This window comes from Afipia felis ATCC 53690, assembly GCF_000314735.2.
GTDB classification, from domain to species: Bacteria; Pseudomonadota; Alphaproteobacteria; order Rhizobiales; family Xanthobacteraceae; genus Afipia; species Afipia felis.
In genome coordinates, this window is sequence record NZ_KB375270.1 from 2542427 (window position 1) to 2655264 (window position 112838).

The following is a 112838-nucleotide window of genomic DNA, read 5'->3' on the forward strand; positions in this document are numbered from 1 at the left end:
CAGGAAAAGCGGCGTCGACAGGAAGGTGAAGACAGCCGGCCAGACATGGTCGCTGACGGTCCAATAGACATAGAGCGGATAAAACGGCTGATTGGATGCGACCACCAGCGCGATCAGGTTGCAGGCGGCGACCATGGGATCGTCATGGGCGGCGTAAGCCGCGATTCGATCCCACATGTGTCGAAGACGATTCATGGATGGACTGGGCGTCAGGCTGGACGCAGGAGATAATGGCTTACGCCCCATTCCTCGCCGCCGGCATGTCCGAACAGCCCGGCGGTCGCCAGATAAAAGAGACGCCAGCGCTGGTGCCAGAGCGCGGCGTCGGCACCGTAAACCTCGCCGAGGATCCGATCTATCTCCCGGCGATTTTCATCGAAGCGCGCGAGCCAGTCCACCGCTGTCTTCTGATAGTGGATCCCGCTCCAGCGCCAGTCCTGTTCAACCACAAAGCAGTCCGGGAAATGCCCGATCAGGCCGTGGCTCGGCATAATTCCTCCCGTGAAGAAGTGCTGGGCGATCCAGTCCGCTGCGTTTCTGTGATCGAACCGATAGGGACTGTTCTTGTGACTGAAAACGTGAATGAACAGCCTTCCCGTCTCGGGAGCGAGCCACATCCTGATACGTTCGAGCAGCCCCTTCCAGTTGGACATATGCTCGAACATCTCAACCGAGACGATCCTGTCGTACTGACTGCCAGCCGTGAATTCATTCATATCCGCCGTTACGATACGCACATTGGCGAGGCCGCGTTCGGCCGCTTGAGCCTCGATATGAACTCGCTGTGGCCTTGAGTTTGAGACAGCGGTGATGATTGAACGAGGGAAACGCTCGGCCATGAAAAGCGTCAGCGATCCCCAGCCGCAACCGAGTTCCAAGATCGTTTGCCCGTCGGCAAGGTCGGCGTGTCTGACCGTCTCTTCAAGCGACATCCGCTCGGCGTCAGCCAGTGTTTCCTCACCCGTCCGATAAAAGCAGCACGAATATTTGCGACGCGGACCAAGCGTGAGGGCGAAGAACTCGGGCGGCAGTTCATAATGCTGCTTGTTGGCGGCGTCGGCATATTCGGCTATCGGATACTCGCCCATGGCGCGCACGAAATCGCTCTCTGCCACGTGCCCCTCGGTGGCAAGCTTTCGTCGCGTGCGTCCGACTAGGAGTTCGATGCCCATCTGCGCCAGGGAGTCGGGAAGCGGGACGCGTTCCGCGGCGCGGATAACTGAGGCAATCAAGCTCATCGAATGTCTCCATTGTCACTCGCATAGGCAGCGTGTTGCGGGCCTGGCCAGAATGCGTTGACGCGATGTTGATAGTCTCGAAATGCCTTGCCGCGCGAGCGCAGCATGTGCGCTTCCAAGGGCGGAATACCGGAGGCGTGAACGAGGAGCCAATACATTAGAAATGGCCCGGCGAGAGACAACCACCCCCAAGGGTAGGCACCTGAAAGATCGATTGCGATGATGGCGTAGGCGAACCAGCCTATCCATTCGAAAAAATAATTTGGATGACGCGACACCCCCCAAAGCCCGACGTCGCAAACCTTCCCTTTGTTTACCGGATCGGCACGAAATGCGGAAAGCTGACAGTCGGCTATCGTCTCGCCGAGAACTGCCATGATCAAGAAGGCGAAACCGAGCCAATCAGAGAATCTGAGCCCGGGTGCGGGGTTGTGAGCTGCAAGCGCGATCGACAGCGCCAGCGCCAGCCCCACCAGTGCCTGGATTTGCAGAAACCAGAGCAGGCGAACCTTGAATGCGTCTCCCCATTCCTCGCGCAACTGCCGGTAGCGCGGGTCGTCGTCGCCGCCGCGGGCGGTGCGAACAGCGATGTGGATGCCAAGCCGCAGTGACCAGACCAGTGCGAGAGCCGCCACGAGCACTTGACGGACCGAGATTTGGTTATCGGCAAGAGGAACAAGAGCCGCTGCCGCGGCGAAACAGCCGGTTGCAAAGGACCAGGTCGCGTCGATCCAGCCCGACTGACTAGTCCGCAGCGCCACAAGCCATGCTCCGGTCATCGTTGCCGGGAGGCAAGCCGCGAGCGCTACAAAGATGATTGTCGCCGTCATGCGGTACTCCCCTGAACCGCCGTCGAATCGGGGAGCGATTGAGGATCGATGTTTTTCAGAGCAAAGCCTACGACGTCGTCGAGAACAGGCGCAAAGAACCGCAACGGTCGCGCCAAGGCGCCGATCAGCATGCGGTGATCGATATAATCGTACAGCTTGATCTCGGCTTCGCCTCCGACACGTCTTATGCTTTCGGCCATCCGAACCGTATTGCCAGGATCGACGTGTCTATCCCGCCGCCCCGTTGCCAGAAACGTCGGTGGCGCATCTCTTCCAACGTAGTTTATTGGCTGCGTAGCGGCCAAGCCTTGCTGCGGTCCAAAAATTTCTTTCAGCGTAGTGCTATTCAACGGAAGAAAGTCGTAGGGACCGGCAAGGCCGATCATCGCGCTGAGATCGCGGCTTGCAACAAGTCCCACTTTGGCAAGCCTTTTACGGTCAAATGCTAGCATCGCCGCGATGTGGGCACCGGCGGAATGACCCATGACGATAAGCCGACGCGGATCGCCACCGAATTCCATTATATGATCCACGGTCCAGCTCATCGCCTCAGCCGCGTCATCAATAAAGTCAGGGAACCGGACCTCCGGAAAGACGCGATAATCGGGAATAACGACTGTGAAGCCGCGCGTCGCCAACGCCGACCCGACAAAAAAATAGTCGCCGCGCTCGCCTTCCTCCCAGCCTCCACCATAGAAGAAGACGATAACAGGGGAAGGTCCATGTATAGTGGGCTGATAGACATCGAGAAGGTGACGCGGACGCTGGCCATAGCGGATGCCCTTACGCGGTCGCGTTGCTCCGATCGCGGCGATCGCATTAAGAAAATCGAGCGGCGACGTAAACGCTTTCATCTGCTAGCAGCCATCCATCGGTCAGGATCAGAAACCCACAAACGGGCGCAAAAGACGACCCAGGAATCCATGAAGCCGTGTGTCGCCTTCAAGAGCTGCAAGACAGACGCAATCCGATTCATGCCCCACGACCGGGCGATGATCGACATCGTCGCCCGCCTCGTCGAGATCCCCCGGGAAATACCGACCTCGCTCATCCAAAAGTGATCCGGACAGGATTTGCATGAATTCGAGGCCAGTATGTCCATGAGCCGGCAAATGAAGCCCCGCTCTCCCTTTGAGCAGCATGACCTTAGCGTCCGGACTGCCGGCGATCTTGACCTTGCTCCACTGGAAGCCAGGTCCAAGCCATTTCCACGGGCCGACCTCGCAGTCCTGCATCGCTCGCGGAAGTTCCAATCCCAATTCCGGATGCTTGATCGTAGGCCGGTCTCTCGCCTGTAACGGTTGAGCAACTTCAAGCCGCTCCATGGTGCGCCCGAAGAGATCCGCTGCAAGCGGAGCGGGTGGCATCTCGTCCAGGATCGCTCCGCCAATGGCCTCGAAATTCGCCATACGGTTGCGGCAGACGGTGCATCCTTCAAGGTGTACGGATACGACAAGCGCGGGGCCGGCACTCAACGTTCCGCTCGCCCTACGCATCAGCGTTTCGTCGCTGGGATGATGATTGATGGTCATATATTGTTGTCCAACAGGGTCCGAAGGCGATTGAGTGCCAGCCGGACACGGGATTTTACGGTGCCGAGCGGGATGCCCAACTCTCGAGCGATCTCCGCATGGGGCTTCTCAGCAAAGAAAGAGAGCCGCACGATCGTTGCCTGATCGCTCGGTAGGGATGCCAATGCCTTTCGCACCCCTTCTTCCCGTTCTGCCGTGATTGTGATGTCTTCACCCGATGGTGGCATGTCGGGTTCATCACTCGGATCCAAAAGATGATCGGCTGTCCGAGACTGCATGCGGCGCAGCCGGTCAATCCTTTGATTGCGAGCAATCGTAAACACCCATGTCGAGGCACCCGCTTTACCTGGATCGAAATAAGACGCCTTTCGCCATACCGCGATCATGACCTCCTGGGTCACTTCCTCGGCGACGGAATCCGCAAGACCTGACCGCAGAAGGAAGCTTTTGATGCGAGGCGCGAAATAGGCGAATAGCTGTGCGAAGGCATTTCGATCCTGCTGCCGCGCAACAGCACATATGAGGCTGATCAGTTCCTCAGGAGAAGGTAGCACCTCTTTTTGCCTGGCCTCGTTCAAAACAATAAGCCTCGCTGCGGGACGGACCTGCCGCGTGCGCCTTTTGTCGAGATGTAAACTTGCTGCATCCATTTGTCCTTCATACGCCCGCGCCCTGCAATTGGATCACGGGTTAGGTGATCTACTGCGCGCCAAGTTCCGTAAATATTGGCAGTTTGACGCGCGGAGGGAAATCCTTTGACCGGAAAGATTACAGCCACCGACTGGCATAACGGACCAGAACACGGGCCGGCCCCCGGTCAAAGCCTTGATATCGCTGTTGTGGGCAGCGGCATTTCCGGCCTGTCCGCCGCGTGGTTGCTTTCCAAGAGGCACCGGGTTGTTCTTTACGAAGCCGATAACCGGCTGGGCGGACACAGCCACACCGTCGATGCTGGGGGCCTGGCAGTCGATACTGGATTCATCGTGTTCAACGAGAACACCTATCCAAACCTGACGGCTCTGTTCGATCACATCGGCGTTGCCACAAAGTGCTCCGATATGTCGTTTGCTGTTTCCCTCGACGACGGCCGTCTCGAATATTCCGGCACTGGACTACTAGGTCTATTCGCGCAGCGCCGGAACGCCATCAGCCCAAGATTCTGGATGATGCTACGCGATCTCGTCCGCTTCTATCGCGAGGCACCGCGGAACGTTGCGGCACTGGGCATGATAACTCTTGACGAATATCTCGATGCGGCTGGCTACGGGGATGGATTCCGCAACGACCATCTCTATCCTATGGCGGCAGCCATCTGGTCGACTCCGGCGGCGAAAATCGGTACCTATCCCGCGGCTTCGTTCATCCGATTTTGCGAGAGCCACGGGCTGCTTAAGCTCACTGGCCGCCCCGTCTGGCGAACCGTCGCTGGCGGCAGCCGATGCTATGTTAGACGGCTCTCCGAGACCATACCGGAAGTCGTGTCAAACTATCCCATCAAAGCGATCGTTCGTACCGGAAATGGCGCCGAGGTCATCGGGCTCGAAGGCAACCGCCGCCATTTCGATCATGTTGTCATCGCCGCCCACGCGGACGAGGCGCTGAAACTGCTGGCCGATCCGAGCAGCGAAGAACGGCGTCTTCTCGGAGCATTCGAATATATTTTCAACGATGCGGTCCTCCATTCCGATACGCGTCTGATGCCGCAGCGGCGTCGGGTCTGGTCGAGCTGGAATTACATGACCAGAGATGACCTTGACGGCCGCCGGCTTGCGGTCACCTACTGGATGAACCGCCTTCAGGAAATCGAGAGCGATCGGCCGTTGTTCGTGACGCTTAATCCTCACAAGGAAATTGAAGCCGATACAATCTTGAAACAGATGCGTTACAGCCATCCCCGTTTCGATGCCGCGGCAATGGAGGCGCAGAAGCAGCTTTGGTCGCTGCAAGGTAGCCGCAACACCTGGTTCTGCGGAGCCTATTTCGGCGCAGGGTTTCATGAGGATGGGCTGCAAGCCGGTCTCGCGGTCGCCGAAGCGATCGGCGGCGTGCGGCGGCCATGGACGGTTCGGCACGAATCCGGGCGAATTCATATTTATGAAAGCGAGCTCGATCTGCCTGAGACGGAGGCAGCCTGATGCCAAAGGTCCGATCAGCTCTTTTCGCTGGTTCTGTGATGCACCACAGGCTCCGGCCAACACAGCACCGCTTGCGCTACAGAATCTTCTATCTCCTGCTCGATCTCGAAGAAATCGATGCTCTGGCAAGCAGGCTTCGCTTGTTCTCGCATAACCGCTTCAACCTCTTTAGCTTCCACGATCGCGATCATGGCGAGGCTGCAACCATGCCGCTTCGCGACAGGATCGAGCGGCACCTGGAAGAAGCGGGCATCGAATCGGGCGGACCGATCCAACTGCTCGCCATGCCCCGCATCCTAGGATACGCCTTCAATCCGCTAAGCATCTATTTCTGTCACAGACGAGACCAATCACTTTCCGCGATCTTCTACGAGGTCAACAACACCTTCGGGCAGCGCCACAATTATCTCATTCCCGTGCCCTCCGGCATCGAGGGGCCTATCCGGCAAGAAAGCCGAAAGTCTTTTTATGTGTCGCCATTCATGACCACCGACATGGTCTATTCGTTTTCTGTCGTGCCTCCGGGAACGGATTTAGCGGTTTCAGTTGTCGGCCGCGACGAGAGCGGGCCGCTTATTATTGCCAGGCTGGCTGCCGCCCGACAGGAGTTGACGGACGCTTCACTTGCGCGCGCCTTTTGCGTTTATCCACTGCTGACATTCAAAGTCATCGCGGGAATCTACTGGGAAGCGTTGCTGATCTGGCTGAAGGGTATTCGCCTGCATCGTCGACCCTTGCCACCCGATCAGCCGGTCACCGTTGGGCGTAGCGCTAGTCCTGAGATCAATCATCCAGAAAAGAAAACAGCGAATGGCCTTTGACGGCAAAACGAGAACACTCGACGGGATTGGGGACCGCAAGGAAAGCTTGGTCGCCCGCGTCTTGCGCCGAATGATGGCCCAGATCGAGTTCGGCCATATCATGGTTGTGCTGCCCTCCGGTGATCGTATCGAGCATTCTGGTGCGCAGGCGGGACCTTCTGCAACGCTTGTTCTCCGTCGCTGGCGTGCGATCCGGCGCCTCCTCAGCCAGGGAGATCTGGGCTTTGCAGAAGCCTATATCGAGGGCGACTGGTCGAGTCCCGATCTTGCCGCATTCCTGGAATTGGCGGCGCGAAACATCGCCGTGCTCGATCGCAAGATGTCTGGTTTCTGGCCTGTCCGCATGTTTAATCGCGCGCGGCATTTGCGGCACGCGAACAGTAAAGCGGGTAGCCGCAGGAATATCTCGTTTCACTACGATCTCGGCAATGATTTTTACCAGTGCTGGCTCGATCGGAGCATGACGTACTCCTCTGCGCTCTATGCGCATCCAAACCAGACGCTTGAAGACGCTCAGGAAGCCAAGCTGTCACAAATCGAAAAACTCCTGGACCTCCGCGGTGGCGAGGAGATCCTGGAAATTGGCTGCGGCTGGGGCGCGTTGGCCGTGAGATTGGCCCGCGCAGGGGCTCGCGTTACCGGTATCACCCTGTCGTCGGAGCAACTGGCACTCTCTCGACAGCGCGTGGAACAGGAAGCGTTGGTCGGCAGAGTTGCTTTGGAATTGACCGACTATCGCGACATCGAAGGCTCTTATGACAGGATCGTATCGATCGAGATGCTGGAGGCAGTCGGCGAGGCGTACTGGCCGATTTATTTCAAAACCCTGCATGATCGCCTGAACGTCGGCGGCATAGCGGTCCTGCAAGTGATCACGATCGACGAGACTCGTTTCGAGGCCTACCGTGGGTCCGCCGATTTTATTCAGCGTCATATCTTCCCAGGCGGGATGCTTCCAACGAAAGCGATCATTATCGAACAAGGTGGGCAGGCCGGGCTCAAGCTCGTTTCGACACAAAGTTTCGGCCAGAGCTATGCCGCGACACTAGCCGAGTGGCGCAAACGTTTCTTGGCGTCATGGCCCAGCATCACCGAAATGGGGTTTCCGGAGCGCTTTCGCCGGCTCTGGGACTATTACCTATGTTATTGCGAGGCAGGCTTCAGGGCCGCAACTATCGATGTGGACTTCTATGTTCTCGCAAAAAGATGACGGCCTAGATGGAAGAAGCAAAAATTTTTAAGGGGCGCTTGTCTTCTCCCACGCAGATGCAAATCGGCTCCATCGGTTACTTGAGGTAGGTCCGCATCTAAATTGGTTTGTCGCTTAGATGACCTCTCGCAGCTTTCAGTCGTGAATATCAGCGCGAATATAACTCAATCCGCCGATAGCAAAATCGCACCGAAAGGCTCGGCCTATGGCTACCAGCCCGATACGCAGCAACCGACGTTTATCGAGTGGAATATCGGTGCGATAAGGAGCAAAGGCGCTGAACCGCAAAACGACGGTCCGCCAATCTGCATATGCCGTGAAATTTTGACGGTACGACTGCCACGGCTTTGCCAAATAGTCCGTCCTCAAGTGAACGCCGTAGAGCTCGCCATTGCCTAACACGTCGATCGCGATCCCGTCCCAGCCATTTGCATCCACAACATCGGCTGTCGGCGAGAGATCGAGCGCGGCTTGAACAAATCCTCCATTATTTTCCAAGCTGACGTCTCCGCGCACACGGATGGCGGCCCGACCGGCGACCATCTCGCGACCTATCACTCCCTTGGAATCTCCACCCATGACCTGGTCTGTAACAAGTTGCCAGACGCTGCCAATCGTAGCCACAAGAGGCTCCCCCCTGAGGTCATCTATTATAGTGGGCGCAGGCAACATCTTTTCATCCCTCATACTTGTGAACGCACGTTAGCGACATGCCGAAGAATGACAGCACCAGCAGAGGCGCAACTCAGCCACGCCATCGCATGGGGTAGCCCTTTTCGCCGATGGCGACTTGATGGCATCAAAATCTTACGCTGCGTCCGGAGCTTATATCAGCCGAATGTCCGGTTGTTGCCGCACCTGCACCTGCGACACTAAAATCACGACCAGTCAAGGTGCGTACCCGTCCAATTTTCTCTGCTGGAATTCTTGATCGAGAACCGTTCATGTCTTGAGCAAAGCCCTCAGATCGTCATGCTTTATTGGAAACTCGACCGAATGCCAAAAGATCGCGAGAAGACCATCACGCAAGCGGCCCGCGCATTCATGGAACGCTTATAGCAAAAAGGGTCGGCCTTATCGGGCGCTGGCCCGGGAAGCTGTTCGTCGTAGCTAGCCGCGCCTTACATCCAACCTGCCAATTCCTTTCTGACAACGTGTTCTATGACTTTCATTCCGCCCGTCCCGTCGTTGAGGCACGGCACATGGGTGAATCGTTCGCCGCCACCCTGAAGAAAAGCTGCCTTCGCCTCCACTGCAATCTCTTCGAGAGTTTCGAGACAGTCGGAAACGAAGCCTGGATTGATCACCGCAATTTTCTTTGTTCCGTTTTTTGCAAGCTCTTCGATGGTTTTGTCTGTGTATGGCTGCAGCCATTCTTCCGGACCAAATCTCGATTGAAACGTCACCATTATCCGGTCTTTGTCCCATCCAAGACGCTCCCCAAGCAGCCTCGTCGTTTTGTGGCATTGGCAGTGATAGGGATCGCCCTTCTTAAAATACGACATCGGGATGCCGTGGTAGGACGTGAGCAGTATCTCCGGCTTCCAATCGAGCGTTGCAAGATGGCTTTCGATAGAATTGGCGAGAGCGTCGATATAGATTGGATCGTCGTGATATCTTGGCACCGTGCGGATTGCTGGCTGGCATCTAAGATCGATCAGCGCCCTGAAACTTTCGTCGTTCACCGTCGCAGTCGTCGCGGCCGCATATTGAGGATAGAGCGGATAAAGAAGAATCCTTTCGCATCCAGATTTCTGAAGATCCTGGATCTTGCTGCGTATTGATGGCTCCCCATAACGCATCGCCCAGTCGATCTGAATCGACGAAAATTCCGACAATCTGTTTGCGAGTTGCGAAGCCTGGCTACGTGTGTAAGTCCGCAGGTAGCTTTCGTCCTTTTCCTTGTTCCAAATCCTCTCATAGGCTTTTCCGATTTTTCTCGGCCTCGTATTCAGCACGATGCCGTAGAGTATCGGATACCAGAGCCAACGAGACCACTCGATGACGCGGCGATCTGTCAGGAATTCTGTGAGATATCGTCGCAGTGAAGCGGGATCGGTTGCATCGGGCGTGCCGAGATTAATCAGCAGCACACCGATTTTGCCAAATTCCACCTTCGGATGCTTAGAGGGTGCGTTCTCAATCAAAATTCGACCATCCATTGCGGAAGCGCGTTGTTAGCAAAAAAGAGTGCGTAAGATCGAAAGCATCGTGTCCAACTTAAAGAGCAGCTCACGCTTAGGGCGTCTCAGAACCGACTTGCGTTTTTGCCTTTTTCCTATGAATGTCACCCAATCTAGCCTCCAGCATGTTCAAGTACGTTTACGAGCGGGAAAGCCCGGCGGATCACTGTCGCAAGGGAAAAGCCTGACCGGGCTCTACCCCCGCTGCGACCTATGGCAGGAAGGAGAGAGGGCGAGACCTAGCAGGAAGCAGGGACGCGCAAGTTGAATGCGAAGAGACAAAAAAGCTTTAGCAGTATCTTTCAAACGAAATAGGACTTGCCTTTCGTGAGCTCATAGCCCCGAGCGCGATTTTCCTTATCAACTTCACGGCCAGTGACTTCATCAACTAGCTTTTGACGAAGGCGATGGCCGCTATTCTTATTGATCTGATGGAAGTGTGTTTTCTCGGCTGAGGTGGACGCCGGATACAAAGCAATGGGACAGGTCACCAACGATAGGCGCAAGCAGCCTTTTCAGTACGCGCGTGGTGCCATTTGCTGTCCTCCAAAGCGATATCAATGAAGGTTTGCGGGTTTGGTTCCAACCCTATCAGGGTCCACCGCACCCCTAGGGGAGCAGTGTCAGCGTGAACTACTCTGAAGCGCACAGCAGGAAACGGTGGCTCAAGCCGGCTCGCGATCTAATTTAGCACTCCAGGGAGCACGACGACCGATGCGACGTCTGCGCCTAGAATCTCGGCCGCAATGATCGCGATGTGAAGTGAGAAGCGATCCTCGATTTCAGCAGCGCAGTCTTCATCGAGAGCGTCCACGAATAGGATATCGCCTTCAAGCTCAGTGCACTGAAAGCCGAGGAACAGACGATTATACTGTTCGGCGCCCACGATGAGCGCCATTCTCGCCTCGATTGCCTGCTGCTGGACTACTGAAAGCTTCATTGTGACCACCCTGCACCAGGCACATGGGTATGATCACAAAGTCGAGCAACACTGCTGCCTCATAAAATTAGACATCGAGCTGACACGCGAACGAAGCTGAAGCGCTGACTTCATGATAAGCAAAAGCAGGTCGCTTAAAGTCCCGGCAAAAGCCTGTCGGTGTTTTTTATCTCAACCACGAAATCATCCTTGGTTGGCTGAACGGTGAAGATAGCCGTCTTGGTCTCCGGAGACCGGGACTTGCCGACGATGTTCTGCTGTTGAATCGCAGCGCTGACCAACCCACCGATGTAGTCCATACCGGGATTCTTCTTGTCCATCTCCTCGGCGACGGTGGACGTCAGTTGATCGCTGCCGAGCTGAATCGCCAGCAGCACCGTCCAAAGGGGCACGTAGACCTTCGGGTCGTAGGTATAGGTCATGTGACAACGATATCGGGAGATCGTATCCTTATAATCGTCGGTCAGAACCGTGACGTTCTGAAAGAGAGTCGGATAGGTCAGAAAGACGTCACGTTCGTTATCCAGAATTCGCCTGATACCCTTTCGGAGTACCGGGAGATTGACTCCTGTCGTCACCCGCTGGGCTGCAGCCGCGACCTCTGGCTCGACCAAAGCTTCAAATTTTGCAGTGACCTGTTCTTTAGTCATCGTGGTGAGTTGGGTGTAACTCAGGCCCAATGGGGCACATTGCAAGACGATCTTACACGCAATCATTTCCTGCACTTTGGTGATGACGGCCTTGTTTTCGCAGTCGTACTTATCGCTGGAGAACCATCCGGCTTGAGAGCTACTGACGGATAGACTGAAGATGGATGCCAAAGCTGCAAACGATAGAAGGCGGGATTTGCGTACAGTCGGTTGATTGAAGGCCATGTTCAGTTTCCTCCTGCGTCATGGCAGAAGGCGTACATCCACTTCTTCTCACCAGTCTTCAAATTCTCGATTTTTTCCGAGTAATTCCAGTGACCATCATCGAAAAAGATAAAGCCAACCATGCCGACGTCTTCGGACTTCTTATACATCCCAGCCCATTTTAAAAATTTCACGTTCTTGTCGGTGTCGGTTACGAAACGAATACCGTCATACTGCTGAGTACGAGTATAGGCGCGACCAAACGCTGTATAGTACTCGACTATCATTCCTTTGACGTTCATTTTCGAATCGACATCAACGCTAATGAGAATTTTGTAGACGGGATCTTTGTCCAAGACCTGAGGTTCGGGCTTGAATGAAGTCGGTGAACATTCAAGCATCGTTGCGCCACGCCAGACGGCGGGTTCATCAGCGCGCGCGAATGATGCAAGACCAATAAGGGCGACAGTAGACAAGAGAATTTTCTTCATTCTCCGTCCTCCTCATGACACCCCGCGAGCATCGTCGCTCGGCCCTTCTCAGACCCATTCTCGATCTTCGCCAAGACCTCGTTATAAAACCAGTGGCCCTCGGCGAACCTGAACGTCCCGCCCATGACGAGGCTCTTGTCGTTCCTATCTGCGCCAGCCCACGTGATGACTTTCTTTTTCCAAGAGATGGCATTCGAGACCACGTCATAGGCGTATGCGCGAGACGTGATCTTGCCCGACAAGGTGGTCGCCTGGATGGTATAGTTTTTCTCTTCAGGACGGATCCTGATCCTGAACTTGTAAACGGGATCATCCGTCTTCACGTCCGGGTTTCTTGTAAGAACACCACATTCAAAGTTGCGAGGGCCGTTATTCGTTTTGCCGAGTCGCAATCCCCACCTTGGCCACTATACGATCGTGGGCGATCTCACGAACATTCTGTTCTGGACGCGATCAAGGTGATGGAGCCGCTTACCGACGATGAACTCGCGGGCACAGTTTTCAGGAATCGTCAACGAACATCCACCAAGAGTGGAATCCTGAAAGCAAGTGCGTGTCGGCAGTTTGCAAAAGCCCTATACAATTCCGGTATCAACAAATTTGCGGATATCACAGATGAACGTATAGCGAATGCCGAGATCGCAGTACGGATGATCAAGGGTCAAAATATCTCGTTCGACTATTTCAAATTGCTTGCTGGCGCACAGATGGTGAAACCTGATCGGATGATCATCCGGTTTGCCGAGGAGGCATCTGGCATTCCCTCCATAACCCCCACTGTCGCGAAACAAGCAACAATCGCGGCGGCAGCCATACTAAATAAAGAATTCCCACATATTGATGTCAGATTATTGGACTCGGAATTGTGGTCTTTCGAGTCCCTGAAATCGGCTGCGACGACACGCAAACGTACATAAGCCTCAGGTCGCAGCGTCAAGGCCCATGGTAAGAACGCATTGAGCGTGCGGCCCATTCTAACCATATCGAGGGCTCAATTAGATCAAGCTGCTATAAAACTGAATACCGCTGTCTGATGATACTTGGTCCATTCTATCATCAGTCCACGCAAGCCATTGGTATGTCCTTGAATTTTCTTCGCTCGTTCAACGATCGTTTTCGACTGGTGATTAAGCAGCATTCAAGGGCCGTTCTGTAATCAGTTAAGGCCAGCATTTAGTCGGCGACCGCCAACCACTACTTCTGTTTAATAACCTCTTTCGAAACAGGGGGGGCTACGGGTGGTGAACTTTGACTCGCGCTGGTGGACGTGACTGGAGCTTGCAACGGTTGGATGCTCTGGCCGTCAACGCTTCGGCTCTTTTTTGTGGCAATCGGCGCTCCCTTTTTACCGAGTGTTACTCCCCCAAGGCACGCAAGCAACACAGAGGTAGCGAGCAATACCACCATCATCGACTTGTAGAAAATTTCAAGCTTGCCGTCGGAATGGAGCTGCCCCTTCTTGCGGAAATTGTCATGTCGAACGAGACACTTTGCGACAACCCACAAAAACCCTGTAGGAACAAAAAACTTTCCTTCCCTATTTCATCGCTTAGCGACAATTCGGGAATGGCATCGCGGTATTTTTTCTCAATCTGAATGGCGTGGTTGACCGACCCCTTCAACAGTCGATGAAACCAATACCTATCGATCAGATAGAATAACATTGTGCCGAAAATCCCAAAAATCGGCACCAATACGGCGAACTGAATGTTGATACGCCAAATCTGGAGAAAGAGTTCTTTGTCTAATAGAAAGCCGATCGATGCGAATAGCGCTAGAAGAATGGTGACAAATAAACCTCGTATTCGCATCCCAATTTCATTGAAGTGCATTTGCACTCCAACGACCGTTTTCCAAACGTCAATTACTTGCTTTCCGCGCTCGTCACGCAGTTTTCGTTCGCTCAGCATGGAAATCACCAAAATCAAAGAGATTAAGAATTTCTGCGAAGTCCTGCTCTAGAGTGTAGTTTGGTTGAACGTGTTCGCGCTCTTTAATCTTCTGTTCGCGCTCGACCTCTTCACGAGTCCAATGGGTGACGTCCTGTAACAGTTTGTACTCCGGGCGCTTGTGCGCCTGTCCGTACTTCGCCCAAACCGAGCAAACTTCACAGTCAACAGCCATCGCGACATCCTTCATAAGGTTGTCGCCAACGTAAACGCAACTGGTCTTTGACAACCCTAGATCGTTAATAATGGCATTTAGAACTGCCGCGTCAGGCTTCTTCGATCCTCTAGGCGTGAATTCTTGACGCGTATATCTCAACGCGTAGTGCGAAGCGGGGTACCTACGCAGATCCTCCGTAGATAAGCCTATCGGAAGTTCGTGATCCTCCGGACAAAATACGAAATCGAGCACGCCATCTAATCCCAGACGACGAACTCTGTAGTTCGAATAGAACGCCATCGACTCAGTGTACCCGACGATGCGGGTACCCCGACCTTTGATAATCAGAAGCGCCTCCGCAACCGTCGCGTAAAGCTGCAGATATTCTCGACGCTTTAAGCGGTAGATTTTTATAGATTCCGCGAATACTTCGGTTGCAGGCCGTCCTTTGAGCATCGCCTGCAGCGAGGGAAGCTCGTCAATCAAGAACGAATATTCGGAGGTGCCGTGTTTCTGGTGGACGGCTGCGATCTCGGGAAGCAGGGTTGCTTTCTCGATGCCGCTGATTTCAACGATACTGTCAAGCATCGACGAAAAGCAGTTTAGCCACAGCTCGACCCAATCGAACAAAGTGTTGTCCAAATCGGTTATTAACGCCGTCTTTTTCATTGTGGGATCTCTGATTCCGCCGGAATGCATCGAGAGAGAGAGAGAGAGAGATTTTGACGCTTTTGATTGTAACTGAATTCCTTGGGCGCAACCATGTGAAACGACATGGCATGTCACTTACCCCATGGAATAGCTTCACCCTGTACGATGCCCTGCGAATGATTATGGTTCTGCATCCTGATAAATGGATCAGGAGCAATACATGTCACTCGAGAAACAGGCCAAACATCTTTCAAAGGCTCAGATTGAAGCGGTTATCGGCTATCTGGCTAAGACCCGACATTCCGTCAGAAATCAGTTGATCTTTCTTCTCTCAGCAAAGGCAGGCCTCCGCTCTTGCGAGATCGCGCTGCTGACATGGAGCATGGTCATCGATGCTCAGGGCGAGATTGGTCAAGCCATTATTCTGCCGAACGAAGCCAGCAAAGGCAGCTCTGGCAGGATCATCCCCATCAACAAAGATCTTCGTCGTTCACTCATCGAATGGCGACGGAGTGACTGGGCTGCTCCTAGCGCTCGTGTGATCAGCACTGAGAGGTCAAAACAGACCTCGTCTCAAGCCATCGTGAATATGTTCGCGCGATGGTATGAGCGGCTCGGCTTCATCGGCTGTTCAAGCCACTCTGGTCGAAGAACTTTCATCACAAACGCAGCTCGGAAGATATCACTCGTGGGCGGGTCGCTTCGCGATGTTCAGATGCTTGCCGGTCACAGTAGCCTCCGCATTACGCAGAGATACATCGATGGCGAACAGGAAGCTCAGCGAAAGATCGTGGACCTGATTTAGGTGGTTTTCGCTTTCGCGCGCTCGATGCGTGAATGTGTGCAGGTGATCGCAGCGTCGACCAAAAAAAACTCGCGAGCTCCATAGAACTCGCGAGCCCAATGAAACATTCAGACTAAATGGAATATGAGTTGCCCATTGCGTTTGCCGCAACCGCTGCCCACCGCGCTTCCGCTTTATCCAACTCGTCGACGGTAAATATGTGGATCACGGTCGGCGTGTCGTCCTTGATCGTCAAAACGAATGTTGGTTCGCCCCACGATTCGCGAACGTGGCAAGCGAACGTGGCGTTGATCCCTTTTTTCTTGATTGCGGTGTAAGTATCGATTTGAAGCTTTTCGGGATGACCGACCGGCTTGAACTTCCCGCCGCCGGCTTCAGTTTTTGTCGTGCGGCTGCTCTCCAAGACCAGTTCAGAGATGGTTGAAAACGGCTCCATCACTTCCAGGACCTTCGCGCGGTGCCAAGTAACGTATTTCTTGTAATCCACTCTGATCCCGCGCCGCTCGCACTCCTCCAAGACAACTGGCATTAAATCCAAGCGATTGTGCTTCTTGTAGTTCTCGAGAAGGTTCTTCAGTTCACCGTTGGATTTTGAAAAAAGGTTGATGGGCTTTGGCTTCGCAAATTTCATGCGTCTCTCCCGATGTTAAACTGACATCGGTTTACCTGCGCGAAAATATCGCTGCTAGAGCACTGAAAATCGGCTTGGACGTGGCTGGACGAACTTGGACGATCGCGAAACAATTTGTGATGTCTGGAGCGACATATTCGCTTCAGCTGTCTTTTCAATGCCTAGGCTCGATTGTTCAACTGCTCAAGCGGCAACAGAAACGTCCGTCGTCCAGCACGGGAGCTTGCATCTGCCATTCCCGCTCGGCGATAGACGCTCGTCATAAATCGGGCCATCGAAGTGATTGTCATGTGACCTCCGCGGCGCGACGGAAAGAGTGGAGCGTCGCCGGACAACGCGGCCAATCGATTCTTTTCGCGATACTCAATCAGAAGCGCCCTGAGCTTTGGCGAGGCGAGCGGAATCCGACACGTGCGACCGTTACCGTAGGCGGCCCTGATCATGAGATCGGAGCGAAGCCTTTCGTATTCATCGAACACGTCAAGCCAGCACAGCGCTGCCAATTCGCTAGCGCGTACGCCAAGTTCGATGGAGAGAGTCAAAACGATCACGGCACGGTCTGCGTGATTTTTTAGTGAGCGAGCAACTCGGAAAGCCGATTTGATCTCCTCAGGAGTCAGCGCCGCAGATCTTCCACTCCTAATAATTGATCGACCTCGAACCATGAGGCCCACCCTAAATCCGAACGCGAAACTTTACAGGGCCGCCCGGGGCTTGACGCTTCTTTGGCTCATTTCCTGGAAAACGGACGGAGTGAGGGGCCGAAAAATTTTGTGGGATAGATTGTGGGTATGATATTGAATATAAAGGAATAAAATACTGTTTTTATTTGTGTTTTCTTGTTATTCTGGCGGAGAGAGCGGGATTCGAACCCGCGATACGGTTTCCCGTATACACACTTTCCAGGCGTGCGCCTTCAACCACTCGGCCACCTCTCCGTGGCGCCTGTCATGACGGCGTCAGCCCGATTTTGCAAGCAGGCTGATCCCTTCTCGCTCACATTTTTGAGGAATAGCGAGATTTTTCAGGGCGATGGGCCGAAAACAGCCCAGGCGGCCAGCTTCAATGCAGGGCGGTGCTGGCCTGCCACTGCAACAATGCGCTGCCGCGCCTCAACGTCTCCCGCTCGGCCTGTGGCTCGTCCGCCGCGGAGGGGCCACTGTCACGGGTGCTTTCCAGCGTAGCGATGAAGGATTCGAACCAGTGCTGGATGTTACCGGCCCGCAGCTTCGTCATCATCGCTTCCCAGCGCAGCCGCCGCTCCGGCGCGGGCATCGCCAGCGCCATGCCGATCGTGCGGGCCATGCCGTCGATGTCATGAGGGTTGACGATCAGCGCGGTCGAAAGCTCGTTCGCGGCACCGGCGAATTTCGACAGAACCAGCACGCCGGGATCCGCCGGATTCTGCGCGGCAATATATTCCTTGGCGACGAGATTCATGCCGTCATACAACGGCGTCACCACGCCAACATGCGCGGAGCGATAGAAGCCCGCGAGCGTGGTCTGGCTGAAACCCTTGTTGAGATAGCGGATCGGCGTCCAGTCTACCTCGCCATGACGACCGTTGACGTCGCTCACAAGCTGCGCGAGCTCTGATTGAAGATTGCCATACGCCTCGATCGAGCAGCGCGAGGGATTGGCGATCTGCAGAAGCGAAACGGCGCGCTTCAGGGACGGCTGCATCTCGAACAGACGGTCGAAGGCACGCACCCGGTTGAGAAGACCTTTGGAGTAATCCAGCCGGTCGACACCGATGGCGAGACGTTCGCCATGCAGGCTTTTGCGCAAGCGAGACACGTCAGGATGAGACACCGCGCGCATCGCCTGCGCGGTGAAGCCTTCGACATCGATTCCGATCGGGAATGCGGCAAGCCTCGTCAACCCGAAGCGAGAGTTGACCACCCCGTTCTTGACGTTGAGGCCGAGTTCCAGCGTGAGATAGCCTGCAAAATTCTCGCAATCTTCCTCGGTCTGAAAACCGATCAGATCGTAGGCGAGCATCGCCTCGATCAGTTCACGATGATGCGGCACGCCGGACATCACGCTGTGCGGAGCCCAGGGCGTGTGCAGAAAGAAGCCGACTGGATTTTTCACGTCGAGTTCACGCAACTCGGCACCCAGCGCAAGAAAGTGATAGTCCTGCACCCAGAACGTCGTGTCGGATTTGAGAAAACGCATCAGGGCGCGGGCCATGAACGCGTTGACCTCGCGGTAGGACTCATAATCGTCCTGCGATACACGGATTAAATCCGAGCGCGAATGCAACGCCGGCCACAGCGCCGAGTTGGCGAAGCCTTCGTAATAGCCACCGTAATGCGCCGCCGGCAGATCGAGCAGCGCGAGCGCGCCGCGACCAAGCGATTCGATTTGCGCAAACGGCTCTCGTTGCAGGCCGTCACGCACACGACCACTGGAACCGACCCAGATGGCGCCAGTCTTTTCCACCACCGGCAAAAGTGCTGCTGCAAGTCCTCCCGTCATCGGCTCATTGGGCTTTGCCCGAGCCACGCGGTTGGAAACGACGACCAATGTCACAGGAAGCACTCCGTTTGACGCACAGATAAACGTCTGTTCATCAATATGGTTCCTAAGTGCTGCTTTGTGGATTTAGCGGCGAGACTGCGGCGCACGCCGATGGAACTCTTAGAGCACGTTGAGAGTGCGAAGATTTTGCGATCGTTTCAACCTTGACTTGCGGAAAAAATTCCGACCCGAAATCGTCTCGAGTGATTTTAATTCGTCATCGAATCGTCAAGCAGGCTCGCGAGCCAATGCCTTACATCCGCAGGCATCGCGAAAAATCCATCAACACCATGTGCGTGGCGGCTGACTGAAAACGAAATGCCCTTCCAGTCCGGCATGATGGCGAAAACACTTTCATCCGTGATGTCGTCGCCGACAAAAATCGGACGCCGGCCTGCGAACGGCTCGTGCTTGAGCAGTTCCTGCACCCCGGTCGCTTTGCTGATGCCGGAATTCTTGATCTCGCACACCGACTTGCCCGGCAGCACATCGATCGGCGCTTCCGGCAGATCCGCACGGATGGCGGACACTGCGTCATAGATCACCCGTTCGAAATTAGGCGCCTGACGATAGTGCAGCGCGATTGAATAGCCCTTGTCCTCGACGATGATTCTCGGATCAAGGCCACCAATGGCGGCAAAGCGCTTCTTCAGATCCTTGTCCATCGGTGGCGCGTGCACAGCATCGGCCTCGCTGTCGATCGACAGGCGCATTTCTGCGCCGTGACCTCCTACCGCAGGCAACAGCATCGGGCTGAAAATGCGGTCGATATCGGCGAGCGAGCGGCCGCTCACCAGCGCCAGCGCACCGTCGGTGCGCATATGCAGGCCGCTCAATGCGTCGGCGAGGCCCGGCGGAACCACGACTTCGCTCGGCGTCGGCGCGAGGTCGAGCAGCGTACCGTCGATATCGAGTAGAAAGGCACAATCTTCGAGCAGCGGCGAGAACACCGGATGGTCCGTATCCGGATAGGACGGCAGCAAAACGCGGTCTTCAATCTTCGTCATCATTCACTCCGCGACGGCCAAAGGCCGCGCAATTGTCTCGAGCGATTTACGCTCGGCATCGATTCCGAACCGCCAGGCGACAGCCGCGGCAACGATCATCAATAATGAGCCGAAAAGATAGCCTCCAAATACGCTGACACGCGAGCCCGTATCGACCAGCGCGCCAAGCAAGGACGGGCCTGCAACGCCGCCGATCGCGGTGCCGATCGCATAGAACAGCGCGATCGCGAGCGCGCGCACCTCCAGCGGAAAGGTTTCGCTCACCGTCAGGTACGCAGCGCTCGCCGCCGGGGACGCGAAGAAGAACACCACCATCCAGCACAACGTCTGCTGAGCGGCCGTCAGCGCGCCGATGGAAAACAGATAACCGGAGACGATCAAGAGAATGCCCGAGATCGAATAGGTGAAAGCGATCATCTTGCGGCGACCGAGCGTGTCGAACAGCCGCCCCAGCAGAAGAGGCCCGAGAAAATTTCCGGCGGCGAACGGCAGAATGTACCAGCCGACATGGTCCGGCGAGATGTGGAAGAAATCTGTCAGCACCAGTGCGAAGGTGAAGAAAATCGCATTGTAGAAAAAAGCCTGTGCGGCCATCAGCACCAAGCCCACGAGCGCGCGCGGGCGATGCGTGACGAACAACGTGTGTGCGACTTCGCGTAGCGGCGTGTGATCGCGCATCCGCAATTTGATCGCCGGCAGATCGTCGGCGCGCTCGGGTCCAACCCGCGCATGCTTCTCGATATCCTGCATGATCCGCTCTGCCTCGTGCGGGCGGCCATGCACCATCAACCAGCGCGGGCTTTCCGGAATCCACAGCCGCATCACAAACACCACGAGGCCCAATATCGCACCGATCAGAAACGCAAACCGCCAGCCGATATCCGGGTCGATCACCGCAGGATCGAGCAGCACGATGGCCGCCACCGCGCCTAGCGCCGCGCCGATCCAGAAACTGCCGTTGACGACGAGATCGGTCCAGCCGCGATAGCGGGCGGGCACCAGTTCCTGAATCGTCGAGTTGATCGCGGTGTATTCGCCACCAATTCCCGCGCCGGTGAGAAAGCGAAACGCCGCATAGCTCGCGATATTCCATGACAATGCGGTTGCCGCCGTGGCGCACAGATAAACCGCGAGCGTAATGAAGAATAGCTTACGTCGCCCGATGCGGTCGGTTAGCCAGCCGAAGCCCAGCGCGCCGAGCACCGCGCCCGCGAGATAGGCGCTGGAGGCGAAACCGATATCGAGATTGCTGAAATGCAGCGTCTCCGGCTGCTTCAGCGCACCGGCAAGCGAACCAGCGAGCGTGACCTCAAGACCATCTAGAATCCAGGTAATGCCGAGGGCAGCGATAACACGGGTATGAAAAGGGCTCCACAACAGCCCATCGAGCCGCGCAGGAATGTCCGTCACCACGACCGACCCGCTGGGAATTATCCGCGCGGAAGAAGGACTGTCAGAACGCTGCACCGCTCACCCTGCTTCGATCCTCGCAATCGGCCGCCCGGGGAAAAGAGTAACGGCCCAAGCAAAAACAATCGGAAGGACGATGTCCCTCCGATTGCATTGCCTTCAAGCCAATAACGAAATCAACCGACGAAAAGTTCCCGTACGATCACGACGGAATGGTCTGTGCGAAGATCGGCGGATGCTTCTTGTGGAAGTCCGTCGCCTGCTCGTAGGCATAGGCCATCCGCAGAAGCGCCGCCTCGCTGAAATGATCGCCGACGATCTGCAGTCCGATCGGCAGGCCTTGCGGATCGAATCCGCACGGCACAACCGCCGACGGCAGCGCCGTATAGCTGAATGGAATCGTGAACTGCCGTCCGCGCCCATAATCCTGCGCCGAAGCCTTCAGCAGCGGCGCCGTGGTCGGCAATGCGGGCGTGAGGAGCGCATCGACCTTGTCGAACACCTTCTTCACCTCCGCGATGATTGCGGGGCGTTCGTTCATGGTCTTCTCGTAGTCCTCCTTCGACACCTTCGAGCCTGCCGCGATGTTGTTCGTTACGATCGGGCCATAGAGGTCCGCCGCGTTCGGCGTGTTGCGGTATTTGTCGCCAAGAATCTGGTTGAACTCGTAGAGCAGGATGTTGGTGAACAGCTTGTTGTAGTCGAGCTGACCTTCCAGCGGCTTGATTTCAACCTCGACGATTTTGGCGCCAAGACTCTTGAGCTTCTCCGCCGCCTTCGCCACCGCGTCGGCCACCGGCTTGTCGACATCCTTGTAGGTATAATTCTTTACGGTCGCGAAGGTCATGCCCTTCACGCCGTCCTTGATGCCCTTGGTGTAAGACGAGGTGCGTTGCGCCAGTGCCGAATGCTTGTCCTTTGGATCATACCCGGCCATTGCGTCGAGCAGCAGGCCGAGATCGAACACGTTGCGCGCGAGCGGGCCCGCGCAATCGAGACTATAGGCTCGCGGGAAAAGACCGTGCAGACTCACGAGACCATAGGTCGGACGAATACCCGCGATGCCGCACCAGCTTGCCGGAACGCGGATCGACCCTCCGGTGTCACTTGACGTACCGCCAAACCCGATGCCTGCCGCCAGCGCCGCACCGTTGCCGCTCGAGGAGCCGCCCGGAGAACGATCGAGCGCCCAGGGATTATGGCAATCGCCAAAATAAGCGTTGGTGCCGGACACGCCGGCCGCGAACTCGTTCATGTTGGTCTTGCCGAGCACCACGACGCCGGCTTCAAGCAGATGATGGACCGAGGTAGCGTCTTCAGTGGACTGGCGGTCGACGAAGGCTTTCGAGCCCACCGTCGTCTTGGTGCCCGCCATGTCGTAGAGATCCTTCACCAGGATCGGGATGCCGTGCAGCGGCCCGCGATCCTTGCCCTGCTTGAGTTCGGCATCGCGCTCCGCCGCCGTCTTCAGCGCCATCTCTTTCAGTTGCGAGATGAACATATTCAGCTTCGGCTGGTACAGTTCGATGTAGTGAAAATAGGCTTTCGTCAGATCGACACAGGACAGCGAGCCGTCGCGCATCCGCTTGCCTGCTTCGCTGATCGACATCGGCATCGCGCCGCCGGCCTTGGCCGCGAACGCGTAACCCGGCATTGCCGCCGCCGCGAGTGCGGATGCGCTCGCAAGCGTGAAGTCGCGCCGCGTCAATCCCGGCTTTTCATTCTCGTCTTCATTCTTGCCGCAGGATTCAACATCAACCCTAGTCATGGACGATTTCCTCTCGACGACCTTGTTTGTTCATGGCGCGTCGGTCGAAATCACGCCATTGCGAAGAAGCGTTGTTCTAACCAGTGCAAGTACGCGGCAACGATCGATGCGATAGTCCGGAATCAAAAGCGTCGCGCGACGACACGCTAGATTGGCGCGGCTCCGAGTCAATCAGCGCGCGCGCAAACGCCGCGGTTTCTTGATGAATTCGCCGGTATGCGTGAGAGGAATTTTCAAAATTCGAAACGAGTTCGAAAAATTCTCATAAAGCGGAATGGTGAACGGCGGATGTCCGGAGAGAGGACGCGCTGCACCATTTATATCAGGACTTCTTTTTGTCTTTCTCTTTCTCTTTGTCTTTGTCCTTCTCCCCTTTCTTGTCGCCGTTCTTTTTCTCTCCGTTCTTTTTCTCGGCACCCTTCTTCTCATTGCGCATGGTGAAGCGCGCATTGCCGAGCCCGGTGCCGATGGTGAGGATACCCCAGCGCTTGTGGTCCTGCATGAACGGGATTTCGCTCAAGCCCTGCGCGACGCCGTCATTGTGCATCAGCACCACGGTGTCGTGATCGCCGATGGTCGGAATCTCCTCTGCGAGGATCGCAGGCAAATTGAAGCGGCTGCTTTCCCAATTGCCGGGGAGGTTCTGCGCGCCCTTCTCGATCGCACCATCAGCATCGATCGCGCCGGGGCACGAGACGCCGATGAACGGCGCGAGCTTCAATCCTTCCGCCTCGGCCTTCGCAATCAGACCCTTCAGCATCTTCACGAGTTTCTTGATCGCGCTTTCACGCGTCGGCTCGTCGTCGGCATGCCGCCACAGTTCGAACGCCCACACCCGCGCCTTGGAAAGGTCGGGTGCCTTCTTCTGCATCGTCTCGACCACGCCGCAGCGGATGTTGCTGCCGCCGATATCGACAGCAAGCAGGCTGTCGTAGCCCTCGAATATCCACGACGGCGCGAGATGCGCGCAGCCGATCAGCCCTGCCTCATCGGGATCGAACCGGATCGGCACCATCTGCACCTTAACCCCCTCGGCCCTGAGGATGATGTCGGTACGCGCGATGGCAAGTTCGCCGACCCGACTTTGCCGGAAGCCGCCACCGACCACGATGGCTTCGGTCTTCTCCCAGGCCTTGCTCTTGAGGAAACGCCGGGTAACGAAGGCCAGCTCCTGCGCGAACTCCTCGATCGCGCTGTGAACCAGGGCTGCAGCTTCGACGTCATCGCCGATCAGAATTTCGTCGAGCTTCTTCTTGCTCAGTTCGGATGAGGCCTTGCCGCCGAACGGATCGTCGCCGCTCTTCTTGAGTGGCTTGCGCCAGGTCTCGAGGATGTCCTGGAAAGCGCCCTTGCTGGCGCGGTCGCCCAGAAAGCCGTCCTCGTCCTTCAGTTCGATGTTATAGCTGTCGACCTCGACCGACGGCAGCCGTGAGGCTCCGTGGTTTCCGATGCCGACCGCACGGGTCTCTTCCGCCATATTGATTTCCGCCCCTCGGCCTTGCGATGGGAGGACAACGGCGCGGGAACCCAATGGTTGCATCGCCGGACGCCGTCAAAATGCCCGGAATCGGCTGATTTTCCTTCCATTTTGGCCGATTTGACAGCCTCCTTGCCTTGACTCATCGGCTTGCGCCGCTATAAGTCACCCACCCGGCGCGGAGGATTTCGCGCCGTTTGTTTTTGCGTGAGCGCGGCCTCGACGCCTCGCCCGCATCGACAAATGAACCCGTAACGACTGAACAAGAAGCCGGCCCGGACCTGTCCGAGCGCCGGGATCGAACACGAAGGAATAAAACGATGTTCGCAGTCATCAAAACGGGCGGCCGGCAGTTCCGCGTCGTCCCGAATGATGTGCTTGAGATTGGCAAGATCGCCGGCGATGTCGGCTCGATCGTGCAGCTTGGTGAAGTTCTGGTGGTCGGCGGCGACACGCCGGTGCTCGGCAGCCCGCTGGTGGCGGGTGCGTCGGTCGCGGCAGAAGTGCTCGATCACAAGCGCGGCCCGAAGGTCATCGCCTTCAAGAAGCGCCGCCGCAAGAATTCGAAGCGCAAGCGCGGCTACCGTGACGAGATCACCGTGATCCGCGTCACCGAGATCCTGACCGACGGCAAGGCGCCTTCGATCGGACCGCGCCCGAAGAAGGAAAAGAAGGTCGAGGCAGCGCCTGCTGAAGGCGACGCTCCGGCCAAGGCCGCAAAGAAGGCTCCGGCGAAGGCTGCAGCCAAGCCGGCGGCGAAAAAGGCGGCTCCGAAGGCCGGCGCCAAGAAGGCCCCCGCCAAAAAGGCGGCCCCGAAGGCGAAAAGCGACGAAAAGTGAGATGATTCCGTTACGGAATCGGGTTAGACACTGAGACGAATTCTGGAGACGAGCCATGGCTCACAAAAAGGCAGGCGGTTCATCCCGCAACGGACGTGACTCGGCTGGCAAGCGTCTTGGCATCAAGGCGTTCGGCGGCGAGATCGTGATTCCGGGCAACATTATTGCGCGCCAGCGCGGCACCACCTGGCATCCGGGTGCGAACGTCGGCATGGGCACCGACCACACCCTCTTCGCCAAGGCTGAAGGCCGCGTGGAATTCCGCGCCAAAGCCAACGGCCGTACCTTCGTCTCCGTAGTCCCGGTGGCGGAAGCGGCTGAATAGACGGCAGAAAATTCTGTTCTGCCGGTCCTCGTTGATCCGGCAGAGCACGTAAAGGCTCTCAAGGGGAGACGGGAAACCGGCCTCCCCTTTCACTTTTCCGGCCGCTGGGGAACGGCCTGCAAAAGGAGCGAGCCATGCTACAGGAACATCCCACACTGCCTTTGCGGGAGCTGAGAACCGTCGTCCTCGAGACGGCACGACTGGTTCTGCGCCAGCCGACCCTCGCGGACGTAAAAGCCATCGCGCGCATCGTCGCCGACAAGCGCGTGGCCATGAACCTGCGTCGCGTGCCGCATCCCTATACGCTGGATGATGCCGCGCAGTTCGTTTCGTCCGTCGTTGCAGCCGATGGCATGACATTTCTGATCGAGCACAAGGGCGCAGCCATCGGGCTTGCAAGCCTGACATGGGAGCGGCAGGACGCCCCGGAGCTCGGCTATTGTTTCGCCGTGGAGCATTGGGGCAAGGGTTTCGGCACCGAGGCCGCCCGCGCGCTGATCGATTTCGCGTTCGAGGAGTTCGCCATCGACGAGGTCCGCTCCGGGGCCCGCGTGGTGAATCCGGCCTCGCGCCACGTGCTGGAGAAGTGCGGCTTCCAGTGGACGGGCGTCGAACTGCATCGCTTCCTGGCGCTCGGCTCGTCCACCCCGGTGGACCGTTTCCGGCTGGAGCGGGCGGTGTGGTCGTCGCTCCGGAGTTGGGGTACGTCCCGGCGATATTAACGAGACCATACGACGGGCATGTCCGGCGGTTGTCGGACGTGCCCGTTCGCGTTACGGGTAAGCTATGAAATTCCTCGACGAGGCCAAGGTCTACATCCGCTCCGGCGACGGAGGGAACGGCTGCGTCGCGTTCCGCCGCGAGAAGTTTATCGAATATGGCGGGCCGAACGGCGGCAATGGCGGCCGCGGCGGCGACGTGATCATCGAGGCGGTCGACGGCCTTAACACCCTGATCGACTACCGCTACCAGCAGCACTTCAAGGCCCAGAAGGGCGGCCATGGCATGGGCTCGGACCGCCATGGCGCGGGCGGCAAGGACATCGTGCTGAAGGTGCCGGTCGGCACGCAGGTGTTCGACGAGGATCGCGAAACGCTCTTGTATGATTTCACCAAGCTCGGCGAGAAATTCGTAATCGCCGAGGGGGGCAATGGCGGCTTCGGCAACGCGCACTTCAAGAGCTCCACCAATCGCGCGCCGCGCCACGCCAATCCCGGACAGCCCGGCGAGGAACGCTGGATCTGGCTGCGCATGAAGCTGATCGCCGACGCCGGTCTCGTCGGACTGCCGAACGCCGGCAAGTCGACCTTCCTTTCCGTCGTTAGCGCCGCGAAGCCCAAGATCGCCGACTATCCGTTCACCACGCTGCATCCGCAGCTCGGCGTCGTGCATATCGACGGTCGCGAATTCGTGCTCGCCGACATTCCAGGCCTGATCGAGGGCGCGCATGAAGGCACCGGCCTCGGCGACCGCTTTCTCGGCCATGTCGAGCGTTGCCGCGTGCTACTCCATCTCGTCGATGCCACCTGCGAGCATGCAGGCAAGGCGTACAAGATCGTGCGCAATGAACTCGCCGCCTACGAACATGACCTCACCGACAAGGTCGAGATCGTCGCGCTAAACAAGATCGATGCGGTGACGCCCGAACAGCTTAAAGAACAGAAGGCGCGGCTGAAGCGTGCCGCGAAGCAGACGCCGATGCTTGTCTCCGGCGTCTCCCGCCAAGGCGTGCCGGAAATCCTGCGCGCGCTCGCTGACGTCATCAGCGAAGCGCCTGTTTCGTCCAAGGCGAAGGGCGTGCCGCCAAGCGAGGGCGAAGCCGAGCCACCAGCGACCGGCTGGTCGCCGCTCTCGAATTGAATCTGATTTTGCTACGTCGAAAAAAGTTTTTTCATGTCGCGCTCAAAGATGCACCCCCGGCTGAATGATTTTCGCCGCATCGTCATCAAGGTCGGCTCCTCGCTCCTGATCGACGCTGCACGCGGCGAAGTAAAAAGCACGTGGCTTGCCGCGCTCGCCGCCGACATCGCCAAGCTGCATCATGCGGGCAAGGACGTGCTTGTCGTCTCGTCCGGTTCGATCGCGCTCGGCCGCTCGCGGCTGAAGCTGCCGTCGGGTACGCTGAAGCTCGAGGAAAGTCAGGCCGCCGCGGCCGTCGGTCAGATCGCACTCGCACGTATCTGGTCCGAGGTGCTCGACCATCACGGCATCGGCGCGGGACAGATCCTCGTCACGCTGCAGGACACGGAAGAGCGCCGCCGCTATCTCAACGCGCGTTCCACCATCTCGAAACTTTTGGAATGGCGCGCGGTGCCGGTCATCAACGAGAACGACACGGTCGCCACCAGCGAAATCCGCTACGGCGACAACGACCGTCTTGCCGCCCGCGTCGCCACCATGACGAGCTCAGATCTTCTGATCCTGCTGTCCGACATCGACGGACTTTACACCGCGCCGCCCGGCGCCAATCCGAACGCGAAACTCATTCCAGTCGTCGAATCCGTCACCGCCGACATCGAGGCAATGGCCGGCGCGGCCGAGTCTGAGCTGTCGCGTGGCGGCATGCGCACCAAGATCGAGGCCGCGAAAATCGCGACGTCCGCAGGCACCCACATGCTGATCGCCTCCGGCAAGATCGAGCACCCGCTGCAGGCGATCATCGACGGCGGCAAGTGCACGTGGTTTCTCACGCCCGCCAATCCCGTCACGGCGCGCAAGCGCTGGATCGCGGGATCGCTGGAGCCGAAGGGCGTGCTCGTGATCGACGCCGGTGCGGTGAAGGCGCTCTACGCCGGACGCAGCCTTCTGGCCGCAGGCGTCACGCGCATCGAGGGCACATTCGCCCGCGGCGATGCCGTGCTGGTACGCGGCCCCGACGGCCACGAGATCGGCCGCGGGCTTGTCGCCTACGGCGCCGACAATGCCGAACGCATCAAGGGAAAATCCTCGGCGGAGGCGTCCAGGATTCTAGGCCTCGCAGGCCGCCCCGAAATGATCCACCGCGACGATCTCGTCGTCTCTCACCGGCATGATGTCGAAACGATCGAATCCGGACCGGAGGGCCCGTGAAGCGGCCTCACTCAGCCATTGGCCGAGTGGCGGCAACCTCCCCGCACTCCTATTTCTATGCTAGTGCATGGACCTGACGATCCGGATCAAGACAATGAATGCTCCGCTGAAAGCCGTTGACGACACAACCGACCTGCCCGCGCTGATGTCCGCTCTTGCGGAACAGGCACGCGCGGCAGCAAAGGTCCTGGCGCTCGCGCCCGCGGAACAGAAGAACGCGGCGCTCGCCGCGATGGCCGACGCTCTGCGCGCCTCCGCGCCTTCCCTGCTGGCCGCCAATGCGGAAGACGTGAAGGAAGCTCGCGCATCGGGCGCGACGGAGTCCTTTGTCGATCGCCTCGCGCTAACCGACGCTCGCATCGAGGCAATGGCGGCGGGACTCGATATCGTGCGTAACCTCGACGATCCGGTCGGCAAGGTCACCGAGAAATGGACCCGCCCCAATGGCATGACCATCGAACGCGTGCGCGTCCCGCTCGGTGTCGTCGCCGTGATCTTTGAGAGCCGCCCGAACGTGCTGGCGGATGCTGGCGCGCTGTGCCTGAAGTCCGGCAACGCCGTGATCCTGCGCGGCGGCTCCGATAGTTTCCGCTCCTGTCAGGCGATCCATGCCTGCCTCGTCGACGGATTGCGCAAGGCCGGACTGCCGGAAGGCGCGATCACGCTGGTACCGACGCGCGACCGCGCCGCTGTCGGTCTGCTGCTTTCCGGTCTCGACGGCCGCATCGACGTGATCGTGCCGCGCGGCGGCAAGAGCCTCGTCGCGCGTGTCGAGGCCGAGGCGCGCGTGCCGGTGTTCGCGCACCTCGACGGCAACAACCACGTCTTCATCGACAAGGCGGCCTCACTCGACATGGCCAAGACCATCGTGCTCAACGCCAAGATGCGCCGCCCCGGCGTGTGCGGCGCGGCCGAAACACTGCTCATCGACAAGGCCGCAGCGCCTGCGCAACTCAAGCCGCTGGTCGGGATGCTGATCGACGCCGGCTGCGAGGTTCGCGGTGACGCCGAAGTGCAGCACGCCGATCCGCGCGCGAAGCCCGTGGCGGAGGAAGACTGGGCGACCGAATACGAGGCCCCCATCATCGCAGCCAAGGTGGTCAACGGATTGAGCGAGGCGATCGCCCACATCGAGAAATACTCCTCGCACCATACCGACGCGATCGTCACCGACGATGCGCAGGCGGCGGCGCGTTTCCTCAACGAGGTCGATTCGGCCATCGTGCTGCATAACGCCTCGACGCAGTTCGCCGACGGCGGCGAGTTCGGCTTCGGCGCCGAGATCGGGATCGCCACCGGCAAGTTTCATGCGCGCGGGCCGGTCGGCGTCGAGCAACTCACCTCATTCAAATATCGTGTCCACGGCACGGGGCAGACGCGCCCGTGAACCACACACAGGCGCTGCGCGAAGCGATCCCGCCCTACACCGACGGCATGCGCATCGGCCTGCTCGGCGGCTCGTTCAATCCGCCGCATCAGGCGCACCGCGACATTACGCTGTTCGCGATGAAACGGCTCGGCCTCGACCGGGTGTGGTGGCTGGTGACGCCCGGCAATCCGCTGAAGGATCGCGCGCCGCACGGGCTCGCGCAGCGCATGGAGGCGGCGCGCCACCTCGCGCATCATCCGCGCATCGACGTAAGCTGTCTCGAATCCGTCATCGGCACCCGATACACTCTCGACACCATTGAGTTCCTGCGCAGGCGTTGTGCGGCCGTGCGCTTCGTCTGGATCATGGGAGCGGACAATCTGGCGCAATTCCACCGCTGGAAAGGCTGGCGCACCATCGCCGATCTGGTTCCGATGGCCGTGATCGACCGGCCACCCGACAGCTTCGGCGCGTTATCCTCGCCTGCAGCACAAGCCCTGATGCAGCATCGCATTCCCGAACGCGACGCCGGGCAACTCGCCGCCATGGAGCCGCCAGCCTGGATGTTCCTGACCGGCATGAAATCGCCGCTGTCCTCGACCACACTGCGGAACCCGGACGGGAGCTGGAAGACGTGACGCAAACAACACAGTGTAACGGTTGCGCGAAGCTGGACGATTGAAAGCTTTAACCCCACATGAGTAGAGTAGGCCTGCGGACATCGGAAGATTCGATGCCCGCGATACAGTGAAAGGAGTGGTCCCTGACCGCATCTGCATTGTCCCGGACGGAAGCAAAGTCTCCGTCCATTGCTGTCCTGAAGGCGCGTCCTGACGCCGACGAGACACTTCACCTGATCCTCTCCCGTCTTGATGACATGAAGGCGGAAGAAACGGTCACCATCGACCTGCGCGGCAAGTCCTCCATCACCGACTACATGGTCGTCACCACCGGACGGGTGAACCGTCACGTCGGTGCGATCGCGGAGAATGTCGCCAAAGGATTGAAGGAGAGCGGGATCGAAGCGCCGCACATCGAGGGGCTCGCCAATTGCGATTGGGTGCTGATCGATTCCGGCGACGTAATCGTTCACGTTTTCCGGCCGGAGGTTCGCGAGTTCTACAATCTCGAAAAGATGTGGACCTCGGAGAAACCGGCGAAGAAGGCACGCTGAAACCGGCGAGACTTCGCTGGCGCGTATGGAGCGATGTTGCCCGTCATGCGCGGGGATACCTTCTTCGCGCTCTTGAGAACGGGCGGTTCACGGCACATCCGATATAGTTTCAATAAAGAGACGGCCTGTCCGGCCGCCTCTTTATTAGCTTTGAAGCCTGTCAGCGGCCAAAGTGATAATTGACGCCGAGCCGAACAAGGTCGCCGGTGTTCTTGATGCTGAAAGCCGACGAGGTATTCGCCAGTATGACCGTTTTGCTGCCCATGTCGTAATGCAGGTATTCGGCCTTCACCGACCACTGGTTTGCAAACGCGTATTCCCAACCACCGCCGAGCGTCCATCCAGCCTGCGTCCCGGTCGGCGGGCTGATGAAATTGCTGAAGCTTACAACCTGGCTGTTGAAGTCACCCCACGCGGCGCCGCCTGTCACGTAGAACAGATTGACGCCCGATGCGAAGCCGAACCTGCCGCGAAGCGTCGCAATGTAACTGCTGTTAGTGGTGATGAAGGTATCGAGGTCTCCCGCATTGTAGAGGCCTGTACCTTTCAATCTCAATGAACCGATGTCGCCTTCGACACCAGCCATCCAGCTGCCGAACTGATAGGTCTATCCGGCCTGACCGCCGCCATTGAAGGATGATGGGCTGGTCGAGAATTGCCCTCCGATTTGGTACCACGGCACACCGCTGTAATCCGGCAGGTCGGTCGCCTGGGTTTTAGCCCAACCGTAGCCTACGTAACCGCCAGCATAAAACCCGCTCCAGTCGTAAACCGAGGGGGCGAGGGCCTTATAGGAAGGCCCCCGGGCGGGCAAATCCGCCGCATGCGCGGCCCCACAGGTGAATGCAATCGCAAGTCCGGCAAGAATTCTTTTCGACACGACCTATTCTCTCCGATTCCAAATCGGAGAAGATGGTAGCGGCCGGCGAAGCAGCGCTCTTGGACTGGGCGCGACCGGACCTGGACTGGACGCGCATCTTCCCTCTTTTTGAACCGGCTGTTACATCAAAGCGACATATATCGTAGCGGGATTTTTTTGAGATCTTTTAAGAACACAGCCTGTCAGGTCGGCAATGCAACATATCGTTTTCAACTCGACGGAATTGCCCGGCGACGAAAGCTTGCGCAAAAATCAATGGATCGAACAGCTCTCCTCGGGCTATGTGCGTTTGAATGCAGATCCGGTGAAGGATACTCCGTTCTGCGGTGAACTGCGGATAGCCGCGTTGAAACAGGTGGCTGTCGGAACGATTGAGGGGACCGTCGAGGCCGTCCGGAGAACGGCGCGGGAAATTGCACTGGAGGATACCGACAACCTTGTCCTTTTGTGCAATGCCGGCGAGACGCCGATGCGTATCACGCAAAACGGCGCGGCGGTTGATCTGTCCAAAGGCGGGTCGGTTCTGATCGAGCAATCACGACCGTCAGCGATCATCACCCCGCACGGGAAATGCCGTCTGCTTGCACTTCAGGCTCCCCGCTCATGGTTACGCGCGCGTCTGCCGGCCATCGAGACCCAAGTCATGACGCCAATCATCCGTTATTCAGCGGCACTCGGTCTCGCGCAAGCTTACGCGAATGCATTGCTGCAGAGTAGCAGCGCCTCTCCAGGCCTCATCGCAACTTATGCGCCGGACCACATTGCCGACCTGATGGCGGCAGCCATCGCGCAGGATCATCCTGAAACGGGCAAGGCAGGCGTGCGCGCCGCACGGCTTCGTGCTCTCAAGGACGATATCGCCATCTATCTGGGATCGCGGTCCCTGTCCGCCTCTGACCTTGCGTCACGGCACGGCATCTCTGTGGCTTACGTGCGCAAGCTGTTTTCCACGAGCGGGACGAGCTTCAGCGACTTCGTGCTCGCCGAGCGGCTCGGTCGCACCTACCGCATGCTGCGCGATCCCCGCTTCGCTTCGCGTCCGATCAGCGCCATCGCCTATGAGGTCGGCTTCAGCGATCTTTCTTATTTCAACCGTACGTTTCGCAGGCGCTACAACGCGACACCTTCCGACGTCCGGGCGGGTGCGCGCTGATTCCAGAATGCGCGGGGCCATGATAAGACCACGCCATGCGTCTTCTTGTCATTGCCATTGGCCGCCTCAAGCAGGGTCCAGAACGCGAGCTTGCCGAGCGTTACCGCGAGCGCTTCGAGGGCCTCGGGCGCAAGCTCGGCTTCCGCGGCCTCGACATCCATGAAATCCCCGAAAGCCGCCACGCCGACGCCACAGGACGCATCGCCGAGGAAGCTCAGGCCATCGCCGCCCATATCCCCGACGGCGCGATGGTGATGGCGCTCGACGAGCGCGGCGACAATCTCGACAGCGCCACCATCGCCCGCCATCTTGAGCGCTGGCGCGACGATTCGGTGCCGTGTGCGGTGTTCCTGATCGGCGGCGCGGACGGGCTGTCCGCGGATTTGAGCCGCCGCGCCAAGGTCCGTCTCGCCTTCGGCAAGTCGACATGGCCGCATCAGATCGTGCGTATCCTGCTCCTGGAGCAGATCTACCGGGCCGGGACGATCCTGTCCGGTCACCCGTATCACCGGGCCTGACGGAGACCAGTTTGATTTTCGGCGCGCGCATATCGTCCAGTCACTCGCGGCTTTGCTGCTGCCTTGCGCTGGCCGCGTGCCTCGGAGCGACAAGCGCACTTGCCCAGACACAAGCGCCTCCCTCGCCGCCTGATCAGGCGACACTCGATCAACGCAATCAGGAACTGGAAGCGCTGCGCGCCAAGCAGAAGGAGGCGGCCGAGGCGCAGCAGCGTCTGAAGGACGAGATCGCCGCGATCGGACAGGATCGCACCAAGCTCAATCAACAACTGATCGACACCGCCGCGCGCATCCGTACCATCGAGACCAACATCAGCGACACCGAAGGCCGTATCCGCCCGCTCGACGCACGCGAGGCGGAGATCAGGCTGTCGCTCGAGACGCGGCGAGACCGAATCGGCGAAGTGCTCGCAGCGCTGCAGCGCGCCGGACGGCGTGCGCCGCCAGCCCTTCTGGTGACGCCGGAGGATTCGCTGCAATCGCTGCATGCCGCGATGCTGCTCGGCGCGACCGTGCCGGAAATGCGCGCCCGCGCACTCAAACTCGCGAGCGATCTCGGCGAACTCATCCAGGTCCGCAAAAACATTGCGGAAGAACGCGACCGTCTTTCAGACGAACGCGACAAGCTGAAAACCGACAACACCCGTTTGGCTGCGCTCGTCGACGAGCGGCAGAAGAAGCAGTCGGATGTCGAGCGCGACATGGAGGCGGAAAAGAGCCGCGCGGCAACGCTCGCCAAGGAGGCCGGCAGTCTTCAGGACCTGATTGCCAAAATGGAACAGGACATCAAGAGCGCCGCCAAGGCGGCCGCTGCCGCAGAATTGAAAGGAACTCCGCCTTCCGTCAACGGAAAGCCTAATTTGCGCGGCATGCAGGACCCAGCGCGCCTCAGTCCGGCGATCGCCTTTGCTGCGGCAAAGGGATTGTTGCCTCTTCCGGTCAATGGCACGAAGATTCGCGGTTACGGCGGGCCAGACGGCAATGGCGGGCAGGAAAAGGGCATTTCAATCGCAACGCGCCCCGGCGCCCAGGTCACAACCCCGTGTGATGGGTGGGTGGTTTATGCCGGGCCGTTCCGGAGCTATGGACAACTCTTGATCCTCAATGCGGGCGGCGGGTATCATATCCTGATCGCCGGAATGGACCGTATTTCGGTCAATATTGGCCAGTTTGTACTCACGGGGGAGCCGGTGGCGACGATGGGATCACAGTCTCAGGTCGCCTCTATTCTGGCAGCGCCATCGAGCCAGCCCGTACTCTATATCGAGTTCCGTAAGGACGGGACCCCGATCGATCCAGGCCCATGGTGGGCCGCAAAGGAAGGCGAAAAGGTTCGCGGATGATGCGCAAGACTTCTCTGATTCTTCTCAGCGCCGCAGCCGGCGCTGCCGCGACTCTTCTGGTAACCCAGCCCCGCGCTTCGCTGATGGGCACATCGGCCCGCGCAGCAGCAGCCGATACCTACCGCCAGCTCAATTTGTTCGGCGACGTATTCGACCGCGTTCGCAGCGACTATGTGGAAAAGCCGGACGACAAGAAGCTGATCGAGAGCGCCATCAGCGGCATGCTGACCGGCCTCGACCCACATTCCAGCTACATGGATGCGAAGAGCTTCAAGGACATGCAGGTGCAGACCCGCGGTGAATTCGGCGGGCTCGGCATCGAAGTCACGATGGAAGACGGCCTCATCAAGGTGGTGTCGCCGATCGACGATACCCCGGCCTCGAAGGCAGGCATCCTCGCCAACGACATCATCACCAATCTCGACGATGAAGCCGTGCAGGGCCTCACCCTCAATCAGGCCGTCGACAAGATGCGTGGTCCGGTCAATACCAAGATCAAGCTGAAGATCGTCCGCAAGGGCGTGGACAAGCCGATCGAAGTGACGCTGACGCGTGACAACATCCGCGTTCGCGCGGTACGCGCGAAGGTGGAGGACGGCGATATCGCCTACATCCGCATCACCTCCTTCAATGAGCAGACCACCGAAGGTCTCAAGAAGGAGATGGCCAATCTTCAGCAGCAGATCGGCACCGACAAGTTGAAGGGCTACATCCTCGACCTGCGCAACAACCCCGGTGGCTTGCTCGAGGAAGCCGTTTCGGTCTCCAATGCGTTCCTCAATCGCGGCGAGATCGTCTCGACGCGCGGCCGCAACGCCGAGGAAACCCAGCGCCGCGTCGCCAAGCCGGGCGGTGATCTCGCCAAGGGCAAGCCGGTTGTCGTGCTGATCAACGGCGGCTCCGCCTCCGCGTCCGAAATCGTCGCTGGAGCGTTGCAGGATCAGAAGCGCTCGACCACGATCGGCACGCGTTCGTTCGGCAAGGGCTCGGTCCAAACCATCATCCCGCTCGGCTCGGGCAACGGCGCGCTGCGCCTCACCACCGCGCGCTACTTCACGCCCTCGGGTAAATCGATCCAGGCCAAGGGCATCATCCCCGACATCGAAGTGATGCAGGACGTGCCGGACGAGCTGAAGTCCAAGACCGACACCAAGGGCGAGGCCTCGCTGCGGGGCCACCTCAAGGCCGACGGTCAGGAAGAGACCGGTTCGCAATCCTACGTGCCGCCGGACGAGAAGAACGACAAGGCGCTGCACACCGCCATCGACCTGCTCCACGGCATCAAGCACAACGCCGCCAACACGACGCCTCCGGCGACATCCGGAGACAAGGACAAGGCGGCGAACTGAAGCTTTCGCCTCGCGATTTGAAAAAGGCGGCCCCTGCGGCCGCCTTTTTTATTGTCCCGTTTCTATCCTCATGCCCACCCCCGGAGACACCATGACAAGCGAAAAGCAGAAGATGATCGCCGGCGAATTGTATCTGCCGAACGATCCCGAGATTCAGGCCGACATCGCAGCGAACCAGATCTGGCTCGCGCGTTACAACGCGATGCTCGGCAAATCCTCTGCCGAGCGGCTTCCTGTACTGCGCGAACAGATCACGGCAGGTGATTTTTGCGACCTGCGGCCGCCGTTTCATTGCGACTACGGCTTCAACATTCGCCTGGGGACCGGCGTGTTCATGAACTTCAACTGCGTCATCCTCGATGTCACCCACGTCACCATCGGCAACCGCACCCAGATCGGACCGGCAGTCCAGATTTATGCCGCCGACCATCCACGCGATCCGGTCCAGCGCCGCGAGGGCTTCGAGTTCGCCCGGCCGGTCACCATCGGTTCCGATGTCTGGATCGGTGGGGGCGCCATCATCCTGCCCGGCATCACCATCGGCGATAACGCCATCATCGGTGCTGGCAGCGTGGTGACCCGCGACGTTGCCTCCGGCGCCACAGTCGTCGGCAATCCGGCGCGAACGGCGGCCCGGCCGGCCTAAAGGCCGCTGCCGGGCAAGGTTATCCCATTCTCTCATGGTAGGATTCGGCGGATGATTCGCGGGATCCCCTGTCGTGACCGATGACCTGAGTGCGCCGTTGGGGCAGAACGCGCCGCGCAAGCGCCGCTTTCGCCTGCCCTTTACCGCGCCGCAGGCGATCGCCACAGTTTGCGGCCTGTTTCTGCTAACATTCCTGGGCTTTGCGCTCTTCGGGCGGGACCCGATGGGCGGTGAGCCGGTCGTCGTCGCGAAATATGACCCGGCCAAGCTGCCGGGGGCCGTCCAGTCCACGATTCCTCCCGCCGCTCCGGCTGCGCCCGCAGCACCCAGCGGCCAGAGGACCGTCACCATCATCTACGGCTCGAGCGGCGAGCGGCGCGAAATGAAGGTCGGTGACGACGGCGCGCCCACGAACACCGATGCTGATGCGCCTGTGATGATGAGCGGCATCAACCAGCGCCTTCTGGAAAATTCACGCTACGGCATGGTGCCGGTCGCGGCGGATGGGCTGAAACCGTGGCGGGTCTATGCCTCGGGGACCGATCTGCAGCGCGCCCGCTCCGCTGCCATGCCGACGATCTCCATCGTGATTGGCGGGCTCGGTGTCGGCGCGGCCAAGACCAACGATGCCATCGTGAAGCTGCCACCCGCAGTGACGCTCGCCTTCACACCCTACGGCTCCGATCCCGGCAAGCTCGTCGAGCGCGCCCGCGCCCGCAAGCACGAAGTGCTGCTGCAGCTTCCGATGGAGCCTTACGACTATCCGGACAACGATCCCGGCCCGCAGACGCTGCTCGCGACCGCGGGGCCCGAGCAAAACGTCGACCGGCTGATGTGGCTGATGAGCCGCTTCCAGGGGTATGTCGGGTTCGCGAACTTCATGGGCTCGCGCTTCCTCGTCACCGACCCCGCACTACAGCCGATCATGCAGCAGGCGGCAAGGCGCGGTCTCGCCTGGCTCGACGATGGCAGCGTGCCGCGGAGCCTCGCCGGACAGCTCGCCACCGCGCAGGGCGTGCCCGCCGCGACGGCGGATGTGGTGGTCGATCAGGTTCCGACCAGCGCCGAGATCGACAAGAGCCTCATGAAGCTCGAGACGCTGGCACGCGAGCGCGGCAGCGCTGTCGGCATGGCATCCGCATTGCCGATTTCGATCGAGCGGATCGGCACATGGTCGCAGCGGCTGGAGAGCCGGGGCATCCTGCTGGTGCCGTTGACAACCACCCTGATGAAATCAAAATCAAGCTAACCCCCGGATTTCGCGCGCCGTTGCGCGGCGATCCGGTCACGGAACCAACTGAGGTCTGCACGATGTCGCGTTACGATGATCTGCCCTACCGGAGTTGCGTCGGCATGATGCTGCTCAACCCGAAGGGGCTGGTCTTTATCGGCCGGCGGGCCGGCGGACCTGAGCATGTCGATCAGTCTCACGTCTGGCAGATGCCGCAAGGCGGCATCGATCCCGGCGAAGATCACTGGGAAGCCGCGCGCCGCGAACTTTTCGAGGAGACCAATGCGCGCTCGGTGGAAAAGCTCGCCGAGGCACCGGACTGGCTGACCTACGACATTCCACGCACCATCGCAGGGCGCGCGTGGAAAGGCCGCTTCCGCGGACAGCGGCAGAAGTGGTTCGCGATCCGCTTCACCGGCCAGGACAGCGAGATCAACGTCGTTTCACCCGCCGGGCACAAACCGGAGTTCATCGATTGGCGCTGGGAGCCGATGGAGAATCTTCCCGACCTCGTCGTGCCATTCAAACGCCCGGTCTATGAGCGGGTTGTGCAGGAATTCTCGCGCTTCGCCGGGAAGTGAGCGCCTGAGCAAGTATCGCTCTACGCGCGGCATGGCCAGAACACCAAATGAAAAAAGCCCCGCAAAAGCGGGGCTTCTTAATTTTCAAAACAGGAAGTCTCAGTGCATCCCGGTCGAGGTGATGCGCTGCTGGATGATCTTGAAGTGGTCGAGCCGCGAGATCGCGCGATCGAGCGCGTTGCCCGGCTCTGTATCCTTCAGGTTTTCTTCCATCTCCTCGATCTGCTTGGCGAATGCCGCACGGTCGAGTTCGGCAAGCGAGGTCGCGGTGTCGGCCAGCACAGTGAGTCCCTTGTCAGAGACTTCAGCGAGGCCGCCGAGCACGATGATCTTTTCCTGCTTGCCACCGACGGTCACCACGAGGATGCCAGGACGGACACTTGCGACCAGCGGCGAATGACCCGCCAGCACGCCGAAGTCACCCTCGACGCCCGGAACGTCGACCTGCTCAACTTCACCGGAGAAAGCGATCTTCTCCGGCGAAACGAGGTCGAAGTGGAAGTTGTTGGCCATCGCGATTACGCCGCTTCCGCTGCGAGCTTCTTGCCCTTCTCGACGGCTTCTTCAATGGTGCCGACCATGTAGAAGGCCGCTTCCGGCAGGTGATCGTACTTGCCTTCGCAAAGGCCCTTGAAGCCCTTGATGGTGTCGGCGAGCTCGACGAACTTGCCCGGCGAGCCGGTGAAGATTTCAGCGACGTGGAACGGCTGCGACAGGAAGCGCTCGATCTTGCGGGCGCGGGCGACCGCGATCTTGTCGTCTTCCGACAACTCGTCCATGCCGAGAATGGCGATGATGTCCTGCAGCGCCTTGTAGCGCTGAAGGATCTGCTGCACCTGACGGGCCACCGCGTAATGCTCGTCACCGACAACCAGCGGCGACAGCATGCGCGAGGTCGAGTCGAGCGGGTCCACCGCCGGGTAGATGCCCTTTTCGGCGATCGAACGGTTGAGCGTCGTCGTCGCGTCCAAGTGGGCGAACGACGTCGCAGGCGCCGGGTCGGTCAAGTCGTCGGCCGGAACGTAAATCGCCTGGATCGAGGTGATCGAGCCCTTGGTCGTGGTGGTGATGCGCTCCTGCAGCGCGCCCATGTCGGTCGCGAGCGTCGGCTGATAACCCACCGCCGAAGGAATACGGCCGAGCAGCGCCGACACTTCCGAACCCGCCTGCGTGAAGCGGAAGATGTTGTCGACGAAGAACAGCACGTCCTGGCCCTTGTCGCGGAAGTCTTCCGCGATGGTGAGGCCGGAGAGAGCGACACGCGCGCGGGCGCCCGGCGGCTCATTCATCTGGCCGTACACGAGAGCGCACTTCGAGCCTTCGCCGCCACCCTTCTTGTTCACGCCAGATTCGATGAACTCGTGATAGAGGTCGTTACCTTCGCGGGTACGCTCGCCAACGCCGGCGAACACGGAGTAACCACCGTGGGCCTTCGCGACGTTGTTGATCAGTTCCTGAATGAGCACGGTCTTGCCAACGCCCGCGCCGCCGAACAGGCCGATCTTGCCGCCCTTCGCATACGGAGCCAGCAGGTCGACGACCTTGATGCCGGTGACGAGAATTTCAGCCTCAGTCGACTGGTCGGTGTAGCTCGGCGCTTCCTGATGGATCGCACGGGTACCGTCCGCCTTGACCGGACCACCTTCGTCGACCGGCTCACCGATGACGTTGATGATGCGACCGAGCGTGCCCTCACCGACCGGCACCTTGATCGGCGAGCCGGTGTCGGTGACTTCCTGACCGCGCACCAGACCCTCGGTGGTGTCCATCGCGATCGCGCGCACGGTGGATTCACCGAGATGCTGCGCGACTTCGAGAACGAGGCGGTTGCCCTGGTTCTTGGTTTCGATCGCATTGAGGATCGCCGGCAGATAGCCGTCGAACTGCACGTCGACGACGGCGCCGATGACCTGCGTGATGCGTCCGACCTGGTTGGCGGGTTGGGCCATGGAAACTCTCTCCTTGATAACTTAGACGGCGGTCAGCTTGACGGGCACGTTGCCCTTGGTCGCCTTCGAATACGGACAAATCGTGTGAGCATCTTCGATCAGGGCCTGAAGCTTGGCCTTGTCGGCGCCCGGCAGGGCGACTTTCAGTTCAGCGGCGAGCGAGAACGCGCCGTCGTTGACGTTGAGGGTGACATCGCAGGTCACCTTGGCAGCCTGGCCATCAAGACCGTGCTTCTTGGCGAGCACGAGAATGGCCTGACCGAAACAGGCCGACCAGCCGAGCGCGAACAGCTGCTCCGGGTTATGACCGTCGCCGTTGCCGCCGAGTTCCTTGGGGAGCGCCATCGCCAGAGCGAGGCCGCCATTGTCGAGAACGGCGCGGCCGTTGCGTCCACCCGAAGTCGTTGCCTTGGTCGAATAAGACATTTCGCTTCTCCTCAGACTGCTTCAGCACCGGAGATGATTTCGATCAGTTCCTTCGTAATCATCGCCTGGCGGGTGCGGTTGTAGATCAGGGTCTGCTTGCGGATCATCTCACCCGCGTTGCGGGTCGCGTTGTCCATCGCGCTCATCTGCGCGCCATAGAACGACGCGTTGTTTTCGAGGAGCGCGCGGAAAATCTGGATCGCGAGGTTGCGCGGCAGAAGGTCGGCGAGAATCTCGTTCTCCTCCGGCTCGTAGTCGTAAACGGCGGAAGCCGACGTGGTCGCGTCTTCCTTGGCTTCGACCACCAGCGGAATGACCTGCTGCGCGGTCGGCACCTGCGCGATCACCGACTTGAACTGCGCATAGAACAGCGTGCAGACATCGAATTCGCCGGCGTCGAACATCGTGACGACCTTCTTGGCGATCTCCTCGGCGTTCTTGTAGCCGAGCACCTTCACGGAGCGCAGCTCCATGTGGCCGACGATGTTCTTTTCGAACTGGCGGCGGAGCTGCTCGTAGCCCTTGCGGCCAACGCAGAAAATCTTGACCTCTTTGCCCTGGTTCATCAGCGCCAGCGCACGTTCGCGCGCCAGGCGCACGATCGAGGAGTTGAACGCGCCCGACAGGCCGCGCTCGCCGGTGCAGACCAGCAGAAGCTGAACCTGATCGCGGCCGGTGCCGGTCAGCAGCAGCGGCGCGCTGTCGGAACCCGCCGCAGCGCCGGCGATGTTGGAGATCACCGCATCCATGCGCTCGGCATAGGGCCGCGCGGCTTCGGCCGCGGTCTGCGCACGGCGCAGCTTCGAGGCCGCGACCATCTGCATGGCCTTGGTGATCTTCTGCGTCGCCTTGGTCGAGGCGATGCGGACACGCATGTCCTTGAGCGAAGCCATTCTCTCTATTTCACTCCGACAATCAGATCATCGATCCGATCGTTAAGACGTCCTGCCACTTCAAAGAATGGCCGGGACGAGCCCGGCCATGATGGTATTTACGCGAACGACTTGGCGAAGCCGTCCACCACGCTCTTGAGCTTGGCGGCGGAGTCGTCGGACAGATCCTTCGAGTCGCGGATCGCGTTGAGAAGATCGACGTGCTTGCCACGCAGCAGCGACAACAGGCCGTCCTCGAACGCGCGCACCTTGTTGAGCGGCAGCGCATCGAGATAGCCGTTGGTGCCGGCCCAGATCACGGCGACCTGCTCTTCCATCTTCAGCGGCGAGAACTGCGGCTGCTTCAGGAGTTCGGTCAAGCGCGAACCGCGGTTGAGCAGGCGCTGGGTCGAGGCGTCGAGGTCGGAGCCGAACTGCGCGAACGCCGCCATTTCGCGGTACTGCGCGAGCTCGCCCTTGATCTTGCCAGCGACCTTCTTCATCGCCTTGGTCTGCGCGGCGGAGCCGACGCGCGACACCGACAGGCCGACGTTCACCGCCGGGCGGATGCCCTGGAAGAACAGGTCGGTTTCCAGGAAGATCTGGCCGTCGGTGATCGAGATCACGTTGGTCGGAATGTAGGCCGACACGTCGTTCGCCTGCGTCTCAATAACCGGCAGCGCGGTCAGCGAGCCATTGCCGTGATCGTCGTTCAGCTTCGCCGAACGCTCGAGCAGGCGGGAGTGCAGGTAGAACACGTCGCCTGGATAGGCTTCGCGGCCCGGCGGGCGGCGCAGCAGCAGCGACATCTGACGGTAGGCGACGGCCTGCTTGGAGAGGTCGTCATAGATGATGACGGCGTGCATGCCGTTGTCGCGGAAGTACTCGCCCATGGTGCAGCCGGTGAACGGCGCGAGGTACTGCATCGGTGCCGGGTCCGAAGCGGTCGCGGCGACGACGATGGAATATTCCAGCGCGCCCTGCTCCTCGAGCACCTTCACGAACTGCGCAACGGTGGAGCGCTTCTGGCCGACCGCGACGTAGACGCAGTAGAGCTTCTGGCTCTCCGGAGCACCCGCAGCGTTGAGCGGCTTCTGGTTGAGGATGGTGTCGAGCGCGATCGCGGTCTTGCCGGTCTGACGGTCACCGATGATCAGCTCGCGCTGGCCGCGGCCGACGGGGATCAGAGCGTCAACCGCCTTGAGGCCGGTCGCCATCGGCTCGTTGACCGACTTGCGCGGAATAATGCCGGGCGCCTTGACGTCGACGCGCTTGCGCTCAGACGCCTGGATCGGGCCCTTGCCGTCGATCGGGTTGCCGAGCGCGTCGACGACGCGGCCAAGCAGACCCTTGCCGACCGGGGTGTCCACGATGGCGCGGGTGCGCTTGACGGTCTGGCCTTCCTTGATCTCGCGGTCGGCGCCGAAAATAACGATACCGACGTTGTCGCTTTCAAGGTTCAGCGCCATGCCGCGCGTGCCGTTCTCGAACTCGACCATTTCGCCCGCCTGGACGTTGTCGAGACCGTAGACGCGGGCAATGCCGTCGCCAACGGAGAGAACCTGACCCACCTCGGAAACTTCAGCGTCCTGGCCGAAATTCTTGATCTGGTCCTTGAGGATTGCGGAAATTTCCGCGGCGCGGATGTCCATCAGCCTGCCTCTTTCATCGCGTGCTTGATCGAATTGAGTTTGGTGCGAAGCGAACTATCGACCATGCGGCTGCCGAGCTTGACGATAAGCCCGCCGATGATCGAGGGATCGACATTCACGTTGAGATCGACGTCCTTGCCTGTCACTGACTTCAGCGAAGCCTTCAGCGCGTCGAGATTCTTGTCGTTGAGCGGTTCGGCGACGGTGACGTCGGCCGTGGCTTCACCACGGAATTTCGCCACCAGCACGCGGAATGCGCGGATCACGTCATTCACCGCGAACAGGCGGCGATTGGCGGTCAAAACCTTCAGGAAGTTGGCGGCGATGCCGGTGATACCCGCCTTGGCGAGCACCGCGTCGAGCGCCTTGCCCTGCTCTTGCGCCGTGAAAACCGGGCTGCGGACAAGCCGCACCAGATCTTCATTTTCGGCGAGCAGGCCGGCGAATTTGTCGACATCGGCCCGCACCGAATCGATGGATTTCTGGTCCCGGGCCAGTTCGAACAGGGCGGTCGCGTACCGTCCGGCCACGCCTGAAACTGAGGTATCGTCAGTAGCCACGAAATGCTCTCTGCTGTTGAAGACCCAAGAAAAATCCATCGCGATTTGAACAGGCGCCATGAATTCGCGCCGAGCGATGTAAGTCCTTGAGATTCAAGCTGGACTTCGATTTCCGGCCGAACCGATATGTTCAGCATCGTGAAAACGCGGGCTTGCTAACATAGGGCGCTGGCAGGCGCAATATGACCATAACTACCAGTCGAAAATCGAAGGTCGCAGATGCCTGCCGTTCCGGAAACTGATCCGCCCGACTGTCGCAGATCGTGAGACCTTCGAAGCGGTCGCCATGCGCAGCGTCCCGCCTGCCTCATGACGATATGCAAAATGACAGGAACTGAGACGTCCGCGCCCATTCGCCGTTTACTGTGCGGGGCCCAACCCTAACCTTCGTTATTAAGTATAGATGAGTATATTATTATCTGAACTTTATATAACTTCAGTATTCAACAGCTCATCGCAGGTTCCGCCACGTTCTCTCCCAATATGCGAAGGGGTACGGAACTTGATAAACGCCCTGTTTATGCCTCATTGATCGAAGAACCAGCCCCGAACCGAGCAACGGCAATCTTTCTATAGCCTGCTCGTCGGATGGATAGACAGGCATAAGGACGATTGAATGTTGAAGACTTCAGGGAAGGCGCAGCGCGCAGCCTCTACAATTCGGAATACCTCGCTGGCCGCTTTCTCGGTGATTTGTGTTCTCGGCCTCAGCACCCAGGCGAGCGAAGCTCGCAGCCACAAGAAGTCCTGGCGCGAAGCCAATGCTTCTCTTGATGTTCCTGTTTCCAGCGGCCATAGCCACGGCCGCAGTTTTTCGGGGATAGCTTCCTACTACGGCAACGAATCCGGCAGCCGCACCGCTTCCGGCCAGCGTTTCAACCAGAACGCCATGACCGCCGCCCACCGCACCCTGCCCTTCGGCACGCGCCTCAAGGTCACCCATGGCGGCCGCAGCGTCGTCGTCACCGTCAACGATCGCGGCCCGTTCATCCGCGGCCGCGTGCTCGATCTCTCCAAGGGTGCCGCGCATGCCATCGGCCTGACCGGCCGCGGCGTCGGCCGAGTGGTCGCAGAAGTTCAGTAAGCGTTGCGTCTGCGTAAAGTAAGTTGAGTATGAGTGATGAGAGCCGGCGCAAATGCCGGCTCTTTCATTTTGAGCTTACAAAAAGCTCTGCGGATCGACATCGACTTCCAGGGTGAGACTGCCCTTGGTCTTCGGCGCTTCCGCAAGCCACGCGCGCAGATATCCCGACAGATCGAAGCCGCGCGACGATTTGACCAGAAGACGAAAGCGGTAGCGCCCCTTGATGACGGCAAGCGGCGCCTCCGCAGGTCCCAGCACCACGACATGCTCGTCGCGCGGCGCGAGGCCCGCGAGTTTGCGCGCAAAGCCTTCCGCATCCGGCCGGTTCGCCGCCGAGACGATCAGCGCCGCGAGCCGTCCGAACGGCGGATAAGCGGCGCGTTCGCGCGCTTCAATCTCGCTGTCGTAGAACGCCTCGCGATTCGAGGCGATCAGCGCCTTCATCACCGGATGTTCGGGCTGGTGCGTCTGCAGATAGCCGACACCGCGCCCCTGCTCGCGCCCGGCGCGCCCGATCACCTGATTGAGCAACTGGAACGTCCGTTCGGCGGCGCGCGGATCGCCGTTGCCGAGACCGAGATCGGCATCGATCACGCCGACGAGATTCAGACGCGGGAAATTATGTCCCTTCGCCACGAGCTGCGTGCCGATGATGATGTCGACGCGGCCTTCCGCAATCTCGTTGAGTTCCGCGCGCATCGTCTCGATCGAGGTGATGAGATCGCTCGACAGGATCATGGTGCGCGCATCGGGAAAGAGATTCGCAGCCTCTTCCTGCAACCGCTCCACGCCGGGGCCAATCGCGGCGAGCGATTCCTCGGCACCGCATTGCGGGCACAGATGCGGACGCGGCATCGAGAAGCCGCAGTGATGGCAGACGAGACGCTGGCGGAAGCGATGATCGACCAGCCACGCGTCGCAGATGTTGCATGAGAAGCGGTGGCCGCAGGCGCGGCACAGCGTCAGCGGCGCATAGCCGCGGCGGTTGAGAAACAGCAACGCCTGTTCCTTGCGTTCCACCGCGAATTTCACCGCTTCCGCGAGTGGCGGCGAGATGAAGCGCCCGCGCGAAGGCCCTTCGCGCTTGAGATCGATGGCCTCGATATGCGGCATGTGCTGACCGCCGAAACGCGACGGCAGTGCGATGCGCCGATAGCGCCCGGTGCGCGCGTTTACCTCTGTCTCGACCGACGGCGTCGCTGACGCCAGCACCACCGGGATCTTCGCGATGTGTCCGCGCACCACCGCCATATCGCGGGCGTGATAATGCGCACCGTCGCTTTGCTTGTAAGCTTGGTCGTGTTCCTCATCGACCACGATCAGCCCGAGATCGGCATAAGGCAGGAACAGCGCCGACCGTGCGCCGACCACGATCTGCGCTTCGCCGTTCGCGACCGCGAGCCAGTTGCGCGCGCGGGTACGCGGCGTCAGTTCGGAATGCCATTCGACCGGCCGCACGCCAAAGCGCAGTGCGAAGCGTTCGAGGAACTGCCCCGTCAGTGCGATTTCCGGCATCAGGATCAGCGCCTGCCGTCCCTTGCGGATGATCTCGGCGACCGCCTCGAAATACACTTCGGTCTTGCCGGATCCGGTGACACCGTCGATCAGCGCGACCGCAAATCCATCATGCGCGGCGAGTTCGCGCATCTGCTCCGCCGCGACCTTTTGTTCCGGCGAAAAATCAGGCTCGGCGAATGACGGGTCCGGCGGCTGCATCGGCTTTTCGCGCGGCATCGGCTCGATCGCGAGTGTGCCTTCATCGACAAGCCCGTCGATGACCGAAGCGCTGACGCCCGCCTCCTGCGCGGCTTCGGATTTTGCGCGCAGCAATCCATCCGAGAGCAAATCGAGCGCGCGGGCCCGCGCCGCCGTCATCCGCGCAGGCGGCGCGCCCACAAGCCGCACGCCGAGGCGCACGCGCTCGGGACCGAGATGCTCGCCCATGCGCAGCGTCATCCGCGCCACCATGCCGCGAGATGCCAGCGTGTAATTCGAGACCCAATCGACGAAGCGACGCAGCTCCTCGCGCAACGGCGGCACGTCGAGCTTGCCGCTCACGTCCTTCAGCCGGTTGTGCAGGCGGGGATCCAGGCTGGGATTGTCCGCCCAGACGACGGCTGTGACCTCGCGTGCAGCGAGAGGAACCGTCACGACATCGCCGACCGAAAGGTTGAGATCGTCCGGCACGGCGTAGGAATAGGTCTGGTTCAACGCCACTGGGACGAGGACGTCGACAACTCGTCTGGGCATGAGAGCATCCGGCGTGGCGATTTAAGAAAGGATAAACGGCCCGGTGTGAGTATCGCAACCGCGCGGCGGCCGCCAATCCTTCGGGATCGAGGCATTGCCGTGATCCCGGCGAGCGATTCTCGCCTCTATTTATACGTCAGGCGGCATGCCCAAACCAAAACGCGCGACCGAGACGATCCTGCCCGCCGGTGCCGACATTCAAGCCGAGGCGGCGCGCTGGCTCGCGCATCTCAAGATCGAACGGCGGCTGTCGCCGAAGACGCTGGAAGCCTATGAGCGCGATTTGCGTCAGTGCCTGACCTTCCTCGCGGAGCATTGGGGCAAACCTGTTTCGCTCAAGGCCTTCGCCGCCATTGAGGCGACCGATATCCGTGCCTTCATGGCCTCGCGCCGCTCCGACGATATCGGCGGCCGCTCGCTCATGCGCGCGCTCGCGGGCCTGCGCTCGTTCGGGCGGTTTCTCGAACGCGAAGGCAAGGGCAAGGTCGGCGCGCTGTCGGCGATCCGCGCGCCGAAGATTTCCAAGAGCCTGCCGAAACCGCTCGCCGTCTCCGCCGCGCGCAATCTGACGGAGACCGACATCCGCGCGGGTGAAGACCGCCCGCCGTGGATCTGGGCGCGTGACGCCGCCGTGATGGCACTGCTGTACGGCTCCGGCCTGCGCATTTCCGAGGCGCTCGGGCTAAATCGGCGCGACATTCCCGAACCGGGGCGCGGCGATGTCATTACAGTGACGGGTAAAGGCAACAAGACGCGGATGGTGCCGGTGCTGCAGAGCGTGCTGGAAGCCGTGCAGGATTATATCGCCCAGTGCCCCTATCCGCTCGCGCCCGAAAAGCCCGTCTTTGTCGGTGCTCGCGGCGGGCCACTGTCACCCCGCATTATTCAATTGACGATGGCGCGGCTGCGCGGCGCGCTCGGCCTGCCCGACAGCGCCACCCCACACGCGTTGCGCCATTCCTTCGCAACCCATCTTTTATCGCGTGGCGGCGACCTGCGCGCTATTCAGGAATTGCTCGGCCACGCTTCACTGTCGACCACCCAGATTTATACCGGGATCGACGCCGAACGGCTGATGGATGTCTATCAAAGCGCCCACCCCCGCGCGTAGGCGGCCCCTCGTCATCGGACGATGATAAAAATGATCCCGATCGCAACCATGCCAAATGAAACAGCCGCCAGCGGCAGCAGCATATCGACCATGGCTTCCGATGTTCTGATATGACTGCCCCAGACAGGAAATTCGCCGGACATCCACTCGCGGAACGTCACAATTCTCCGATCCGCCGCCGATAAGTCCGCCTTTCGCCGCCATACACGCGCTATGATCGCAGGTATCCCAATCGCGATCACAAAGAACATCGTGATCATCGAAAGCGGCAGCTCCGTATCCGCCTTGCGGTCAAATACAAGCCACGCCGAAACCGTGAACAAGATGATCAATCCGATGGCGATATCGTAGACCACCGGATGAAGTCGGCGTCGCAGCGGCCGGTCACGTGGGATGATGTCGTTGGCCATCGCACCGTCCTTTCCCTTGTATTTTCCGCCCTCCTTCAATGATTTAAGCGTCAGAACGCACGTCAGGTTTCATGGAATCGGACACACGCGCATTATCTTTTGTTCAGAAAGCCGGTCGGACGCCGCAGCGTGAAGGCCCAAAATCGGCTGATCCGATACAATCAAAAATTTGCCGTGACGGCTCTGCGCGGCCCTTGCGCGGCGACAGGCGTTCAGCCAATCGTGGCGCATCGATAGCGGGAGAATCACCGATGAGCGCCCACGAGAGCATGGAACACGCCGAGCATGCCGAACATGCATCCGGCTCCAACAAGAAGATCGCCCTCCTGATCGCCATCATCGCCTTGTGCCTCGCGTTGTCGGAGACGCTCGGCAAAAGCGCGCAGACCGAGGCGATCAGCAAGAACGTCGAGGCTGCCAACCTGTGGGCCTTCTTCCAGGCCAAGAGCATTCGCCGCACCCAGGTGCAGACCGCGATCGAGCAGATGAAGGTTGCGAGCGATACATCCTCGGATGAAGCGCTCAGGACCGCCGCCGCCAAGCAGATCGAAATCTGGCAGAAGACGGCGGCACGCTACCGCTCCGAACCCGAGACCGGCGAAGGCTCGGAACAGCTCGCCGCCCGCGCCAAGCATGCCGAGCATGACCGAGATCTCGCGTCGGCCCGCTACCATCATTTCGAACTGGCTTCAGCCGCATTCCAGATCGGCATCGTACTGGCCTCGGCCACCATCATCACCGGCATGATGGCGCTGGCCTGGGGATCGGGCCTGCTCGCGGTGATCGGCATCGTCTTCACCGCGATCGGCGTATTCGCGCCGCACGCCGTGCATCTGATGTAGCGCGAAAGAAAAGCCCCGCCCTTCGCGTGAAGGACGGGGCAAAGCATCACGATTGATACTGCCTGACGGCAGCGTTCCTCACATATGAATGGCGCGCTTGGCGACCGCCATCGCCGCTTCCTTCACCGCCTCCGAGCGGGTCGGGTGCGCGTGGCAAGTGCGCGCGAGGTCTTCCGCCGCGCCGCCAAACTCCATCAGCACCGCGCATTCATGGATCATCTCGCCCGCTTCCGCGCCGATGATGTGCGCGCCAAGCACGCGGTCCGTTTTCGCGTCGGCGATAATCTTCACAAAGCCGTCGGTGGTCTGGTTGACCTTGGTGCGACCGTTCGCGGTGAAGGGAAACTTGCCGACGTTATAGGCAACGCCAGCCTGCTTGACCTCCTCCTCGGTCTTACCGACCGACGCGACCTCCGGGAAGGTGTAGATCACGCTCGGGATTACGTCGTAATTGGTGTGGCCGGCCTGGCCCGCGAGCGTCTCTGCCACCGCGACGCCTTCATCTTCCGCCTTGTGCGCGAGCATCGGCCCGGCGATCACGTCGCCGATCGCGTAGATGCCCTTCACATTGGTCGCAAGGTGCGCGTCGGTCTTGATGCGGCCGCGCTGATCCAGCTCGACGCCTGCTTCCTTCAGGCCGAGACCATCCGTGTACGGCACGCGGCCGATCGCGACCAGCACCACGTCGGCTTCCAGCGTCTCGCTCTTGCCGCCTGCCGCCGGCTCGATATTCACCTTCAGCGTCTTGCCGGAGGAATCAACACCGGTGACCTTGGAGCCGAGCTTGAACTCGAAGCCCTGCTTCTCGAGGATACGCTGGAAGGATTTGGCGATCTCGCCATCCATGCCCGGAATGATGCGGTCGAGGAATTCGACCACGGTCACCTTGGCGCCGAGACGCCGCCATACCGAGCCGAGTTCGAGTCCGATCACGCCGGCACCGATCACCAGCATCTTTTCCGGCACTGTCTCGAGCTTCAGCGCGCCGGTGGACGACACGATGCGCTTCTCGTCGATCTCGACGCCCTTCAGCTTCGCGACATCCGAACCCGTAGCGATGACGATGTTCTTCGTCTCCAGCGTCTGGGTCTTGCCGTCCGTACCCTTGACCTCGACCTTGCCCGGCGCTGCGATCCGGCCAGTGCCGACAAAGGTCTCGATCTTGTTCTTCTTGAACAGAAAGCCGACGCCCTTGACGTTGCCGTCGACGCCATCGTCCTTGAACTTCATCAGCGCGGGAAGATCGAGCTTCGGCGCGCCGACATTCACACCCATCTTCGGCAGCATGTGCGCCGCTTCCTCGAACCGCTCGGAGGCGTGCAGCAAGGCCTTGGACGGAATGCAGCCGATGTTGAGGCAGGTGCCGCCGAAGGTCGGATTCTTCTCAACCACCGCGACCTTCATGCCGAGTTGTGCCGCGCGGATCGCGCAGACATAACCGCCGGGGCCGGTACCGATGACAACCAAATCGAAAGACATAAGAGACAACTCCGAACGAACTTTTCATCGTCGGGGCCGGTTCGCCCCAACCATCCGCATCGAGACGTGAACGCCCGGCGCGAGGCCGGACGTGATGGAAAAACGTAATTACAGATCGAGCACGAGCCGCGCCGGATCCTCGAGGTTTTCCTTAACCCGCACGAGGAAGGTCACCGCTTCCTTGCCGTCGATGACGCGGTGATCGTAGGACAACGCCAGATACATCATCGGACGTATCTCGATCTTGCCGCCGACCACGACGGGCCGCTCCTGAATCTTGTGCATACCGAGAATACCGGCCTGCGGCGCGTTGAGGATCGGCGTCGACATCAGCGAGCCGTAGATGCCGCCATTGGTGATGGTGAAGGTGCCACCCTGCATCTCGTCGATCTTGAGTTGACCGTCGCGCGCACGCTTGCCGAAATCGGCGATGTTCTTCTCGATCTCGGCGATCGACTTGTGATCGCACTCGCGCACCACCGGCACCACGAGGCCCTTGTCGGTGCCGACCGCGACGCCGACGTGATAATAGTTCTTGTAAACGAGGTCGGTGCCGTCGATCTCAGCGTTGACGGCGGGGACTTCCTTCAGTGCCTGCACGCAGGCCTTCACGAAGAAGCCCATGAAGCCGAGCTTGGAATGATGCTTCTTCTCGAACAGATCCTTGTACTGCGCGCGCAGTGCCATGACGTTGGTCATGTCGACCTCGTTGAAGGTCGTCAGCATCGCAGCGGTGTTCTGCACGTCCTTGAGGCGGCGCGCGATGGTCTGGCGCAACCGGGTCATCTTCACCCGCTCCTCGCGTGCGGCGTCGTCGGCCGGCGACGGCGCGCGAACCTGCAGTGACGCCGCAGGCTGATTGATCGGGGTCGGCGTTGAGGCCGCCTTCTCGATCGCGGCCATCATATCGCCCTTGGTGACGCGGCCATCCTTGCCGGAACCCGGAACGGTGCCCGCATCGATGCCGCTCTCGGCTGAGAGCTTGCGCACCGACGGCGCCTGCGGCGCATCGGCGGGTGGGGACTTCTGCACTGGGGCAGATGCGGCAGCCGGAGCAGCGGCTTTCGCCGGCGCGGCTTCGGCGGGTTTCGCAGCAGCGGGCTTGCCCGCGCCTTCGGTGATCTGGCCGAGCAACGCGCCGACCGCAACCGTCTCGCCATCCTTGGCAACGATCTCGCCGAGCGTGCCGGCGGACGGCGCAGGCACCTCGATGGTCACCTTGTCCGTTTCCAGTTCAACGAGCGGTTCGTCGACGCTGACGGCATCGCCGGTCTTCTTGAACCAGCGGCCAATGGTGGCCTCGGTGACGGATTCGCCGAGTGTCGGAACGCGGATTTCAGCCATGTCTTGCCCTTTTTGCGTTTTCGGCGGCGGGGGCCGCCAACGCGATCAAAAAAATCCAGGAGGCGGCGCATTGCGCGCCGCCTGCAAATTGTCTCAGCCGAGCGCCTCGTCGAGCAGCGCCTTCAACTGGGCCAGATGCTTCGACATCAGGCCCGTCGCGGTTGCGGCGGCAGGCGCGCGGCCCGCATAGCGCGGACGCTTGTGGGTGGCACCGATCTGGTTCAACACCCACTCGAGATACGGCTCGATGAAGTGCCATGCGCCCATGTTGCGCGGCTCTTCCTGACACCAGACGAACTCGGCGCCCTTGAAGCGTTCGAGCACCTGCACCAGCGTCTTCAGCGGCACCGGATAGAGCTGCTCGATGCGCAGCAGGTAGATGTCATCGATACCGCGCTTCTCGCGCTCCTCGAGCAGGTCGTAATAGACCTTGCCCGAGCACATGATGACGCGGCGGATCTTGGCATCCTCGACCAGCTTGATCTCGCCACCCGTCTCCGCGTCGTCGCGCAGGATGCGATGGAACGAGGTATCCGGCCCGAATTCAGCCAGACTGGAGACGGCGCGCTTGTGCCGCAGCAGCGACTTCGGCGTCATCAGGATCAGCGGCTTGCGGAATTCGCGCTTGAGCTGACGCCGCAGCACGTGGAAGTAGTTCGCAGGCGTCGTGAGGTTGGCGACCTGGATGTTGTCTTCCGCACACATCTGCAGGAAGCGCTCCAGACGCGCCGACGAATGCTCCGGTCCCTGACCTTCATAGCCGTGCGGAAGCAGGCAGACGAGGCCCGACATGCGCAGCCACTTGCGCTCGGACGAGGAGATGAACTGGTCGAACACCACCTGCGCGCCGTTGGCGAAATCGCCGAACTGCGCTTCCCACGCCGTCAGCGTGTTCGGCTCGGCCAGCGAGTAGCCGTATTCGAACGCGAGCACCGCCTCCTCGGACAGCGCCGAGTTGATGACCTCGTACTGACCGACCTTGCCGCCGAGATGGTTGAGCGGCGTGTAGCGGCTCTCATCTTCCTGATCGAACAACACCGAGTGACGCTGCGAGAAGGTGCCGCGCTCCGAATCCTGTCCCGATAGGCGGACATTGTGTCCTTCACGCATGAGGGAGGAGAACGCCAGCGCCTCGCCGGTCGCCCAGTCGATGCCTTCGCCGTTATCGATCGCCTTGGCGCGGTTTTCGAGGAAACGCTGCACCGTACGATGCAGGTGGAAGCCCTCGGGCGCCACGGTGATCTTCCGGCCGATGTCCTTGAGCTCTTCGATCGGCACGCCGGTGATCACGCGGCCAGCTTCGACGCCGGTTTCCGATGACTTGAAACCGGTCCACTTGCCGTCGAGCCAGTCGGCCTTGTTCGGCTTGTAGCCTCCGCCCGCCTCGAGCTCGGCGTCGAGCCGCGCGCGCCAGTCGGCCTTCGCCTTGTCGACTTCGCCTTCGGTCATCACGCCATCGGCGATCAGCCGCCTGGAATAGATATCCAGCGTCGAAGGATGCGTCGCGATCTTCTTGTACATCACCGGCTGGGTGAACGCGGGCTCGTCGCCCTCGTTGTGGCCGTGCCGGCGGTAGCAGAACATGTCGATGACGACCGGCTTATGGAATTTCTGCCGGAATTCGACCGCGACCTTGGCGGCGAACACCACCGCTTCCGGATCATCGCCGTTCACATGGAAAATCGGCGCGTCGATCATCTTCGCCACGTCCGACGGATACGGCGAGGAGCGCGAGTAACGCGGATAGGTCGTGAAGCCGATCTGGTTGTTGACGATGAAGTGCAGCGAGCCGCCGGTGCGGTAGCCCTTCAGGTCCGACAGCGCGAAACATTCCGCCACCACACCCTGGCCCGCGAACGCCGCGTCGCCATGCATCAGCAGCGGCAACACCGAGAGGCGCTCCGGATCGTCGTTCTGGTCCTGCTTGGCGCGGGTCTTGCCGAGCACCACCGGGTCGACGATTTCGAGATGCGAGGGGTTCGCCGTCAGCGACAGGTGAACCTTGTTATTGTCGAACTCGCGGTCGCTGGATGCGCCGAGGTGATACTTGACGTCGCCCGAACCCTCGACCTCGTCGGGGTTGGCGGAGCCGCCCTTGAATTCATGGAACAGCGCGCGGTGCGGCTTGCCCATCACCTGCGTGAGGATGTTGAGACGTCCGCGATGCGGCATGCCGAGCACGATGTCGCGCACGCCGAGATTGCCGCCGCGCTTGATGATCTGTTCGAGCGCGGGGATCAGCGCCTCGCCACCATCGAGGCCGAAACGCTTGGTGCCGGTGAATTTGAGATCGCAGAATTTCTCGAAGCCCTCGGCCTCGACAAGCTTCATCAGGATGGCGCGGCGGCCTTCGCGGGTGAAGCTGATTTCCTTATCCGGGCCCTCGATGCGTTCCTGAATCCATGCCTTCTGCTCCGGATTGGAGATGTGCATGAATTCGACGCCGAGCGTCTGGCAATAGGTGCGTTCGCAGATCGTCACGATCTCGCGCAGCGTGCCGTATTCGAGACCGAGCACGTGGTCGAGGAAGATCTTGCGGTCGTAATCGGCGTCGGTGAAGCCGTAGGAGCGCGGATCAAGCTCCTCGTGGCCGATCTGCTCCTGGATGCCGAGCGGATCGAGATTGGCGTGGAAGTGACCGCGCATGCGGTAGGCGCGGATCAGCATCAGGGCGCGGACCGAATCGCGGGTCGCCTGCAGGACGTCCTGGTTGCTGGCGGCCGGCGCGCTGGCGGCGCGCTTGGCGATCTTGTCGCCCATCACCTTTTCGACCTGCGCCCAGTTGCCGTCGAGCGCGGAGGTCAGATCGTCGCTGGGGGTCAGCGGCCAGTTAGGCTTTTCCCAGGACGGACCGCGCGCGTTCTTTTCGACATCAGCGGGAGCGTCATTGAGGCTTTTGAAGAACGACTGCCATTCGGGATCGACCGAGGAGGGGTCCGCATCGTAGCGGGAGTACATCTCGTCGATATAGGTGGCGTTGGCGCCGTCGAGAAAGGAAGTAAGGGCGAAGTTGGCGTTCGCGTCCTGGCGGGACATATCGCGTCCTGATGGGCTGGGATGCGTCAGGAAAACTGAACCTTGCGTTCAATTCTGCTGCATCGATGTGATGTGGCACTCTCTACCCTATTTGGGGCGAAAGTTCGCGGAGAAAAGACACAAGATATGAATTTGAAATTCGCACTATCGTCGCATGCGTTCTGGTGTTTGAAATACCAGAAGTGAATTTTCATAAGAAAACGGCCGGGGGATGCCCGGCCGTTCGACATTCTGAAAATACGAAGAAAATGCGCGGCAGGACGCCGCACATCTCAAACTGCGACTTATTTTCCGAGCAGATCAGGTGCGATCTTTTTGCAGGCGTCGGTGAGGGTCTGCACCGCCTCGACCGACTTGTCGAAGGCCTCGCGGTCCTTGCCCGACAGTTCGATCTCGACGACGCGCTCGACACCCTTGGAGCCGATTACCACCGGCACGCCGACGTAAGTGTCCTTCACACCGTATTCGCCGTTGAGATAGGCGGCACAGGGCAACACACGCTTCTTGTCGCGCAGATAGCTCTCCGCCATCGCGATCGCCGATGCCGCCGGCGCATAGAAGGCCGAGCCGGTCTTGAGAAGGTTGACGATCTCGGCGCCGCCATTACGGGTGCGGGTCACGATCTCGTCAATGCGAGCCTGCGAGGTCCAGCCCATCTTCACGAGGTCTGGCAGCGGGATACCTGCAACGGTGGAATACTTCGTCAGCGGGACCATGGAATCGCCGTGTCCGCCGAGCACGAACGCGGTGACATCCTCAACCGAAACGTTGAACTCATCGGCGAGGAAATAACGGAAGCGCGCCGAGTCCAGCACGCCGGCCATGCCGACCACCTTCTTCGCCGGCAGCTTGGAGGCCTTCTGCAGCGCCCAGACCATCGCGTCGAGCGGGTTGGTGATGCAGATCACGAAAGCTTCGGGTGCGTATTTCGCAATGCCCGAGCCGACCTGTTCCATCACCTTGAGGTTGATGCCGAGCAGATCGTCGCGGCTCATGCCCGGCTTGCGCGGCACGCCGGCGGTGACGATGCAGACATCCGCACCGGCCAGCGCCTCATACGAATTGGTGCCCTTCATTTCGGCATCGAACCCGCTGATCGGCGAGGACTGCGCGATGTCGAGCGATTTGCCCTGCGGAATGCCCTCGGCGATGTCGAACATCACAACGTCGCCGAGCTCTTTCAGACCGACGAGGTGGGCAAGGGTGCCGCCGATCTGGCCAGAACCGATCAACGCAATCTTGTTACGTGCCATGAGAATGTCCTTGTGAAGTAAGGTGACGGGAAAGTCGCAAACCCGTTAAACCTTTCGGCAGGGCCGTTCAAGTCAACCTTGGGGCCAAACGATGCCTCGGTTTTCCGGCTTTTGAGACAGGTCAGGTTTCGACCAGACCGGTAGATGCCCCGCTGGCGGCGGAATCGCTGCGACCGTGCGGCAGCGCGAGGTACGAATCCGATCCCATCTCGATGATGCGCGACACCGTGCGGGCGAATTCGCGCGCCTCGACGCCTTCTTCGGAACGGTAGATCGAGGACGGCTCGGCCGCCGCCGACGCCATCAGCTTCACCTTGTTGTCGTAGAGCGCATCGATCAGCGAAATGAAGCGCTTGGCCGGATTGCGCTCCTCGAATTCCATCACCGGAATGTGGTCGATCAGCACGGTGTGATAGTCGCGTGCGATGCGCAGATAATCCGGCGGACCAAGCGGACGCTCGCACAGACCCTCGAAGGTAAAGCGCGCGACGCCGCGGGCGGAATGATCGATGTGCAGCACGCGGCCTTTCAGTGCGATGTCGCGCGACGGCGCATCCACGCTGCCGGTGAGCTTGAGCCAGGCCGCATCGAGCTTCGCGCCAGCCTCTGCATCGTCAGGCACCAGCCACATCTTGATGCCGGAGAGTTTTTCCATCCGGTAGTCGGTGCGCGCATCGAGCCGCAGCACCTCCATCCGCTCTTCGATATCCGCGATGAACGGCAGGAACAGCGCACGGTTGAGACCGCCTTTGTAAAGGTCTTCCGGCGCCACGTTCGATGTCGCGACGATCACGGTGCCGAGTTCGAACAGCCGCGCGAACAGCCGCCCCAGGATCATCGCATCGGCGATATCAGTGACGTGGAATTCGTCGAAGCACAGCAGCCACGCTTCCTCGAAGATCGAGTTCGCGGTGAGGTGGATCGGATCGGCGTCGGCGATCTCGCGCCTGGCGATCTTCTGGCGGAAATTGAAAATGCGCTCGTGGACATCGGCCATGAATTCATGGAAATGCGAGCGGCGCTTGAACGCGACGGTACTGTTCTGAAAGAACAGGTCCATCAGCATCGTCTTGCCGCGACCGACCTCGCCATACACGTAGAGGCCACGCGGCGGCGGCGTGCCCTCGGCGAACAGCCGGCCGAACAAACCCTGTTTGCGCGGCTTGTAGCGATCGAGATGCGTCTCGAGCGTTTCAAGTTTTGAAACGGCTTCCGCCTGCGCGGCATCGGGCTCGATGGCGCGTGAGGCGAGGAGCTGCTCGTAGCGAGCTCGCAGTGGCGAAGACGTGGACACATCCATGCCCGCAACCGGCCCCACCACAGCGAAAAATGCAACCGCTACGGAGGTCGAACCCCCCGTTATGAAATGAAATATCGCCCCTGCGCGGCACGATCCCTTTCACGAGACGAAAACGCGTAGGAATCCTCGATCACATACGGGCCGCCACCAACCGAGGCGCGCGAGGAAAACAGCACGAAGCGGGAGGCGATGAATTTCTTCGCCGGGAAATAGCCACGGACCGAGAGGTAATCGGCGACGTCGCGGCTCGAGGCATCGCGCAGACGCGCCAGCGTGACATGCGGAATGAATTTCCGTCCTTCGGGATCAAGCCCGAAGCGACGCATCAGCCGTTCGAGTTCCGCCTGCAGTTCCATCAGAGGGCGGCTTGGCTCAACGCAGGCGACCACCGCGCGCGGTTTCTTGCCGCCGAAACTCGACAGGCCCTGCACCGTCACCTCGAACGGCTTGCGGTCGACGCGCTCCAGCGTGTTCGCGATCTCGCGCGCGACGTAATCGTCGATGTCACCGATGAAGCGCAGCGTGACGTGATAATTTTCGGGATCGATCCAGCGGCCGCCGGGCAATCCGCCACGCAGCATCGACAATGATTGGGAAATGTCAGGCGGGATCTCAAGTCCAGTGAATAAGCGGGGCATCGCACTCCCTCGACGCTGTGCCCCGTGCCGGTCTTCCGTCGTCGCTGACGAAAGCCGCCGGGCGCGAATCACTCACCCGAATCAATTGCCGCATTTGTAACGCAGCTACATGACGATGCGAAGCGAGCCGGTGGACAGTTTCTACGCAACCACCTCACAACGCCGCCCGTACAGGCGGCAATGTCTTCACGAATGCCTCAACCGCAGGCAGAATTCGCTGCACGATGACGTCGACGCCAGCTGCCGTAGGGTGCAGGCCGTCGGCCTGCTTCAGCGCGCTGTCGTTCACGACGCCATCGAGAAAGAATGGATAGAGCGCGACGCCATATTTTTTCGCGAGATCGGGATAGATGCTGTTGAACGCCTGCCCGTAAGGCTCACCGAGATTGGGCGCGGCATACATGCCGCACAAGAGCACGGCGATGCCCCGCGCTTTCAGCCGCTGGATAATCTCGCTCAGCGCGGCGCGCGTGACCCTGGGCTCGATGCCGCGCAGCATGTCGTTGGCGCCGAGTTCGACGATCACGGCCTGCGTGCCTTCGGGGATCGACCAGTCGAGCCGGTCGCGGCCACCCGATGCGGTATCGCCCGACACGCCCGCGTTGATGATGTTAGCGGCGATGCCCTTCTCCTTCAGCGCCTGTTGCAGGCGCACCGGAAATGCGGCCGACGCCGGCAAGCCGTAACCCGCGGTGAGGGAATCGCCGAGCACGGCGAGCTTCAAAGGCGCGCCGTTCGGGGTTTCCGCCATTGCGGCATTGCTCAGGTTCACGAGCACAAGCGCAATCGTGAACAAAAACATCCGCGCGAGCCTCTCGACCCGGCCGATGGAACCCCCATATGGCAATCGCATGGATACTCGCACCGCACCCTCACACACAGTCCTCACGGACCAACCCGTCATTTCGCTCTCCGGCATCGACCTCTCTCTCGGGCGAGGCGCGGCGAAAGTCCACATCCTCAAGGGAATCGACCTGAGCGTCGGCTCTGGCGAGACCGTCGGGCTGATCGGCCCTTCCGGCTCGGGCAAATCAACGCTGCTCATGGTCATGGCCGGACTGGAGCGGCCCGATGCAGGAGAAGTGGTGGTTCAGGGCACCTCTTTCAACGGCCTCAATGAAGACGGTCTCGCCCGGTTTCGTGGCCACGAAATCGGCATCGTGTTTCAATCGTTTCACCTGATTCCGACAATGACCGCGCTGGAGAACGTCGCGGTGCCGCTCGAACTCGCAGGCAAGCCTGACGCGACCGAGCGCGCCACTCGCGAACTGCAGGCGGTCGGGCTCGGCGCACGGCTGCATCATTATCCCGCGCAACTCTCCGGCGGCGAGCAACAGCGCGTCGCGCTGGCCCGTGCGCTCGCGCCCGATCCCGCAATCCTGCTCGCGGACGAGCCGACCGGCAATCTCGACGAAACAACCGGCAAGCAGATCGTGGACCTTCTGTTTGCGATGCACGAGGAACGCGACACCACGCTGGTGCTGGTGACGCATGATGCTTCGCTCGCGCAACGCTGCGATCGCACCGTCAAGCTGCGCTCGGGCCGTATCGATGCGTAACGATTACTCCCTCGCGCTGCGCTTTGCGTTGCGCGAATGGCGCGGCGGCTTGCGCGGCTTCTATGTGTTCATCGCCTGCATCGCGCTCGGCGTATTCGCGATCGCGGGCGTCGGTGCGATCTCCGCGAGTCTCAGCGATGGCCTGAGCCGGCAAGCGCGCGTGCTGCTCGGCGGCGACGTGACCTTCGCTTTGTTCCAGCGCGAGGCGAATGCGCGGGAATTGTCGTTCCTGCACGGCGCAGGCGAACTCTCGCGCGTCGCGACGTTGCGCGGCATGGCGCGCGCGGCCAATGACGATTTCACGCTGATCGACATCAAGGCGGTGGACGACCGCCACCCGATGCTCGGCGAGCTGACGCTCGATCCGCCGATGTTGCCTGCGGATATTTTCGCGCAACGCGACGGCGTGTATGGCGCGGCCGTCGATCCGGTGCTGCTGGCACGATTGAACCTCAAGGTTGGCGACACCGTCAGCGTCGGCCAGACCCATTTCCAGATCCGCAGCAGCCTCACCGCCGAACCCGACAAGCTGCTCGGCGGCATCAGCATCGGCCCTCGTTTCCTCATCAGCCTCGACGCACTCGATGCCACCGGACTATTGCAGCCCGGCGCGCTGGTGCGCTGGACCTATCGCGTCAAGCTGCCCGATCCGAGCGAGGCCGCGGTCACGCAGTTGACCGAGCGCGCACGGCAGCAGTTCCCGCAGGCCGGATGGGAAATCCGCAACTCGCTCAACGCCTCCCCGCAACTGGAACGGAACGTCTCGCGCTTCACCCAGTTTCTGACGCTGGTCGGACTTGCCGCGCTCCTGATCGGCGGCATCGGCGTCGTTAACGCGGTGCGAAGTCACCTCGAGCGCAAGCGCGACGTGATCGCGACTTATAAAGCGCTCGGCGCGAGCGCGGCGATGGTCTTCGCGATCTATTTGATCCAGGTGCTGCTGCTGGCGCTGCTCGGCTCGCTGATCGGCGCTGCACTGGGTGCAGCTCTGCCATACATCGTGCTCGCGCTGTTCGGCCATCTATTGCCGCTGCCGATCGCAGCGAGCATCCACCCCGCCACGCTCGCGCTTGCGGTCGGCTATGGCGTGTTCGCCGCGCTCGCTTTCGCGCTGTGGCCGCTCGGTCGCGTGCGCAACATTCCCGCCGCCGTGCTGTTCCGCGCCGAGGTGTCCGATGAGATGCCGCGCGCCAGCCTGCGCCAGATCGCCGCGCCTGCGATCGCCATCGCGCTGCTCGCGGCGACGGCGGTCGCACTCGCCTATGACAAGAAAATCGCGGCGATCTTCGTTGGCGTGAGCCTCGCGGTGTTCCTGCTGCTGCGCGCCGTCGCTCTGCTGACGATGGCGGTCGCGCGTCGCGCGCCGCGCCCTCGCAACACCATGCTGCGGCTCGCGCTCACCAATACCTATCGCTCCGGCGCGCTGACGCCGTCCGTGGTGCTGTCGCTCGGGCTTGGACTCGCTGCACTCGTAACGGTCACACAGATCGACGCCAACCTGCGTCGCCAGTTCAGTGCGGCGCTGCCTGAACGCGCGCCGTCGTTCTACTTCCTCGACATTCCCTCGGCGCAATCGGCAAGCTTCAGCCAATTCATCGGCGCGATCGCGCCTGACGCCAAGGTGGAGGTGGTGCCGATGCTGCGCGGGCGCATCACCGCGGTGAAGGGCGTTCCCGCCGAACAGCTCAAGCCGTCACAGGACGCCGAATGGGTCCTGCAAAGCGACCGCGGCATCAGCTACGCAGCCGACATACCGGCGGGCTCGAAAGTGGTCGCGGGTGACTGGTGGCCGGACAACTACAGTGGCAAGCCGCTGGTCTCGCTGGAACAGAAGATCGCCGACGGCCTGGGCGTACGGCTCGGCGACGAGATCACCGTCAACGTGCTCGGACGCAACATCACGGCAACCGTCGGCAATCTGCGGAGCGTCGACTGGCAGAACCTCGGGATCAATTTCGTCCTGGTTTTTTCCCCGAATACCTTCCGCGGCGCGCCCCATACCGACCTCGCCACCCTGACTGCGAACCTCTCCACCCCCGCCGATGACGCAAACGTTATCAGGCAGGTCGCCCACGCCTTCCCCTCCGTCACCAGCGTCCGGGTCCGCGATGCGCTCAAGAGCATCGGCGACATTGTAACCAACCTGACGCTTGCCATCCGGGGGGCGAGCCTCGTCACCCTCGTCGCCGCCCTGCTGGTTCTGGGCGGGGCGCTGGCCGCAGGCCACCGCCACCGGGTTTATGACGCCGTGATCCTGAAGACGCTGGGTGCAGTCCGGTTCCAACTCATCGGCGCTTATGCTGCGGAATATGCGCTGATCGGGCTTGCCACCGCCGTGTTCGGGGTGGCGGCGGGGTCGATCGCGGCCTGGCAGATCGTGACCCGGCTGATGCACCTGAGCTTCGCCTGGGAGGCGGCCAATGCCGCCCTGGTCGCTGTCGCCGCCCTGGCATTAACCATAGGCCTCGGCCTTGCCGGTACCCTTCTCGCATTGCGGTTGAAACCGGCCGCGGTCCTGCGCAATCTCTGACATCTGCCGCGCATTAAAAACCTGCAATGACAGATATTTTGCGACATTCAGCCGCGCGGAACGACTTGCGCGCTCTGTGTTATTCTCCCACATACGGAGCAGGTCCGGATTCGCGATAGGCGTCAGTCGATGCTTCGACCGATGCTCGCGACGACCGGAAACAGATTTTCCCGCCGGCATCTCCCTCAAGGGGTGGCGGTCAACCAAGAGGTTTCGACAATGTCGGACTTGGATCGTAACTACGCCTCTCCGTTCGGCCGTGCTGCCGGGCGGGTTGACGCCGCTGCCGTCGACGCCGGCCTGCGCGCGTACATGCTCAAGATCTACAACTACATGACGATCGGCCTTGCCATCACCGGCTTCGCCGCACTCGGCGTGTATATGGGCGCCGTAACCACCGACAGCGCCGCTGCCGTTGGCCGGGTCGGCAATACCATGCTGACCTCGTTTGGCGTCGCGATGTTCGTGAGCCCGCTGAAGTGGGTCTTCATCTTCGCGCCGCTGGTGATGGTGTTCGCCATCTCCTTCGGCATCAACCGCCTGCGGCCGCAGACCGCGCAGATGCTGTTCTGGGCCTTCTCGGCACTGATGGGCGTTTCGCTGTCGTCGATCTTCCTCGTCTACACGCACACCTCGATCGTGCGCGTGTTCTTCATCACGGCGGCGGCGTTCGGCGCACTGAGCGTCTACGGCTACACCACCAAGCGTGACATGACGGGCATGGGCTCGTTCCTGATCATGGGCCTGTTCGGCGTCATCATCGCAAGCATCGTCAACATCTTCGTGGCGAGCTCGATGCTGCAGTTCGTGGTCTCGATCGTCGGCGTGCTGGTGTTCGCAGGCCTCACCGCCTGGGACACCCAGCGGCTGAAGAACGACTACATCTACGGTTATGGCGCGATGGGCGGCGATATCGCCGAGCGCGCGGCCATCACCGGCGCGCTGTCGCTCTACCTGAACTTCATCAACCTGTTCACGCTGCTGTTGCAGCTTCTGGGACAGCGCGAGTAAGAGAAGCGACAGCCTTCCAACGATCAAGCCCCGGCCTTGCGCCGGGGCTTTTGTTTTGCCGCTTATTGATGCTTTAGTTTCGGCCTGCGCAAATTTATGGTCGCGCCATGAGCGACTTCACCATCAGGCCGGCCACCGCCGCCGACATCCCCGCCATCACCACGATCTATGCCTTCGAGGTGCGGGAAAAGACCGCAAGCTTCGAACTCACCGCGCCCGACGAGGCGGAAATGATGCGTCGCTTCACGGCGATTAGCGGCGGGGGCTTCCCCTATCTCGTGGCAGAGGCCGGCGGACGCATAGCTGGCTACGCCTATGCCGGACCCTACCGGCCGCGCCCAGCCTATCGCTACACGGTGGAGAATTCGGTCTATCTCGACCCGGCGTTTTACCGGCGCGGCATCGGCAGCGCTCTGCTCAGTGAACTGATCGCGCAGTGTACGGCGCACGGCTACCGCCAGATGATCGCGGTGATCGGCGACTCAGCCAATGCCGCCTCGATCGGCCTGCACCGCCGCGCGGGCTTTGCCATGATCGGCACCCATCCCGACGTCGGATTCAAATTCGGGCGCTGGCTCGATTCGGTGCAAATGCAGCTTGCGCTCGGCGAGGGCGGCACGACGATTCCACCCGGCTAAATTCAAACCAGCGCGAGCTTTCGGTCGATCACCAGAAGCACGCGCTCGAGTTCATGGCCACGTCGCAGGATCTGGCCGCTCGCGGAGATCACACTGTAGGCACCCTGCTTGCGCGCGAGGCGTGGGTCTTTCTCGATGCGGTAGATCGGAACTTCGGAGGAACGGCGGAAGATCGAGAACACCGCCCGATCCTTCAGAAAGTCGATGGCATAGTCCCGCCACTCGCCGTCCGCGACCATGCGGCCGTAGAGATTGAGGATACGGTTGAGTTCGAGGCGGTTGAAGGTGACCGTTGCAGGCGGCGCGTTCCAGCCGCGCTCAGGTGCCCGATTATCCTCACCATCCAAATCGCCGAGCCCCATTCTCATCTCCGTGTCACCGGCATGACATGATCGGCCCCGCCGCCCGGCTTCGCAAGCCCCATTTCGCCTCACTACGCCCTCACAGCATCGTTAGAAAAAATCATAATGCCGCCCGAATTCCGCCTCCCGGCCGCCGCCGGAGATTGAGACGCTTTGCACGTTGGTTGACCCGGTCCTTTCGGCGCCGGATTCCTCAGCCCCCAGCCCCCCGGGGTCGTCAGGATCGGGTCTATTTTGTTTCTTCCTCACCTGGTTGGTCTCCGACCCGGGAAACGACTAAAGGGCCGCACTCCCCGGCCCTTTTATTTTGCCTGAACGAATCGCACGGCCTTTCGCCCGCGTGGACTCACGCAGCGCAATAACGCCTTTGTCGATACCGGCGGCAGCTATCGGGGGATGTCAGACAGAATCAGTTGGCGAGCGAGGTATAGGCCGCCCCTAACATCGGGCCCGGTCTGTCGCGGCTGCCATCCTGCACGTAAGCAGCGGCGGCATCGACGCCATCGCGGGAGATATTTTCCAAAGGCACCGACCATGTATTCGCAGTGCCATCCCAGTCGCCTACCTTGAGCACGTTGCGGACAACGTTATGATAGACGATCTGGTGACCGCTGTTCTCACCGCGGCCGATCGTGATCGGAACGGCTTTCGACACGGCACAAATCCAGACCTCGGCATGATGACCGGCAGACGCCGCCACCGAGACATTCAGGTAATGACCATCCCTGGAGAGCTTCACCGGCACGCTCATGATGCCGTGCTCGCCACGACTCTTGTCCAGCGCCGCCTCGATGCCCTTGCGATCGCTGCCGAGCACATGGCGCACACCGTTGACGACCACCTGCGGCGTATAGACGTCGCGATCGCCACGCATCGCCGAATACGCCTTCTGCCGCGCGGAGAAGCGCGAATCGGCCAGCGTGTCCTTCCAGCCAAGATAATCCCAATAGTCGATTGGCAGGCTAAGCGCGATGAGCGAGGGATCCTTCGCAAATTCACCGAGCATCTTGTCGGCGGGCGGGCAGGATGAGCACCCCTGCGAGGTGAACAATTCCACTACACCGCGAGGCTCGCCGGCGGTTGCAGGCGCCACTGTCAGCAGGACACAGAGAGCCGCTGCAGAACCGGCGCACAGTGATGTACGCCGGAAGGCCGCAGGCACGGTCTCATGCAACCATGCGGCGATGGGCTCGAAAGACGTCACATGCAACCCTCAAACGAAGCGGCGATACCGCTGCAAATCAGCCTCGTCTTAGGCTTTCTTGCAGGGTAATCGCCACTCACGTCGCGGTGAGCCGCTTCACAGTTCGTTGTGTGCCGTGAAGGCATCACGCCGCTGCGAGATTGCGCAGCACGTACTGGAGAATGCCCCCGTTGCGATAATACTCGAGTTCGTCGAGCGTATCGATGCGGCAGAGCAGCGGAACTTCCTGCTTGGAGCCATTGCTCGAGACGATCTCCGCAACCAGCTTCTGGCGCGGCTTCAGTTCGCCCGCAAGACCGCGAATCGAGACTTCCTCGTCGCCCTTGAGGCCGATCGAAGCCCACGACGCGCCGTCCTCGAAGGTCAGCGGCAGCACGCCCATGCCAACCAGGTTGGAGCGGTGGATGCGCTCGAAGCTCTGGGTGATGACCGCGCGCACGCCCAAGAGGCGCGTGCCCTTCGCGGCCCAGTCGCGCGACGAGCCGTTGCCGTATTCGGCACCGGCGAACACGACCAGCGGCACCTGCTCCTGCTGATACTTCATCGCGGCGTCGTAGATCGACATCTGCTCGCCGTCAGGCCAATGCTTGGTCAGACCGCCTTCCGGAATGTTGCCGTCGGCACCCTTCAGCATCATGTTCTTGATACGGATGTTGGCGAAGGTGCCGCGCATCATCACTTCATGGTTGCCGCGGCGCGTGCCGTACTGGTTGAAGTCGGCCGGGCGCACCTGATGCTCGGACAGATACTTGCCCGCGGGCGAGGTGAGCTTGATCGAACCCGCCGGCGAGATGTGATCGGTGGTGATCTTGTCGCCGAACATCGCCAGGATGCGCGCGTTGACGATATCGGTGGTCGGCTCCGGCTGCATCTTCATGCCTTCGAAGTAAGGCGGATTCTGCACGTAGGTGGAGCTCATGTTCCAGCGATAGGTATCGCTCGCCGTGGTCTTGATCTTGCGCCAGTTGGTGTCGCCCTTGAACACGTCGGCATACTTCTTCTTGAAGATCGTCGAGGTGACGTACTTCTTGATGAAGTCGTTCACTTCCTTCGTCGTCGGCCAGATGTCCTTGAGGTAGACCGGCTTGCCGTCCTTGCCGGTGCCGATCGGATCGACCGCGAGGTTCTTCGTCACGGTGCCCGCGAGCGCGTGAGCAACGACGAGCGGCGGCGAGGCGAGATAGTTCGCCTGCACGTCCGGCGAGACGCGGCCTTCGAAGTTACGGTTACCCGACAGCACCGCCGAGGCGATGATGCCGTTGTCGTTGATCGACTTGGAAATCTCCTCCGGCAGCGGACCGGAATTGCCGATGCAGGTGGTGCAGCCGAAGCCGACAAGGTTGAAGCCGACCGCATCGAGATCCTTCTGCAGGCCGGAATTGGCGAGATATTCAGCCACGACCTGACTGCCCGGCGCGAGCGAGGTCTTCACCCACGGCTTCGCCTTCAGGCCCTTTGCCGCAGCCTTGCGCGCCAAGAGGCCCGCCGCCATCAGCACGCTCGGATTGGAGGTGTTGGTGCAGGAGGTGATCGCCGCGATCACGACGTCGCCATGGCCGAGATCGAACTTCTTGCCCTCGACCGGGAAACGCGCGGTGTCATCGGACTTTTTGTACTCGTTCGCCATCGCAACGGAGAAACCTTCCGCCACCGCAGGCAGCGCCACGCGGCCTTCCGGACGCTTCGGACCAGCGAGCGAGGGCACGACGTCGCCGAGGTCGAGCACCAGCTTTTCGGTGAAAACCGGATCGGTCGAGGCCGCCGTGCGGAACAGGCCCTGCGCCTTGGCGTATTTCTCGACCAGCGCGACGCGATCCGCCTTGCGGCCCGAGGTCTTGAGATAGTCGAGCGCGGACTTGTCGACCGGGAAGAAGCCGCAGGTCGCGCCGTATTCCGGCGCCATGTTGGCAATGGTTGCCTTGTCCGCGACAGAGAGATGATCGAGGCCGGGACCGTAGAATTCGACGAACTTGCCGACCACGCCCTGCTTGCGCAGCATCTGCGTCACGGTCAGCACGAGGTCGGTGGCGGTGACGCCTTCCTTCATCTTGCCCTTGAGCTTGAAGCCCACGACGTCAGGCAACAGCATCGACAGCGGCTGGCCGAGCATCGCGGCTTCCGCCTCGATGCCGCCGACGCCCCAGCCGAGCACGGCAAGACCGTTGACCATCGTGGTGTGGGAGTCGGTGCCGACCAGCGTATCCGGATAGGCGACTTCGAAAGTGCCGGTCTTCTTGCCGACGGTCATCCGTTCCTTACGGGTCCAGACCGTCTGCGCCAGATATTCAAGGTTGACCTGATGGCAGATGCCGGTGCCGGGCGGCACGACGGAGAAGTTCGAGAATGCCTGCTGGCCCCATTTCAGGAATTCGTAGCGTTCCTGGTTCTGCTTGTATTCTTCCTGGACGTTCTTGGCGAAAGCCTTGTTGTCGCCGAAGAAGTTCACGATCACCGAGTGGTCGATAACGAGATCGACCGGCACCAGCGGGTTGATCTTCTGTGCGTCGCCGCCGAGCGCCTTCATCGCGTTGCGCATCGCCGCGAGATCGACCACCGCGGGAACGCCGGTGAAATCCTGCATCAGCACGCGCGCGGGGCGGAATGCGATTTCATGCTGAAGGGTCTTCTTGCGCGCCCACTTCGAGAAGGCGACGATGTCTTCTTTCTTGACGCTGCGGCCGTCTTCGTTGCGCAGCATGTTTTCCAGAAGCACCTTCATCGAATAAGGTAGTCTGGAAATGCCTTTCAGGCCGTTCTTTTCCGCCGTCGGGAGGCTATAGTAGACGTAGGTCTTGCGTCCGACCTTGAGGGTTTTGCGGCTCTTGAAACTGTCGAGGGAGGGCATTAGGCGGGGTCCCGATCTAAAAGGATGACATCACGCAAACACGCTCCGCCGCCTCGAAAGAGGCATCCGCTTTCCACGGTTATGGCATTGCGGGCTGCAACAGGTGCGGGTTTATAGAATCTTTCCAGACTGCGCGCCACACGACAATCGTCTTTGACTCATGCGGTTCTGTAATAGCGGCGCGCCTGATTTCCCGGATTGTGGAATGGGTTGTTTTTAATGGGGCTCTCCGGCCGTAACATATCGTGCACCAGAGGCGGCCGCACGGTTTTTACCGGCGTCAGCTTCGATGTTGCAGCCGGCGAGGCGCTCGCGATCACCGGCGCGAACGGCGCGGGAAAATCGTCGCTGCTACGCATGCTTGCGGGGCTGCTGCCGCTCGCCGGCGGATGCATTCATTATGCGGAAAATGTTTCCGAATTGACGCTTGCCGAACAGACGCACTATCTCGGCCACCGCGATCCCTTCAAACCTGCCCTCAGCGTGCGCGAAAATCTCAATTTCTGGCAGCGTTATCTCGGCAGCGCAGCTATGAACATTGAACACGCCCTGACGGCGGTCGGCCTCGGCGCCATCGGCCATTTGCCCGCAGGCTTCCTGTCGGCGGGACAGAAGCGGCGGCTGTCGATCGCGCGCCTCATCGCCGTGAAGCGGCCAATCTGGCTGCTCGACGAGCCCGCGACCGCACTCGACGCCGCAGGTCAAGCCGCCTTCATCGCCATCATGCAGTCGCACCTCGACGGCGGCGGGCTGATCGCAGCGGCTACCCACGGCCCGCTCGGAATCACCGCTCGTGAATTGCGGCTCGGAGCGCGCGCATGAGCGCCTTCATCGCTTTGATCCAGCGCGATCTGCGGATTTCGTGGAGGCTCGGCGGCGGCGGTCTGCTCGGCGTGCTGTTCTTCCTCAGCGTCGTCGTACTGATGCCGTTCGCGCTCGGCCCCGACGTGCCGCTGCTGAAGCGGATTGGCCCCGCCGTGCTGTGGCTCGGCGCCATGCTCGCGAGCCTGCTCACGCTCGATCGCCTTTTCACCGCCGACCAGGACGACGGTTCGCTCGACCTTCTGCTGATGAGTCCGGTGCCACTCGAGATGAGCTGCCTCGCCAAGGGCCTCGCGCACTGGCTCGCCACGGGCCTGCCGCTGATCGTCGCGACGCCTCTGCTCGGCGTGCTGCTCAACCTCGAACCTGAAACGTCCCTGTTTGTCGCGCTGACGCTGCTCGCAGGCACTCCTGCCCTCACCTTCACCGGCATGATTGGCGCAGCGCTCGCTGTGACCATGCGCCGCGGCGGCCTGTTGCTGGCGGTGCTGGTGCTGCCACTCTCTATACCGGTGCTGATTTTCGGCGTCGCAGCCTCCAATGCCGCCATTGTGGAACAGGGCCGGTTCGGCGCGCCATTTTCCATTCTCTGCGCGCTGACGCTCGCGGGTTTCATCATCGGCCCGCTTGCGGCCGCCGCGAGCCTGCGGCAGGGGCTGGATTAAAGCGATGAACGGCCCCGGATGGCATTGATGGACCTCATTGCGCCCTTCCCGCCGCATCGCTAAAACGCCGCCATGTTCCTTGCCCGGCTTGCCAACCCCTCGCGTTTTCTTGCCTTTACCGCCCGCGTCCTGCCGTGGCTCGCGGTTGCGACCGCGTTGTTGCTTGCGATCGGGTTTTATCAGTCATGGACCGCGCCCGACGATTACCAGCAGGGCGCGACGGTGAAGATCATGTTCATCCACGTTCCCAATGCGTGGCTGTCGATGTTCGTCTGGATGGTGATGAGCGTCTCGGCGCTGGGCACACTGGTGTGGAAGCATCCGCTGGCCGATGTTGCCGCCAAGGCGGCAGCACCAATCGGCGCGTCCTTCACGTTTCTCGCGCTCGCCACCGGCTCGCTCTGGGGCCGTCCGATGTGGGGCACCTATTGGCAATGGGACGCACGGCTAACCTCGGTGCTCATCCTGTTCCTGATGTATCTCAGCCTGATCGCGCTGTGGCGCGCGGTGGAGGATCCTTCGCGCGCGGCACGCGCCGCCGCCGTGCTGACGCTGGTCGGCGCCATCAATATTCCGATCATCAAATTTTCCGTGGAGTGGTGGAATACGCTGCATCAGGGCGAATCGGTGTTCCGCATGGGCGGACCGACGCTCGACCGTGCCTTCCTCGTTCCGCTGCTCACCATGGCGGTCGGCTTCACGCTGCTGTTCGTTACGCTGCATCTCGCCGCCATGCGCAACGAGATTCTGCGGCGACGGGTACGGACCCTGCAGATGATGCAGGCTGACGGGCGCGCATCATGAGCGTGCTCGGACCCTACGCTGTCTTTATCGCGACCTCCTACGCACTGGTCGCGCTCGTGGTCGGCGGGCTGATTGCGGCCATCGTCGTCGATTATCGCCACCAGCAGGCTGAACTGCGCCGCCTGGAAGCGAGCGGCGTGATGCGACGCTCCTCCGGCAAAACCTCCGAACAGCCATGACGCCTGAATCGACACCATCGCGTTCGCGTCGCTCCTGGCTTGTCGCCCTGCCGCTCATCGTATTCTGCGGCCTCGCGGTGCTGTTCTGGTTCGGCCTGCGCGACGGTGATCCGTCCCGCATTCCCTCGGCGTTGATCGGCCGTCCCGCGCCCGCGACGCCGCTGCCCCCGGTTGCCGAATTGACGCGCGACGGACAGGCCGTGCCCGGCCTCGATCCGGCGGCGTTCAAGCAGCAAGTCACGGTGGTGAACGTGTGGGCCTCATGGTGTGTGCCCTGCCACGACGAGGCGCCGCTTTTGATGAATCTCGCACAGGACAGCCGGATTCGCCTCGTCGGCATTAATTATAAAGACGCACCGGACAACGCCCGACGCTTTCTCGGCCGCTACGGCAATCCGTTCACGGCGGTTGGCAGCGACGCCAACGGTCGCGCGGCGATCGACTGGGGCGTCTACGGCGTGCCGGAGACGTTCGTGATCGATCGCAAGGGTACCATCGCCTTCAAGCTGATCGGCCCAATCACGCCCAGTAATCTCGAAACCGTTCTCAAGCCCGAGATCGAAAAGGCGCTGCACTCCGGCGCATAAAATTGCGACCGCGCTTTGGGAATCGTCGCGCGGCTGCGACGAAAATTATTTTCGCGATTTATCCGCCGTTCATTTCAGGGCCACAGCACGGCCACGAATGGGCCTCTCACTCGGACGCGTTGCAAACCCCGTCCCGGAGGACGTTTCCGATGCGTTACTTCAAGCCTGTTTCATTGACTGCAGCTCTGCTCGCGCTGGGCCTGTTCGCCGCACCTTCGTTCGCCCAGTCACCGCAGCCCGCGCCCGGCGCCGCGATGGCCCCGAAAACCGCGCCGGTCTCGACGCCGAAATCCGACAAGATGGCGCCGAAGGCCGCCACCAAGACCGAGCTCATCGACATCAATTCGGCGAGCGCCGACGAGCTCAAGGCGCTGAAGGGCATCGGCGACACCTATTCCGCCGCGATCATCAAGAACCGCCCCTATAAGGGCAAGGACGACCTCGTGCACAAGAAGGTCATCCCGAAGAAGACCTATGCCGGGATCAAGAATCAGATCATCGCCAAACAGAAATAACGGGAACGGCTCTGGCCGATTGCCTGAATACCTGACAAAGGCCGCTCATGGGTTCCATGGGCGGCTTTTGCGACGAATCCGGCCCCGATTCTTCCGAAAACCTCACAAACGGAGTGGCCTGACAGCTTGAGTCTCGGCCCAACCTCGCCTAAAAGTCGGCCCGACCAACGGCCCCGCGCCGACAATGCCGGAGAGGTGGCAGAGTGGTCGAATGCACCGCACTCGAAATGCGGCATAGGTGCAAGCCTATCGGGGGTTCGAATCCCTCCCTCTCCGCCAAAAACTCAAATATTTTAGATACTTAATTATCTCTCGCCCGATCTTGGCGCTTCCAAATCAGTGCCCCCAAAGGCCTCCTGCACCATTCTGCACCTATAGGCCCAAGCTGTGTAAGGGCGGCTCCTCAACGCGAGGACGCGTCGGCTCACTCCAGTCGATGACGTCGCTCCTTCACCGGCAACGCTTGCACGACCAAAACACGGTGACGCCGCACGTCACAAACATCCCCCTATCGAGGTCGTCGGCAACAAGACGATCACCACGTATTCCCGAATGACTTGCAGACCTTCATCAACAAGATGCACTTCGTGCGAGCGCTCTTTGCCAAGCGTGAAGGCCTCGATGGCATGCGACCTTCGAAACGCTTGCGCACAACAAGAACTTCCCGCTGCGACGCCCGGATCTTTATCTATCAGTATATTCGACGTTTCAATTTCCTTAGGGCTTCGCGCCTGACCATATTTATCAGTCGCTCATAAGCGGCTGATAACAAAGGCGCGAAGCATCCAGTGGACTGGGGTCAACTCGAGAGAGCCAGCGGACTAAACGACCACTTCGATAAATCTTGGTGCACCTCGCATCGCCAACTTTCGACACATCTGCGAACAGCTTGAAAGATTGATCGTATACAAGCACACATCCGATGGAGCGTTCAGGAAGCGCTACGTCATCTGTTTCTGAGCATCTGTTGGGCGAGATCGCAACGTGTCTGAGGCCGTCAAGTCAAATCAATCGCTTCAGACCTATGCGTTTCTGGCGTTGCTGCTCGGTGGCATCTCGGTTGGGTGTGCACCGATTCTCGTGCGGCTATCCGAGGTAGGTCCCTCTGCAACGGCCTTTTGGCGCGTATCACTCGCATTGGTGCCGCTCGGCTTGTTCGCGGCGCTTCTACACGGTCGAACGGACGCATCTGCAACGCCCCAGACATTGCGCGAGTGGTTGACGGTTTCGGCGCCCGGCATCTTCCTCGGCATCGAACTCATCGCCTGGCACGAGGCCCTTTACAAAACGTCGGTCGCCAATGCGACCCTGCTCGTCAATCTGACGCCGGTCTTCACCGCACTTTTCGGCTGGGTGCTGTTCAAGCAAACCATCGAGCGCGCCTTCATAGCCGGAACCGCCATGGCAGTTGTGGGCGTAGTACTCCTGGTTGGCAGTGGATGGGCTCAGGGCAAGGGAGCGCTTTCAGGAGATGCTATCGCGCTGGGTGCCGCAGTCATCTACGCGGGCTATTTCATGTCGCTCGGGTATGCGCGGCGGCGGTTTTCCTCCGCGGTCGTCATGTTTGCGAGTTCGGCCTCGGCCGCTCTGATCGCGCTGCCGCCATCACTAGCTGAAGGAATTTTTGCACCCGTAAGTCCCGCGGGTTGGGCATCGGTGGTCGCGCTCGCATGGATCGTGCAAGCCGGCGGTCAGGGACTCGTGACGTTTGCAATTGCGTGGCTTCCACCGACGATCTCCTCGCTCGCCATGCTCATCCAACCCTTCGTGGCGGCTGCTATCGCCTGGGGGCTGTTCGAAGAACGTTTGTCGGCACTGCAGATCGTTGGTGGCGTGGCAGTGATTGGTGGCATCCTGATCGCACGCCGCGGCTAGCGCGATGGTGTCCGGACAGCCTTCTTAAATCCGCCAACCTAGAGCGACCCCGAATTTGCTTCGGAATGGTCTACAGTTCATTGCAAAGAGTTGGTCGACAGAGTTGGAGCCTCGCGTCGAGTTTTCGCGAGCTGGTGCAGGAGACCACGAGACGAGCGCTGACCGGCGTTGACGCTTGTTGACCGCGACGAGTGGCCTGCGCTTCACTTGTGAAGTCCCGGTCCTGCTATCAACATATTCGCAGCTGCACACCGGCCGCCCTCTGATCTGTCCTGCGATTGAGGCTCGCAGCCCTATCTCAATAGAAGCTGCCCATGACCGCCGAACATAGGGGCGGCCTATTCATAGATCGAGTCAAACGATTTTACAGATCGAGCGATTTAAAGTCGAAATTACAGACTTAATAAAAAATCAGCGGAGGGAACCTAATGTCAGAAAGCACTGCGGCGGACATATTGCCATCTGCGACTGCAGACACGGATATTGTCTCGGATCATACGACAACGGCGGCGGGCACCGTCATTCCCATGAAGCAGGCCATTCTCGTTGCTCTCGCGGCGGGGCTTGGTTACGGGTTCGACGCCTATGCTGTCAACATCTTCGGGATGCTGAGTCCCGTTTTTGCCGAAGAATTGAACATAACGGTCAATGAAATTGGCGCGATCGGTTCGCTTTTCCTCGTTGGCTATACTATCGGCACCGTCGGATTCGGTTATCTCGCCGATCGCGTCGGCCGAAGAAACGCGCTGCGGTTTTCCATCCTGCTCTACGGCGCGACGACCGTGTTGGGAGGCTTTGTCAGCAACCTTCACGCTGTCACCTGGCTGCGCTTTCTAACAGGCGTCGGCGGCGCCGGCGAATTGGCCGTTGGCGCACCCTACACCGCAGAAATGTGGCCTCCAAAGCACCGGGCTGTGGGTACAGGCGGAATCATGTTCTCGCTTTATTCACTGGGCTACATCGTCGCGGCTGCCGCGGCGCTCGCGATTGTCCCAATCTATGGCTGGCGTTGGGCGTTCATTTTTGCAGCCGTTCCGGCTGCCATCGTCTTCCTGATCCGAAACGTCGTCGAGGATTCGCCGCGGTTTAAGGAAGCCCAGGAAGAAATGGAACGCATCGTCGAGAAAGAAGGCGTCAAACGGCCGCGGGAAAATATCTGGAAGATCCCCGGTGCGAAGAAGCGCATTGTCATCGGCTGGCTGCTCTATGTCGCCAATACATGCGGCTATTGGGGCATCACGTTCTTCCTCACCACCTTCATGATCAAGAAGTTCAATGTCACGGTCGCGGATTCGTTGTTCTATGCGATGCTGTTCTACGTCGCACAGTTCTTCTTGTCCTTCATCGGCACGGGATTGTCCGATCGTATTGGTCGCCGGCCTGCCGGAATCATCGGCGCAGTGTTGATGATGATTTTCACGGTACTGGCTACGACGGCTCATACCCTGCCGCTCTTCCTCGTGTTCGGCGCGCTCATGGTCGGCATGTTGGGTTGGCTGTGGGGCGTCGGCGACACCTACCTGAGCGAGTTCTTCCGTACCTCACTGCGCGGCACGGGATTCGGTATCATGGTCGGTGGCGGCAGACTCGTGTCGATCTTCGCACCAATCATGGTCGGATGGGGCATCACCGAATTCGGCCCCACTGTTCCATTTCTTGCGACGGCCGGCTTATGGGTACTGACCATTATCGGCTACATGATGGGACCCGAGACCGCCGGGCGCGAGCTCGAAGAGGTGCAACTGTAAGCACTTCCATGACTGGAATCCGTTCCATCTAAAATTTTACAGAGTGAGAATTCGTTCTCACTCTGTATTTTCTTGCACGAACCGATCCTTATGCCTCATCATCTTCGGGATATCGTTTGGTACGATAGAAATGCATGATGCGAGGCCCGCTAACCGAACGATGATGTCGGCCGATAAAATTCCATAAATAAAAACAGGAAACGGGGCATGTATCTAAGGCAATTCCAATATCTGATTGCTGTCGTCGATGAGGGGCATTTCGGTCGCGCGGCCGCGCGTTGCAATGCAACGCAACCAAGCCTCTCCAACGGCGTCAAGCAACTCGAATTGGAATTAGGCGTCCCGATCTTCCTGCGTGGCCGGGGACAGCGCTTGCATGGTCTGACGGCAGAGGGGCATAAAATCGCGAAGTGGGCTCGCCTGATCGTCTCTCATTGCGAGTCTATGAAAGATGAGGTTGCTGCGATGCAAGGCAACCTTCAGGGGACCCTTCGGATCGGTGCGATGCCGTCGATGTCGCCCGTCCTTCCTCTCATTCTAAAAATGGTGCGCGCCTCATTTCCGAACATCCGTGTCGAGGTGGAATTCATCGGCTACGAGGCAATGAAAATTGCGCTTGATAATTTTTCGCTCGATGTGGCCATCTTCTATACGGACGAGCAGGAAGTCCCGGAACGGCGCAACGTACTCCCGATTTACACGGAATATCTGAGCCTTCTTGTCCCGGACACTCCGGCCTTCGCCGGCAGGACATCGATCACATGGGCCGAAGCGGCGCAGCTACCGCTAGCCCTGCTCCGGTCATCGACGCACGAGCGGCAATTCGTGAACAACGTGTTCGAAACCACCGCCGGTTATCGGCCGATTCCAAAGGTGGAGTCCGAATCCATCCTGCACCTGATGTTCCAGGTGCAATTCACTGAACTCTGCACGGTCATACCGTCGCATTTCGCGCGCCTGCCTGGGCTGCACCCCGGCACAAAAGCCCTCGAATTGATTGATCCGGTTCGCAGCCGTCAAGTTGGTCTTTTCTGGGCGGAGTCTGACACGATCGTGCCGATGGCACGAGTGATGGTGTCGATCATCAAGACTCTCAACAAGACGCAGGACCTCAAGCACCTGCTGGAAGATCCAACGACCAGCATCGATCCGTTCACGATCATTCAACCTCGCCGATCCCTGCTGCCCGAGACAGCAAAAATCGAGCTTGAAGAAGAACGCTAACTGCTGTCAGCGACAGATGCGATGCTAGTTCGACGCCAGTCGCCGTGAATCCTTCACTTTCGAGGCAACGTAGTCGACCACATCGGCCCGTGACATCGCATCCCTCGCAATTTGCGATATTGGCAGCACGATCGTTTGCTCTCGCGAAACTGGCGATGCTGCAGAAGCGTTGTCAACGAAGAAACCCGGCTGGACGAATTTGTCGTCTCCCAGCGTGAAGCCGACTTTGATCAGTCCGTCTGTCGCGCCACTCGCAAATGTCGGGATTAAAAATCCGATATCGAGGCCATCCGGCCAGCAGATCAGCTCTTCTGACGGTACCTTGGACGAGGCTTTGTTCTTTGAACCATCGTCTTGAACCGCGACGGCTCTTTTCATTTGAACCAGAATCTCGGCAGCGTCCTCAAACCGCTGGGTCAGATCCCGCAGTTCCTCCGCGAGCCGCTGCGGCGAGTACTTCGCCACGTCGCCCGACATGAGATGGCCCCATCTGTAAGGCAACTGCTTCGAGAAGGCGTCACGATCAAAGCCTCTGTGCAGCAATTCAACGAGAAGCCAGGCCTCGACCTCCGTCGACGACTTGCCGTCGATGTCGATTGCATGGGGTGACGGCTTTCCATTCTCAAGGAACTGAAGCGTCAGCGTCGGCAAAGACAGCTCGAGAGCAATCCCCGGGGCAACTTCGGGTGTTACGATTCTTTGCGCTGCCCGGTCCCAGAGCAACCGCACTTCCTCATCGCTCCCGGAGTGCTCCGCATAACTAAGCGCCAATCGAGCCAGCCATTGCGCCGCGTTCTGCGCCTCGATCCGAGCTTCTACGAAATCCCCGGTATCTGCATCATTGGTTGACTTAGTCATGTGAACCATCCTTATTTTTACAACGGCCTCAAGCAGTGCAGACCCCACAGAGTGGAGTCTGCACTTGAGATCGCTTATTCCGCTGCACTCTCCATGGCGACGTCCTGCAGCCCAAGGTTCAAAAGCCGATTTGCCGTTCTGAAGGTCGCCGCCTCGTAGGCCTCCGGATTCAAACCAAGATTTCCGAAGTCTTCGAGACCCTGCTTCATGGGACGGAAGGGATATGAGCTGCCGAACAGGAACTGATCGCGCATAAACCCGTTCGCAGCTTCGACATAAAGCGAACCGCCCGGGCAGAACGTATACATGTCGGGCGACACATAGACGTTCTCGTTCCTGAACGCGACGGTGACCATGGCAGAAACGTTAGGATAAAAACCGTGACAGCAGATGATCGGCAGCTTCGGGAACGTCTTGGCGACGTGATCGACCGCCAGCGGATCATTGAAGCTCAGGTCAGGCGTGGTCGGGCCTGACATGACGAAAGCCGGCACGCCCAGTTCCTGGCAGAGCTCGTAGAACGGCATCAAGATCTCATCGTCGGCCTTGAGTGCCTTTTTATAAAAGCCCGCATCGAGGTTGAGGCCCTTCATGCCGAGATCTTTGATCGCATGGCGAGCTTCCGCCAGCGCGGCTTCCCGGCCCAGTTCGATGGGATCAACCGAAGCGATAGCAATCAGGCGCTGGTTGTTCGTCTTGGCAACGGCGCTCAAATCCTTGTTGCTGACACGAACGCCCGGGACGCTACGCGCCACCATGATGGCGACAGTAATTCCCGCGTGATCCATCTCCTTCACGAAACCCGCCGGATCATGCTCTCTCGTGAAGTGATCGATATCCCTCGATCCAACGCGGCGATTGAGCCAGCGGACAACATCATATGACGGAGTCCCGGGTTCGGCCCCGAAGAACGGATGGAGGAAAGTGGGCCGATTGCGCATGTCGACAACCGGTGTGTTCTTCGAAGTACGTACTGTCTTTTTAGCCATGATCGCTCCGCAAGATTCTGTGTGCCCAGTTTTTGTTTTCTATATTCAGTCGCAACGTGCCCTTCGTCTTATGAGAATTTATCGAACCGGATACTTCCCGGCCCAATTCCGGCTTGGGTGATGAGGACCTTGAGAGCCGAATCGACCATCGGCTGCGGGCCAGCGACATAACCGATCGCATTCGCCCACTGGCCCGCCGTGAGCGTGCGAGCCGCAACGTCATGGACCATTCCTGTCGCGAGATGGATTCGCTCAAAGTCAGGATGAGCTGCCGGAACCGCGCTCTCGTCGGAGAGTGCAATCGTCACATCAAGGCCAACGTCCGCAGCAGCAAGGTACTTCGCAAAATCTTCCAGATAGAACATGTCGCTCAGCGTACGAACGCCGAAGAAGACATGGCCTCGATGTTGATCGAAGTATCGCACTTCAATCGCGTGCTGCAGGATCGACATCATCCCGGCGATTCCTGAGCCGCCCGCGATGCACAATACGTCACGATCTTCTTCTGGACGGAAGGTGGCCCGGCCAAGCGGTCCCAAGACCTGGAGATCGGCACCGAGCAGATTCCGCTCGAATGCGATCTCGGAGAATTTGCCATCGGGCTTGCGCTTGATGACAAACGAAAGGCGCTCCACATCTCGTCCAAAATTGACCATGGAATAGGCGCGTCGGCCGATCAGGTCTGCATGCTGGATCGTGACAAACTGTCCCGCGACGAAGTTCATCGGCTGCGACAGCGCAATCTCGATATGAACGACATCTTTTGTCAGACGCCGAACGACCTCGACCCGTCCTGTCCGTTCGAGAGTCTGAGCAATCGGCTCCTGCGGCTGGACGACACTTGATTTCACTCTCAAAGAGCAATCGCCCAGGGGGCGAGCCTGGCACATCAGCACGTCGCCCTTGTCCCGCCGCAGAGTACGGTAGCCTGGCGCCTCGGCCCATCCGGGATCAACGGTCCCGTCCATCACTCGCGCGTGGCATGTCCCGCACGTTCCCGTCGCACATTCGTACGGCAAGGAAAATCCCGCGGAGAGACCGGCGGCGAGCAAGGTTTCGTCCGGCGAGCACGCGTAGGAGAACTCGCCCGTTTTGGTCTCGACCTTGACTGTCGCGAGATCGAGATCGTGCTCACTTGATGGCATTCTGCTCAACATCGCAGTAACCTCCACCATTATCGCGAGAAGAAGTCGTCGTCGTCGTCCCCATCGTCCTCGTCGAACTCGTAGACGATCTCTTTGTCTATGAAGGCGAAGACCTTGCCGTCCTCTTCTTTCGTGTCGTAGGACTGGAGCGGCTTTTCGGCCTCACCGAGCGTGTCGAGCGACGCTAGATTCCACGCCCACAGATGCTTGGTGCAGGTGAGAACGCAATTGGCGATCACTCCGGACTCTTCGAGCGGCTCTTCCATGTGGGGACACACGGGCGGGAGCGCCCTGAAGGTGCCGTCGTAATTCGCCACGACCAGCGAAACGCCACCGGTGACGAATTTCTTCAGCGTATTGGCCGGCACGTCGGCCGCATTGCACACTTGCTTCCACGACATCTCTTCAACCCCTGACGTTACCGGCGAGCGTAAGGTGATCATTTTGAATCACGTTACGCACGCACCCGGTTTCCCTTCACCTCTTACGAGCACCCACACCGATCAGATCGGCCAATGAGAACCCTTGTCGAGACGGCGCTCATCGATACGGACTTCGCGCTTGATGAATTTCGGGGCGCCATCCTTGATGGCAAACGTGTCGTAGTACTTGCCGACAAGGAAAAGATGGCTCTCGCCGGCATCGAGATGCGAATTCACGCCATCGAGCATGTTTTGATACACGACGAACGCACTTATCGCTGTCGCCTGCTTGCCATCGTCGGACAAATCAATAGTGTAGACTGAAGTGTGCCGGCGAAGCAGCGAGTGATCGGTATTGTGCTTCGGCAGCAGACGGATGAGGTTCGCCATGTCGCCCCGCGACCCTTGCAGGTACGTCATGTCCTTGTTGATTTCCGGACTGAACGACTTGATCGAGTAGTGAAAATCCTCATCACACAAGCCGAGCCAATCGTCCCAGCGTTGATCATCTAGAAATATCGTCGCACGATATATTGCATTGCGAACATGATCTGCGACATCTGCACCATTCTTGGACATAGCGATACCATCCCCGTTTCGACCACGAAGCCTGGTGCCATCGGCACCTTTTTTTGCGGAAGCACGATCCCAGAGGGATCGCACTTCCTGTTTTAGACACGCGACCTTATTCAGCCGCGGTCGCGGTGGCGTATTGGTGCTCCGTGAAGGGGAGGTCCGGGTTGCTCGGCAACCGGTTCATCCAGCGGCCCCACTCTTCATAATAGTGGCGCATGCCGTTTTCGTCGTGGATGGTTTGGTTTTCATGCCGCCCGAGCAATAGGCGGCGCGGCTCCGAGCCGGTTTGCATCGCCGTGCCCTGACCCTGCACGCCGATCAGATCCTCGTGCAGGTTGCGGCCGAACGGACCCCAGATTGAGTTGTGGTGATTGATGCGGGTCTGCCGCTCTTCCGGCGTATCGCGCTTCAGGCCGAGACCACGGTACTCGATCATCACCTTGTCCGGACCGAGCGGCGTCACGATATCGCAACGCAGCGCCGAGCCTCGCAGGTTGAAGTTCATGCCGGGGAACAGGTCGATCATGTACCACTGGTTCGGCGGCAAATGAGGGAACGACAGGTCGGCGCGACTTTCGAATCCCTCATACTGATCGTAGTTGACCTCGAAGGTACCGACGGTGATGTGCCCATTTTCGAAAGCTTCGTTCTTGCGAGCGAAGTACGCGTCGTTAAACCCGGTCACACGGTTATGGTAGTGCATGAAGTCGTGATAGAATTCGCAATTGGTATCGTGCCACAACTTGTAGTTCGTGTTCACGATCGCCTTGTGATAATGGAAAACCTCGAGCGGTTCGGCATCGATCGATTTACGCAAACAATCGAACGCCTTCGAGCCCCAGTCCTCCAGCGAGACGGCCGGGTTGTCGTCGAGGTTGACCCACACGAAACCGCCGAACTTCACTTCGCAACGCAGCCGACGAAGACCGATGTCCTCCTTGCAGAGGCGATCCTGATAGCCTTCCTTTTCGCGGCTGATGTAAACGCAGTTCCCCTTCATGTCGTACTGCCAGGCATGGAACATGCAGGTCATGCGCTTCGGGTTGCCCGAGGGCTGGCCCTCAAGGAAGCTGCCGGAGGGGCGGCGCTCGATGATCATGCCGCGATGCGGGCAAACGTTCAGAAAGGCGCGAACTTCGTTATCCGGGCCGCGGCAGATGACGATTGGCTCGCGGGCGATGGACATGGTCCGGAAATCGTATGGCTTCGGCAGCTCGGATTCGTGACAGACCGGGATCCAGGTATGTTTGAAGATCTTCTCGAGCTCTTCATCGAAAATGGCCTGGTCCGAATAGATGCGGCTGTTGACCCATTCATCGCCTTGAAGAGGTGGGTTCGCCTTCCATTGCTGGTGATTTTTTGCGACCATGGTATTTGCTCCCTAAATGTGAGGCTGATTATTGGAACTCAGCCTTTGCTCAGTCTTTGGCAGGCAGCTTTCGTATCGGCTCCATCTCATCGGCTTTGAAGCGTCGCCGAAATCTTCGATAAATATCATCGGCCCCGAAGATCATTTTCAAATGAAACCATTTTATACGCTGATCGAGTGCGTGAATAAGTCGGCCGACTTTGAGGGCTTGAGGCTATCGGCGGCCGCGACTGGGTACGCGCCCGAAGGGCCAACGCCCGTCGGGTAAAGTGCATTCTTTGGAATGTCTTGGAGGCGCCGCTGGCACTCACAGAATGGCGCGGAGGACCTTGCCCAGTAGCAACAGTCCCACGCCAAGCAGCGTCACCGCGACAAGGCCGCGCAGCACACGCTGATCGAGATAGTGGGCCATACGAGCGCCAAACCACGCTCCGACCGACAATCCACCCCCCAACGCAAGGCTAAGCGTCGGATCGATGACCCCGCTTGGGGCATTTCCGATCGTCGCGAGCACGGCGATCGGTAACTGAATAGCTTGAGCCAGCCCAACGGTCGTCAGGATCGGTACTTCCAGCCACAGCATAATCGGAATCAATACAACCGGACCGCCCGTTCCGGTCAGTGACGAGATGAAACCGGTAAACGAGCCCAGTCCGAGGCCCCTCGCCTTCGAAAGTGTCTGCTCGCTCGTTTGGACGCTATGCCGAAATCCTCTCAGCAGCGTTTGAATACCCGACAGCGCGGTCAGGAGACCGATAATGAGTTCCAGAACGACTGACGGGGTCACCCGTGCGACGACTGATCCCACGACTGCGGCCGGCATCGCACCGAAGCAGAGAAAGCGCGCGAGACTGCTGTCGAGCGATCCCTTGCGAATATAAATCCACGTTCCGATGATGCCGGTCAAAATATAACCGGCCATCGCCATCGCAATCGCCGTGTAAACCGGGAAGCCTGCCTGAACGAGGATCGGCACAATAATGACGCCACCGACGCCGATACAGCCGATCATGAATCCCGACACGAGCCCGAGCAGGGCTGTGCCTAAGAGGTAGATTTCCATCGTCACGCCCCGCCTGAAACGATGTGGCTGGCAACGAAGCGCTTACGATTTCAAGCGCGCGGCATGCCAGCGAAGATGGTCGTCCATGAATGTGGAGATAAAGTAGTAGCTATGATCATAACCGCTTTGACGACGAAGCGTCAGCGGGATGCCAGCTTGCGCGCAAGCGCCCTCAAGTAATTCCGGCCGAAGTTGTTCGGTCAGGAACGGGTCTGCATCGCCGTAATCGACAAGGAATTCGGAAAACCGCGCGCCGTCTTCGATTAGCGCAACCGCATCGTGCCTGCGCCATTCCTTGCGCTGGTCACCGAGATAACCGCCAAGCGCTTTGATCCCCCAAGGCACCTGCGATGGCGCGACGATCGGCGAAAAGGCACTGGCGGCGCGATAACGCTCGGGGCGACGCAAGGCAACCGTCAGAGCACCATGGCCGCCCATCGAATGGCCGAGGATCGACTGCCGCGAGAGGTCCGCCGGAAAATGCGCGGCGATCAGCCCGGGCAATTCCTCGGTGACGTAACTCCACATGCGATAGTTGCGCTCGAACGGCGCTTGCGTGGCATCCACATAGAATCCGGCGCCCAGCCCGAAATCATAAGCGTTCGCAGGGTCACCCGGCACATCCGCACCACGCGGGCTGGTGTCCGGCGCGACGAAAATCAAACCGAGCTCGGCGCAGGTCCGACGAAATTCACCCTTTTCGGTGACGTTGGCATGCGTGCAGGTCAGTCCCGACAGGTACCAAACAACGGGCAGCTTTACGCCTTCCGCAACACCTGGAGGGACGTAAACCGAGAACGTCATGTCCGTTCCGGTTTCCAGGCTCGCGTGCTTGTACACGCCCTGCACGCCGCCGTGTGATCGATTTGTAGAAACTGTCTCAAGCGTCATGATCGTGGCTCCGCCTGTCGATAGCAGATTAACGAATGGATCAGGCAGCGTCACCCGGACGCAGCGGTGCCCTTTAGACACCGCCGCTCCTGGCAGATCAATGCGCTTTTGATTTCGCCACATGGGTTGCGATCGCATCCATCAGCGGCGGCGACAGGCAGTCGTATGGTTCAAGCCCCAATTCCTTGAGGCGCGAGCGGACGGCACTCATCTGCGACGGATCAACGCCAGATTCGATGATCGAGGAGACGAAGGCCGCAAAGCCCGGCTCCGCCGAACCGCTTTCGACGAACAGTTCGGGATGCACGAAGTCCAGGCCGTAGAAAGGATGGGACTTGTTCTCGATGCGGCCATACATATGCGTGCCGCAGGCGCGGCATGCATGCCGCTGGATCGTTGCCGAGGCGTCAACGATCGCGAGCTTGTCGCCATTCTCCACGACTTTCAAATTTGTGCTCGGGACCACGGCGACGACTGAAAAAGTCGCATCGCCGGGCTTCCAGCACTTCGTGCAGCCGCAGGCGTGGTTGTGGGCGACATCACCCTTGATCTCAACCTTGACCGGCTTGTCTTTACATTTGCAAACCAACATGCCACCGGCAAATTTTCCGGAGCCCTTCTTAACTCCGCCATCAACGGACGGATGAATGTGAATACCCATAGACTTTTTCTCCCTTGAATTTTTGTTGGCTTCAGAACACGACGACTGAACGGATCGACTTCCCCTGATGCATCAGGTCGAAGCCTTTGTTGATTTCTTCCAGTTTCAGAACATGGGTAATCATTGGGTCGATCTCGATCTTCCCGTTCATGTACCAATCGACAATTTTCGGAACGTCGGTGCGGCCGCGCGCGCCGCCGAATGCCGTGCCCTTCCAGACCCGGCCCGTGACGAGCTGGAACGGCCGCGTCGAGATTTCCTTGCCGGATTCCGCCACGCCGATCACAACCGACACGCCCCAGCCGCGATGGCAGGCTTCCAGCGCCTGCCGCATCACCGTGGTGTTGCCGGTACAATCGAAGGTATAATCCGCGCCGCCATCCGTCAGCGCGACAAGATGCTGGACGATATCGCCATCGACCTTCGAGGGATTGACGAAATGGGTCATACCGAAGCGCCGACCCCATTCCTCCTTCGCATCGTTGAGGTCCACGCCGACGATTTTGTCGGCGCCCACCATTCTGGCGGCCTGGAGCACGTTAAGGCCGATACCGCCAAGACCGAACACAACGACGTTGGAGCCTGGAGTGACTTTTGCCGTGTTGACCACGGCACCGACACCCGTGGTCACGCCACAGCCGATGTAGCAGCTCTTGTCAAAGGGCGCGTCCTCACGAATTTTCGCCACCGCGATTTCAGGAAGAACCGTGAAATTCGAGAAGGTCGAGCAACCCATATAATGATAGATGGGTTTACCTTTATAACTGAAACGGGTGGTACCGTCGGGCATCACCCCCTTGCCCTGCGTCGCGCGGATCGCCGTACAGAGGTTGGTTTTGCCGGACAGACACGATTTGCACTGACGGCACTCGGGTGTGTACAGCGGAATAACGTGATCACCCGGCTTCACCGACATGACGCCAGGCCCGATCTCCCGGACGATTCCAGCCCCTTCATGACCGAGAATCGATGGGAAAATCCCTTCGCTGTCGAAACCATCGAGCGTGTAAGCATCGGTGTGGCAAATGCCGGTGGCCATAATCTCCACCAGGACTTCACCAGCCTTCGGCCCTTCGAGGTCGACCTCGACGATCTCAAGCGGCTTTTTTGCTTCGAACGCGACGGCAGCACGGCTTTTCATGAATTTGTTCCTCCCAACAACTGCAACGCTATCCGCCAGACATAAAAGTGATAATCCTAGTTTTTTCAAAATCAGTTTTGCCAAATCGCAAAGATGAGGATGTGCAATGCACCGTTGGGAAGGCCTTGATGCACTTGTGGCCGTGGCCGAAACCGGCAGCTTCACCCGCGCCGCCCAACGCCTTGGCGTCTCAACCTCACAGGTGAGTCGTGAAATAACCCGGCTGGAGGAGCGCCTTGGCACGCAACTGGTGTCACGGAATACGAGACGCGTCGCACTGACGGAAAACGGCCGGCTGTTCGAACAGCGGTGCCGGCAACTGATCGATGACCGAGACGCTGCCTTGGATGCCATCGTTTCGGGCAAGGATGGGATTAAGGGCCACATTCATCTGACCTGCTCGATAGCCTATGGCGAGCAGACAATCGTCCCATTGATCGGACGATTTCTGGCCGAACATCCGGGAATCAGCGTCAAGATAGAACTCACCAACCGCGTTCTCGATATCATCGCCGACGGAATAGACCTCGGCGTGAGGACCGGAGAGATCGCCGACACCCGGCTGGGCCGGATGCAGATCGGTTCAAGGTCACTTCATCTCTGTGCGGCTCCGTCATATGTCGAACGATATGGCACCCCCGCTACCGCATCGGAGCTCGACACCCACACTTGTCTGGTCGGCAGCGCACAACAATGGCACTTCAAAAGTGATGGACACGAAGTCCAGATCACTCCCCAGGGCCGTTTTCGCTGCAATAGTGGCTTTGCGATTTTGGGCGCAGCGCTCCAGGGACTCGGGATCTGCCAGCTTCCAGATTTCTACGTCCAGAAACATCTGAACGATGGAACGCTGGTGGAGCTGCTTCCCAACGAGCGGCCTGCCGACGAGGCGATCTGGGTCGTTTTCCAGAAAAGGCCGCGACAGCAAGCCAAGATCAGCGCATTGATCGACTTCCTTAAAGCGATGATACCCTGATACTCGGGATCAGGGTATAAGCTGCCGTCCTGCCAGCTCCGTGAGACTTTCAACCACCGCAAAGGCGCCGTCGAACGTCTCGTGCCTGAAATAGGCGCTCCGCGTAATCAGGACCGGAATGCCGGCGGCTAACGCAGAGATCAGCCCGTTTCGCGAATCCTCGATCGCAAGACATTCGCACGCCGGCAAACCGAGGAGGTCAAGCGCCTTCAGATAAACGTCCGGTGCAGGCTTCTTGTCGACCACATCCTCGCCCGCCACGATTGGATCGAACAGGCCAAGACCACGCTCACCCAATGTCGCCCGCAACAAGGCATCGACATTGTCGCGCGAGGTCGTTGTTGCGATCGCAAGACGCTGGTTTCGTGCCCGTGCCACATTCAATAGCTCAACGACACCCGGACGCAGCGCGCATGCGCCGGCCGCAATCAACTCACCGAAGCGCGTGGTCTTGTAGCGATGCAACTCCGCCAGCCGCCCGTCCGTCAAATCCGATAACGGCTTTCCTTCCTGCGCAGCAAAATGACGCATCCGCTCCTTGCCGCCGGTGACAAGCAGCAGTTCGGCGTAAAGCGCGACACTCCAGTGCCAATCGAGTCCAAAATGGGCAAAAGATTCGTTAAAGGCCCGGCGATGAATTTCCTCGGTTTCGGCAAGCGTGCCGTCAACGTCGAAAATCAGCGCCGCGAACCTTTTCATGCAGCTTTGGCGCGCAGGCTGTCGCAGGCTTGCGCAAACTCGGCATAGGAATCGATCACCGCATCAGGACCGAGCTTGCGCATCGGGGTTTGCGAGTAGCCGAATGTCACGCCGATCACCGTCACGCCTGCGGCACGCGCGCATTGCACATCGAAAGTGCTGTCACCGACCAAGACGGCTTCCTCCCGCGGCATTTCCAAAGCCTCAAGCGTTTCGATCAGCATGATCGGCGATGGCTTGCCCGGCCGCCTGGAGATGCCGCCGACAACCACCTCGGCATACTTGTCGAGGCCAAAATGTGTGGCAACGCGCTCCGCCTTGTCCTGAAACTTGTTGGTGCAAATACCCATGCGGATGCCGCGCGCCTTGAGGTCAGCCATCACCTCAAGTGCACCGTCATAGACATAGGTTCGCTCAACGAGATGAGTGCCATAGATTGCATCGTAGGATGAAACTGCAATCCGAAGCTCCTCGGCGCCGAGCAACACACCGCGCGTTTGAAAGGCCCTTTCCACCAGCGCCTTGCTACCATCGCCGACGAAATCGCGCACCGTCTCCTCCGGAAACGGCGCCAATTGTCGCGCGACGAGTAATTCATTCAGCGACGTCGTGATATCGCCAGCACTGTCGACCAGCGTGCCGTCCAGATCGAACACCACGGCAGCGGGCCACGAAGCTCCCCTCGCTGCAACATGAGGATTGGTCATCAACATAATTTCACTGCCTCCGCTGCCGCACGAATGGCGGCAATATTCGTTGCGTAGGCGCTCTGTGTCGCGCCCTTGAAGACTGCGGACCCAGCCACGATCGTGTCCGCGCCTGCCGCCACGACCTGTGCCGCGGTTTCTACACCGACACCGCCATCGACTTCCAGTCGGATCGGCCGCTCGCCAATCATCGCACGAATGCGGCGGATCTTGTCGAGCTGCGACGCAATGAACTGCTGCCCGCCAAATCCCGGATTGACACTCATCACCAGGATCAGATCCAGCCGATCCAGGACATTGGCCAATACGTTTTCAGGTGTCGCCGGACAAATCGTGGCACCCGCCTTCTTGCCCAGATTGCGGATCGCCTGCAGCGACCGGTCCAGATGGGGCCCCGCCTCTGCGTGTACAGTAATAATGTCTGCCCCTGCCTTGGCAAAGGCTTCAAGGTAAGGGTCGACCGGCGCGATCATCAGATGCACGTCGAACACCTTCTTGGTGCGCGGCCGGATCGACTTGATGACATCGGGCCCGAAGCTGATGTTAGGCACAAAGTGCCCATCCATCACATCGCAATGAATCCAGTCCGCCCCGGCGGCATCGATAGCCTCCACCTCTTCACCCAATCGGGAAAAATCCGCTGACAAAATCGATGGGGCAATCACCACGGGCTGAGGCATCGAATCAGGACTTTCCTTCGGGAGCGCTTGACTTGGAAAACACACGACTGGCTAGAACATCCGCCGCGTCGATCGACTGAATGTCATCCGCCGTTATGATACGATCAAGGTCGGCGACCAGACGATTGGCCTGACGCAAGCGAATGCGGTCCAGCGCGTTGCGGATCGAGCGCGCATTGGAGAACAGAGGTTGGGTCTTGCGCAGTGCGATATAGCGGACGAATGCTTCCCTTGCCTCGGCCGTGAAGCGGTAGCTCTGCTCCTTCAGCATCAGTTCGGCGATCGACAGCAGCTCTTCATCGCCATAGTCGGGGAAATCGATGTGATGCGCGACGCGAGAGCGAAAACCTGGGTTGCTGGCGAAGAATTTGTCCATCCGGTCGCCGTAACCGGCGAGGATCACCACCAGATCATCCCGTTGCGATTCCATCACCTGCAGCAGAATCTCGATGGCTTCCTGGCCATAGTCGCGCTCGTTGTCAGGGCGATATAGATAGTAAGCCTCGTCGATGAACAGCACACCGCCCATCGCCTTCTTCAGGATCTCCTTGGTCTTCGGCGCGGTGTGACCGATGTACTGCCCGACTAGCTCGTCCCGCGTCACCGAGACCACATGACCACGGCGCACGAATCCGAGCTTGTGCAGAATGCTCGCGATCCGCAATGCGACCGTTGTCTTGCCGGTGCCGGGATTACCAGTAAAGGACATATGAAGCGTCGGCGTTTCCGCTGTCAGCCCCATCCGCTGGCGAATGCGCTCGATCAGGAGCAGCGACGCAATCTCACGGATCCGCGTCTTGACCGGCGCAAGGCCGATCAGCTCCTGATCGAGTTGCTCGAGCACCTCACCGATACCGACCTCGTTGAACTCCTTACGAAGGTCGATATCGGTGGCAGGCGCATCCTGTGTTTCTTCAACCTTGGACAACAAGCTCACGCTCCACTGTAACGCTGCCCCTCGGGACGATCCGCCGCATATGATGTCGTGGTGTAGCGCATGTTGCGACCACCCACTTCCTGGCGCGCCAGACGGAAGCCCGGCTCGTCTTTCGGGCGATTGACGATGAAGGAAATTCGCACCGATTCCCAACCGTGACTGGAATCGAAGGCGTTGATGCGGATGTAGCGGTCGCCATAGACCTTACGACATTCCGCCAGCTCCATCATGATGCCTGCGGCATCGCGCAGGTCGAACATCGGCAAACCCCACATCTCCCAATAGGTGTTGCGGGGATGCGGATCGTCGGTGAACTCGATGTTCACCGCCCAATCTTTCTCCAGACAGTACTGAATCTGCTTCTTGATCTGTTCGTCGGTCAGGTCAGGCAGAAAGGAAAAACAACCTTGTGTGACACGCATGATAAACCTCTCGATCTTTAGACAGAAGCGATGGCCGTCGGCACGAAGTCCGGCGCATCGGTGGATTCATAGTTGAAGGTGACGTCCTTCCAGACTTCGAGCGCTGACTTCAGCGGAGTGCAGGTCGCGGCAGCCTTGGCCAAAATCTCCGGGCCTTCGGCGACATAGTCGCGACCCTCGTTGCGCGCGAGAATCATCGCTTCCAGCGCGACACGATTGGCGATCGCCCCGGCCTGAATGCCCATCGGGTGACCGATGGTGCCGCCACCGAACTGCAGCACGACATCCTCGCCGAGCAGGTCGAGCAGTTGATGCATCTGACCGGCGTGAATGCCGCCTGACGCCACCGGCATTAGCTTGTTGAGGCTGGCCCAGTTCTGGTCGAAGAAGATGCCGTGCTCGAGCTTGACCGGGTTGAACTCCTCACGACAGATGTCGTAGTAGCCGCGCGTGGTGTTCGGATCACCCTCGAGCTTGCCGACCACGGTTCCTGCATGGATGTGATCGACGCCGGCGAGACGCATCCACTTGGCGATGACACGGAACGACACGCCGTGGCTCTTCTGTCGGGTGTAGGTTGAGTGACCTGCACGATGCAGATGCAGGATCATGTCGTTCTTGCGCGCCCACTTCGCCATCGACTGAATGGCGGTGTAGCCGATCACCAGATCGATCATGACGATGCAGGACCCGAGCTCCTTGGCGAACTCGGCGCGCTCGTACATGTCCTCCATCGTCGCCGCGGTGACGTTGAGGTAAGTGCCCTTCACTTCACCCGAAGCCGCCTGTGCGCGATTGACCGCCTCCATGCAGTAGAGAAAGCGCTCGCGCCAGTGCATGAAGGGTTGCGAGTTGATGTTCTCGTCATCTTTGGTGAAGTCGAGGCCGCCCTTGAGCGCCTCGTAGACCACGCGGCCGTAGTTGCGGCCGGAAAGACCGAGCTTCGGCTTCACGGTGGCGCCGAGCAGCGGACGGCCGAACTTATCGAGTCGTTCGCGCTCGACCACGATGCCGGTCGCCGGTCCCTGGAACGTCTTCACATAAGCCACGGGGAAGCGCATGTCTTCGAGGCGCAGACCCTTGAGCGGCTTGAAGCCGAACACGTTGCCGATGATCGAGGCCGAAAGGTTCGCGATCGAACCCGGCTCGAACAGATCGAGGTCGTAGGCGATATAGGCAAAGTACTGGCCCGGCGAGTTCGGCACGGGGTCGACGCGATAGCACTTGGCGCGATACTTCTCCGCCGCGGTCAGACGATCGGTCCACACCACGGTCCAGGTTGCGGTCGAGGATTCGCCGGCCACTGCCGCCGAGGCTTCGATCGGATCGACACCGTCCTGCGGAGTCACGCGAAACAACGCGATCACGTCGGTGTCCTTGGGAACGTAGTCCGGCTCCCAATAGCCCATCTTCTTGTAGGCCATTACGCCCGACTTGTAGCGATCCTTGCCGCGAATGGTCATCGATTGATCGTTCATATCGCTCTCCTTCATCTCTACGGACCGGTGCGCCACACCGGTTCAGAACCTCCAGGCTTCACTCGGCGGCGCTCGCCATGTCTCCAATTCGCGGATCCAGCGCACCTGCGCGGTACCGTTTCGCCATTTCCGCCAGCGGAATGACCTTGATCTTCGAAGCATGACCCGCTGTTCCGAACTGCTCGAAACGCTCGCGACACAGATCACGCATCGCATCCATCGCCGGTTTCAGGAATTTGCGCGGGTCGAATTCGCTTTTGGTTTGCGTCGCCACTTTGCGAAACACCGCGGTCATCGCCAGCCGACAATCGGTATCGATGTTGACCTTGCGCACGCCGTGCTTGATGCCCCGTACGATTTCCTCGACCGGAACACCCCAGGTTTGCGGCATCTCGCCGCCGAACGAATTGAACATGTCCTGCAGCGGCTGCGGCACCGACGACGAACCGTGCATCACCAGATGCGTATTGGGCAGACGGCGATGGATTTCCTCGACGACATTCATCGCGAGAATATCGCCGTCCGGCTTGCGGGAGAATTTGTAGGCACCGTGCGAGGTTCCCATCGCAATCGCCAGTGCGTCGACCTTGGTCTCACGCACGAAGTCGACCGCCTGATCCGGATCAGTCAGCAACTGGTCGTGGCTGAGAGTGCCTTCGACACCGTGACCGTCCTCCTGCTCGCCGCCTCCATGTTCGAGCGAACCGAGCACGCCGAGTTCGCCTTCCACCGACGCGCCGATCCAGTGCGCCATATCGACCACGCGGCGGGTGATCTCGACATTGTAGCGATAGTCCGCTGCGGTCTTGCCGTCCGCTTCCAGCGAACCGTCCATCATCACCGAGGTGAAGCCATGCTTGATGGCGGTGGCGCAGGTCGCTTCCTCGTTGCCGTGGTCCTGATGCATGCACAACGGGATGTGCGGATACATCTCCTCGAGAGCATCGATCATTTTCGACAGCATGATGTCGTTGGCGTAGGACCGCGCGCCGCGCGAAGCCTGCATGATGACCGGCGCATCAACCTTCGCCGCCGCCTCCATGATGGCGAGCCCCTGCTCCATATTGTTGATGTTGAAGGCAGGAACGCCGTAGCCATGGTCGGCGGCGTGATCGAGCAGTTGTCGAAGGGTGATACGTGCCATCTGAATTACCTCACGCGTGAGACATCTTGAGAGCATCGACGCCGGGAAGCCCACGCCCCTCGAGCCATTCGAGGAACGCGCCGCCCGCCGTCGAGACGTAGCTAAAATCATCCTGAACGCCCGCGGCCGAGAGCGCCGCGACGGTGTCGCCTCCACCCGCCACAGTGACGAGCCGGCCTGCCTTGGTCAGTCGCGCCGCACACCTCGCCAGCACGAAAGTGCCGCGACCGAAGGGTTCGGTCTCAAAAGCGCCGACCGGTCCGTTCCACAGCAACGTCTTCAGATCACCGAACTGCTCCATGACATCGGCCACCGATTCCGGCCCGATATCGAGAATCATCGAGTCTGCGGGAACCGCGCGAACATCGACAACGCTGTGGCACGCATTCGGAGCAAACTCCTTCGCTACAACAACATCTCGCGGCAGAACGATGTTGCATTGATGGTCAGCCGCATGGTTCAGGATACGCTCGGCCATCTCTTTGAAATCCGGCTCGCACAGCGAACGGCCGATATTGATTCCCTTCGCATGCAGGAAGGTGTTGGCCATGCCGCCGCCAATAATGAGTTCATCAACGCGGGTGACGAGATTTTCCAGCACTGGAATTTTTGTCGATACTTTTGCTCCTCCGACCACCGCGCCGACCGGTCGCGTTGGCTCACCCAACGCACGGTCGAGTGCCGATAGTTCGGCTTCCATACCGCGACCAGCGAAAGACGGCAGCAGTCGCGCGATTCCTTCGATCGAGGCATGGGCGCGGTGCGACACCGAGAACGCATCGTTGACGAAGATGTCGCCAAGATCAGCCAGCGTTTTGGAAAACCCCGGGTCGTTCTCCTCTTCGCCGGGATGGAAGCGGGTATTTTCCATCAGCAGGATGTCGCCGGGGACAGCCTTCGTGACCTCAGCCTGATGAGTGCCATTACGCCAGTCTGTTTCGATAAACCGCACGGTGCGCTTCAGAGATTTTTCAAGCGCAGGCCGCAGCGGCGCCAGCGAGTAGTCCGGCACTACCTTGCCGCACGGCCTTTCGAAGTGAGACAGCACGATCACGATCGCATTCTTGTTCGCGAGTTCGGAGAGCGTGGCTGCCGCGTGCCGCACGCGCATATCGTCCGTCACCTCGCCGTTCCGCATGGGAACGTTGAGATCGGCGCGGACAACCACCCGCTTACCGGAGACATCGATATCGTCGAGGACACGCAGCGAAGCGCTCACATCAGCCTCCCCAATGCCACCGCCGTATCGCTCATGCGGCTGGAGAAACCCCACTCATTGTCGTACCAGGTGAGGATGCGAACGAAATTTCCGTCGATCACCTTGGTCTGATCCATATGGAACACCGAGGAATGCGGATCATGGTTGAAGTCACTCGACACGTTCTGCTCATGCGTGACGCCGAGGACGCCTTTCAGTGCGCCATTTGATGCCTCGCCGATCGCGTCGTTGATTTCCTTGATCGAAGTATTTTTCCTGGCGATGAACTTGAAGTCGACCACCGAGACGTTCGGCGTCGGAACGCGGATGGCGACGCCATCGAGCTTGCCATTGAGTTCCGGCAACACGAGGCCCACCGCCTTGGCCGCCCCGGTCGATGTCGGGATCATTGACATCGAGGCCGCACGTGCCCGGTAAAGATCCTTGTGCATGGTGTCGAGTGTCGGCTGGTCGCCGGTGTAGGAATGGATCGTGGTCATGAAGCCGCGTTCGATGCCCACCGCGTCATTGAGAACCTTGGCCACCGGCGCCAGGCAGTTGGTGGTACAGGACGCATTGGAAATCACCACATGGTCCCTGCTGAGCTTCTGATGATTGACGCCGTAGACCACGGTCATATCGGCGCCATCGGCCGGTGCCGAGACGATCACCCGCTTCGCACCAGCCTTGAGATGCGCCGCCGCCTTCTCGCGGGTTGTAAAAATCCCCGTGCATTCGAGCGCGACATCGACGCCCAGCGCGGCATGCGGGAGCGCTGCCGGATCCTTCTCCGCCGTCACCTGAATCGGCCCGCGACCGACATCGATGGTGTTGCCGGAAATCTTAACTTCGTACGGAAAACGACCGTGGATGGAGTCATAGCGCAGCAGATGCGCATTGGCCTGAACCGAACCAAGATCATTGATGGCGACGACCTCAATGTCGTCGCGGCCGGATTCAACAATCGCGCGCAGCACATTGCGACCAATCCGTCCAAATCCATTGATGGCGACTTTAACTGACACGCCTAGGCTCCCTTGCTGGATGAACGGGCGATGGAACGCTTGGCCGCAAGCGCGACGGCTTCAGGGGTGATGCCGAATTCGCGGTACAGCACGTTCGCGGGTGCAGAGGCGCCGAAGCCGGTCATTCCGACAAACTCGCCATTGTCGCCAATCAGACGCGCCCACCCGCCTTCGATCGCGGCTTCGATGCCGATACGCGGGCGCTCCCCGAGCACCGCGCGACGATAGTCCTGGGATTGTTGCGCAAAGAGTTCGAGACAGGGCGCCGAGACCACGGCCGCGAGAACGCCAGCTTTTTCGAGAAGGCGCGCCGCTTCCATTGCAATGGCGACTTCGGAGCCGGTTGCGATCAGCGTGACGTCGCGCCGATCCTGCGGATTGATCACCAGATAGGCGCCTCGCACCACTTTATTGACGCCATCCGTATCGCTTCGGAATGTCGGCAGTGCCTGACGTGACAAGCACAGAATCGAGGGCCGGTCTTCGGCACGCAACGCGCAGTCCCAGGCTTCCGCGGTCTCGACAGCGTCGGCGGGGCGGAATACCAGCAGGTTCGGGATCGCGCGTAGCGATGCCAGATGCTCCACCGGCTGATGCGTGGGCCCGTCTTCGCCAAGACCGATCGAGTCATGCGTCATGACGTGGATGACACGCAGCCCCATGAGTGCCGCCATGCGGATCGCCGGCCGGCTATAATCGGCGAAGGTGAGGAACGTGCCGCCGTAAGGAATAAAACCGCCATGCAGTGCGACGCCGTTCATCGCCGCAGCCATGCCGTGCTCGCGAATTCCATAGTGGATGTAATTGCCCTCGAAGTGGCCGGGCTTGATCGGTTTCTGACTTTTGGCGAGCGTCAGATTCGAATGCGTAAGGTCAGCGGAGCCGCCTGCAAGATTGGGCAGCACCGAGGCCAACATCTCGATCACCTGTTGCGACGCCTGGCGCGTCGCAATCTTCGGTTGCTCGGTCGCAAAGCGACTGCAAAGCTCACGGATCGCCGGATCGTATTGGCGCGACAGCTTGCCGTTCAGCACTTCGTTGACGTGCTCGCGCTCCTCCCGATCAAGCTGCGCGAGACGCTCCACCCACTTGTCATGCTCGGTCTGTCCGCGCGCGCCAACCGTGCGCCACGCCGCAAGAACGTCGCGCGGGATTTCGAACGGCGCATGTGGCCAGGCCAGCGCCGCGCGGGTTGCCGCGATCTCGTCGGCACCGAGCGGTGCGCCATGGGCTTTCTCGGAGCCTTCCCGGCCTGGCGAGCCGTATCCGATTCTGGTCCGGCAGGCGATCAGCGACGGCCGATCCGTTTCGCGTTCTTCGGCAATCGCCTCTTCGACTGCCGTCGGATCGTGACCATCGACGCGACGCACCGACCAGCCGGAGGCCGCTGCACGCGCCAGCGGATCATCCGAGCAAGACAGCGAGGTCGGGCCGTCAATCGAAATGCTATTGTCGTCGAACAGCACGATCAGGCGTCCGAGCTTGAGATGCCCCGCGAGCGAGATCGCCTCCTGGCTAACGCCCTCCATCAGGCAGCCATCGCCACACATGACATAGGTGTAGTGATCGACCAGATCGTCGCCGAGCCGCGCATTGCTCATGCGCTCCGCAAGCGCCATGCCGACCGCGGTCGCGATACCCTGCCCGAGCGGACCAGTCGTGGTCTCGACACCCGCGGTATGGCCATATTCCGGATGACCGGGGGTCTTCGATCCCCACTGACGGAAGGATTTGATCTCATCGAGCGTCATCTCCCGGTAGCCGGTCAAATGAAGCAACGCGTACAGCAGCATCGAGCCGTGACCAGCCGACAGCACGAAACGATCGCGGTTGAGCCAACCAGGCGCCAACGGATCGAACTTGAGAAACTTCGAGAACAACACTGTCGCAACGTCAGCCATACCCATCGGCATGCCGGGATGACCAGAGTTAGCCTTCTCCACCGCATCAATGGCCAGAAAGCGGATGGCATTCGCCATCTCGTGGTGCGTCAGCTTGGCATTCGCATCCTTGCCACGCCGTGTGAGGGTGATGATGTCACCGGACATTTTGGCGTCAGCCGTCATGCGCGCCTCTTGCGGTCAATGAGTTGCAGGATCATCGGGGTAAGGATCAGTTGCATTGCGAGATCGAGCTTCGCCCCGTGAATGACGATCGAATTCGCGCGCGACATGAAACTGTTCGGGATCATCGACAGCAGGTAGGGGAAATCGATGCCGCGCGGGTTCTTCATGCGGATCACCACCATCGATTCGTCCGGCGTCGGGATCCAACGCGCGATGAACGGGTTCGACGTATCCACCGTCGGGATGCGCTGGAAGTTGATGTCGGTCTCTGCGAATTGCGGGCAGATGTAATGCACGTAATCCGGCATGCGGCGCAGAATGGTGTCCGTCACCGCCTCGGTGGAATAGCCGCGCGCACTGCGATCACGGTGCAGCTTTTGAATCCACTCAAGATTGATAACCGGAACGACGCCGATCTTGAGATCAGCATATTGCGCAACGTTCACCTTGTCAGTGACGACCGCGCCATGCAGCCCTTCATAGAACAATAGATCGGAATTCTCGGGCAGCGGCTGCCAGTCGGTGAACGTGCCTGGCTCCGCGCCATGCAGCGCAGCCTCTTCGATATCGTGTACGTAATGGCGGGTCGTGCCCGCTCCGCTTTCACCATAAGTCTTGAAAACCTGCTCCAGCTCTTCGAACAGATTGGTTTCGGCACTGAAATGACTGAAATGCCTGTTGCCGCGCTCGGCCTCTTCCGCCATCCGCGTGCGCATCTCTATGCGGTTATAACGGTGAAAGGCATCGCCCTCGATATAAGCTGCAGTCACGTTCTCGCGGCGAAAGATCTGCTCGAAGGTCCGCTTCACCGAAGTGGTGCCTGCGCCAGACGAGCCGGTGATGGAGATGATGGGATGCTTCCTCGACACGATGACGCCCCTCAATTCAAATACGAAACAGGCCACGGGTGGCGAAAAGCGGCGCGTTGCGCTCGGACTTGATGTCCGGCGACATGTGCATACGCTCGAGACGTTGCACGCATTCGATCGCCCCCATGATCAGCGGCACGCGCTGGTGCGGCTTGGTCGCTGCAAGATCGAGAATGCGCGAGCGACCTGTCGAGGCCGCCCCTCCCGCCTGCTCCATGATGAAGGCCATCGGATGCGCCTCGTAAACAAGGCGCAAACGGCCTTCGCTGTAACCATCTCGCGCATCCGCGGGATAAAGGAAAATCCCGCCACGCATCAGAATGCGGTAAGCCTCCGCCACCAGCGAGCCGATCCATCGCATGTTGAAGTCTTTTGCCAGCACTCCCTCAATGCCAGCGATGCAATCATCAACGTACGCTTGTATGGGAGCTTCCCAGTGGCGGTGATTCGAAGCATTGACGGCAAATTCCGCCGTGCTCGGAGCAACCCGCACCTGCGATTTGACCAACTTGAAAATCTTGTCTTTGCGATCGAGGATGAAAATGTCGACGCCATATCCAAGCGTCAGAACAAGCGATGTTTGCGGGCCATAGACCACGAAGCCCGCAGCGAGTTGCGCCGTACCCGGCTGAGTGAACGCCGCGCGGGCATGCGACGGCGTTCGCACGATCGAGAAGATCGTACCGACGGACATATTGGTGTTGATGTTCGATGAACCATCCAGCGGATCGAAGGCTATGCTGACTGCACTCGTCTGATCGCGGATCTCGATCTCATTGGCCTCCTCGGAGAGGATCGCGGCTATGGAAATGCCTGCAAGCGCGCCACGGATGATCCGGTCGGCCTGAACGTCGAGGTCTTTCTGGATGTCGCCGTCGCTGTTGAGGGTCTCCCCTTCCCCGGTGATGCCCGCCAGCATGCCACCGGAGATCAGTTCAGAAATCTCGACCGCTGCAGCAGCGAGAGCGGTGACAACCTCGACGAGAACCGCGCGGTCCGGGTCGGTGGTGGCGAAAACCTTGAGATGTTGGTGCAGCGTCTGACCCATCGTCGCCCCCGGTTCCTTGGTGCCGACGGGGTTTCTTTGACCTCGCTCAGCTTGAGGGAAGATTGACGCGGCTCGCCAAATAAGTAAAATTTCGATATATTCTATGGGGTAAAAGTTCTGCTTATATCAAAGCTACAGGACGTGACGATCCGCCAGCTTCGTGCGCTTGGCGCCGTAGCCGCCACCGGCAGCGTAACCGGCGCAGCCGCTCGCCTGCATCTCACTCAGCCGGCGGTCACCCTTCAACTTCGCAATCTGCAGAATCTGGCGGGACTGCCGCTGCTCCAGCGCACCAGTGACGGCATGATTCTGACCGGAGCCGGTCACGAGGTCCTCGGGCTGCTCGAGCAGATAGAAGCCGCCGTCGCCAACTGCACCACGTCGCTCGACATGATCGCGGGTCACACCGGCGGACGGGTCGCAATCGGCGCTGTCAGCACCGCGAAATACTTCGTCCCATTCGCGATAGCGGCTTTCTCCAAGCTCCATCCGAAGGTCGAGATCACGCTCAAAATCGGCAACCGTCAGGAGCTGCGCGAAGCGCTGCGTGGTTACGAACTGGATATCGCCATCATGGGCCGCTCTCCCGCAGAGATTCAGGTGAGACTCATCTGATCGGCGACAATCCGCACATCATCGTCGCACCGAAAGGACATTGGCTGGAGCATGATTTCGGCCTCGCTCCTGCCGACCTGTCGCACGAGACATTCCTGACCCGCGAGAAAGGATCCGGCACGCGGCTGCTGATGGAGCAACTGTTCGAGGCAAACGAATTCCAGCCGGTCATTGGCATGGAAATGAGCAGCAACGAGACCATCAAGCAGGCGGTGACCGCCGGTCTCGGCATTGCGTTTATCTCCGCGCACACCGTCGCTACAGAACTCGAGGACGGACGGCTGGTGATGCTGGATATCGCCGGCCTGCCCGTGGTGCGGCAGTGGTACGTGGTCCGCAGATCCGACAAGACCTTGCTGCCGCCGGCTCAGGCGATGCTCGATTTCTTCGCTGCGGAAGGAGCGAAGTATTTGCCGAAAGCTCCGCAGAAGCGGCTTTAGAATTTCCTCCACTTAGAGGAAGTAAACAAAAACCCAGCACACCCTTCTAATGTCTGCCTTGCGTGGACCGCAACTTCGCTGCCAGGGAGCGCCGTGACGCCCGCAGCCATCTCCGCCATCCGCCAGTTTTCCAAAGTTCGCTCGAGAACGCAGCTAGGCTGTCCTCGACAACCACAGAAACGTGGAGAGGAGTCATATACTTTTCACTGAACCATCGAATGCCTTCCTCCACGAGATCGAACTCCAGGAGATAAAGGCCGGGTTTATGAGGCGCGACGATATCGATCAGCATTCGCCCGCGGGCACCGGGCACGATCGTTTCCGTCAGAGGCGCTCGTCCGTCCGACCAGATGATCACCTCGCCATTGCGCGATAGCCAATGGTTGCCGAGCGCAATGCCGCTTTCATCAAAAGGTCTCCAATCGAGCGGGCTATGATTGTAGACCGTGACATCGACGCGAAACAGCTGTCCCGGTCGCACAACCAGCTTGGAGTAAGGACCGGCGATCGCGCCTGCGTAAATAGATTCCGGGTAGCCACCGCAAATCCTGCCACTCATATCTTGAGACGATTGGTGCGCCGACCACGCGATCGCTTCTTCCAGATTCTCCGCCAGGTGCTCGCCTGCTTTTCCAAGCATGATGGCCGCATAACCAGCAGACAGTACCGATGTTCTGTGGCCGGAGGGAAAGAGCTTCTTCAACCCGGCATCAGGAAACATGAACTTCCTGTACGGGTTGAACTTGCTTCGATTAGGCAGCAGAAGCGCAACGGGCGCAGCGAAGGGATGGCCTTCGAACAAATCGGCAATGAGCGTGTCCGCAACCGCAAGGAGTTGCACCTGACGTCCTTCCGCCAGCAGTGCACGCGCCACCTCGATCGCCACGATTGCTCCCTGGCAATTGCCTCCGATCACATAAGGCCCCGCCGGATGGGCCTGCTTGATCTCCTCGACATAACGCGCGACGAACGCCTTCGCTATCGGCGCACCATAGTCGAGAAACAGATATCCGGACCTCATGGCAAAAGCCGGCCTGTGCGCACCGACGACCTGGCCGAACTGCAAGGCTTCCTCTTCGGTCTGCAAGCACCAGAAGACAGGTGTTCCTTCCTGTATCCGCCCCATGCGGCGCAAGAAACTGCCTTTCGACGTTTCCTGCCCCGGCCAATGGGCCAGAAGCCCACTCATTCTCTCGACGATCCGGTCCGGAAGTGTCGACACGCTTTGCGATGAGGGATCAGCAGTCCGGTGTTCCGGAGCTTGCTCGATTCGAGCAGAAACGAAATTCACGAAATCCGACAGTGTGGAACGCTCAGCAAGATCTTCCAGGGGAAGGTGAAGGCCGAAGCGCTCCTCGATCGCAAAGCACATCTGAAGCGCCAGAATGGAGTCACCGCCCAGCGCGAAAAAATCGGAATGCCGATCGATCGCCGGGCCGCATTTTAAAAGCCGGGACCAGATTTCGGTGATCGTCCGCTCGATGCCGGTCAGCTTCGTATCCGGCACAACATCCACAGGCGGCTCAGCGAGACTATGAAGTTTCCCGCCGAAACAAGGATCATCAACCAGCGCTGCGAGAGAAAAGCGTTGTACTTTTCCAAGCGACGTCCGTGGCACGTCTTCGCTGTTGATCAGCCCGACAACCGACGGAGCGAATTGGTAGGCCGATGTCACGATGGAGCGAATCTCGGCCGCCGTATCTGCCAGATCATGACTTTGGCCGCTTTCGTCTACAACAAATATGGCCAATGGTTTTCCCACGGCAGGGCTGCGCCGGGTCAAATCATCTCGAAGTGGCGCAGCGTAAACCTGACGATATCGGCTTTGAGATATGATGTTTTTCTCGATCTCCAGGCATGAAAACTTTTTGGCGTTAATGACGATCTGATCCTTTTCACGGCCGGCAACCGTGAGGAAGCCGTTGCGAAGAAGTCCGAGATCACCCGTCCGAAGCCAGCCATCAGCCGTTAATAGACGTGCGGTCCCCTCTTCGTCTCCGACATAGCCGCAAGTCATGGTCGGCCCCTGCACCTCGATAAGACCGATCACGTCTTCAGCCAGAACCGTTCCGTCATCGCCGACGATACGTACGGCGTGACCCGCAGTTGGCCGGTCAAGAACCACCGGCCCTTCTCCCGCCCCGTCCGATGAAAAAACGGCTCCGCCGCCGGCCACGGGGCCGCATTCGGTGAGGCCGTAGCCGAGAATGATCGATTCTTTGCATAAGCCGAATGATGTCAGGAGACTTAGAAAGCTTTGGCAAAGCGGCCTGGAAATCTGCTCCGCGCCAATGCCGATCTTCCGAACACGGCTGAGGTCCCATCGCCGCATCGGCTCGTTCTTGAGAGCCTCAACGATGAGCGACATGCCGAAATTCGTCATGGTCGCGTGTGTGGCTCCCGTTTGCTCGATGACATCGAGCCAGGAGAGCGGATTTGCCGCAAACCATTCCGCGTCGAGATGGATCTTGCGTCCCAGATTCGGCGCGGCAAGGCCGAGACCCATGATGTGGTCAAAGGGCGACCACGACAGGAAGGCCGCAGCATCCCGCGCATCTGGCACCTTCGCCCACCAGCGCGCCAGAACCGCGCTTTCGCTCAGCCCCACGAGTTTTTGCTGCGCCGTCGTTCCCGACGTCAGTACCGCGAGCCGCACACCGTCGTGACCTTCGTGGCTCTCGACGATCTCGGCCGGCTGCTTTTCTTCGTTCAACTCATCGAACGAAAGAGCCTTCAATCCTGGTGCTGCTGCCAGCGCACCTTTCAGATCCGGATCATCGGTGATCACGTACCCGTCGTGCAGGACCGAGCCCAGAAAGGAAAATATTTCCCTGCGGCGCGGCGTGCCGAGTTGCTTACGAGCATTCTGCACGAGAGGCACAGCCACAAGACCAACGAGAAGTGCCGCCCAAAGAGCGGGAATGAAATTCTCGCTGTTTCGAAGATTGATAACGAGACCGTCGCCCGCCTTCAGGCCATGCCGTTGCAGAGCCCGGGCAAGGCACCTCGCATTTTGCAGTGTCTGCCGATAGGACGCGGTCGAGAACAGGCCATTTCGTTTGGCGTGGACGAACTGGCCTTCCGGAAATCTGTCGACCGAATCGAGGATCGCGCGCACGATGCCGGAATAAGGAGCGGCGCTTGCGGTCTCCCCTCGGGAAATGGCGAGCGTCATGGACGCTGATCCGCCAAATCGCTCAATGACATGGCATAGTATCTTTCGATCTTTGCGATTTCCGAATCAGCATTTGATCTTCCGTGCGCCGACTTGTGCCAGTCGGCCGCAGAATAATGAACGCTCGGATAGGAAACCCATCCGAGCTCGACCGATACAGGCAAATGCCTTCTCGCCGCCAGGATTGCCCGACGCAGATGATAATGGATCGTCACGAGAGTGACGGAACGAAAATTGCGGAGCTCCGAATGCGCATCCAGAACTTGCCTTGCAAAGATGATGTTTTCTTCCGTGTGAGCAGCACGAGGCTCTACGAGAATAGCCCGGTCTGGCAGACCTGAATCCCGCGCGAAGTCAGACATGGCTGTCGCCTCACACTCTCGGATGTTGCTGTTGTAGCCGCCCGTGAAAAGAAGAAACTTCGCTTTGCCGGACTGATGAAGGTCAATAGCCCGCTCCACCGGGCGCCTCCAGTCGTTCATGCCGAAGACAATGGCGACGTCCGCCTTGATCAAATTGTCTTCCAGAAAAAGGCACTTTCCGATCAGATCAGGATCCATCTGACAATTCCAGAGCCATGCCCGTCAGAAACACACGGCGCCGCATCAACATCCCTTCAGCAAATCACGGACACACAGACGCCCTGAGCCTCATCGGCCGATGAGGCAAACGTGATCATGCATGCACCAGTCCCGCACTTGAACCAATTTTTTTAGAGCCCCGCTTCTTCCAGAAAAATTGGCCTAAGTCACCGGACAGAAGATGAAATCAACAAAATCGATCAAAGCCTTGGCGAGCGTGGACCAACAATCCCTATCCGACAATCATGCCGCACCCGCCGCGCCTGAGAACAGTCAGCTGGACTCTACTCGACGCGATGACAATGACAACCGCAACGCGTGCTCACGACGAGGGGGACACAGCCAAGGCGCAGTTGAAGGGCTTGTTATTTGTCAATTTTTTACGGCGCTCATGGCGGAAGCCACGTCCACTGCAAAACGCGCCTATCTCACGGAAAATTGCACCGGCACCGTGAAGCTCATCGAACTCACGGTAATCTCGGGTGGAAACGGCGGCAGCGGTTGCGCCCTTCGGATCATCGCCATGGTCTCGGCATCGAGACCGGCATTGCCTGATGACCCGCTCAACCGGCTCGCGAGCACATGCCCCGAACGGTCGATCGTAAACGTCAACCGCGACGTGCCGCGAATGCCGGCCGCACGCAGTTCCGTTGGGTACTGCTTATAGCGCTGCAAATGCGCGGCGACACGCTGGCGATAGGACGGCAGCACACTTGCCATCGCCTCCATGCCTGACGAACTCGAGGCCACATGTTGCGCGCGGTGTTCCGCGCGAGGCGCCGCCGTGGTTTTCGGCGCGGCCCTGCGGTCGACGGATTTCTTCTTTTTATCGTCAGGCTTCTTCACCGGCGGCGCTTCCTTGGCGTCGCCCTTGTGCGGCTCTTTCTTCACCTCGTCGGATTTCGTTTCCTTCGGCTGAGCCGCGGGCAGCACGACGTCCGACTCCGCGACCGGAAGCGTCGGCGCGAACGCCTCCTCGCTTGAGGCTTGAGGCGTCACGGACGCCGTCGACGCTTCCGATTCCTGCATCACCTCGCCCGGCGCAAGATCGAGCGGTGTATCCTGCGTGGTGGTGGGCACCAGCGACAGTTCGATGACCATCTGTGGATGGGCATCGCCGACCGGAGGCAGCGGCTCCGGCCAGAACGTCCAGCTGACAAACACAAGGCTGTGCAACGCCGTGACGATCAGGGCCGATGTCACCCAACGATAGACATCGGCCCGCTCGCGATCATCGAACATCGTTACGGCGGTCATCGACGCGGCCGCCTATCCAACAGGCTCCGACACCAGCGCCCGGAAACGGGCAAGCTGGTCGGCTCGAAGCGCGCCGCCCTCCTCGCGGCCGATGAACACCTTGTACATGATGCCGCCGTCGACATTGACGAACGCAATGAACGCCGACGACTTGCCGCGGAAACTGCGCTCGACGAAAGCGATGGTGGCGCAACGCTGCGGGCGGAAATGCCCGTGCAGACCCTTCGGCTGCATCAGGTTGAAATAGCCGTGGCCCATCGCACCTTTCGGGATTTCGCCGGTAAATTCGAAGATCGCATCATCAGTGTGTACGATGAACGTGATCTCGCCCCACCCGGCGATGTCCTGCATCACCGCCTCGAACCGGTCACCCGGAACGAAGCGCCGCATAGGTTCGGGCAAAGCCTCCAGCACGGCCCGTGGCGTCACGCCGTGCTCGCGCGCGGCGTCCTCGATCACCGCGCCTGGATTGTCGGCCATGTATCGGCGAAGGCTCGGCCCGCCATCCGCCACCGATGTCGCCGTCGCCATCTCAGGCCGCCGCCTTGGTGTTGCGCTCGGTCTGGATAATCTCGAAGCCCTCGAACTTCGGATGACCGAGATAGAGGCTGTTGCCGGTGCTGTTCTCCGCGCGGGCATGCGACTTGCGGAACTGCTCCGACTTGGTCCAGCCCTCGAACGCGGCCTTGCTCGCCCAGGTCGTGTGCGTCGAATAAAGCTGATGGTCGTCGGCAACTGGGCCGCGCAGCAGATGAAACTCGATGAATCCTTCAAGCTCGCTGAGATAGGTCTCGCGCGTTGCCCACAGCGTCTCGAACGCCTGCTCCGAGCCCTTCTTCACCTGAAACCTGTTCATTGCGATGTACATGACTTGTCTCCTTACGATATGAGCGGGCGAGACGCCCGATAGAAGCTGCATTTACAGACGCGTGAGGCCGCGCAGAAAAATCTGCGCGGCTCACGATCCGGTCGATGATTCAAGTGCTCCCGACTATCCTCCGAAGTGATATTTGAGACCGCCCTTGAATGTGATGCCGGCACCTGCACTCGCCCACAACGCGTCGTTCTGCGTCTCTCCCCCGATTGACGAACGCGGGATGGCGTAGGGTCGATAATACTGATTGAGCAGATTTTCGACCGAAGCCATCAGGGTCAAATTCTTCGTCGGCTTCACCGACAAATAGAGATTGACGAGATCGTAGGACGTGCCTGGCAGATAGTTGGCCGGAATATCCGTGTTGCCCTTGACGTTGGTCCACGCCATCGACAGTTGGGCCTTGTTCTCGGCAAAACGGATCCCTGCCGTGGTGGTGATCTTCTGCGGCTGGATGCTGTAGAGACCGATGCCGGTCTGTTCGTTCTTGCCGCGCTGGAATGTTGCGGAAACGCCGAGGAACCATGCCTGCGCGTCATACATCGTCTCAAGTTCGACACCCTCGATCCGGGCCGACGCAATATTCTGATACTGGTAGAATGGCATGTAGACGCCATAGGCCGGAGGCGCCGACGGCGTGCTGAAGGCCACGAGATCGATATAGTCCTCGACATCGTTGCGGAAGACGTTGAACTTGCCGCGGAAGCTGTCACCGGCCGTGAACAGGTCGTTCTTTTTGACGTTGAAGCCGATTTCCTTTGTCTTGCCGACTTCCGGCCGCAAGTTCGCATTCGGCAGGAAACAGAACAGCGACGTGTTGGTGCCCGGCGGTCCAGGAAGTTGCTGGCCCGACGGACATACGAAAAATGCGTCATAAGGCGTTGCCGATACGTGGCTGCCGTTCACCAGCGTTTCGGTGATGGACGGTGCACGGTAGCCTTCGGCATAGCTGACGTAAGGCGTCACAACCGCTTCGGGCAGCAGACCGACCGTAATCTTCGGCGAGAAGCGATCACCCTTGTTGCCGCCGACATTCGACGTCAGTTCATAGTTATCGTAGCGGACCGCGCTGACAACTTCCAACAGCGAGCGGTAGTTGGCCTTGTACTGGAAGAAGCTGCCCCACACCGTCCGCTTGCCCGCAGGCGTCGTCTCGTTTGAGTTTCCGCTCAAGTCAAACGTCGCAACCTTGTCCTGAAAACCGTCCACGCCGTAAGTGAAGGCGTGACGCCAATCATCGGTCTCGACGCGCGACGTGTTGTGGATATCAAAACCATAGGTATCCAGATTGTAACTGCGCGGATCGCCGATACATCCAGAAATACTGTTTCCGGGCGCTACGCCGATGCAGTTGCCAAAGGATGACCCGCTGGTGTGCGCGATCTTGACCTGATCGTTCTCCGTCCGGTTCCAGTAAATCTTTGCGTCCCAATCGAACAGCTTGTCGTCGGGTTGCGAATACTTCCAGCCAAGCGTTGTGGTGTAGTTCTTGACGTCGGAGGCGTAGATCGATGTGCCACCGGTCCCTGCGGATGTGTTTGGATCGCCGGCCTTCCGGGGCGGCTGACCGACGTTATACAGGTTCTCCTGGAAGATCGTGCTGAGCTTGATTTCATGACCATCAGCAGGACGCATCGTCAGCTTGCCGATGCCGCTGGAGAGCCTGTTCCAGGTGTTGGCGACCTCGTAGCCGGTGCCGTCCTTGTAATTGCCCTGCGTCGAATAAGTACCGCCGGCAAAAATATCGACGTTCGGATTGACCCGGGCACCCGCGAAGATCGAGCCCATCGCGCGCGAATTGTTGGAGCCGATGATCGAGTGGACGTCGACACCCCAGCGTTCACCGGCACGGACCACATCGTCGATATCCTTGGTGCGGAACGAAGCGACGCCACCGATCGCACCCGAACCGTAGATGTTCGCGGTCGGGCCACGCACGATATCGACGCCGCTGACGAGTTCGGGGTTGAGAAAGAACGAACCGTTCGCGAAATGGCCGGTGCGCTGATAGTTCTGCCGCGCACCGTCGACGATATAGGCGACGCGGCCGAAGTCCTGCAGACCACGGATGTTGATCGAGGTCGAAGGTTCGTCGCCTCGATCCTGCATCCAAACGCCTGGCACGTTATAGATGAGGTTGCCGATGGTGCTCGCCTGAAGCAGTTCAACCTGCTCGGACGTCACGACGCTGACCGGTGCGAGCGCATCAACCGCACGCTCCTCCGTTTTCGAAGCCGTCACCGTGATCGTGTCCAGCGATTGCGGCGCGCGGGCATCTTCCACCTGCGCACGCGCGCTCCGCACGCGCGATTCAGCCGCAACGCTTCGATCGGATGACGATGCTTGAGACGAGTTCGATACTGTCTGCGCCTGCGCGCGACCGTTTGTCGCGCCACCTATGCTCAAAGCAACGAGCGAAACTCCCCACGCCAGCGCACGCGCGCTGCCGGCAACGATTGCCATAACCATTCCCCCAGATTTTCAAATGTAACTGGAATGGCTGGCTTGCGGCTGCGCTCGGCAACGGCTTGCTGGCGATGACCTGCAGATTCCCCCTGCAGGAATTTCCCTGTCTTTGCGTAAGGCGGTGGCACCACACGGTCAAGGCGGGGACAGGCCACCTTATATCGATTGTAAAGTAGCGCTCTTGGATGCGGTGCTGCGGTTTCGATACAAGGCAAACAACACAGCCCGATCGAGATCATGAACGCTGCCTCACCAATAGATCGTATTCCACCGTCGCAGACCGACGAAGCCACGCGGCAAATCCCGGTTACCGGGAATCGCATGGACAGCGCCGAGTTGTTTCGCCTGTCGCGCGAAATTCTCATCACGCATGGCGGCGAGACCTACCGGCTGCGGCTGACCTCGCAGAACAAATTGATCCTGACGAAATAGGTTTGATGGACGTGCTGGGATTTTTGTCGCGCAAGACATTGAAACGGTTCCTGACCACAGCCCTGCCTGTCGCCGTGCTTGGCCTCCAGCCAGCCTCTGCGACCGACGCCGGGTCAAAACGTATCGTGTCCGTGGGCGGCGCCGTAACCGAGATTCTCTACGCGCTCGGTCTGCAGGACCAGATTGTCGGCGTGGACAGCACGAGCCTCTACCCGCACGAGGCGATCGCAACCAAGGCCAATGTCGGATATATGCGGCAGCTCTCGCCGGAAGGCGTCCTCGGCCTCGCGCCCGATCTGATCCTGGCGATCGAGGGTTCTGGCCCTGCTTCGACGCTGGACGTGTTGCGCCAGGCGAAAGTGCCGCTGACGATCATTCCTGATCGCTTCACCGAAGACGGCCTCATCGACAAGATCAAAATCATCGCCCGGGAAATGAAGGTCGAAGCACGCGGCGAATGCCTGGCGTCAGCGGTCGCCGCCGATCTGACCGCTATCAAGCAGCTGCGCTCTCATATCGACCGCAAATCGCGGATCATGTTCGTGATGTCGCTACTTGACGGACGGGCGATGGCGGCCGGACGCAATACGGCGGCGGATGAAATTATCACGCTGGCCGGTGGCACCAACGCCATCGACGGTTATGACGGCTACAAGACCATCAGCGAGGAAGCCATCGTCGCGGCGAAGCCCGAAGTCATTCTCGCCATGCAACGCGGCAAGGATTCACTGAACGCGGACATGGTGTTCGCGAATCCGGCGTTCAAACTGACGCCCGCGTCGGCAACGAAATCCTTCATCGCCATGGACGGCCTCTATCTGCTTGGCTTCGGCCCACGTACAGCATCAGCCGCACACGATCTCGCGGCTGATCTCTATCCGTCGCTCGAAAAGGGCGAGCATTGGACCTCCCGCGTCGCCGTGACCGATTGCCGGACGCGATGACCACCACATCAACAGGCGCAGCAAAGCTGCCGGTGCGATTGCGCCGGCCGCCAGCCGCGCTGACGCTTGTCCTACTGCTTGGCCTGCTTGTCGCCATCCTGCTGATATCCGCCACCATCGGCGCTGCAAATATTCCGTTTCACCGGTTGTGGCCTGCGCTCGGGATTGGTCCGGCCGATGCGTCCGTGATCGCGCGCGACAAGCTCGTGCTGTTTTCGATCCGCTTGCCGCGCCTCGCCTGCGCAGCGATGATCGGCGCCATGCTGGCAATGGCCGGCGCGATGATGCAAGGGCTGTTCCGCAACGCGCTAGCTGATCCGGCGCTGGTCGGCGTCTCCAGCGGCGGCGCATTTGCCGCCGCGCTTACGATTGTCATCGGGGACTCGCTGCTCGCCGGTCATCCCTACTTCAGTCTCGACCTGCTGCCCGTCGCAGCCTTCGCAGGCTCGCTCGCGACTACCTTCGCCCTCTATCGCATCGCAAGCTCCGCCGGACGCACCTCCGTCGCGATCTTCCTGCTGGCGGGCCTTGCCATCGCAGCGCTCGCCAATGCAGGGATCGGCCTTCTGGTGTTCGTCGCCGACGACCGCCAGTTGCGCGACATCACGTTCTGGCTGCTCGGCTCACTCAGCGGCGCGACCTGGACCAAGGCCGCCATGCTCGCGCCCGTGTTGTTCGCCATGCTCATCGCGGCACCTATGTTGGCCCGCCCGCTCGATCTGCTGGTACTGGGCGAAGCCGAAGCGTTTCACGCCGGCGTCGCGGTGGAGCGGATCAAGCGGATTGCCATCGTGTTGATTTCGGCGATGACAGGCGCGTCCGTCGCGGTCTGCGGCGTGGTCGGCTTCGTCGGAATCATCGTGCCGCATCTGTTGCGGATCGTGATCGGGCCGGGACACCGCCTGCTTCTGCCTGCATCGGCCTTGCTCGGCGCCATCCTGATGGTTGCAGCCGACAGCTGCGCGCGCGTCATCGCCGCGCCGGCGGAAGTGCCGATCGGAATTCTGACCGCTGCCGTCGGCGCACCGTTTTTTCTCGTTCTGCTGTTGCGCCAGCGCACTCTGGTGAGCCTGTGACGAACATGCTGAAACTTGAATCGGCCTGCTACCGGATCAAAGGCGCGCTGCTGCTCGATCATGTCAGCATCGACTTCCAACCAGGCGAGACCGTTGCCATCGTCGGCCCCAACGGTGCGGGAAAGTCCACACTGCTGCGCCTTTTGTCCGGCGATCTCGGCCCGACCTCGGGGCACGTGCTGCTCGCGGACAAATCCATGGCCGCCTATACCCCGCGCGAGTTGGCGATGCGGCGCGCGGTGCTGTCGCAGCACATCCATGTCAGCTTTCCGTTCACGGTCGAGGAGATCGTGCGGATGGGCGGCGAAGCCGGAACGCTGGCCCAAACCGGCGAGTTGATCGAAGCGTTGCTGGCCGAGGTCGAACTGTCGGCCTTCAGGCACCGGGATTTTCCGACACTGTCAGGTGGCGAACAGCAACGCGCCCATTTCGCGCGCACGCTGCTGCAGCTCACACTCGGTGAGCGGGCGCATGGCAAGGGCATACTGCTCCTAGATGAACCGACATCGAGCCTCGACCTGCGGCATCAGATCAAGCTGCTCGACCTCGCGCGTGCCAAGGCTCGGGCAGGCACGACGGTGATCGCGGTTCTGCACGATCTCAATCTTGCCGTACGCTTTGCGGATCGCATCGTCGTCCTGAAGAACGGCCGTATCGCAGCCGACGGACACCCGGCATCGAGCATCAATTCGGACATTATGGAGCAGATCTTCGGCATCTCGACCGATATTCGGCGCACAGAGGATTCGCT

General features: G+C 59.9%; 108 protein-coding genes, 2 tRNA genes and 3 pseudogenes (2 of these 113 running past the window's edge). 43 read left to right on the forward strand and 70 right to left on the reverse strand.

What is annotated here, in order from left to right; all coding sequences use genetic code 11:
• The 6 genes in view from HMPREF9697_RS12050 to HMPREF9697_RS12075 are tightly spaced (at most 27 nt apart) and all read right to left on the reverse strand, a layout consistent with a single transcriptional unit that may run on beyond the window.
• Positions 1-195, reverse strand: partial view of a hypothetical protein gene (locus tag HMPREF9697_RS12050; RefSeq protein ID WP_040307931.1) — the beginning only. Its footprint begins 378 nt before the window's first position; only the first 195 of its 573 coding nucleotides appear in the window; its start codon is at positions 193-195; the stop codon falls past the left edge of the window.
• A gap of 14 nt (positions 196-209) precedes the next feature.
• The gene (locus HMPREF9697_RS12055; RefSeq protein WP_002717501.1) at positions 210-1238 is read right to left on the reverse strand and encodes an SAM-dependent methyltransferase; all 1029 of its coding nucleotides are present in this window, start codon (positions 1236-1238) and stop codon (positions 210-212) included.
• Positions 1235-2068, reverse strand: coding sequence for a DUF1295 domain-containing protein (locus HMPREF9697_RS12060; protein ID WP_002717502.1), 834 nt, complete (start codon positions 2066-2068; stop codon positions 1235-1237). Before HMPREF9697_RS12060 ends, HMPREF9697_RS12055 begins: the two co-directional genes overlap by 4 nt.
• The gene (locus tag HMPREF9697_RS12065) at positions 2065-2922 is read right to left on the reverse strand and encodes an alpha/beta hydrolase (protein ID WP_002717503.1); all 858 of its coding nucleotides are present in this window, start codon (positions 2920-2922) and stop codon (positions 2065-2067) included. The genes HMPREF9697_RS12060 and HMPREF9697_RS12065 overlap by 4 nt, the downstream gene beginning before the upstream one ends.
• 27 nt (positions 2923-2949) lie before the next feature.
• A complete protein-coding gene (locus HMPREF9697_RS12070; protein WP_002717504.1) occupies positions 2950-3600 on the reverse strand; it encodes a ChrR family anti-sigma-E factor in 651 nt (216 codons plus the stop codon).
• Positions 3597-4178 carry a sigma-70 family RNA polymerase sigma factor gene (locus tag HMPREF9697_RS12075; RefSeq protein WP_002717505.1) on the reverse strand — a complete coding sequence of 194 codons (582 nt, stop codon included), beginning with the start codon at positions 4176-4178 and terminating at the stop codon, positions 3597-3599. The genes HMPREF9697_RS12070 and HMPREF9697_RS12075 overlap by 4 nt, the downstream gene beginning before the upstream one ends.
• 177 nt (positions 4179-4355) lie before the next feature.
• Between HMPREF9697_RS12075 and HMPREF9697_RS12080 the strand changes: the two genes are divergently transcribed.
• Genes HMPREF9697_RS12080 through HMPREF9697_RS12090 form a run of 3 tightly spaced genes read left to right on the forward strand, consistent with a single transcriptional unit; the run spans position 4356 to position 7766 of the window.
• Complete coding sequence (locus HMPREF9697_RS12080; protein WP_002717506.1) at positions 4356-5735, forward strand: NAD(P)/FAD-dependent oxidoreductase; 1380 nt, start codon at positions 4356-4358, stop codon at positions 5733-5735.
• Positions 5735-6556, forward strand: a complete 822-nt coding sequence (locus tag HMPREF9697_RS12085; RefSeq protein ID WP_002717507.1) for a DUF1365 domain-containing protein — start codon at positions 5735-5737, stop codon at positions 6554-6556. The genes HMPREF9697_RS12080 and HMPREF9697_RS12085 overlap by 1 nt, the downstream gene beginning before the upstream one ends.
• On the forward strand, positions 6546-7766 hold the full coding sequence (locus HMPREF9697_RS12090) for an SAM-dependent methyltransferase (RefSeq protein ID WP_002717508.1): 1221 nt from the start codon (positions 6546-6548) through the stop codon (positions 7764-7766). Before HMPREF9697_RS12085 ends, HMPREF9697_RS12090 begins: the two co-directional genes overlap by 11 nt.
• 135 nt (positions 7767-7901) lie before the next feature.
• Here the strand turns inward: HMPREF9697_RS12090 and HMPREF9697_RS12095 are convergent, their stop codons facing one another.
• The 7 genes and pseudogenes from HMPREF9697_RS12095 to HMPREF9697_RS20160 form a co-directional block, all read right to left on the reverse strand.
• Positions 7902-8438: a CIA30 family protein gene (locus HMPREF9697_RS12095; protein WP_002717509.1), complete on the reverse strand. Its 537-nt coding sequence runs from the start codon at positions 8436-8438 to the stop codon at positions 7902-7904.
• A gap of 449 nt (positions 8439-8887) precedes the next feature.
• Positions 8888-9928, reverse strand: coding sequence for a ferrochelatase (gene hemH / locus HMPREF9697_RS12100; protein ID WP_002717510.1), 1041 nt, complete (start codon positions 9926-9928; stop codon positions 8888-8890).
• Positions 9929-10266: 338 nt separating this feature from the next.
• A pseudogene (locus HMPREF9697_RS20445) lies at positions 10267-10455 on the reverse strand (Ku protein); the annotation flags it as partial.
• Positions 10456-10631: 176 nt separating this feature from the next.
• Positions 10632-10889 carry a hypothetical protein gene (locus HMPREF9697_RS12105; protein ID WP_040308253.1) on the reverse strand — a complete coding sequence of 86 codons (258 nt, stop codon included), beginning with the start codon at positions 10887-10889 and terminating at the stop codon, positions 10632-10634.
• A 134-nt stretch (positions 10890-11023) separates the two neighbouring features.
• A complete protein-coding gene (locus tag HMPREF9697_RS12110; protein WP_002717512.1) occupies positions 11024-11764 on the reverse strand; it encodes a hypothetical protein in 741 nt (246 codons plus the stop codon).
• A 2-nt stretch (positions 11765-11766) separates the two neighbouring features.
• Entirely contained in the window at positions 11767-12234 is a 468-nt protein-coding gene (locus HMPREF9697_RS12115; protein WP_002717513.1) for a hypothetical protein, read from the reverse strand.
• Complete coding sequence (locus HMPREF9697_RS20160; RefSeq protein ID WP_051053923.1) at positions 12231-12557, reverse strand: hypothetical protein; 327 nt, start codon at positions 12555-12557, stop codon at positions 12231-12233. The genes HMPREF9697_RS12115 and HMPREF9697_RS20160 overlap by 4 nt, the downstream gene beginning before the upstream one ends.
• 48 nt (positions 12558-12605) lie before the next feature.
• On the opposite strand from HMPREF9697_RS20160, the gene HMPREF9697_RS12120 reads away from it, so the two are divergent.
• Positions 12606-13151, forward strand: a complete 546-nt coding sequence (locus HMPREF9697_RS12120) for a hypothetical protein (RefSeq protein ID WP_488225860.1) — start codon at positions 12606-12608, stop codon at positions 13149-13151.
• Positions 13152-13640: 489 nt separating this feature from the next.
• Here the strand turns inward: HMPREF9697_RS12120 and HMPREF9697_RS12125 are convergent, their stop codons facing one another.
• Together HMPREF9697_RS12125 and HMPREF9697_RS12130 are read right to left on the reverse strand one after the other, a co-directional pair.
• Entirely contained in the window at positions 13641-14144 is a 504-nt protein-coding gene (locus HMPREF9697_RS12125; RefSeq protein ID WP_040307932.1) for a hypothetical protein, read from the reverse strand.
• The gene (locus HMPREF9697_RS12130) at positions 14119-15009 is read right to left on the reverse strand and encodes an HAD family hydrolase (protein WP_002717517.1); all 891 of its coding nucleotides are present in this window, start codon (positions 15007-15009) and stop codon (positions 14119-14121) included. The genes HMPREF9697_RS12125 and HMPREF9697_RS12130 overlap by 26 nt, the downstream gene beginning before the upstream one ends.
• A gap of 202 nt (positions 15010-15211) precedes the next feature.
• Between HMPREF9697_RS12130 and HMPREF9697_RS12135 the strand changes: the two genes are divergently transcribed.
• A complete protein-coding gene (locus HMPREF9697_RS12135) occupies positions 15212-15796 on the forward strand; it encodes a tyrosine-type recombinase/integrase (protein ID WP_002717518.1) in 585 nt (194 codons plus the stop codon).
• A gap of 112 nt (positions 15797-15908) precedes the next feature.
• On the opposite strand, the gene HMPREF9697_RS12140 is transcribed toward HMPREF9697_RS12135, so the two are convergent.
• The 7 genes from HMPREF9697_RS12140 to HMPREF9697_RS12175 all read right to left on the reverse strand — a co-directional run bounded on the left by HMPREF9697_RS12140 (position 15909) and on the right by HMPREF9697_RS12175 (position 24612).
• Positions 15909-16427, reverse strand: a complete 519-nt coding sequence (locus HMPREF9697_RS12140; RefSeq protein WP_002717519.1) for a hypothetical protein — start codon at positions 16425-16427, stop codon at positions 15909-15911.
• 848 nt (positions 16428-17275) lie between these two features.
• Positions 17276-17365: transfer RNA gene (locus tag HMPREF9697_RS12150), tRNA-Ser, on the reverse strand.
• 124 nt (positions 17366-17489) lie between these two features.
• Entirely contained in the window at positions 17490-18962 is a 1473-nt protein-coding gene (locus tag HMPREF9697_RS12155) for a trehalose-6-phosphate synthase (protein ID WP_002717520.1), read from the reverse strand.
• A 197-nt stretch (positions 18963-19159) separates the two neighbouring features.
• Positions 19160-19957, reverse strand: a complete 798-nt coding sequence (gene otsB / locus HMPREF9697_RS12160; protein WP_002717521.1) for a trehalose-phosphatase — start codon at positions 19955-19957, stop codon at positions 19160-19162.
• Positions 19958-19960: 3 nt separating this feature from the next.
• Positions 19961-21424 carry an MFS transporter gene (locus tag HMPREF9697_RS12165; RefSeq protein ID WP_002717522.1) on the reverse strand — a complete coding sequence of 488 codons (1464 nt, stop codon included), beginning with the start codon at positions 21422-21424 and terminating at the stop codon, positions 19961-19963.
• Positions 21425-21569: 145 nt separating this feature from the next.
• Positions 21570-23135 carry an Asp-tRNA(Asn)/Glu-tRNA(Gln) amidotransferase GatCAB subunit A gene (locus HMPREF9697_RS12170; RefSeq protein ID WP_002717523.1) on the reverse strand — a complete coding sequence of 522 codons (1566 nt, stop codon included), beginning with the start codon at positions 23133-23135 and terminating at the stop codon, positions 21570-21572.
• Between the two features lie 322 nt (positions 23136-23457).
• Entirely contained in the window at positions 23458-24612 is a 1155-nt protein-coding gene (locus tag HMPREF9697_RS12175) for an ROK family protein (protein ID WP_002717524.1), read from the reverse strand.
• A 320-nt stretch (positions 24613-24932) separates the two neighbouring features.
• Here HMPREF9697_RS12175 and rplU point away from each other — a divergent pair, with 320 nt between their 5' ends.
• The 8 genes from rplU to rsfS all read left to right on the forward strand — a co-directional run bounded on the left by rplU (position 24933) and on the right by rsfS (position 31388).
• The gene (gene rplU, locus HMPREF9697_RS12180; RefSeq protein ID WP_002717525.1) at positions 24933-25451 is read left to right on the forward strand and encodes a 50S ribosomal protein L21; all 519 of its coding nucleotides are present in this window, start codon (positions 24933-24935) and stop codon (positions 25449-25451) included.
• 55 nt (positions 25452-25506) lie between these two features.
• The gene (gene rpmA / locus HMPREF9697_RS12185) at positions 25507-25776 is read left to right on the forward strand and encodes a 50S ribosomal protein L27 (protein ID WP_002717526.1); all 270 of its coding nucleotides are present in this window, start codon (positions 25507-25509) and stop codon (positions 25774-25776) included.
• Between the two features lie 134 nt (positions 25777-25910).
• A complete protein-coding gene (locus HMPREF9697_RS12190) occupies positions 25911-26498 on the forward strand; it encodes a GNAT family N-acetyltransferase (protein ID WP_002717527.1) in 588 nt (195 codons plus the stop codon).
• A gap of 64 nt (positions 26499-26562) precedes the next feature.
• Positions 26563-27636 carry a GTPase ObgE gene (gene obgE / locus HMPREF9697_RS12195; protein WP_002717528.1) on the forward strand — a complete coding sequence of 358 codons (1074 nt, stop codon included), beginning with the start codon at positions 26563-26565 and terminating at the stop codon, positions 27634-27636.
• A 48-nt stretch (positions 27637-27684) separates the two neighbouring features.
• A complete protein-coding gene (proB, locus tag HMPREF9697_RS12200; protein WP_002717529.1) occupies positions 27685-28845 on the forward strand; it encodes a glutamate 5-kinase in 1161 nt (386 codons plus the stop codon).
• A 94-nt stretch (positions 28846-28939) separates the two neighbouring features.
• Positions 28940-30232, forward strand: a complete 1293-nt coding sequence (locus HMPREF9697_RS12205; protein WP_040308256.1) for a glutamate-5-semialdehyde dehydrogenase — start codon at positions 28940-28942, stop codon at positions 30230-30232.
• Complete coding sequence (locus HMPREF9697_RS12210) at positions 30229-30852, forward strand: nicotinate-nucleotide adenylyltransferase (protein WP_002717531.1); 624 nt, start codon at positions 30229-30231, stop codon at positions 30850-30852. The genes HMPREF9697_RS12205 and HMPREF9697_RS12210 overlap by 4 nt, the downstream gene beginning before the upstream one ends.
• A 179-nt stretch (positions 30853-31031) precedes the next feature.
• Positions 31032-31388 carry a ribosome silencing factor gene (rsfS, locus tag HMPREF9697_RS12215; RefSeq protein WP_172583929.1) on the forward strand — a complete coding sequence of 119 codons (357 nt, stop codon included), beginning with the start codon at positions 31032-31034 and terminating at the stop codon, positions 31386-31388.
• A 160-nt stretch (positions 31389-31548) separates the two neighbouring features.
• Here the strand turns inward: rsfS and HMPREF9697_RS12220 are convergent.
• Together HMPREF9697_RS12220 and HMPREF9697_RS20955 are read right to left on the reverse strand one after the other, a co-directional pair.
• Positions 31549-31980: pseudogene (locus tag HMPREF9697_RS12220) on the reverse strand (outer membrane protein); the annotation flags it as partial.
• A 15-nt stretch (positions 31981-31995) separates the two neighbouring features.
• Positions 31996-32268, reverse strand: coding sequence for a hypothetical protein (locus HMPREF9697_RS20955; RefSeq protein WP_002717534.1), 273 nt, complete (start codon positions 32266-32268; stop codon positions 31996-31998).
• A 193-nt stretch (positions 32269-32461) separates the two neighbouring features.
• Here HMPREF9697_RS20955 and HMPREF9697_RS20165 point away from each other — a divergent pair, with 193 nt between their 5' ends.
• The 7 genes from HMPREF9697_RS20165 to HMPREF9697_RS12255 all read left to right on the forward strand — a co-directional run bounded on the left by HMPREF9697_RS20165 (position 32462) and on the right by HMPREF9697_RS12255 (position 39089).
• Positions 32462-33421, forward strand: a complete 960-nt coding sequence (locus tag HMPREF9697_RS20165; protein ID WP_002717535.1) for a helix-turn-helix domain-containing protein — start codon at positions 32462-32464, stop codon at positions 33419-33421.
• A 35-nt stretch (positions 33422-33456) separates the two neighbouring features.
• Entirely contained in the window at positions 33457-33939 is a 483-nt protein-coding gene (gene rlmH, locus HMPREF9697_RS12230) for a 23S rRNA (pseudouridine(1915)-N(3))-methyltransferase RlmH (protein ID WP_002717536.1), read from the forward strand.
• An 11-nt stretch (positions 33940-33950) separates the two neighbouring features.
• Entirely contained in the window at positions 33951-35282 is a 1332-nt protein-coding gene (locus tag HMPREF9697_RS12235) for a murein hydrolase activator EnvC family protein (RefSeq protein ID WP_002717537.1), read from the forward strand.
• Positions 35279-36631: a S41 family peptidase gene (locus HMPREF9697_RS12240; RefSeq protein WP_002717538.1), complete on the forward strand. Its 1353-nt coding sequence runs from the start codon at positions 35279-35281 to the stop codon at positions 36629-36631. The genes HMPREF9697_RS12235 and HMPREF9697_RS12240 overlap by 4 nt, the downstream gene beginning before the upstream one ends.
• Positions 36632-36722: 91 nt before the next feature.
• Positions 36723-37277, forward strand: coding sequence for a sugar O-acetyltransferase (locus HMPREF9697_RS12245; protein ID WP_002717539.1), 555 nt, complete (start codon positions 36723-36725; stop codon positions 37275-37277).
• Between the two features lie 73 nt (positions 37278-37350).
• Complete coding sequence (locus HMPREF9697_RS12250) at positions 37351-38526, forward strand: divergent polysaccharide deacetylase family protein (RefSeq protein ID WP_002717540.1); 1176 nt, start codon at positions 37351-37353, stop codon at positions 38524-38526.
• A 62-nt stretch (positions 38527-38588) separates the two neighbouring features.
• The gene (locus HMPREF9697_RS12255) at positions 38589-39089 is read left to right on the forward strand and encodes an RNA pyrophosphohydrolase (RefSeq protein WP_002717541.1); all 501 of its coding nucleotides are present in this window, start codon (positions 38589-38591) and stop codon (positions 39087-39089) included.
• A gap of 99 nt (positions 39090-39188) precedes the next feature.
• On the opposite strand, the gene HMPREF9697_RS12260 is transcribed toward HMPREF9697_RS12255, so the two are convergent.
• From HMPREF9697_RS12260 to HMPREF9697_RS12285, 6 genes are all read right to left on the reverse strand, one after another.
• Positions 39189-39602, reverse strand: coding sequence for a F0F1 ATP synthase subunit epsilon (locus tag HMPREF9697_RS12260; protein ID WP_002717542.1), 414 nt, complete (start codon positions 39600-39602; stop codon positions 39189-39191).
• A gap of 5 nt (positions 39603-39607) precedes the next feature.
• A complete protein-coding gene (gene atpD, locus HMPREF9697_RS12265; RefSeq protein ID WP_002717543.1) occupies positions 39608-41038 on the reverse strand; it encodes a F0F1 ATP synthase subunit beta in 1431 nt (476 codons plus the stop codon).
• A gap of 21 nt (positions 41039-41059) precedes the next feature.
• Positions 41060-41464 carry an organic hydroperoxide resistance protein gene (locus tag HMPREF9697_RS12270; RefSeq protein WP_002717544.1) on the reverse strand — a complete coding sequence of 135 codons (405 nt, stop codon included), beginning with the start codon at positions 41462-41464 and terminating at the stop codon, positions 41060-41062.
• Positions 41465-41475: 11 nt separating this feature from the next.
• Complete coding sequence (locus HMPREF9697_RS12275) at positions 41476-42357, reverse strand: F0F1 ATP synthase subunit gamma (protein WP_002717545.1); 882 nt, start codon at positions 42355-42357, stop codon at positions 41476-41478.
• Positions 42358-42455: 98 nt separating this feature from the next.
• Positions 42456-43988 (reverse strand): F0F1 ATP synthase subunit alpha, encoded by a 1533-nt coding sequence (gene atpA, locus HMPREF9697_RS12280; protein ID WP_002717546.1) that lies wholly within the window; start codon positions 43986-43988, stop codon positions 42456-42458.
• A complete protein-coding gene (locus HMPREF9697_RS12285) occupies positions 43988-44548 on the reverse strand; it encodes a F0F1 ATP synthase subunit delta (RefSeq protein ID WP_040308258.1) in 561 nt (186 codons plus the stop codon). The genes atpA and HMPREF9697_RS12285 overlap by 1 nt, the downstream gene beginning before the upstream one ends.
• A gap of 616 nt (positions 44549-45164) precedes the next feature.
• Here HMPREF9697_RS12285 and HMPREF9697_RS12290 point away from each other — a divergent pair.
• Positions 45165-45632, forward strand: coding sequence for a septal ring lytic transglycosylase RlpA family protein (locus HMPREF9697_RS12290; protein ID WP_002717548.1), 468 nt, complete (start codon positions 45165-45167; stop codon positions 45630-45632).
• A gap of 75 nt (positions 45633-45707) precedes the next feature.
• Here HMPREF9697_RS12290 and HMPREF9697_RS12295 read toward each other — a convergent pair whose 3' ends face one another.
• Entirely contained in the window at positions 45708-47882 is a 2175-nt protein-coding gene (locus tag HMPREF9697_RS12295; RefSeq protein ID WP_002717549.1) for a primosomal protein N', read from the reverse strand.
• Positions 47883-48027: 145 nt separating this feature from the next.
• On the opposite strand from HMPREF9697_RS12295, the gene HMPREF9697_RS12300 reads away from it, so the two are divergent.
• Positions 48028-48993 carry a tyrosine recombinase XerC gene (locus tag HMPREF9697_RS12300; protein WP_002717550.1) on the forward strand — a complete coding sequence of 322 codons (966 nt, stop codon included), beginning with the start codon at positions 48028-48030 and terminating at the stop codon, positions 48991-48993.
• Between the two features lie 11 nt (positions 48994-49004).
• Here HMPREF9697_RS12300 and HMPREF9697_RS12305 read toward each other — a convergent pair whose 3' ends face one another.
• On the reverse strand, positions 49005-49403 hold the full coding sequence (locus HMPREF9697_RS12305; protein WP_002717551.1) for a hypothetical protein: 399 nt from the start codon (positions 49401-49403) through the stop codon (positions 49005-49007).
• A gap of 251 nt (positions 49404-49654) precedes the next feature.
• Between HMPREF9697_RS12305 and HMPREF9697_RS12310 the strand changes: the two genes are divergently transcribed.
• Positions 49655-50245 carry a DUF4337 domain-containing protein gene (locus tag HMPREF9697_RS12310; RefSeq protein ID WP_002717552.1) on the forward strand — a complete coding sequence of 197 codons (591 nt, stop codon included), beginning with the start codon at positions 49655-49657 and terminating at the stop codon, positions 50243-50245.
• 78 nt (positions 50246-50323) lie between these two features.
• On the opposite strand, the gene lpdA is transcribed toward HMPREF9697_RS12310, so the two are convergent.
• The 7 genes from lpdA to HMPREF9697_RS12345 all read right to left on the reverse strand — a co-directional run bounded on the left by lpdA (position 50324) and on the right by HMPREF9697_RS12345 (position 60097).
• A complete protein-coding gene (gene lpdA / locus HMPREF9697_RS12315) occupies positions 50324-51724 on the reverse strand; it encodes a dihydrolipoyl dehydrogenase (RefSeq protein ID WP_002717553.1) in 1401 nt (466 codons plus the stop codon).
• Between the two features lie 108 nt (positions 51725-51832).
• On the reverse strand, positions 51833-53068 hold the full coding sequence (gene odhB, locus HMPREF9697_RS12320; protein ID WP_002717554.1) for a 2-oxoglutarate dehydrogenase complex dihydrolipoyllysine-residue succinyltransferase: 1236 nt from the start codon (positions 53066-53068) through the stop codon (positions 51833-51835).
• Positions 53069-53161: 93 nt separating this feature from the next.
• On the reverse strand, positions 53162-56104 hold the full coding sequence (locus HMPREF9697_RS12325; protein ID WP_002717555.1) for a 2-oxoglutarate dehydrogenase E1 component: 2943 nt from the start codon (positions 56102-56104) through the stop codon (positions 53162-53164).
• 284 nt (positions 56105-56388) lie between these two features.
• The gene (gene mdh / locus HMPREF9697_RS12330; RefSeq protein ID WP_002717556.1) at positions 56389-57357 is read right to left on the reverse strand and encodes a malate dehydrogenase; all 969 of its coding nucleotides are present in this window, start codon (positions 57355-57357) and stop codon (positions 56389-56391) included.
• Between the two features lie 121 nt (positions 57358-57478).
• Positions 57479-58657, reverse strand: a complete 1179-nt coding sequence (gene zapE / locus HMPREF9697_RS12335; RefSeq protein WP_002717557.1) for a cell division protein ZapE — start codon at positions 58655-58657, stop codon at positions 57479-57481.
• Positions 58658-58716: 59 nt separating this feature from the next.
• Entirely contained in the window at positions 58717-59295 is a 579-nt protein-coding gene (gene thpR / locus HMPREF9697_RS12340) for an RNA 2',3'-cyclic phosphodiesterase (RefSeq protein WP_002717558.1), read from the reverse strand.
• Positions 59296-59449: 154 nt separating this feature from the next.
• Complete coding sequence (locus tag HMPREF9697_RS12345; RefSeq protein WP_002717559.1) at positions 59450-60097, reverse strand: arylesterase; 648 nt, start codon at positions 60095-60097, stop codon at positions 59450-59452.
• Between the two features lie 49 nt (positions 60098-60146).
• Between HMPREF9697_RS12345 and HMPREF9697_RS12350 the strand changes: the two genes are divergently transcribed.
• The 4 genes from HMPREF9697_RS12350 to HMPREF9697_RS12365 all read left to right on the forward strand — a co-directional run bounded on the left by HMPREF9697_RS12350 (position 60147) and on the right by HMPREF9697_RS12365 (position 65033).
• Positions 60147-60854 (forward strand): ABC transporter ATP-binding protein, encoded by a 708-nt coding sequence (locus tag HMPREF9697_RS12350; RefSeq protein ID WP_040307937.1) that lies wholly within the window; start codon positions 60147-60149, stop codon positions 60852-60854.
• Positions 60847-63384, forward strand: coding sequence for an ABC transporter permease (locus HMPREF9697_RS12355; RefSeq protein ID WP_002717561.1), 2538 nt, complete (start codon positions 60847-60849; stop codon positions 63382-63384). Before HMPREF9697_RS12350 ends, HMPREF9697_RS12355 begins: the two co-directional genes overlap by 8 nt.
• A 219-nt stretch (positions 63385-63603) precedes the next feature.
• A complete protein-coding gene (locus HMPREF9697_RS12360; RefSeq protein ID WP_002717563.1) occupies positions 63604-64395 on the forward strand; it encodes a Bax inhibitor-1/YccA family protein in 792 nt (263 codons plus the stop codon).
• Positions 64396-64502: 107 nt separating this feature from the next.
• Positions 64503-65033, forward strand: coding sequence for a GNAT family N-acetyltransferase (locus HMPREF9697_RS12365; RefSeq protein ID WP_002717564.1), 531 nt, complete (start codon positions 64503-64505; stop codon positions 65031-65033).
• Between the two features lie 2 nt (positions 65034-65035).
• Here HMPREF9697_RS12365 and HMPREF9697_RS12370 read toward each other — a convergent pair whose 3' ends face one another.
• The 3 genes from HMPREF9697_RS12370 to acnA form a co-directional block, all read right to left on the reverse strand.
• Entirely contained in the window at positions 65036-65401 is a 366-nt protein-coding gene (locus HMPREF9697_RS12370; RefSeq protein ID WP_040307938.1) for a DUF2794 domain-containing protein, read from the reverse strand.
• A 403-nt stretch (positions 65402-65804) separates the two neighbouring features.
• Positions 65805-66599: a DUF1223 domain-containing protein gene (locus tag HMPREF9697_RS12375; RefSeq protein ID WP_002717566.1), complete on the reverse strand. Its 795-nt coding sequence runs from the start codon at positions 66597-66599 to the stop codon at positions 65805-65807.
• Between the two features lie 124 nt (positions 66600-66723).
• Entirely contained in the window at positions 66724-69444 is a 2721-nt protein-coding gene (acnA, locus tag HMPREF9697_RS12380; RefSeq protein WP_002717567.1) for an aconitate hydratase AcnA, read from the reverse strand.
• 219 nt (positions 69445-69663) lie between these two features.
• Between acnA and ccmA the strand changes: the two genes are divergently transcribed.
• The 10 genes from ccmA to HMPREF9697_RS12430 all read left to right on the forward strand — a co-directional run bounded on the left by ccmA (position 69664) and on the right by HMPREF9697_RS12430 (position 77863).
• Positions 69664-70266, forward strand: coding sequence for a heme ABC exporter ATP-binding protein CcmA (gene ccmA, locus HMPREF9697_RS12385; RefSeq protein WP_002717568.1), 603 nt, complete (start codon positions 69664-69666; stop codon positions 70264-70266).
• Complete coding sequence (gene ccmB, locus HMPREF9697_RS12390) at positions 70263-70931, forward strand: heme exporter protein CcmB (RefSeq protein WP_002717569.1); 669 nt, start codon at positions 70263-70265, stop codon at positions 70929-70931. Before ccmA ends, ccmB begins: the two co-directional genes overlap by 4 nt.
• Before the next feature lie 72 nt (positions 70932-71003).
• Positions 71004-71735, forward strand: coding sequence for a heme ABC transporter permease (locus HMPREF9697_RS12395; RefSeq protein ID WP_002717570.1), 732 nt, complete (start codon positions 71004-71006; stop codon positions 71733-71735).
• A complete protein-coding gene (gene ccmD / locus HMPREF9697_RS12400) occupies positions 71732-71914 on the forward strand; it encodes a heme exporter protein CcmD (RefSeq protein WP_002717571.1) in 183 nt (60 codons plus the stop codon). Before HMPREF9697_RS12395 ends, ccmD begins: the two co-directional genes overlap by 4 nt.
• Positions 71911-72501, forward strand: coding sequence for a DsbE family thiol:disulfide interchange protein (locus HMPREF9697_RS12405; RefSeq protein WP_002717572.1), 591 nt, complete (start codon positions 71911-71913; stop codon positions 72499-72501). Before ccmD ends, HMPREF9697_RS12405 begins: the two co-directional genes overlap by 4 nt.
• A 149-nt stretch (positions 72502-72650) precedes the next feature.
• Complete coding sequence (locus HMPREF9697_RS12410; RefSeq protein WP_002717573.1) at positions 72651-73016, forward strand: ComEA family DNA-binding protein; 366 nt, start codon at positions 72651-72653, stop codon at positions 73014-73016.
• A gap of 189 nt (positions 73017-73205) precedes the next feature.
• Positions 73206-73295: transfer RNA gene (locus HMPREF9697_RS12415), tRNA-Ser, on the forward strand.
• Between the two features lie 705 nt (positions 73296-74000).
• Complete coding sequence (locus HMPREF9697_RS12420; RefSeq protein WP_002717574.1) at positions 74001-74891, forward strand: DMT family transporter; 891 nt, start codon at positions 74001-74003, stop codon at positions 74889-74891.
• A 428-nt stretch (positions 74892-75319) separates the two neighbouring features.
• Entirely contained in the window at positions 75320-76639 is a 1320-nt protein-coding gene (locus HMPREF9697_RS12425) for an MFS transporter (protein ID WP_002717575.1), read from the forward strand.
• A 207-nt stretch (positions 76640-76846) separates the two neighbouring features.
• Entirely contained in the window at positions 76847-77863 is a 1017-nt protein-coding gene (locus HMPREF9697_RS12430; protein WP_002717576.1) for a LysR family transcriptional regulator, read from the forward strand.
• Between the two features lie 24 nt (positions 77864-77887).
• On the opposite strand, the gene HMPREF9697_RS12435 is transcribed toward HMPREF9697_RS12430, so the two are convergent.
• The 10 genes from HMPREF9697_RS12435 to HMPREF9697_RS12485 all read right to left on the reverse strand — a co-directional run bounded on the left by HMPREF9697_RS12435 (position 77888) and on the right by HMPREF9697_RS12485 (position 86978).
• Positions 77888-78721 (reverse strand): hypothetical protein, encoded by an 834-nt coding sequence (locus HMPREF9697_RS12435; protein ID WP_002717577.1) that lies wholly within the window; start codon positions 78719-78721, stop codon positions 77888-77890.
• A 74-nt stretch (positions 78722-78795) separates the two neighbouring features.
• Positions 78796-79710, reverse strand: coding sequence for an amidohydrolase family protein (locus HMPREF9697_RS12440; RefSeq protein ID WP_002717578.1), 915 nt, complete (start codon positions 79708-79710; stop codon positions 78796-78798).
• Between the two features lie 68 nt (positions 79711-79778).
• Entirely contained in the window at positions 79779-80867 is a 1089-nt protein-coding gene (locus tag HMPREF9697_RS12445; protein ID WP_002717579.1) for a 2Fe-2S iron-sulfur cluster-binding protein, read from the reverse strand.
• A 17-nt stretch (positions 80868-80884) separates the two neighbouring features.
• Complete coding sequence (locus HMPREF9697_RS12450) at positions 80885-81256, reverse strand: Rieske 2Fe-2S domain-containing protein (protein ID WP_002717580.1); 372 nt, start codon at positions 81254-81256, stop codon at positions 80885-80887.
• A gap of 102 nt (positions 81257-81358) precedes the next feature.
• The gene (locus HMPREF9697_RS12455; RefSeq protein WP_244597962.1) at positions 81359-81940 is read right to left on the reverse strand and encodes an aromatic-ring-hydroxylating dioxygenase subunit beta; all 582 of its coding nucleotides are present in this window, start codon (positions 81938-81940) and stop codon (positions 81359-81361) included.
• 22 nt (positions 81941-81962) lie between these two features.
• On the reverse strand, positions 81963-83222 hold the full coding sequence (locus tag HMPREF9697_RS12460; protein WP_002717582.1) for an aromatic ring-hydroxylating oxygenase subunit alpha: 1260 nt from the start codon (positions 83220-83222) through the stop codon (positions 81963-81965).
• Positions 83223-83529: 307 nt separating this feature from the next.
• Positions 83530-84285 carry a sulfite exporter TauE/SafE family protein gene (locus HMPREF9697_RS12470; RefSeq protein ID WP_002717583.1) on the reverse strand — a complete coding sequence of 252 codons (756 nt, stop codon included), beginning with the start codon at positions 84283-84285 and terminating at the stop codon, positions 83530-83532.
• 42 nt (positions 84286-84327) lie between these two features.
• Complete coding sequence (gene fghA / locus HMPREF9697_RS12475; protein WP_002717584.1) at positions 84328-85176, reverse strand: S-formylglutathione hydrolase; 849 nt, start codon at positions 85174-85176, stop codon at positions 84328-84330.
• A gap of 97 nt (positions 85177-85273) precedes the next feature.
• Positions 85274-85837 (reverse strand): S-(hydroxymethyl)glutathione synthase, encoded by a 564-nt coding sequence (gene gfa, locus HMPREF9697_RS12480; RefSeq protein ID WP_002717585.1) that lies wholly within the window; start codon positions 85835-85837, stop codon positions 85274-85276.
• Between the two features lie 31 nt (positions 85838-85868).
• Positions 85869-86978 (reverse strand): S-(hydroxymethyl)glutathione dehydrogenase/class III alcohol dehydrogenase, encoded by a 1110-nt coding sequence (locus HMPREF9697_RS12485; RefSeq protein ID WP_002717586.1) that lies wholly within the window; start codon positions 86976-86978, stop codon positions 85869-85871.
• A 106-nt stretch (positions 86979-87084) separates the two neighbouring features.
• Here HMPREF9697_RS12485 and HMPREF9697_RS12490 point away from each other — a divergent pair, with 106 nt between their 5' ends.
• Positions 87085-87954 carry a LysR family transcriptional regulator gene (locus tag HMPREF9697_RS12490; RefSeq protein WP_002717587.1) on the forward strand — a complete coding sequence of 290 codons (870 nt, stop codon included), beginning with the start codon at positions 87085-87087 and terminating at the stop codon, positions 87952-87954.
• 9 nt (positions 87955-87963) lie between these two features.
• On the opposite strand, the gene HMPREF9697_RS12495 is transcribed toward HMPREF9697_RS12490, so the two are convergent.
• Genes HMPREF9697_RS12495 through HMPREF9697_RS12550 form a run of 12 tightly spaced genes read right to left on the reverse strand, consistent with a single transcriptional unit; the run spans position 87964 to position 100227 of the window.
• Positions 87964-88653, reverse strand: coding sequence for an HAD family hydrolase (locus HMPREF9697_RS12495; RefSeq protein WP_002717588.1), 690 nt, complete (start codon positions 88651-88653; stop codon positions 87964-87966).
• A complete protein-coding gene (locus HMPREF9697_RS12500) occupies positions 88650-89360 on the reverse strand; it encodes an HAD-IA family hydrolase (RefSeq protein WP_040307942.1) in 711 nt (236 codons plus the stop codon). The genes HMPREF9697_RS12495 and HMPREF9697_RS12500 overlap by 4 nt, the downstream gene beginning before the upstream one ends.
• Positions 89360-90040, reverse strand: a complete 681-nt coding sequence (gene rpe / locus HMPREF9697_RS12505; RefSeq protein WP_002717590.1) for a ribulose-phosphate 3-epimerase — start codon at positions 90038-90040, stop codon at positions 89360-89362. Before rpe ends, HMPREF9697_RS12500 begins: the two co-directional genes overlap by 1 nt.
• 4 nt (positions 90041-90044) lie before the next feature.
• Positions 90045-90971 carry a CbbX protein gene (cbbX, locus tag HMPREF9697_RS12510; protein WP_040307943.1) on the reverse strand — a complete coding sequence of 309 codons (927 nt, stop codon included), beginning with the start codon at positions 90969-90971 and terminating at the stop codon, positions 90045-90047.
• Positions 90972-90973: 2 nt separating this feature from the next.
• Entirely contained in the window at positions 90974-91399 is a 426-nt protein-coding gene (locus tag HMPREF9697_RS12515; protein ID WP_002717592.1) for a ribulose bisphosphate carboxylase small subunit, read from the reverse strand.
• A gap of 17 nt (positions 91400-91416) precedes the next feature.
• Positions 91417-92877, reverse strand: a complete 1461-nt coding sequence (locus HMPREF9697_RS12520; protein WP_002717593.1) for a form I ribulose bisphosphate carboxylase large subunit — start codon at positions 92875-92877, stop codon at positions 91417-91419.
• Positions 92878-92935: 58 nt separating this feature from the next.
• Positions 92936-94021 carry a class II fructose-bisphosphate aldolase gene (fba, locus tag HMPREF9697_RS12525; RefSeq protein WP_002717594.1) on the reverse strand — a complete coding sequence of 362 codons (1086 nt, stop codon included), beginning with the start codon at positions 94019-94021 and terminating at the stop codon, positions 92936-92938.
• A 10-nt stretch (positions 94022-94031) separates the two neighbouring features.
• Entirely contained in the window at positions 94032-95240 is a 1209-nt protein-coding gene (locus HMPREF9697_RS12530) for a phosphoglycerate kinase (protein WP_002717595.1), read from the reverse strand.
• Positions 95237-96244 (reverse strand): type I glyceraldehyde-3-phosphate dehydrogenase, encoded by a 1008-nt coding sequence (gene gap / locus HMPREF9697_RS12535; protein WP_002717596.1) that lies wholly within the window; start codon positions 96242-96244, stop codon positions 95237-95239. The genes HMPREF9697_RS12530 and gap overlap by 4 nt, the downstream gene beginning before the upstream one ends.
• A gap of 2 nt (positions 96245-96246) precedes the next feature.
• Positions 96247-98292: a transketolase gene (gene tkt, locus HMPREF9697_RS12540; RefSeq protein WP_051053987.1), complete on the reverse strand. Its 2046-nt coding sequence runs from the start codon at positions 98290-98292 to the stop codon at positions 96247-96249.
• Between the two features lie 14 nt (positions 98293-98306).
• Complete coding sequence (locus tag HMPREF9697_RS12545) at positions 98307-99179, reverse strand: phosphoribulokinase (protein WP_002717598.1); 873 nt, start codon at positions 99177-99179, stop codon at positions 98307-98309.
• A 16-nt stretch (positions 99180-99195) separates the two neighbouring features.
• A complete protein-coding gene (locus tag HMPREF9697_RS12550) occupies positions 99196-100227 on the reverse strand; it encodes a class 1 fructose-bisphosphatase (RefSeq protein ID WP_002717599.1) in 1032 nt (343 codons plus the stop codon).
• Between the two features lie 141 nt (positions 100228-100368).
• On the opposite strand from HMPREF9697_RS12550, the pseudogene HMPREF9697_RS12555 reads away from it, so the two are divergent.
• Positions 100369-101282 (forward strand): annotated as a pseudogene (locus HMPREF9697_RS12555) (LysR family transcriptional regulator).
• A 46-nt stretch (positions 101283-101328) separates the two neighbouring features.
• Here the strand turns inward: HMPREF9697_RS12555 and HMPREF9697_RS12560 are convergent.
• From HMPREF9697_RS12560 to HMPREF9697_RS12585, 6 genes are all read right to left on the reverse strand, one after another.
• On the reverse strand, positions 101329-104457 hold the full coding sequence (locus HMPREF9697_RS12560; protein ID WP_002717602.1) for an AMP-binding protein: 3129 nt from the start codon (positions 104455-104457) through the stop codon (positions 101329-101331).
• Positions 104454-105017, reverse strand: a complete 564-nt coding sequence (locus tag HMPREF9697_RS12565; protein ID WP_002717603.1) for a YdcF family protein — start codon at positions 105015-105017, stop codon at positions 104454-104456. The genes HMPREF9697_RS12560 and HMPREF9697_RS12565 overlap by 4 nt, the downstream gene beginning before the upstream one ends.
• A gap of 444 nt (positions 105018-105461) precedes the next feature.
• Positions 105462-106295 (reverse strand): energy transducer TonB family protein, encoded by an 834-nt coding sequence (locus HMPREF9697_RS12570; RefSeq protein ID WP_002717604.1) that lies wholly within the window; start codon positions 106293-106295, stop codon positions 105462-105464.
• 12 nt (positions 106296-106307) lie between these two features.
• Positions 106308-106826, reverse strand: a complete 519-nt coding sequence (hutX, locus tag HMPREF9697_RS12575) for a heme utilization cystosolic carrier protein HutX (RefSeq protein WP_002717605.1) — start codon at positions 106824-106826, stop codon at positions 106308-106310.
• 1 nt (position 106827) lies between these two features.
• Positions 106828-107163: a heme-degrading protein HmuQ gene (gene hmuQ, locus HMPREF9697_RS12580; protein WP_002717606.1), complete on the reverse strand. Its 336-nt coding sequence runs from the start codon at positions 107161-107163 to the stop codon at positions 106828-106830.
• A gap of 123 nt (positions 107164-107286) precedes the next feature.
• Positions 107287-109632, reverse strand: a complete 2346-nt coding sequence (locus HMPREF9697_RS12585; RefSeq protein ID WP_002717607.1) for a TonB-dependent hemoglobin/transferrin/lactoferrin family receptor — start codon at positions 109630-109632, stop codon at positions 107287-107289.
• 240 nt (positions 109633-109872) lie between these two features.
• Here HMPREF9697_RS12585 and hemP point away from each other — a divergent pair, with 240 nt between their 5' ends.
• The 4 genes in view from hemP to HMPREF9697_RS12605 are tightly spaced (at most 5 nt apart) and all read left to right on the forward strand, a layout consistent with a single transcriptional unit that may run on beyond the window.
• Positions 109873-110067, forward strand: a complete 195-nt coding sequence (gene hemP, locus HMPREF9697_RS12590) for a hemin uptake protein HemP (protein ID WP_040307944.1) — start codon at positions 109873-109875, stop codon at positions 110065-110067.
• A 5-nt stretch (positions 110068-110072) separates the two neighbouring features.
• Complete coding sequence (locus HMPREF9697_RS12595; protein WP_002717609.1) at positions 110073-111011, forward strand: heme/hemin ABC transporter substrate-binding protein; 939 nt, start codon at positions 110073-110075, stop codon at positions 111009-111011.
• Positions 111008-112087 (forward strand): FecCD family ABC transporter permease, encoded by a 1080-nt coding sequence (locus tag HMPREF9697_RS12600; RefSeq protein ID WP_002717610.1) that lies wholly within the window; start codon positions 111008-111010, stop codon positions 112085-112087. Before HMPREF9697_RS12595 ends, HMPREF9697_RS12600 begins: the two co-directional genes overlap by 4 nt.
• Positions 112088-112092: 5 nt before the next feature.
• On the forward strand, positions 112093-112838 hold the 5' portion of the coding sequence (locus HMPREF9697_RS12605; RefSeq protein WP_002717611.1) for a heme ABC transporter ATP-binding protein. Its footprint extends 58 nt past the window's final position; 746 of the gene's 804 nt are visible here — the first part of the coding sequence; it begins with the start codon at positions 112093-112095; its stop codon lies off the right edge, out of view.

Excerpts from the sequence above, each read along its gene's own strand:
- HMPREF9697_RS12055 (WP_002717501.1), bottom strand. The coding sequence starts at position 1,238 with ATGAGCTTGATTGCCTCAGTTATCCGCGCCGCGGAACGCGTCCCGCTT.
- HMPREF9697_RS12060 (WP_002717502.1), bottom strand. The coding sequence starts at position 2,068 with ATGACGGCGACAATCATCTTTGTAGCGCTCGCGGCTTGCCTCCCGGCA.
- HMPREF9697_RS12065 (WP_002717503.1), bottom strand. The coding sequence starts at position 2,922 with ATGAAAGCGTTTACGTCGCCGCTCGATTTTCTTAATGCGATCGCCGCG.
- HMPREF9697_RS12070 (WP_002717504.1), bottom strand. The coding sequence starts at position 3,600 with ATGACCATCAATCATCATCCCAGCGACGAAACGCTGATGCGTAGGGCG.
- HMPREF9697_RS12085 (WP_002717507.1), top strand. The coding sequence starts at position 5,735 with ATGCCAAAGGTCCGATCAGCTCTTTTCGCTGGTTCTGTGATGCACCAC.
- HMPREF9697_RS12090 (WP_002717508.1), top strand. The coding sequence starts at position 6,546 with ATGGCCTTTGACGGCAAAACGAGAACACTCGACGGGATTGGGGACCGC.
- HMPREF9697_RS12095 (WP_002717509.1), bottom strand. The coding sequence starts at position 8,438 with ATGTTGCCTGCGCCCACTATAATAGATGACCTCAGGGGGGAGCCTCTT.
- hemH (WP_002717510.1), bottom strand. The coding sequence starts at position 9,928 with ATGGATGGTCGAATTTTGATTGAGAACGCACCCTCTAAGCATCCGAAG.
- HMPREF9697_RS12105 (WP_040308253.1), bottom strand. The coding sequence starts at position 10,889 with ATGAAGCTTTCAGTAGTCCAGCAGCAGGCAATCGAGGCGAGAATGGCG.
- HMPREF9697_RS12110 (WP_002717512.1), bottom strand. The coding sequence starts at position 11,764 with ATGGCCTTCAATCAACCGACTGTACGCAAATCCCGCCTTCTATCGTTT.
- HMPREF9697_RS12115 (WP_002717513.1), bottom strand. The coding sequence starts at position 12,234 with ATGAAGAAAATTCTCTTGTCTACTGTCGCCCTTATTGGTCTTGCATCA.
- HMPREF9697_RS12125 (WP_040307932.1), bottom strand. The coding sequence starts at position 14,144 with ATGCTGAGCGAACGAAAACTGCGTGACGAGCGCGGAAAGCAAGTAATT.
- HMPREF9697_RS12130 (WP_002717517.1), bottom strand. The coding sequence starts at position 15,009 with ATGAAAAAGACGGCGTTAATAACCGATTTGGACAACACTTTGTTCGAT.
- HMPREF9697_RS12135 (WP_002717518.1), top strand. The coding sequence starts at position 15,212 with ATGTCACTCGAGAAACAGGCCAAACATCTTTCAAAGGCTCAGATTGAA.
- HMPREF9697_RS12140 (WP_002717519.1), bottom strand. The coding sequence starts at position 16,427 with ATGAAATTTGCGAAGCCAAAGCCCATCAACCTTTTTTCAAAATCCAAC.
- otsB (WP_002717521.1), bottom strand. The coding sequence starts at position 19,957 with ATGACGAAGATTGAAGACCGCGTTTTGCTGCCGTCCTATCCGGATACG.
- HMPREF9697_RS12170 (WP_002717523.1), bottom strand. The coding sequence starts at position 23,135 with ATGACTAGGGTTGATGTTGAATCCTGCGGCAAGAATGAAGACGAGAAT.
- HMPREF9697_RS12175 (WP_002717524.1), bottom strand. The coding sequence starts at position 24,612 with ATGGCGGAAGAGACCCGTGCGGTCGGCATCGGAAACCACGGAGCCTCA.
- rplU (WP_002717525.1), top strand. The coding sequence starts at position 24,933 with ATGTTCGCAGTCATCAAAACGGGCGGCCGGCAGTTCCGCGTCGTCCCG.
- rpmA (WP_002717526.1), top strand. The coding sequence starts at position 25,507 with ATGGCTCACAAAAAGGCAGGCGGTTCATCCCGCAACGGACGTGACTCG.
- HMPREF9697_RS12190 (WP_002717527.1), top strand. The coding sequence starts at position 25,911 with ATGCTACAGGAACATCCCACACTGCCTTTGCGGGAGCTGAGAACCGTC.
- obgE (WP_002717528.1), top strand. The coding sequence starts at position 26,563 with ATGAAATTCCTCGACGAGGCCAAGGTCTACATCCGCTCCGGCGACGGA.
- proB (WP_002717529.1), top strand. The coding sequence starts at position 27,685 with ATGCACCCCCGGCTGAATGATTTTCGCCGCATCGTCATCAAGGTCGGC.
- HMPREF9697_RS12205 (WP_040308256.1), top strand. The coding sequence starts at position 28,940 with ATGAATGCTCCGCTGAAAGCCGTTGACGACACAACCGACCTGCCCGCG.
- HMPREF9697_RS20165 (WP_002717535.1), top strand. The coding sequence starts at position 32,462 with ATGCAACATATCGTTTTCAACTCGACGGAATTGCCCGGCGACGAAAGC.
- rlmH (WP_002717536.1), top strand. The coding sequence starts at position 33,457 with ATGCGTCTTCTTGTCATTGCCATTGGCCGCCTCAAGCAGGGTCCAGAA.
- HMPREF9697_RS12240 (WP_002717538.1), top strand. The coding sequence starts at position 35,279 with ATGATGCGCAAGACTTCTCTGATTCTTCTCAGCGCCGCAGCCGGCGCT.
- HMPREF9697_RS12245 (WP_002717539.1), top strand. The coding sequence starts at position 36,723 with ATGACAAGCGAAAAGCAGAAGATGATCGCCGGCGAATTGTATCTGCCG.
- HMPREF9697_RS12255 (WP_002717541.1), top strand. The coding sequence starts at position 38,589 with ATGTCGCGTTACGATGATCTGCCCTACCGGAGTTGCGTCGGCATGATG.
- HMPREF9697_RS12260 (WP_002717542.1), bottom strand. The coding sequence starts at position 39,602 with ATGGCCAACAACTTCCACTTCGACCTCGTTTCGCCGGAGAAGATCGCT.
- atpD (WP_002717543.1), bottom strand. The coding sequence starts at position 41,038 with ATGGCCCAACCCGCCAACCAGGTCGGACGCATCACGCAGGTCATCGGC.
- HMPREF9697_RS12270 (WP_002717544.1), bottom strand. The coding sequence starts at position 41,464 with ATGTCTTATTCGACCAAGGCAACGACTTCGGGTGGACGCAACGGCCGC.
- HMPREF9697_RS12275 (WP_002717545.1), bottom strand. The coding sequence starts at position 42,357 with ATGGCTTCGCTCAAGGACATGCGTGTCCGCATCGCCTCGACCAAGGCG.
- atpA (WP_002717546.1), bottom strand. The coding sequence starts at position 43,988 with ATGGACATCCGCGCCGCGGAAATTTCCGCAATCCTCAAGGACCAGATC.
- HMPREF9697_RS12290 (WP_002717548.1), top strand. The coding sequence starts at position 45,165 with ATGTTGAAGACTTCAGGGAAGGCGCAGCGCGCAGCCTCTACAATTCGG.
- HMPREF9697_RS12295 (WP_002717549.1), bottom strand. The coding sequence starts at position 47,882 with ATGCCCAGACGAGTTGTCGACGTCCTCGTCCCAGTGGCGTTGAACCAG.
- HMPREF9697_RS12300 (WP_002717550.1), top strand. The coding sequence starts at position 48,028 with ATGCCCAAACCAAAACGCGCGACCGAGACGATCCTGCCCGCCGGTGCC.
- HMPREF9697_RS12305 (WP_002717551.1), bottom strand. The coding sequence starts at position 49,403 with ATGGCCAACGACATCATCCCACGTGACCGGCCGCTGCGACGCCGACTT.
- HMPREF9697_RS12310 (WP_002717552.1), top strand. The coding sequence starts at position 49,655 with ATGAGCGCCCACGAGAGCATGGAACACGCCGAGCATGCCGAACATGCA.
- lpdA (WP_002717553.1), bottom strand. The coding sequence starts at position 51,724 with ATGTCTTTCGATTTGGTTGTCATCGGTACCGGCCCCGGCGGTTATGTC.
- odhB (WP_002717554.1), bottom strand. The coding sequence starts at position 53,068 with ATGGCTGAAATCCGCGTTCCGACACTCGGCGAATCCGTCACCGAGGCC.
- HMPREF9697_RS12325 (WP_002717555.1), bottom strand. The coding sequence starts at position 56,104 with ATGTCCCGCCAGGACGCGAACGCCAACTTCGCCCTTACTTCCTTTCTC.
- mdh (WP_002717556.1), bottom strand. The coding sequence starts at position 57,357 with ATGGCACGTAACAAGATTGCGTTGATCGGTTCTGGCCAGATCGGCGGC.
- zapE (WP_002717557.1), bottom strand. The coding sequence starts at position 58,657 with ATGGATGTGTCCACGTCTTCGCCACTGCGAGCTCGCTACGAGCAGCTC.
- thpR (WP_002717558.1), bottom strand. The coding sequence starts at position 59,295 with ATGCCCCGCTTATTCACTGGACTTGAGATCCCGCCTGACATTTCCCAA.
- HMPREF9697_RS12345 (WP_002717559.1), bottom strand. The coding sequence starts at position 60,097 with ATGTTTTTGTTCACGATTGCGCTTGTGCTCGTGAACCTGAGCAATGCC.
- HMPREF9697_RS12350 (WP_040307937.1), top strand. The coding sequence starts at position 60,147 with ATGGATACTCGCACCGCACCCTCACACACAGTCCTCACGGACCAACCC.
- HMPREF9697_RS12355 (WP_002717561.1), top strand. The coding sequence starts at position 60,847 with ATGCGTAACGATTACTCCCTCGCGCTGCGCTTTGCGTTGCGCGAATGG.
- HMPREF9697_RS12360 (WP_002717563.1), top strand. The coding sequence starts at position 63,604 with ATGTCGGACTTGGATCGTAACTACGCCTCTCCGTTCGGCCGTGCTGCC.
- HMPREF9697_RS12365 (WP_002717564.1), top strand. The coding sequence starts at position 64,503 with ATGAGCGACTTCACCATCAGGCCGGCCACCGCCGCCGACATCCCCGCC.
- HMPREF9697_RS12370 (WP_040307938.1), bottom strand. The coding sequence starts at position 65,401 with ATGAGAATGGGGCTCGGCGATTTGGATGGTGAGGATAATCGGGCACCT.
- acnA (WP_002717567.1), bottom strand. The coding sequence starts at position 69,444 with ATGCCCTCCCTCGACAGTTTCAAGAGCCGCAAAACCCTCAAGGTCGGA.
- ccmA (WP_002717568.1), top strand. The coding sequence starts at position 69,664 with ATGGGGCTCTCCGGCCGTAACATATCGTGCACCAGAGGCGGCCGCACG.
- ccmB (WP_002717569.1), top strand. The coding sequence starts at position 70,263 with ATGAGCGCCTTCATCGCTTTGATCCAGCGCGATCTGCGGATTTCGTGG.
- HMPREF9697_RS12395 (WP_002717570.1), top strand. The coding sequence starts at position 71,004 with ATGTTCCTTGCCCGGCTTGCCAACCCCTCGCGTTTTCTTGCCTTTACC.
- ccmD (WP_002717571.1), top strand. The coding sequence starts at position 71,732 with ATGAGCGTGCTCGGACCCTACGCTGTCTTTATCGCGACCTCCTACGCA.
- HMPREF9697_RS12405 (WP_002717572.1), top strand. The coding sequence starts at position 71,911 with ATGACGCCTGAATCGACACCATCGCGTTCGCGTCGCTCCTGGCTTGTC.
- HMPREF9697_RS12410 (WP_002717573.1), top strand. The coding sequence starts at position 72,651 with ATGCGTTACTTCAAGCCTGTTTCATTGACTGCAGCTCTGCTCGCGCTG.
- HMPREF9697_RS12425 (WP_002717575.1), top strand. The coding sequence starts at position 75,320 with ATGTCAGAAAGCACTGCGGCGGACATATTGCCATCTGCGACTGCAGAC.
- HMPREF9697_RS12430 (WP_002717576.1), top strand. The coding sequence starts at position 76,847 with ATGTATCTAAGGCAATTCCAATATCTGATTGCTGTCGTCGATGAGGGG.
- HMPREF9697_RS12435 (WP_002717577.1), bottom strand. The coding sequence starts at position 78,721 with ATGACTAAGTCAACCAATGATGCAGATACCGGGGATTTCGTAGAAGCT.
- HMPREF9697_RS12440 (WP_002717578.1), bottom strand. The coding sequence starts at position 79,710 with ATGGCTAAAAAGACAGTACGTACTTCGAAGAACACACCGGTTGTCGAC.
- HMPREF9697_RS12445 (WP_002717579.1), bottom strand. The coding sequence starts at position 80,867 with ATGTTGAGCAGAATGCCATCAAGTGAGCACGATCTCGATCTCGCGACA.
- HMPREF9697_RS12450 (WP_002717580.1), bottom strand. The coding sequence starts at position 81,256 with ATGTCGTGGAAGCAAGTGTGCAATGCGGCCGACGTGCCGGCCAATACG.
- HMPREF9697_RS12460 (WP_002717582.1), bottom strand. The coding sequence starts at position 83,222 with ATGGTCGCAAAAAATCACCAGCAATGGAAGGCGAACCCACCTCTTCAA.
- HMPREF9697_RS12470 (WP_002717583.1), bottom strand. The coding sequence starts at position 84,285 with ATGGAAATCTACCTCTTAGGCACAGCCCTGCTCGGGCTCGTGTCGGGA.
- fghA (WP_002717584.1), bottom strand. The coding sequence starts at position 85,176 with ATGACGCTTGAGACAGTTTCTACAAATCGATCACACGGCGGCGTGCAG.
- gfa (WP_002717585.1), bottom strand. The coding sequence starts at position 85,837 with ATGGGTATTCACATTCATCCGTCCGTTGATGGCGGAGTTAAGAAGGGC.
- HMPREF9697_RS12485 (WP_002717586.1), bottom strand. The coding sequence starts at position 86,978 with ATGAAAAGCCGTGCTGCCGTCGCGTTCGAAGCAAAAAAGCCGCTTGAG.
- HMPREF9697_RS12490 (WP_002717587.1), top strand. The coding sequence starts at position 87,085 with ATGCACCGTTGGGAAGGCCTTGATGCACTTGTGGCCGTGGCCGAAACC.
- HMPREF9697_RS12495 (WP_002717588.1), bottom strand. The coding sequence starts at position 88,653 with ATGAAAAGGTTCGCGGCGCTGATTTTCGACGTTGACGGCACGCTTGCC.
- HMPREF9697_RS12500 (WP_040307942.1), bottom strand. The coding sequence starts at position 89,360 with ATGACCAATCCTCATGTTGCAGCGAGGGGAGCTTCGTGGCCCGCTGCC.
- rpe (WP_002717590.1), bottom strand. The coding sequence starts at position 90,040 with ATGCCTCAGCCCGTGGTGATTGCCCCATCGATTTTGTCAGCGGATTTT.
- HMPREF9697_RS12515 (WP_002717592.1), bottom strand. The coding sequence starts at position 91,399 with ATGCGTGTCACACAAGGTTGTTTTTCCTTTCTGCCTGACCTGACCGAC.
- HMPREF9697_RS12520 (WP_002717593.1), bottom strand. The coding sequence starts at position 92,877 with ATGAACGATCAATCGATGACCATTCGCGGCAAGGATCGCTACAAGTCG.
- fba (WP_002717594.1), bottom strand. The coding sequence starts at position 94,021 with ATGGCACGTATCACCCTTCGACAACTGCTCGATCACGCCGCCGACCAT.
- tkt (WP_051053987.1), bottom strand. The coding sequence starts at position 98,292 with ATGTCCGGTGACATCATCACCCTCACACGGCGTGGCAAGGATGCGAAT.
- HMPREF9697_RS12550 (WP_002717599.1), bottom strand. The coding sequence starts at position 100,227 with ATGGGTCAGACGCTGCACCAACATCTCAAGGTTTTCGCCACCACCGAC.
- HMPREF9697_RS12560 (WP_002717602.1), bottom strand. The coding sequence starts at position 104,457 with ATGACGCTCGCCATTTCCCGAGGGGAGACCGCAAGCGCCGCTCCTTAT.
- HMPREF9697_RS12565 (WP_002717603.1), bottom strand. The coding sequence starts at position 105,017 with ATGGATCCTGATCTGATCGGAAAGTGCCTTTTTCTGGAAGACAATTTG.
- HMPREF9697_RS12570 (WP_002717604.1), bottom strand. The coding sequence starts at position 106,295 with ATGACCGCCGTAACGATGTTCGATGATCGCGAGCGGGCCGATGTCTAT.
- hutX (WP_002717605.1), bottom strand. The coding sequence starts at position 106,826 with ATGGCGACGGCGACATCGGTGGCGGATGGCGGGCCGAGCCTTCGCCGA.
- hmuQ (WP_002717606.1), bottom strand. The coding sequence starts at position 107,163 with ATGTACATCGCAATGAACAGGTTTCAGGTGAAGAAGGGCTCGGAGCAG.
- HMPREF9697_RS12585 (WP_002717607.1), bottom strand. The coding sequence starts at position 109,632 with ATGGCAATCGTTGCCGGCAGCGCGCGTGCGCTGGCGTGGGGAGTTTCG.
- hemP (WP_040307944.1), top strand. The coding sequence starts at position 109,873 with ATGAACGCTGCCTCACCAATAGATCGTATTCCACCGTCGCAGACCGAC.
- HMPREF9697_RS12595 (WP_002717609.1), top strand. The coding sequence starts at position 110,073 with ATGGACGTGCTGGGATTTTTGTCGCGCAAGACATTGAAACGGTTCCTG.
- HMPREF9697_RS12600 (WP_002717610.1), top strand. The coding sequence starts at position 111,008 with ATGACCACCACATCAACAGGCGCAGCAAAGCTGCCGGTGCGATTGCGC.